At 65.0% G+C, this 109,679-nt stretch carries 102 protein-coding genes, 1 tRNA gene, 2 rRNA genes and 1 pseudogene (2 of these 106 only partly in view); 59 read left to right on the forward strand and 47 right to left on the reverse strand.

All coding sequences use genetic code 11. The annotated features are described in order from the left end of the window. The 3 genes from RVY76_RS11325 to RVY76_RS11335 form a co-directional block, all read left to right on the forward strand. Nucleotides 1–591 carry the 3' portion of a class I SAM-dependent methyltransferase gene (locus RVY76_RS11325; protein ID WP_317374123.1) on the forward strand. Its footprint begins 480 nt before the window's first position, so 591 of the gene's 1,071 nt are visible here — the last part of the coding sequence; its start codon lies beyond the left edge, outside the window; it ends in the stop codon at nucleotides 589–591. Next, nucleotides 588–1,346 (forward strand): peptidoglycan editing factor PgeF, encoded by a 759-nt coding sequence (gene pgeF / locus RVY76_RS11330; RefSeq protein WP_317376760.1) that lies wholly within the window; start codon nucleotides 588–590, stop codon nucleotides 1,344–1,346. The genes RVY76_RS11325 and pgeF overlap by 4 nt, the downstream gene beginning before the upstream one ends. A gap of 101 nt (nucleotides 1,347–1,447) precedes the next feature. Beyond that, nucleotides 1,448–2,179, forward strand: coding sequence for a Hint domain-containing protein (locus tag RVY76_RS11335; protein ID WP_317374124.1), 732 nt, complete (start codon nucleotides 1,448–1,450; stop codon nucleotides 2,177–2,179). Here RVY76_RS11335 and RVY76_RS11340 read toward each other — a convergent pair. After that, nucleotides 2,176–2,676 (reverse strand): Lrp/AsnC family transcriptional regulator, encoded by a 501-nt coding sequence (locus RVY76_RS11340; protein ID WP_317374126.1) that lies wholly within the window; start codon nucleotides 2,674–2,676, stop codon nucleotides 2,176–2,178. The genes RVY76_RS11335 and RVY76_RS11340 overlap by 4 nt on opposite strands. Nucleotides 2,677–2,832: 156 nt before the next feature. Between RVY76_RS11340 and trxB the strand changes: the two genes are divergently transcribed. The 4 genes from trxB (at nucleotide 2,833) to RVY76_RS11360 (ending at nucleotide 9,198) form a co-directional block, all read left to right on the forward strand. Further along, nucleotides 2,833–3,834, forward strand: coding sequence for a thioredoxin-disulfide reductase (gene trxB, locus RVY76_RS11345; protein WP_317374128.1), 1,002 nt, complete (start codon nucleotides 2,833–2,835; stop codon nucleotides 3,832–3,834). 4 nt (nucleotides 3,835–3,838) lie between these two features. Beyond that, on the forward strand, nucleotides 3,839–5,341 hold the full coding sequence (locus tag RVY76_RS11350; RefSeq protein ID WP_317374129.1) for a malonyl-CoA synthase: 1,503 nt from the start codon (nucleotides 3,839–3,841) through the stop codon (nucleotides 5,339–5,341). Between the two features lie 102 nt (nucleotides 5,342–5,443). Continuing rightward, nucleotides 5,444–7,156 carry a bifunctional sulfate adenylyltransferase/adenylylsulfate kinase gene (locus tag RVY76_RS11355; RefSeq protein ID WP_317374131.1) on the forward strand — a complete coding sequence of 571 codons (1,713 nt, stop codon included), beginning with the start codon at nucleotides 5,444–5,446 and terminating at the stop codon, nucleotides 7,154–7,156. Nucleotides 7,157–7,284: 128 nt separating this feature from the next. Then, nucleotides 7,285–9,198, forward strand: coding sequence for a PhoX family phosphatase (locus RVY76_RS11360; protein WP_317374132.1), 1,914 nt, complete (start codon nucleotides 7,285–7,287; stop codon nucleotides 9,196–9,198). 78 nt (nucleotides 9,199–9,276) lie between these two features. On the opposite strand, the gene RVY76_RS11365 is transcribed toward RVY76_RS11360, so the two are convergent. From RVY76_RS11365 to RVY76_RS11395, 7 genes are all read right to left on the reverse strand, one after another. Beyond that, nucleotides 9,277–11,304 (reverse strand): M3 family metallopeptidase, encoded by a 2,028-nt coding sequence (locus RVY76_RS11365; RefSeq protein ID WP_317374133.1) that lies wholly within the window; start codon nucleotides 11,302–11,304, stop codon nucleotides 9,277–9,279. A 74-nt stretch (nucleotides 11,305–11,378) separates the two neighbouring features. Further along, nucleotides 11,379–12,476 carry a 4-hydroxyphenylpyruvate dioxygenase gene (hppD, locus tag RVY76_RS11370; RefSeq protein ID WP_317374135.1) on the reverse strand — a complete coding sequence of 366 codons (1,098 nt, stop codon included), beginning with the start codon at nucleotides 12,474–12,476 and terminating at the stop codon, nucleotides 11,379–11,381. A gap of 123 nt (nucleotides 12,477–12,599) precedes the next feature. Next, entirely contained in the window at nucleotides 12,600–13,640 is a 1,041-nt protein-coding gene (locus RVY76_RS11375) for a HesA/MoeB/ThiF family protein (RefSeq protein ID WP_317374137.1), read from the reverse strand. Continuing rightward, entirely contained in the window at nucleotides 13,640–14,113 is a 474-nt protein-coding gene (dut, locus tag RVY76_RS11380; RefSeq protein ID WP_317374138.1) for a dUTP diphosphatase, read from the reverse strand. Before dut ends, RVY76_RS11375 begins: the two co-directional genes overlap by 1 nt. Beyond that, nucleotides 14,110–15,318, reverse strand: a complete 1,209-nt coding sequence (gene coaBC, locus RVY76_RS11385; protein WP_317374139.1) for a bifunctional phosphopantothenoylcysteine decarboxylase/phosphopantothenate--cysteine ligase CoaBC — start codon at nucleotides 15,316–15,318, stop codon at nucleotides 14,110–14,112. The genes dut and coaBC overlap by 4 nt, the downstream gene beginning before the upstream one ends. A gap of 42 nt (nucleotides 15,319–15,360) precedes the next feature. Beyond that, nucleotides 15,361–16,158, reverse strand: a complete 798-nt coding sequence (locus RVY76_RS11390) for a ChaN family lipoprotein (RefSeq protein ID WP_317374140.1) — start codon at nucleotides 16,156–16,158, stop codon at nucleotides 15,361–15,363. Then, complete coding sequence (locus RVY76_RS11395) at nucleotides 16,155–17,033, reverse strand: RNA polymerase factor sigma-32 (RefSeq protein WP_317374142.1); 879 nt, start codon at nucleotides 17,031–17,033, stop codon at nucleotides 16,155–16,157. The genes RVY76_RS11390 and RVY76_RS11395 overlap by 4 nt, the downstream gene beginning before the upstream one ends. 442 nt (nucleotides 17,034–17,475) lie before the next feature. Between RVY76_RS11395 and RVY76_RS11400 the strand changes: the two genes are divergently transcribed. Then, on the forward strand, nucleotides 17,476–18,162 hold the full coding sequence (locus tag RVY76_RS11400; protein ID WP_317374143.1) for a glutathione S-transferase: 687 nt from the start codon (nucleotides 17,476–17,478) through the stop codon (nucleotides 18,160–18,162). A gap of 57 nt (nucleotides 18,163–18,219) precedes the next feature. Next, nucleotides 18,220–19,728, forward strand: coding sequence for a YifB family Mg chelatase-like AAA ATPase (locus tag RVY76_RS11405; RefSeq protein ID WP_317374144.1), 1,509 nt, complete (start codon nucleotides 18,220–18,222; stop codon nucleotides 19,726–19,728). Here RVY76_RS11405 and RVY76_RS11410 read toward each other — a convergent pair. Further along, nucleotides 19,725–20,903, reverse strand: a complete 1,179-nt coding sequence (locus tag RVY76_RS11410) for a CaiB/BaiF CoA-transferase family protein (protein WP_317374145.1) — start codon at nucleotides 20,901–20,903, stop codon at nucleotides 19,725–19,727. The genes RVY76_RS11405 and RVY76_RS11410 overlap by 4 nt on opposite strands. A 176-nt stretch (nucleotides 20,904–21,079) precedes the next feature. Here RVY76_RS11410 and RVY76_RS11415 point away from each other — a divergent pair, with 176 nt between their 5' ends. The 3 genes from RVY76_RS11415 (at nucleotide 21,080) to ade (ending at nucleotide 25,309) form a co-directional block, all read left to right on the forward strand. After that, entirely contained in the window at nucleotides 21,080–22,258 is a 1,179-nt protein-coding gene (locus tag RVY76_RS11415; RefSeq protein ID WP_317374147.1) for an acyl-CoA dehydrogenase family protein, read from the forward strand. Between the two features lie 69 nt (nucleotides 22,259–22,327). Beyond that, a complete protein-coding gene (locus RVY76_RS11420; protein ID WP_317374149.1) occupies nucleotides 22,328–23,569 on the forward strand; it encodes an aminopeptidase in 1,242 nt (413 codons plus the stop codon). Between the two features lie 42 nt (nucleotides 23,570–23,611). Continuing rightward, complete coding sequence (gene ade / locus RVY76_RS11425; protein ID WP_317374151.1) at nucleotides 23,612–25,309, forward strand: adenine deaminase; 1,698 nt, start codon at nucleotides 23,612–23,614, stop codon at nucleotides 25,307–25,309. Here ade and RVY76_RS11430 read toward each other — a convergent pair. Both RVY76_RS11430 and RVY76_RS11435 read right to left on the reverse strand, forming a co-directional pair. After that, complete coding sequence (locus RVY76_RS11430) at nucleotides 25,306–25,593, reverse strand: hypothetical protein (protein WP_317374152.1); 288 nt, start codon at nucleotides 25,591–25,593, stop codon at nucleotides 25,306–25,308. The two genes, ade and RVY76_RS11430, sit on opposite strands and share 4 nt — an antisense overlap. Nucleotides 25,594–25,671: 78 nt before the next feature. Beyond that, nucleotides 25,672–26,394, reverse strand: a complete 723-nt coding sequence (locus RVY76_RS11435; RefSeq protein WP_317374153.1) for a M48 family metallopeptidase — start codon at nucleotides 26,392–26,394, stop codon at nucleotides 25,672–25,674. 101 nt (nucleotides 26,395–26,495) lie between these two features. On the opposite strand from RVY76_RS11435, the gene RVY76_RS11440 reads away from it, so the two are divergent. From RVY76_RS11440 to RVY76_RS11450, 3 genes are read left to right on the forward strand one after another with little or no spacing between them, the layout of a single operon-like run. Continuing rightward, nucleotides 26,496–26,861, forward strand: a complete 366-nt coding sequence (locus tag RVY76_RS11440; protein ID WP_317374154.1) for a DUF393 domain-containing protein — start codon at nucleotides 26,496–26,498, stop codon at nucleotides 26,859–26,861. Nucleotides 26,862–26,893: 32 nt separating this feature from the next. Next, nucleotides 26,894–27,133, forward strand: coding sequence for a hypothetical protein (locus RVY76_RS11445; protein WP_317374155.1), 240 nt, complete (start codon nucleotides 26,894–26,896; stop codon nucleotides 27,131–27,133). Continuing rightward, a complete protein-coding gene (locus RVY76_RS11450; protein WP_317374156.1) occupies nucleotides 27,130–28,236 on the forward strand; it encodes a class II histone deacetylase in 1,107 nt (368 codons plus the stop codon). The genes RVY76_RS11445 and RVY76_RS11450 overlap by 4 nt, the downstream gene beginning before the upstream one ends. A 16-nt stretch (nucleotides 28,237–28,252) precedes the next feature. Here RVY76_RS11450 and RVY76_RS11455 read toward each other — a convergent pair whose 3' ends face one another. The 8 genes from RVY76_RS11455 to RVY76_RS11490 form a co-directional block, all read right to left on the reverse strand. After that, on the reverse strand, nucleotides 28,253–28,576 hold the full coding sequence (locus tag RVY76_RS11455) for a 2Fe-2S iron-sulfur cluster-binding protein (RefSeq protein ID WP_317374158.1): 324 nt from the start codon (nucleotides 28,574–28,576) through the stop codon (nucleotides 28,253–28,255). 164 nt (nucleotides 28,577–28,740) lie between these two features. Further along, nucleotides 28,741–30,207 (reverse strand): Do family serine endopeptidase, encoded by a 1,467-nt coding sequence (locus RVY76_RS11460; protein WP_317374159.1) that lies wholly within the window; start codon nucleotides 30,205–30,207, stop codon nucleotides 28,741–28,743. A 161-nt stretch (nucleotides 30,208–30,368) separates the two neighbouring features. Continuing rightward, nucleotides 30,369–30,563 (reverse strand): DUF2065 domain-containing protein, encoded by a 195-nt coding sequence (locus RVY76_RS11465; RefSeq protein ID WP_317374160.1) that lies wholly within the window; start codon nucleotides 30,561–30,563, stop codon nucleotides 30,369–30,371. Next, nucleotides 30,563–31,597, reverse strand: coding sequence for a protease modulator HflC (locus tag RVY76_RS11470; protein ID WP_317374161.1), 1,035 nt, complete (start codon nucleotides 31,595–31,597; stop codon nucleotides 30,563–30,565). Before RVY76_RS11470 ends, RVY76_RS11465 begins: the two co-directional genes overlap by 1 nt. After that, nucleotides 31,597–32,757, reverse strand: a complete 1,161-nt coding sequence (gene hflK / locus RVY76_RS11475; protein WP_317374162.1) for an FtsH protease activity modulator HflK — start codon at nucleotides 32,755–32,757, stop codon at nucleotides 31,597–31,599. The genes RVY76_RS11470 and hflK overlap by 1 nt, the downstream gene beginning before the upstream one ends. Nucleotides 32,758–32,829: 72 nt before the next feature. Beyond that, complete coding sequence (locus RVY76_RS11480) at nucleotides 32,830–34,308, reverse strand: FAD-dependent oxidoreductase (protein ID WP_317374163.1); 1,479 nt, start codon at nucleotides 34,306–34,308, stop codon at nucleotides 32,830–32,832. Between the two features lie 10 nt (nucleotides 34,309–34,318). Further along, the gene (gene rpiA / locus RVY76_RS11485) at nucleotides 34,319–35,107 is read right to left on the reverse strand and encodes a ribose-5-phosphate isomerase RpiA (RefSeq protein ID WP_317374164.1); all 789 of its coding nucleotides are present in this window, start codon (nucleotides 35,105–35,107) and stop codon (nucleotides 34,319–34,321) included. 39 nt (nucleotides 35,108–35,146) lie between these two features. Next, complete coding sequence (locus RVY76_RS11490; protein ID WP_317374165.1) at nucleotides 35,147–35,839, reverse strand: thiamine diphosphokinase; 693 nt, start codon at nucleotides 35,837–35,839, stop codon at nucleotides 35,147–35,149. Nucleotides 35,840–35,961: 122 nt separating this feature from the next. On the opposite strand from RVY76_RS11490, the gene RVY76_RS11495 reads away from it, so the two are divergent. Continuing rightward, nucleotides 35,962–37,218 (forward strand): hypothetical protein, encoded by a 1,257-nt coding sequence (locus RVY76_RS11495; protein ID WP_317374166.1) that lies wholly within the window; start codon nucleotides 35,962–35,964, stop codon nucleotides 37,216–37,218. Between the two features lies 1 nt (nucleotide 37,219). Here the strand turns inward: RVY76_RS11495 and RVY76_RS11500 are convergent, their stop codons facing one another. Further along, nucleotides 37,220–37,441, reverse strand: a complete 222-nt coding sequence (locus RVY76_RS11500) for a DUF2842 domain-containing protein (protein WP_317374168.1) — start codon at nucleotides 37,439–37,441, stop codon at nucleotides 37,220–37,222. Continuing rightward, nucleotides 37,441–38,733, reverse strand: a complete 1,293-nt coding sequence (locus RVY76_RS11505; protein ID WP_317374170.1) for an adenylosuccinate synthase — start codon at nucleotides 38,731–38,733, stop codon at nucleotides 37,441–37,443. Before RVY76_RS11505 ends, RVY76_RS11500 begins: the two co-directional genes overlap by 1 nt. Nucleotides 38,734–38,959: 226 nt before the next feature. On the opposite strand from RVY76_RS11505, the gene RVY76_RS11510 reads away from it, so the two are divergent. The 4 genes from RVY76_RS11510 (at nucleotide 38,960) to RVY76_RS11525 (ending at nucleotide 42,105) form a co-directional block, all read left to right on the forward strand. Further along, on the forward strand, nucleotides 38,960–39,604 hold the full coding sequence (locus tag RVY76_RS11510; RefSeq protein WP_317374171.1) for a VPLPA-CTERM sorting domain-containing protein: 645 nt from the start codon (nucleotides 38,960–38,962) through the stop codon (nucleotides 39,602–39,604). An 85-nt stretch (nucleotides 39,605–39,689) separates the two neighbouring features. Next, entirely contained in the window at nucleotides 39,690–40,055 is a 366-nt protein-coding gene (gene secG / locus RVY76_RS11515) for a preprotein translocase subunit SecG (protein WP_317374173.1), read from the forward strand. 134 nt (nucleotides 40,056–40,189) lie between these two features. After that, on the forward strand, nucleotides 40,190–41,833 hold the full coding sequence (locus tag RVY76_RS11520; protein ID WP_317374175.1) for a CTP synthase: 1,644 nt from the start codon (nucleotides 40,190–40,192) through the stop codon (nucleotides 41,831–41,833). 98 nt (nucleotides 41,834–41,931) lie between these two features. Beyond that, nucleotides 41,932–42,105 (forward strand): CsbD family protein, encoded by a 174-nt coding sequence (locus RVY76_RS11525; RefSeq protein ID WP_317374176.1) that lies wholly within the window; start codon nucleotides 41,932–41,934, stop codon nucleotides 42,103–42,105. Between the two features lie 84 nt (nucleotides 42,106–42,189). On the opposite strand, the gene RVY76_RS11530 is transcribed toward RVY76_RS11525, so the two are convergent. After that, a complete protein-coding gene (locus RVY76_RS11530; protein ID WP_317374177.1) occupies nucleotides 42,190–43,005 on the reverse strand; it encodes a MipA/OmpV family protein in 816 nt (271 codons plus the stop codon). A 131-nt stretch (nucleotides 43,006–43,136) separates the two neighbouring features. Between RVY76_RS11530 and RVY76_RS11535 the strand changes: the two genes are divergently transcribed. From RVY76_RS11535 to RVY76_RS11555, 5 genes are all read left to right on the forward strand, one after another. After that, on the forward strand, nucleotides 43,137–43,577 hold the full coding sequence (locus RVY76_RS11535; protein ID WP_317374179.1) for a TerB family tellurite resistance protein: 441 nt from the start codon (nucleotides 43,137–43,139) through the stop codon (nucleotides 43,575–43,577). A gap of 11 nt (nucleotides 43,578–43,588) precedes the next feature. Continuing rightward, nucleotides 43,589–44,365, forward strand: a complete 777-nt coding sequence (locus tag RVY76_RS11540; protein ID WP_317376761.1) for an amino acid ABC transporter ATP-binding protein — start codon at nucleotides 43,589–43,591, stop codon at nucleotides 44,363–44,365. Between the two features lie 149 nt (nucleotides 44,366–44,514). Further along, nucleotides 44,515–45,243 (forward strand): transporter substrate-binding domain-containing protein, encoded by a 729-nt coding sequence (locus RVY76_RS11545; RefSeq protein WP_317374180.1) that lies wholly within the window; start codon nucleotides 44,515–44,517, stop codon nucleotides 45,241–45,243. Nucleotides 45,244–45,316: 73 nt separating this feature from the next. Continuing rightward, a complete protein-coding gene (locus RVY76_RS11550; RefSeq protein ID WP_317374181.1) occupies nucleotides 45,317–46,180 on the forward strand; it encodes an ABC transporter permease in 864 nt (287 codons plus the stop codon). Beyond that, entirely contained in the window at nucleotides 46,177–46,983 is an 807-nt protein-coding gene (locus RVY76_RS11555) for an ABC transporter permease (RefSeq protein WP_317374182.1), read from the forward strand. Before RVY76_RS11550 ends, RVY76_RS11555 begins: the two co-directional genes overlap by 4 nt. Here the strand turns inward: RVY76_RS11555 and RVY76_RS11560 are convergent. The 11 genes and pseudogenes from RVY76_RS11560 to coxB all read right to left on the reverse strand — a co-directional run. Continuing rightward, nucleotides 46,980–48,386 (reverse strand): FAD-binding oxidoreductase, encoded by a 1,407-nt coding sequence (locus tag RVY76_RS11560; RefSeq protein WP_317374183.1) that lies wholly within the window; start codon nucleotides 48,384–48,386, stop codon nucleotides 46,980–46,982. The two genes, RVY76_RS11555 and RVY76_RS11560, sit on opposite strands and share 4 nt — an antisense overlap. Next, a complete protein-coding gene (locus RVY76_RS11565) occupies nucleotides 48,383–49,204 on the reverse strand; it encodes an MBL fold metallo-hydrolase (protein WP_317374184.1) in 822 nt (273 codons plus the stop codon). The genes RVY76_RS11560 and RVY76_RS11565 overlap by 4 nt, the downstream gene beginning before the upstream one ends. A gap of 81 nt (nucleotides 49,205–49,285) precedes the next feature. After that, entirely contained in the window at nucleotides 49,286–49,870 is a 585-nt protein-coding gene (locus tag RVY76_RS11570; protein ID WP_317374186.1) for a GNAT family protein, read from the reverse strand. After that, nucleotides 49,870–51,129 (reverse strand): pitrilysin family protein, encoded by a 1,260-nt coding sequence (locus RVY76_RS11575; RefSeq protein ID WP_317374187.1) that lies wholly within the window; start codon nucleotides 51,127–51,129, stop codon nucleotides 49,870–49,872. The genes RVY76_RS11570 and RVY76_RS11575 overlap by 1 nt, the downstream gene beginning before the upstream one ends. Further along, the gene (gene thrC, locus RVY76_RS11580; RefSeq protein WP_317374188.1) at nucleotides 51,126–52,505 is read right to left on the reverse strand and encodes a threonine synthase; all 1,380 of its coding nucleotides are present in this window, start codon (nucleotides 52,503–52,505) and stop codon (nucleotides 51,126–51,128) included. Before thrC ends, RVY76_RS11575 begins: the two co-directional genes overlap by 4 nt. A gap of 9 nt (nucleotides 52,506–52,514) precedes the next feature. After that, nucleotides 52,515–53,180 (reverse strand): SURF1 family protein, encoded by a 666-nt coding sequence (locus RVY76_RS11585; RefSeq protein WP_317374189.1) that lies wholly within the window; start codon nucleotides 53,178–53,180, stop codon nucleotides 52,515–52,517. Nucleotides 53,181–53,259: 79 nt separating this feature from the next. Then, a complete protein-coding gene (locus RVY76_RS11590) occupies nucleotides 53,260–54,051 on the reverse strand; it encodes a cytochrome c oxidase subunit 3 (protein WP_317374190.1) in 792 nt (263 codons plus the stop codon). A 22-nt stretch (nucleotides 54,052–54,073) separates the two neighbouring features. Beyond that, a complete protein-coding gene (locus tag RVY76_RS11595; protein ID WP_317374191.1) occupies nucleotides 54,074–54,631 on the reverse strand; it encodes a cytochrome c oxidase assembly protein in 558 nt (185 codons plus the stop codon). Then, nucleotides 54,628–54,822 (reverse strand): hypothetical protein, encoded by a 195-nt coding sequence (locus RVY76_RS11600; RefSeq protein ID WP_317374192.1) that lies wholly within the window; start codon nucleotides 54,820–54,822, stop codon nucleotides 54,628–54,630. Before RVY76_RS11600 ends, RVY76_RS11595 begins: the two co-directional genes overlap by 4 nt. Then, nucleotides 54,822–55,748 (reverse strand): heme o synthase, encoded by a 927-nt coding sequence (gene cyoE, locus RVY76_RS11605; protein ID WP_317374194.1) that lies wholly within the window; start codon nucleotides 55,746–55,748, stop codon nucleotides 54,822–54,824. Before cyoE ends, RVY76_RS11600 begins: the two co-directional genes overlap by 1 nt. Nucleotides 55,749–56,161: 413 nt before the next feature. Continuing rightward, nucleotides 56,162–57,019, reverse strand: a pseudogene (gene coxB, locus RVY76_RS11610) (cytochrome c oxidase subunit II); the annotation flags it as partial. A 182-nt stretch (nucleotides 57,020–57,201) separates the two neighbouring features. On the opposite strand from coxB, the gene tldD reads away from it, so the two are divergent. The 3 genes from tldD (at nucleotide 57,202) to topA (ending at nucleotide 62,746) form a co-directional block, all read left to right on the forward strand. Continuing rightward, a complete protein-coding gene (tldD, locus tag RVY76_RS11615; RefSeq protein ID WP_317374196.1) occupies nucleotides 57,202–58,623 on the forward strand; it encodes a metalloprotease TldD in 1,422 nt (473 codons plus the stop codon). Between the two features lie 77 nt (nucleotides 58,624–58,700). Then, nucleotides 58,701–59,867: a DNA-processing protein DprA gene (gene dprA, locus RVY76_RS11620; protein ID WP_410795994.1), complete on the forward strand. Its 1,167-nt coding sequence runs from the start codon at nucleotides 58,701–58,703 to the stop codon at nucleotides 59,865–59,867. Between the two features lie 134 nt (nucleotides 59,868–60,001). Next, nucleotides 60,002–62,746, forward strand: a complete 2,745-nt coding sequence (gene topA, locus RVY76_RS11625) for a type I DNA topoisomerase (protein WP_317374200.1) — start codon at nucleotides 60,002–60,004, stop codon at nucleotides 62,744–62,746. Nucleotides 62,747–62,919: 173 nt separating this feature from the next. Here topA and RVY76_RS11630 read toward each other — a convergent pair whose 3' ends face one another. Next, complete coding sequence (locus RVY76_RS11630) at nucleotides 62,920–64,035, reverse strand: glycosyltransferase family 61 protein (protein WP_317374201.1); 1,116 nt, start codon at nucleotides 64,033–64,035, stop codon at nucleotides 62,920–62,922. 143 nt (nucleotides 64,036–64,178) lie between these two features. Here RVY76_RS11630 and RVY76_RS11635 point away from each other — a divergent pair, with 143 nt between their 5' ends. After that, nucleotides 64,179–64,886, forward strand: a complete 708-nt coding sequence (locus RVY76_RS11635; protein ID WP_317374203.1) for a CoA transferase subunit A — start codon at nucleotides 64,179–64,181, stop codon at nucleotides 64,884–64,886. Further along, entirely contained in the window at nucleotides 64,886–65,509 is a 624-nt protein-coding gene (locus RVY76_RS11640) for a CoA transferase subunit B (protein WP_317374205.1), read from the forward strand. Before RVY76_RS11635 ends, RVY76_RS11640 begins: the two co-directional genes overlap by 1 nt. A 57-nt stretch (nucleotides 65,510–65,566) precedes the next feature. Here the strand turns inward: RVY76_RS11640 and RVY76_RS11645 are convergent, their stop codons facing one another. After that, nucleotides 65,567–66,424: a lytic transglycosylase domain-containing protein gene (locus RVY76_RS11645; RefSeq protein ID WP_317374206.1), complete on the reverse strand. Its 858-nt coding sequence runs from the start codon at nucleotides 66,422–66,424 to the stop codon at nucleotides 65,567–65,569. A 274-nt stretch (nucleotides 66,425–66,698) separates the two neighbouring features. Between RVY76_RS11645 and RVY76_RS11650 the strand changes: the two genes are divergently transcribed. The 12 genes from RVY76_RS11650 (at nucleotide 66,699) to RVY76_RS11705 (ending at nucleotide 78,320) form a co-directional block, all read left to right on the forward strand. Further along, the gene (locus RVY76_RS11650) at nucleotides 66,699–66,911 is read left to right on the forward strand and encodes a pilus assembly protein (protein WP_317374207.1); all 213 of its coding nucleotides are present in this window, start codon (nucleotides 66,699–66,701) and stop codon (nucleotides 66,909–66,911) included. Between the two features lie 132 nt (nucleotides 66,912–67,043). Beyond that, complete coding sequence (cpaB, locus tag RVY76_RS11655; protein ID WP_317374208.1) at nucleotides 67,044–67,886, forward strand: Flp pilus assembly protein CpaB; 843 nt, start codon at nucleotides 67,044–67,046, stop codon at nucleotides 67,884–67,886. Between the two features lie 164 nt (nucleotides 67,887–68,050). Further along, nucleotides 68,051–69,493 carry a type II and III secretion system protein family protein gene (locus tag RVY76_RS11660; RefSeq protein ID WP_317374209.1) on the forward strand — a complete coding sequence of 481 codons (1,443 nt, stop codon included), beginning with the start codon at nucleotides 68,051–68,053 and terminating at the stop codon, nucleotides 69,491–69,493. 5 nt (nucleotides 69,494–69,498) lie between these two features. Further along, nucleotides 69,499–70,137, forward strand: coding sequence for an OmpA family protein (locus RVY76_RS11665; RefSeq protein WP_317374210.1), 639 nt, complete (start codon nucleotides 69,499–69,501; stop codon nucleotides 70,135–70,137). A 188-nt stretch (nucleotides 70,138–70,325) separates the two neighbouring features. Further along, complete coding sequence (locus RVY76_RS11670) at nucleotides 70,326–71,576, forward strand: CpaE family protein (protein ID WP_317374211.1); 1,251 nt, start codon at nucleotides 70,326–70,328, stop codon at nucleotides 71,574–71,576. Between the two features lie 13 nt (nucleotides 71,577–71,589). Further along, on the forward strand, nucleotides 71,590–73,044 hold the full coding sequence (locus RVY76_RS11675) for a CpaF family protein (RefSeq protein ID WP_317374213.1): 1,455 nt from the start codon (nucleotides 71,590–71,592) through the stop codon (nucleotides 73,042–73,044). An 8-nt stretch (nucleotides 73,045–73,052) separates the two neighbouring features. Next, complete coding sequence (locus tag RVY76_RS11680; RefSeq protein ID WP_317374214.1) at nucleotides 73,053–74,018, forward strand: type II secretion system F family protein; 966 nt, start codon at nucleotides 73,053–73,055, stop codon at nucleotides 74,016–74,018. A 6-nt stretch (nucleotides 74,019–74,024) separates the two neighbouring features. Further along, the gene (locus RVY76_RS11685) at nucleotides 74,025–75,005 is read left to right on the forward strand and encodes a type II secretion system F family protein (RefSeq protein WP_317374216.1); all 981 of its coding nucleotides are present in this window, start codon (nucleotides 74,025–74,027) and stop codon (nucleotides 75,003–75,005) included. Between the two features lie 12 nt (nucleotides 75,006–75,017). Then, the gene (locus RVY76_RS11690) at nucleotides 75,018–75,563 is read left to right on the forward strand and encodes a tetratricopeptide repeat protein (RefSeq protein ID WP_317374217.1); all 546 of its coding nucleotides are present in this window, start codon (nucleotides 75,018–75,020) and stop codon (nucleotides 75,561–75,563) included. Between the two features lie 43 nt (nucleotides 75,564–75,606). Beyond that, the gene (locus tag RVY76_RS11695) at nucleotides 75,607–76,455 is read left to right on the forward strand and encodes a tetratricopeptide repeat protein (RefSeq protein ID WP_410795995.1); all 849 of its coding nucleotides are present in this window, start codon (nucleotides 75,607–75,609) and stop codon (nucleotides 76,453–76,455) included. After that, nucleotides 76,442–76,936: a prepilin peptidase gene (locus RVY76_RS11700; protein WP_317374219.1), complete on the forward strand. Its 495-nt coding sequence runs from the start codon at nucleotides 76,442–76,444 to the stop codon at nucleotides 76,934–76,936. The genes RVY76_RS11695 and RVY76_RS11700 overlap by 14 nt, the downstream gene beginning before the upstream one ends. Before the next feature lie 76 nt (nucleotides 76,937–77,012). Further along, a complete protein-coding gene (locus tag RVY76_RS11705; protein ID WP_317374221.1) occupies nucleotides 77,013–78,320 on the forward strand; it encodes an ATPase in 1,308 nt (435 codons plus the stop codon). Here the strand turns inward: RVY76_RS11705 and RVY76_RS11710 are convergent. Next, complete coding sequence (locus RVY76_RS11710; protein WP_317374222.1) at nucleotides 78,317–78,967, reverse strand: NAD(P)H-binding protein; 651 nt, start codon at nucleotides 78,965–78,967, stop codon at nucleotides 78,317–78,319. The two genes, RVY76_RS11705 and RVY76_RS11710, sit on opposite strands and share 4 nt — an antisense overlap. Nucleotides 78,968–79,030: 63 nt before the next feature. On the opposite strand from RVY76_RS11710, the gene RVY76_RS11715 reads away from it, so the two are divergent. The 3 genes from RVY76_RS11715 (at nucleotide 79,031) to RVY76_RS11725 (ending at nucleotide 84,309) form a co-directional block, all read left to right on the forward strand. After that, the gene (locus tag RVY76_RS11715) at nucleotides 79,031–81,478 is read left to right on the forward strand and encodes a ligase-associated DNA damage response DEXH box helicase (RefSeq protein ID WP_317374223.1); all 2,448 of its coding nucleotides are present in this window, start codon (nucleotides 79,031–79,033) and stop codon (nucleotides 81,476–81,478) included. A 37-nt stretch (nucleotides 81,479–81,515) separates the two neighbouring features. Beyond that, a complete protein-coding gene (gene pdeM / locus RVY76_RS11720) occupies nucleotides 81,516–82,187 on the forward strand; it encodes a ligase-associated DNA damage response endonuclease PdeM (RefSeq protein ID WP_317374224.1) in 672 nt (223 codons plus the stop codon). A 685-nt stretch (nucleotides 82,188–82,872) separates the two neighbouring features. Beyond that, nucleotides 82,873–84,309: an oligosaccharide flippase family protein gene (locus RVY76_RS11725; RefSeq protein ID WP_317374225.1), complete on the forward strand. Its 1,437-nt coding sequence runs from the start codon at nucleotides 82,873–82,875 to the stop codon at nucleotides 84,307–84,309. 34 nt (nucleotides 84,310–84,343) lie between these two features. Here RVY76_RS11725 and RVY76_RS11730 read toward each other — a convergent pair whose 3' ends face one another. Genes RVY76_RS11730 through RVY76_RS11750 form a run of 5 tightly spaced genes read right to left on the reverse strand, consistent with a single transcriptional unit; the run spans nucleotide 84,344 to nucleotide 89,922 of the window. Continuing rightward, nucleotides 84,344–85,861 (reverse strand): GMC family oxidoreductase, encoded by a 1,518-nt coding sequence (locus tag RVY76_RS11730; protein ID WP_317374226.1) that lies wholly within the window; start codon nucleotides 85,859–85,861, stop codon nucleotides 84,344–84,346. Further along, entirely contained in the window at nucleotides 85,858–86,691 is an 834-nt protein-coding gene (locus RVY76_RS11735) for a glycosyltransferase (protein WP_317374228.1), read from the reverse strand. The genes RVY76_RS11730 and RVY76_RS11735 overlap by 4 nt, the downstream gene beginning before the upstream one ends. Continuing rightward, on the reverse strand, nucleotides 86,688–87,710 hold the full coding sequence (locus RVY76_RS11740; protein WP_317374229.1) for a glycosyltransferase family 2 protein: 1,023 nt from the start codon (nucleotides 87,708–87,710) through the stop codon (nucleotides 86,688–86,690). Before RVY76_RS11740 ends, RVY76_RS11735 begins: the two co-directional genes overlap by 4 nt. Beyond that, entirely contained in the window at nucleotides 87,707–88,966 is a 1,260-nt protein-coding gene (locus tag RVY76_RS11745) for a glycosyltransferase (protein ID WP_317374231.1), read from the reverse strand. The genes RVY76_RS11740 and RVY76_RS11745 overlap by 4 nt, the downstream gene beginning before the upstream one ends. Further along, a complete protein-coding gene (locus RVY76_RS11750; RefSeq protein ID WP_317374232.1) occupies nucleotides 88,963–89,922 on the reverse strand; it encodes a glycosyltransferase family A protein in 960 nt (319 codons plus the stop codon). Before RVY76_RS11750 ends, RVY76_RS11745 begins: the two co-directional genes overlap by 4 nt. A gap of 470 nt (nucleotides 89,923–90,392) precedes the next feature. On the opposite strand from RVY76_RS11750, the gene RVY76_RS11755 reads away from it, so the two are divergent. Next, a complete protein-coding gene (locus RVY76_RS11755; protein WP_317374234.1) occupies nucleotides 90,393–91,388 on the forward strand; it encodes an ornithine cyclodeaminase family protein in 996 nt (331 codons plus the stop codon). A 14-nt stretch (nucleotides 91,389–91,402) separates the two neighbouring features. Beyond that, complete coding sequence (locus RVY76_RS11760; RefSeq protein ID WP_317374235.1) at nucleotides 91,403–92,395, forward strand: threonine/serine dehydratase; 993 nt, start codon at nucleotides 91,403–91,405, stop codon at nucleotides 92,393–92,395. Between the two features lie 35 nt (nucleotides 92,396–92,430). Here RVY76_RS11760 and RVY76_RS11765 read toward each other — a convergent pair whose 3' ends face one another. The 3 genes from RVY76_RS11765 to RVY76_RS11775 all read right to left on the reverse strand — a co-directional run bounded on the left by RVY76_RS11765 (nucleotide 92,431) and on the right by RVY76_RS11775 (nucleotide 95,980). Beyond that, entirely contained in the window at nucleotides 92,431–94,065 is a 1,635-nt protein-coding gene (locus RVY76_RS11765) for an ArnT family glycosyltransferase (protein ID WP_317374237.1), read from the reverse strand. A gap of 71 nt (nucleotides 94,066–94,136) precedes the next feature. Beyond that, the gene (locus RVY76_RS11770; RefSeq protein ID WP_317374238.1) at nucleotides 94,137–95,330 is read right to left on the reverse strand and encodes a sensor histidine kinase; all 1,194 of its coding nucleotides are present in this window, start codon (nucleotides 95,328–95,330) and stop codon (nucleotides 94,137–94,139) included. Further along, complete coding sequence (locus RVY76_RS11775; RefSeq protein ID WP_317374240.1) at nucleotides 95,327–95,980, reverse strand: response regulator transcription factor; 654 nt, start codon at nucleotides 95,978–95,980, stop codon at nucleotides 95,327–95,329. The genes RVY76_RS11770 and RVY76_RS11775 overlap by 4 nt, the downstream gene beginning before the upstream one ends. 115 nt (nucleotides 95,981–96,095) lie before the next feature. On the opposite strand from RVY76_RS11775, the gene RVY76_RS11780 reads away from it, so the two are divergent. The 12 genes from RVY76_RS11780 to RVY76_RS11835 all read left to right on the forward strand — a co-directional run bounded on the left by RVY76_RS11780 (nucleotide 96,096) and on the right by RVY76_RS11835 (nucleotide 106,475). After that, nucleotides 96,096–96,353, forward strand: a complete 258-nt coding sequence (locus RVY76_RS11780; protein WP_317374242.1) for a PepSY domain-containing protein — start codon at nucleotides 96,096–96,098, stop codon at nucleotides 96,351–96,353. After that, on the forward strand, nucleotides 96,346–96,897 hold the full coding sequence (locus tag RVY76_RS11785) for a cytochrome b/b6 domain-containing protein (RefSeq protein ID WP_317374244.1): 552 nt from the start codon (nucleotides 96,346–96,348) through the stop codon (nucleotides 96,895–96,897). The genes RVY76_RS11780 and RVY76_RS11785 overlap by 8 nt, the downstream gene beginning before the upstream one ends. Next, complete coding sequence (locus RVY76_RS11790) at nucleotides 96,894–97,694, forward strand: glycosyltransferase family 2 protein (protein WP_317374245.1); 801 nt, start codon at nucleotides 96,894–96,896, stop codon at nucleotides 97,692–97,694. The genes RVY76_RS11785 and RVY76_RS11790 overlap by 4 nt, the downstream gene beginning before the upstream one ends. After that, nucleotides 97,691–98,077: a lipid-A-disaccharide synthase N-terminal domain-containing protein gene (locus RVY76_RS11795; protein ID WP_317374246.1), complete on the forward strand. Its 387-nt coding sequence runs from the start codon at nucleotides 97,691–97,693 to the stop codon at nucleotides 98,075–98,077. Before RVY76_RS11790 ends, RVY76_RS11795 begins: the two co-directional genes overlap by 4 nt. Further along, nucleotides 98,074–98,778, forward strand: coding sequence for a VIT family protein (locus RVY76_RS11800; protein WP_317374247.1), 705 nt, complete (start codon nucleotides 98,074–98,076; stop codon nucleotides 98,776–98,778). Before RVY76_RS11795 ends, RVY76_RS11800 begins: the two co-directional genes overlap by 4 nt. A 279-nt stretch (nucleotides 98,779–99,057) precedes the next feature. Continuing rightward, nucleotides 99,058–100,107 (forward strand): type III polyketide synthase, encoded by a 1,050-nt coding sequence (locus tag RVY76_RS11805; RefSeq protein WP_317374248.1) that lies wholly within the window; start codon nucleotides 99,058–99,060, stop codon nucleotides 100,105–100,107. After that, complete coding sequence (locus RVY76_RS11810; RefSeq protein ID WP_317374249.1) at nucleotides 100,104–100,601, forward strand: isoprenylcysteine carboxyl methyltransferase family protein; 498 nt, start codon at nucleotides 100,104–100,106, stop codon at nucleotides 100,599–100,601. The genes RVY76_RS11805 and RVY76_RS11810 overlap by 4 nt, the downstream gene beginning before the upstream one ends. A 322-nt stretch (nucleotides 100,602–100,923) precedes the next feature. Beyond that, a complete protein-coding gene (locus RVY76_RS11815; RefSeq protein ID WP_317374251.1) occupies nucleotides 100,924–102,555 on the forward strand; it encodes a peptide ABC transporter substrate-binding protein in 1,632 nt (543 codons plus the stop codon). Nucleotides 102,556–102,623: 68 nt separating this feature from the next. Next, on the forward strand, nucleotides 102,624–103,547 hold the full coding sequence (oppB, locus tag RVY76_RS11820) for an oligopeptide ABC transporter permease OppB (protein WP_317374252.1): 924 nt from the start codon (nucleotides 102,624–102,626) through the stop codon (nucleotides 103,545–103,547). 9 nt (nucleotides 103,548–103,556) lie between these two features. Then, nucleotides 103,557–104,474, forward strand: coding sequence for an ABC transporter permease subunit (locus tag RVY76_RS11825; protein ID WP_317374253.1), 918 nt, complete (start codon nucleotides 103,557–103,559; stop codon nucleotides 104,472–104,474). Next, nucleotides 104,474–105,439, forward strand: coding sequence for an oligopeptide/dipeptide ABC transporter ATP-binding protein (locus RVY76_RS11830; RefSeq protein ID WP_317374255.1), 966 nt, complete (start codon nucleotides 104,474–104,476; stop codon nucleotides 105,437–105,439). Before RVY76_RS11825 ends, RVY76_RS11830 begins: the two co-directional genes overlap by 1 nt. Before the next feature lie 31 nt (nucleotides 105,440–105,470). Beyond that, the gene (locus RVY76_RS11835; RefSeq protein ID WP_317374257.1) at nucleotides 105,471–106,475 is read left to right on the forward strand and encodes an oligopeptide/dipeptide ABC transporter ATP-binding protein; all 1,005 of its coding nucleotides are present in this window, start codon (nucleotides 105,471–105,473) and stop codon (nucleotides 106,473–106,475) included. 333 nt (nucleotides 106,476–106,808) lie between these two features. Here the strand turns inward: RVY76_RS11835 and RVY76_RS11840 are convergent. The 3 genes from RVY76_RS11840 to RVY76_RS11850 form a co-directional block, all read right to left on the reverse strand. Further along, nucleotides 106,809–106,885, reverse strand: a tRNA-Met gene (locus RVY76_RS11840). A gap of 111 nt (nucleotides 106,886–106,996) precedes the next feature. Further along, nucleotides 106,997–107,111, reverse strand: a 5S ribosomal RNA gene (gene rrf, locus RVY76_RS11845). Nucleotides 107,112–107,224: 113 nt separating this feature from the next. Next, a 23S ribosomal RNA gene (locus RVY76_RS11850) occupies nucleotides 107,225–109,679 on the reverse strand; it runs 382 nt beyond the window's last position.

A 109,679-nucleotide genomic window follows, 5' to 3' on the forward strand; every position in this document is an offset into this window, starting at 1 on the left:
CGCCAGTTCCTGCGCGACGGGGATCTCTGGCGCGAAAGGCTTATCGCGGTCCGCGACGATGCGCTGGCATTCGCGCTCTCGGATCCAGTTCCGCTGGCCGCGCTCGAAGGCCGGCTTGCCGATACCGAGGACGGCGACATGGTCGAGACATCTGGCGCGGCCACATCGCTCGCCTCCGAGATCGGCGACCACATCACGACACATGGCGGCGTCGCGCTGATCGTCGATTACGGTGACGAGACGCCCCGCGGCGACACGTTCCAGGCGCTGAAAGGGCACAGGAAAGTCGCACCTCTCGCTTTGCCGGGCGAGACGGACCTGACTGCCCATGTCGATTTCGGCGCGCTTGCCCGTGCGGCATCATGCGGTGCCGCGCCGCTCGTGACGCAGGGCCTCTGGCTCGAACGGCTCGGGGTCACGGCGCGGGCACGCGCGCTGGCCGCGGGGCTCGAGGGTGCGGCGCTGGAGACTCATGTGGCGGCGCATCGACGGTTGACGCATCCGGACGAAATGGGAACCCTCTTCAAGGTCCTGGCGCTCCATGACGGATACGGCCCCCCGCCCGGGACATTGCCGGAAGGTGCGACCTGATGCTCGAGATCCTGACGTCGGACATGCTGCAACCCTTGGCCCACGGCTTCTTCACGCGCCGGGGCGGCGCGTCGTCGGGTGTCTTTGCCGGGCTGAATTGCGGTTATGGATCGTCCGATCAGAACGACATCGTTCGTATCAACCGGGACCGGGCGGCCGACGCGCTCGAGATCGCGCCCGAAGCGCTCGTCGGCGTCGAGCAGATCCATTCGGCCGAGGTCGTGACCGTCCATGGCGACAGAGGAGAGGATTTGCCCAGGGCCGACGCGATGGTCACGCGGGAGCCCGGCCGCGCGCTTGCCATCCTGACGGCAGATTGCATGCCGGTCCTGCTCGCCGATGCCGAGGCAGGGGTGGTCGGCGCGGCCCATGCGGGATGGCGCGGGGCCCGTGCCGGCGTGATCGAGGCCACGATCGATGCGATGGTGGAACTCGGGGCCCGACGGAAAGAAATTTCGGCCGCGATCGGACCCTGCATCTCGCAATCTGCCTACGAGGTCGGACCGGACATGATGGACGAGATCGTCGGCGACGATTTCGAATATACGCAGTTCTTTGCGCAGGGCGACGGCGATCGGGTACATTTCGATCTTGCCGGATACGGGCTGCAGAGACTGCGCGATGCCGGGATCGGCGCGGCGGAATGGCTGAGGCATTGCACCTATTCCGACGAGCGACGCTTCTTCTCCTACCGTCGGTCGGTCCATCGCCGCGAGGCCGATTACGGACGCCTCATCTCGGTCATCCGCGCATAGGTCCCGATACCGCCCCGGCTGAGCCGAAAAACTGCCGCAATCGGCGGCGATCCTCTCCGAACCGATCGGTGAACTGCCCCGCGCGAGAGGAGACGCAAGACATGAGTACGCCCTGGACGGTTCGCCGCGCGACATCCCCTCATGCCCTGCCCCTGCCTGCGATGCCGCCGCTCAGCGAACGTTACCGCGTGGCCTGGCTCACCCGATCGGGCGAGATCGAGGAATGCGAACGCGCGGGTCCGGCGACGCCCTTCTTCCTGCACTCCTTTTCCGCCTTGGCACGCGGTGCCCTTCTGCGGACGCCGGAGGGTATCGTCGCGATCGAGGATGCCCATCCCGGCATGAAAATCGTCACCACGCGGGGGACGCGGACGCTGAGGTGGATCGGAAGCTGCACCATCAGACCGGATCGCGAGGGTCGGACGCTCTATCGCCTGCCCGCCGATGCAATGGGCTTGGGTCGTCCCGCGCCGGATCTGATGCTCGGCCCCGGTGCGCGCCTCGTCACATTGGTCGAGGGATGCCATGCCGAACGCGCCCGCGCCCGTGCGCTGGTCCCGGTCGCCGATCTGGTCGACGGGCAAAGCGTCCTTGCCATTCGCCCGCTTTCCGCGATTGCGTGCTATCAGCTCGGCTTCGCCGAGCACGAGACGCTAGACGTCAACGGCATGGAGGTCGAGAGCCTGCATCCCGAAACAGCCATGGCCGGTGCGAACGATGCGTTGCGCCGTCTCTATATGTCGATGTTTCCCCACAAGGCCGGTGTCGAGGATTTCGGCCCTCCGGCCCTGCACCGGATCGCAGCCCCCTCGACGTACGGGCCGTCGGTCTAACCGCGCGAGATCCGCGGCGAATTGCCCATGTCGAACGGCACGCCGGGCTCGTCCTTGGCGCAGCGGATGACGAGCGATGTCTTGACCGACGCGACATTCGGCGCGCTGGTGAGTTCGGAGGTGAGGAACGCCTGAAAGGTCGAGAGGTCCGGAGCCACGCATTTCAGCAGGAAGTCGACCTCGCCGTTCAGCATGTGGCATTCGCGCACGAGTGGCCAGTCCCGGCAGCGACCCTCGAATGCGGAAAGATCCGTTTCGGCCTGGCTCTGTAATCCGACGAGCGCGAAGACCCTCACCTCGAACCCGAGACTTCGCGGATCGACGACCGCGTGATAATCCCGGATAAAGCCCTGCTCCTCGAGCGTGCGGACCCGCCGCAGACAGGGCGGTGCCGATATGCCGACCCTGCGGGCGAGTTCGACATTCGTCATCCGACCGTCGGACTGCAACTCGGCGAGAATCATTCTGTCGATCGCGTCGAGCTTGTGCCCCGCCATGTCCGTCTCCTCGGGTTTTCGGCGACCTTGCGCGAGGTGGAGGGCCGGTGCAACATTGTTTCAATCGGGCGCAACATTCTTTCGCCTCGACCGGGGGCCTTTCGGCAGGGGACGCATCCGACTATATCCGACCGACACGAGATGAGGAGAGGCACCATGGCCGAGACGCGGCACGTCAAAGTTCTGATCATCGGTTCGGGTCCCGCAGGGTATACCGCGGCCGTCTATGCGGCGCGCGCCATGCTCGAGCCGGTGCTGATCCAGGGCATCCAGCCGGGCGGACAGCTCACCATCACCACGGATGTCGAGAACTGGCCGGGCGAGGCGTCGATCATGGGGCCCGATCTCATGGTCAAGATGGAAGCCCATGCGCGCGAGACCGGTGCCGAGATCGTATCGGATTACATCTCATCGGTCGATCTTTCGAAGCGACCCTTCACTGCCATTGCGGATAGCGGAATGACCTATACCGCCGATGCCATGATCCTCGCCACGGGCGCGCAGGCGAAATGGCTGGGCCTACCGAGCGAGGAGGCCTTCAAGGGCTTCGGTGTCTCGGCCTGCGCCACCTGCGACGGCTTCTTCTATCGCGGTCAGGACGTGGCGGTGATCGGCGGCGGCAACACGGCCGTGGAGGAAGCGCTGTTCCTCACAAACTTCGCGAACAAGGTGACGCTGATCCACCGCCGGGACGAGCTTCGTGCCGAGAAGATCCTGCAGCACAGGCTCCTGAATCACCCCAAGGTCGAGGTCCTCTGGGATCACGGGCTCGAGGAGGTGACGGGCACGAGCGATCCGAAGGGCGTGGAAGGACTGCGCGCGAAGAACGTCAAGACCGGCGAGATCACCGAGATCGCGGTCAAGGGCGTCTTCGTCGCGATCGGACATGCCCCCGCCTCGGAACTTGTCGCCGATCAGCTCGAGACGCATCACGGCGGCTATGTCGTGACCAAGCCCGATTCGACCGAAACCTCGATCCCGGGCGTCTTCGCGGCCGGCGACCTGACCGACCACGTCTATCGCCAGGCGGTGACGAGTGCCGGAATGGGCTGCATGGCCGCCTTGGAGGCCGAGCGCTATCTCGCGTCTGTCGGGCTCGACGAAGGCAAGACCGAAACCGAACCGCTGGGCTACGGTGCCGAGGTTCCGGCGGAGTAGGGAAATGGCGAATACGCTCTTCGATGCACTCTATGCGCCGCATTCCGGCAAGGACCGGCCGTTCCTCCATCTGCCGGACGGATCGGACATCTCCTACGGGGCATTCGTCGATCGGGCGGCGCAGTTCGCCAATGCGCTTACCGCACTCGGTGCAGAGCCGGGCGACCGCGTGGCCGTGCAAGTTGCAAAGCTGCCCGATACGCTCGCGCTCTTTGCCGGATGCACGCAGGCGGGGCTGATCTTCCTGCCGCTCAACACCGGTTATACCGCCGAGGAACTGGCATATTTCGTGACCGATTCGCAGGCGCGCATTCTGGTCTGCGCTCCGGAGAAGGAAGACGCCCTCGCCGATATCGCGCGTGCAGCCGGTGCCGAACTCCGCACTCTCGGGGCCGGAACGGGCAGTCTCGTAGACGCGGCGGACGCTGCACCGACGCGGTTCGAAACGGTCGCGCGCGGTCCGGACGATCTTGCCGCATTCCTTTATACCTCGGGAACGACGGGGCGTTCGAAGGGTGCGATGCTGTCGCACCGGAACCTGCTGTCGAACGCCAGCACGCTGGTCGACCATTGGCGCTTCGACGAGAACGATGTCCTGCTGCACGCGCTGCCGATATTTCATACTCACGGGCTTTTCGTGGGGATGAACGTGATGCTGCTGGCCGGTGGATCGGTCATCTTCCAGCAGGGCTTCGACCTCGAGCAGGTCGTCGGCGCACTGCCGGACGCCACCGTCATGATGGGCGTGCCGACATTCTACACGCGGCTGCTGTCGGATGACCGTTTCGACCGAGATCTGACCCGCAACATGCGGCTTTTCGTGAGCGGGTCCGCCCCCCTTCTCGCCGAGACGCACCGCGCCTTCGAGGAACGGACCGGGCACAGGATTCTCGAACGCTACGGCATGACAGAAACCAACATGAACATCTCGAATCCCTATGACGGCGAGCGGCGCGCGGGCAGCGTGGGCTTTCCGCTGCCGGGCGTCGAGATCGAGATCCGCGACCCCGAGACGGGCGAGGCGGTCGCACCGGGCGAAGTCGGAATCATCGAGGTACGTGGCAAGAATGTCTTTCAGGGCTACTGGAACATGCCCGAGAAGACCGCCGAGGAACTGCGCGAGAACGGCTTCTTCATCACCGGCGATCTGGGCCAACGCGACGCGGAGGGCTACGTCACGATCGTCGGCCGCGCGAAGGACCTCGTCATCTCGGGCGGTTACAACGTCTACCCAAAGGAGATCGAGGACATTCTCGACGACCAGCCGGGCGTGCTCGAATCCGCCGTCGTGGGCGTGCCGCATCCCGATTTCGGCGAAACCCCGGTCGCCTTTCTCGTACCCGAAGGCGACGGCCCGGATCTCGAAAACGTTCGTGCCGAGGTGGCGCGCCGCCTCGCCCGCTACAAGCACCCGCAGGGATACGAGCTGATCGAAGAGCTGCCGCGAAACACGATGGGCAAGGTTCAGAAAGCCGCTCTGCGCGAAAGGGCCGCGCATACGGAATAGCGGGATTTCGCTGGCATGGCCTTGCCAAGCCGGATTGCGTCGGGCTAGGGGCCATGCAACTTACCCGCCCCTGCGACATTCGTTCCCAATCCGAGTTTTCCGATGCAAATCCCGAACCTTGCCCCGATCCCCGAACTTTACGTCTCCTATGACAGTGCCCAGAAGCTGAAATCCGAAGCGGGTGACCTGCCGAGCCTCGACCTGACGCCGCGCCAGATCTGCGATCTCGAGCTGCTGATGAACGGCGGCTTCGCCCCGCTGAAAGGGTTCCTCGGGCGCGCGGATTACGACGGTGTGGTCGAGAAGATGCGGCTCGCCGACGGGACGCTCTGGCCCATGCCGATCACGCTCGACGTCAGCGAGGCCTTCTCCGAGGGGATCGAGGAAGGGCAGGACATCGCGCTTCGCGACCAGGAAGGCGTGATCCTCGCCACCATGACGATCACCGACAAGTGGGTGCCCGAAAAATCGCGCGAAGCCGAGATGGTCTTCGGTGCGAACGACGAGGCGCATCCGGCCGTCGACTACCTGCACAACCGCGCCGGCAAGGTCTATCTCGGTGGCCCCGTCACCGGGATCCAGCAGCCGGTCCATTATGATTTCCGCGCCCGCCGCGACACTCCGAACGAGCTTCGGGCCTATTTTCGCAAGATGGGCTGGCGGCGTGTCGTCGCGTTCCAGACACGCAACCCGCTCCACCGCGCGCATCAGGAACTGACCTTCCGTGCCGCAAAGGAGGCTCAGGCGAACCTCCTCATCCATCCTGTCGTGGGGCTGACGAAGCCGGGTGACGTGGACCATTTCACGCGCGTGCGTTGCTACGAGGCCGTGCTCGACAAGTATCCATCCGCAACCACGACCATGTCGCTGCTGCCGCTCGCCATGCGGATGGCCGGCCCGCGCGAGGCCGTCTGGCACGGGCTCATCCGCCGGAATTACGGCTGCACCCACTTCATCGTGGGTCGCGACCATGCCGGGCCCGGCAAGAATTCCGCCGGTGAGGATTTCTACGGCCCCTACGACGCGCAGGACCTCTTCCGCGCCCATCAGGACGAGATGGGCATCGAAATGGTCGACTTCAAACACATGGTCTATGTGCAGGAGCGCGCGCAATACGAGCCCGCCGACGAGATCGCCGATCAGGACAAGGTCACGATCCTCAACATCTCGGGCACCGAACTGCGCCGCCGTCTGGCCGAGGGCCTCGACATTCCCGACTGGTTCAGCTTCCCCGAAGTGGTTCAGGAGCTGCGTCGCACCCGTCCGCCGAAGGCGCAGCAGGGCTTCACGGTGTTCTTCACCGGTCTTTCGGGCAGCGGCAAGTCGACCATCGCCAACGCGCTGATGATGAAGCTGATGGAGATGGGCGGACGCCCCGTCACCCTGCTCGACGGCGATATCGTGCGGAAGAACCTCTCCTCCGAGCTCGGCTTCTCCAAGGAGCATCGCGACCTCAACATCCGCCGCATCGGCTATGTCGCGAGCGAAATCACAAAGAACGGCGGCATCGCCATCTGCGCACCGATCGCGCCCTACGCCACGACCCGCCGTGCCGTCCGCGAGGATGTCGAGAGCTTCGGCACCTTCGTGGAGATCCACGTCGCGACCAGCCTCGAGGAATGCGAGCGGCGCGACCGCAAGGGGCTCTACAAGGCCGCGCGCGCAGGCAAGATCAAGGAATTCACCGGCATCTCGGATCCCTATGACGAGCCGGTCAATCCCGAACTGCGCATCGACACCGAATCGACCGATGTCGACCATTGCGCCCATCAGGTCCTGCTCAAGCTCGAAAGCCTCGGGCTGATCGCCGCCTGAGGCGTTGAGCTTCCGCGATCCCGGTCACGTCTCGACCGGGGTCGCGTCACCAAAGCTTCATGTAACTGAAGCGGGAACGATATATTCGAACTCTATCTCGGCTGCGCAGACATCAGGAAAGCGTAGCCATGAAAGACCTCAAAGCCACATCGCATCTCAGCTGGGACGAGTGGGACGAGCTGAACGATCCCCGCCCCGAGCAGACCGATTTCGATGCCGTCGTCGCCAGCGCCATGTCGCGTCGCGGGTTCCTCGGCGGGGTTCTGGCCGTCGGTTCGGGTGCTGCGGTGATGGGTCTCGGCCCGCGCGCCGCCCAGGCGCAGACGGCCGCCGGACGCTTCGCCTTCACACCGATCCCGATCCAAACCGACACCACCGTGCACGTGCCCGAAGGCTACAGCTGGCGTCCGGTCGCGAAATGGGGGCAGCCGCTCTTTTCCGGCGTCGAGGAGATGAGCGCGGACCGAGGCGTCTCTCTCGAAGCCTCCGACAAGGTCTTCGGCGAGAATACCGACGGCATGGAAGCCTTCGTCCATGACGGGCATCAGCTCATCGCGGTGAACCACGAATACGTCAATCCCGAGATCAACCTGCCCCATATCGAAGGCGGCATCCCGACCAATGCCGACGAGGTCAGGATCCTGCAGAACATGCAGGGCGTCACCGTGATGGAGATCGCCGAAGGAGCCGAGGGTTGGGACATCGTGCTCGACAGCCCCTACAACCGCCGCATCCACCACAACACGCCCATGCGGATCAGCGGCCCCGCCGCCGGTCACGACCTTCTGCGGACCGAGGCCGACCCCGAAGGTCGTGAAGCCTTGGGAACCCTCAACAATTGTGGGTCGGGCAAGACACCCTGGGGCACGTATCTGACCTGCGAGGAGAACTTCAACGGCTATTTCGGATCGACCGATGCCGAGCTCGAAGCCAACCTGCCCACGGATTACGGGCGCTACGGCATCTCGGCCCAAGGGCGCTACAATTACGAAGCGTTCGACGAACGTTTCGACGTGTCGAAGACCCCGAACGAGCCGCGCCGCTTCGGTTATGTGGTCGAGATCGATCCGGCCGACCCCGAGAGCATGCCCGTCAAACGGACGGCGCTCGGACGTTTCAAGCACGAGAACGCAGCAAGCGTGATCGCGCCCGATGGCCGTGTTGTCGTCTATCTCGGCGACGACGAGCGGGGCGAATTCCTCTACAAGTTCGTCTCGGACGCCTCCTATGACGAAGGCGGCGACACCTCGACATTGCTCGACGAGGGGCAGCTCTACGTTGCGAAGTTCAACGACGATATGACCGGCGAATGGATCGCGCTGACGCCCGAGGCGACCGGCATGGCCGACGACGCCGAGATCGCGATCTTCACCCGGATGGCCGGGTCGGCAGTCGGCGCGACGACGATGGACCGCCCCGAATGGGTTGCCGTGAACCCCGTGGCGGTCGAGGCGTATTGCGCGCTTACCAACAACAGCAACCGGGGCGTTGCGCCGAATGCCGGAGGCGACGAGACCGCCGTGGGCGGCCCGAACCCGCGCTCGGAGAACGAATTCGGCCAGATCGTGCGCTGGTTCCCCGCGAACGAGGACCATGCCGACACGCAGTTCCGCTGGGATCTCTACGTCATGGCCGGCAACCCCACCGTTCACGACGACGCATATGCCGGTTCAGACAACCTTCGGACCGCCGAGGAGAGCGAAACCGGCGTGGGCAATCTCTTCAACTCACCCGACGGAATGTCCTTCGACACGACCGGCATTCTGTGGATCCAGACCGACGGCGACGACACGAACGAGGGTGATTTCCAGGGGATGGGAAACAACCAGATGCTCGCCGGCGATCCCGAAACCGGCCGGATCGAGCGCTTCCTGACGGGGCCGAACGGGTCCGAGGTGACGGGCCTCACCTGGTCCGACGATCTGCGGACGATGTTCGTGGGAATCCAGCACCCGAGCGCCCCCTTCCCCGACGGCGAAGGCATGCTGCCCCGCTCGGCCGTGATCCAGGTCGTCCGCGACGACAAGGCGCAGATCGGCTAGTTCCCCCCCGGATCCCGATCCGCGGACTGGGCGCGCCGGAAACGGCGCGCCTTTTTTGTCTGTCTGGATGAGTGACGATCAGGCCGCGACGTCGAACCCCCGCCCCTTCAGGAGAGCTTCGGGGCCGGGCATCCTGCCGCGAAACGCCGTATAGGCATCCTGCGCTTCCTCGCGCCCGCCGGCCGAGAGGATATGCCGTTCCAGCTTCGCGGCGAGTTCGGGATCGAAGGGACCGCTCGCCTCTCCGAAGGCCGCGAATGCGTCCGCGTCCATGACCTCGGACCACATGTAGCTGTAATAGCCCGACGAATATCCGTCGCCCGAGAAGACATGGGCGAAATGCGGCGTGGCATGACGCATGCCGATCGCGTGGGGCATCTCGATCCCCTCCAGGATCTCCTGCTGGGTGGCCATCGGATCTTCGGGGGCCTCGCCCGCATGGAATTCAAGATCGACGAGCGCGGATCCCACATATTCGACCGTCTGAAAGCCCATGTCGTAGGTATTCGCGGCCAGAAGCCTCTCGAGCATGTCGCGCGGCATCGGCTCGCCCGTCTCGGCATGCGTCGCGAATGTCTCGAGCACTTCGGGCACTTCCAGCCAATGCTCGAAAAGCTGGCTCGGCAGTTCGACGAAGTCGCGTGCGACCGACGTACCGCTCATCGATTCGTAGGTCACGTCCGACAGCATCTGGTGCAGCGCATGGCCGAATTCATGGAAAAGCGTGCGTGCGTCGTCGTAACTCAGCAGCGCGGGTTTGCCCTTGGGAGGCTTCGCGAAATTGCAGACGTTGACCACGATCGGCCGGATATCGCCCGCGAGTTTCTGCTGGCTGCGTATGGCCGAACACCACGCGCCCGAGCGCTTGGACCCGCGCGCGAAGTAATCGCCCAGGAAGATCGCCATGTGGCGTCCATCGCGTGTCACTTCCCACGCGCGGACATCCGGATGGTAGAGCGGCACGTCGACAGGCCGGAATTCCAGTCCGAAGAGCCGGTTCGCGCAATCCATCGCCGCCTCGATCATCCGGTCGAGCTGCAGATACGGCTTCAGTGCGCTTTCATCGAGATCGTGCTCTTCCGCACGGCGCTTTTCGGAATAATAGCGCCAGTCCCAGGGCTCGAGCTCACCGTTGACACCGTCGTTGTGCATCATCGCCGCGAGCCGTTGCTGGTCCTCCATCGCGGAGGCCCGGGCGGGTTCCCATACACGCATGAGAAGGTCGCGCACCGCTTCGGGGGTGCGTGCCATCTCGGTCTCGAGCTTGAACTCAGCGAAGCTGTCATAGCCCAGAAGTCCCGCGCGTTCCTCACGAAGTGCGAGGATCTCGGCCGCGATGGCGCGGTTGTCGGTCTCGCCGCCATTGGCACCCCGCGCGGTCCATGCCTTGTGCGCCGTCTCGCGCAGGTCGCGGCGCGGCGAGAATAGCAGGAACGGCACGATGATCGAGCGCGACAGCGTGATCGCCGGACCGCCGAGGCCCTTTGCTTCGCCCGCCGCTTCGGCCGCTTCGACGACGAAATCGGGCAGCCCTTCAAGGTCGCCGGGCGCGAGCGCCATGTGCCAGTCACGCTCGTCCGCAAGCAGGTTCTGCGAAAACTGCACACCGAGCGAGGAAAGCCGCTCGGCCACCTGCGCGAGCCGGTCCTTGGCGATCCCCTCGAGCTCGGCCCCGCGGCGCACGAATGACCGTCGCGTGAGGAAGAGAAGCCGTGCCTGCTCGTCGGTCAGGTCGAGGTCGTCGCGGGATTGCCAGAGCGTCTCGATCCGCGCGAAGAGCTTTTCGTTCTGCGACACTTCCGACGAATAGGCCGAAAGCCTGGGCGAGAACTCCCGGCTCAGCGCCTCGCGCCGTGCGTTGCTGTCGGCACCGGCGAGGTTGTAAAAGACGCCCAAAACCTTGCCGAGCGTCTCGTCGGCGCGCTCCAGCGCCTCGATCGTGTTGGCGAAGGTCGGGTCGGCCTCGTTGTCGGCGATCGCCGCGACATTGGCACGCGCCTCCGACAGGGCCGCGTCGACCGCCTCCTCGAAATGGTCGTCCTCGATCCGCTCGAAGGGCGGCATCTCGTAAGGGGTCGTCCAGTCGTCGAGAAGGGGATTGGTCACTTGGTGCTCCATCTTTCGGGATATCACACCCGACCTATGGCGCGGGGGGCGGCATTGCCACCCCCGGCGCGGGATCAGGCCTTCTCGCTCAGCACGCCACGGGCGATCTGGTCGGCCTCGATCGATTCGAAGAGCGCCTTGAAGTTGCCCTCGCCGAAGCCGTCGTCGCCCTTGCGTTCGATGAACTCGAAGAAGATCGGTCCGATCACGGTCCTGGAAAAGATCTGCAGCAGGATCTTCGTCTCGCCGCCATCGACCACCCCCTCGCCGTCGATGAGGATCCCGTGCCTCTTCATCCGGTCGAGCGGTTCGTCGTGGCCCGGCACGCGTTCGTGGCTCATGTCGTAATAGGTCTCGGGCGGGGCGGGCATGAACTTGACGCCTTTGTCGGCGATCGCGTCCACCGACGAATAGATGTCGTGCGCCCCCACCGCGATGTGCTGGATCCCCTCGCCGTTGTAGCGTTTGAGATATTCGACGATCTGCCCCGTCTCGCCGCGATCCTCGTTGATGGGAATCCGGATGCGCCCGCAGGGCGAGGTCAGCGCGCGGGAGAACAGCCCGGAATGCTTGCCCTGGATGTCAAAGAACCTGATTTCCCGGAAGTTGAAGATGTCGCCGTAGAACCCGAACCAGACATCCATGTTGCCCTTGTGGACGTTGTGGGTGAGGTGATCGAGATAGTAGAACCCCACACCTGCAGGATGCGCGTTCGAGATCCAGTCGAATTCGGAATTGTAGGGGTTCGCTTCGTAATAGTCCTCGATGAAGTAGATGAGGCTGCCCCCGATCCCGACGATGGCGGGCACGTCCATCGTCTTGCCGGGACCATCATAGGCCTCGGCACCTTTCGACACGGCATGCGCGAAGGCGTGGTTCGCATCGACCACGCGCCATGCCATCGATGGTGCGCAGGGGCCATGCGCCTTCACGAACTCCCGCGCATGACTGCTCGGCTCGTCGTTGAGAACGTAGGTGATGTCGCCCTGCTGCCAGAGCTCGATGCGCTTGGTCTTGTGGTTTGCGGTATGCACGTATCCCATTCGCGAAAAGGTCTCCCGCAGTGCGTCGGGATCCTCATGCGCGAATTCGACGAATTCGAACCCGTCCGTGCCGGCGGGATTGCTTTCGGTGATCTCGGCTTTCGGGGCGTCGTGCGGGAAAGGGCCCATGTGGCTTCCTCCGGTCGGTCGGAAAAAGCGTGCCCCAATTTCCGACATGAACGGAAGAGAACCCGGCCCGCGGGTATGCCGAAGATTATCCCGCGAAGAGTTCCTGTCAACAATACGGGAATGTCAGTCCGCGACGACACCGCCGCAGACGGGGCAATCCTGACGACGTCGAAGCGTGATCGTACGGCTTTCGCCATAGAGCGCGTCGTGGATCGCCATGCGCCCGCGCAGGCCCTCTCCCGCGCCGGTAAGCTCCTTGATCGCCTCGGCGGCCATCATCGCCCCCACGATCCCCGGAAGCGGCCCGAGCACGCCCGCCTCGGCACAGCTGGGCGCAAGGCCGGGTGCGGGAGCTTCGGGAAAGATGCAGGCATAGCAGGGAGTACCCTCGGCCGGTGCGAAGGTCGTCACCTGCCCTTCCCACTGCGACAGCGCACCCGAAATCAGCGGCGTGCCCGTCGCGACGCAGGCCGCGTTGACCGCGTATCGCGTCTCGAAATCGTCGCATCCATCAAGCACGAGGTCGTATTCGGCGATCAGCGCCTTGGCCATGTCGCGGGTCAATCTGCGCTGATACGGCCGGATCGTGACATAGGGGTTCACCGCACGGATCGCCGCCTCGGCGGAAAAGACCTTGGGCATCCCGATCCGCGCATCGCCGTGGATGATCTGGCGCTGCAGGTTGCTTGCCTCGACCACATCGTCGTCGATCACCCCGAGCGTTCCGACCCCTGCCCCCGCAAGATAGAGCAGCGCGGGCGAACCCAACCCTCCCGCACCCACGACGAGGATGCGCGCCTCCTTGAGCCGTTTCTGCCCGGTGCCGCCGATCTCCCGCAGGACGACATGCCGCGCATAACGGTCGAGCTCTCCGGGCGCGAAGGTGCCCGTCGCACCGGCTTCGGGGCGGTTCTCGGGGCGAACGCGGGCTCTAAGCCGCTTCAGACCCGCGCGATACCCGAGGATCAGAGCGCCGATCCCACCGGCGACCAGCCATTCGCCGGTCGATCCGCCAAGCGCCGGGCGCAGAGGGTTGGGAAAGACGGTAAGCGCCAGGACGGTGACATAGAGGAGCCCCAAAAGGATCACACGGGCCTGCGGGGGCCAGCCCATGCGCCCTCCGATCCACCAGATTGCGATCGCCACGATCAGGACGAGCAGCATCAGCCCGCCCCGGTCGACCCGAATCCGCCCTCGCCCCGCACCGTATCGTCAAGCGTGTCGCGTGGGACGAACCGCCCGCGCGTGACCGCGGCGAAAACGGCCTGTGCGATCCGCATTCCGTGCGTGACCGTCACCGGCGCATCGCCGAGATTGACCAGCAGGACGCCGACGGCACCGCGATAATCGGCGTCGATCGTGCCCGGTGAATTCAGAAGCGTGACGCCATGTTTCGCCGCGAAACCCGATCGCGGCCGGATCTGCATCTCGAACCCTTCAGGGATCGCCATATGCAGACCTGTCGGAACGATCGCGCGGCCAAGCGGCGGCAGCGTGAGACCGTCCGGGCGATCATCCGACGGGAAGTTCGCCCGCAGATCGGCCCCCGCGGCTCCTACACTCGCGTAATCGGGCAACGCGATCTCGGGGTCGGCCCAATCGGCGTGCCGGACGGGAATCTCGATTTCCGCATTCATGTCTCGGATGCCTCCAGATGATCGGCGATGCGGCGCGCGAGCCGTGCCGCCTGCGCCACCTTGGTATCGCGGGGCCAGTCCTCGACCCCGTCCGTCGTGACGAGGGTCAGTGCATTTTCTGCCCCGCCCATGATCCCCGTCGCCGGTGAGACATCGTTGGCGAGGATCCAGTCACATCCCTTCCGCACACGCTTGGCGGTCGCGTTCTCGAGGACGTTCTCCGTCTCGGCCGCGAACCCCACGACGAGTCGCGGACGACCTTCTTCCATCCGCGCGATGGTAGCGAGGATATCCGGGTTCTCGACGAGGTCGAGATGGGGCAACCCGGATGGACCCTTCTTCATCTTCTGCCCGGCCGCGTTCGCCACGCGCCAATCGGCAACAGCGGCGGCGAAGATCGCGACATCCGCCGGAAGTGCGCCCTCCACGGCGTCGAGCATCTCGGCCGCCGTCTCGACGCGACGGATATCGACCCCCTGCGGCGGCGGACGATCGGCGGGTCCCGTCACGAATGTCACGCGCGCCCCGAGATCGCGGAGCGCCGCGGCGATTGCCGCCCCCTGCGCACCGGAGGAGCGGTTGGCGATATAGCGCACGGGATCGATCGGCTCATGCGTCGGCCCGGACGTCACGACGACATGCCGTCCCGCAAGCGGTCCGCCCCCCAGCCGGATCCCGACAGCTTCGACGATTTCGAGCGGTTCGGCCATGCGTCCCGGGCCGAATTCGCCGCAGGCCATGTCCCCCTCGTTCGGGCCGACGGTTGCGATACCATCGGCCGTCAGCGTCCCGAGATTTCGACGTGTCGCCGCGTGCGTCCACATACGCACGTTCATCGCGGGGGCCATCAGGACGGGTGTGTCGGTCGCGAGGAGCAGCGTGGAGGCAAGGTCGTCGGCGTGGCCGCCGGCCATCTTCGCCATCAGGTCGGCGGTTGCCGGGGCCACGACGATGAGATCGGCCACGCGAGAAAGCTGGATATGCCCCATCTCGGCCTCGTCGGTCAGATCCCACAGATCGTCGTAGACCTTCCGCCCGCAAAGCGATGACAGGGAAAGCGGCGTGACGAACTCCGCTCCGGCGCGCGTGAGGACGGGCGTGACCGTTGCGCCCCGTTCGCGCAACCGCCGGACGAGGTCGAGCGACTTGTAGGCCGCGATGCCGCCACCCACGATCAGAAGGATATGTTTGCCCTGGAGGTTCATCGCCGAGACCCTAGGCGAGAGCCACGGGACCGGCAAGCCGCGCTAGCGCAGGGCGTCGCAGGGATCGTCCCGGTCGTCCGGATAGCCGCCGGCGATCACCACATGGTCGAAAGGCGCATCGGACTCAGCGTCGACATATTGTCCGATCGAAGTGACCGAGAGGTCGGGCCGCGCAGCCTTCAGATATACGGGAACGCCCCAATCGTTTCTCGCATGGCCGTTGCCCGTGACGATCGCGACAGAGCCGCCGGTTTCATCGAAGGCGCGGATCGCAATCTGTGCAAGCGTGGCGTCTCGCAACCTCTGGGCCTCGACCATGCCGGCCAGCATTTCTGGAGGCATCAACCCGCAATGCGCCTCTGCCTGCTCGGCCTCACGGATCGCCCGTTCTTCGAGGGGGATTGGAATATCTAGAGCAAAGCTCTCTGAAGCGCCGGGTCCGATCACCGCCGCGGCACCGTCCTCGACAGCCAGAGCGGCCCGGTCTCGCGCAACGCTTGCGCCGTAGATCCGGGCACCGTTCGCCCTAGCAAAGATCGGTGCATAGATGTTGAAATCGGGCCAACCGCGTTCTTCCCAGGCAAGTGCGGTCCCGAGAATTTCGGCAGGATCGCCTTGCATATCGGTGGCAATTTCGCCCTGTTCGGGTTCGAGCATCTCGAACACGATTGCAGAAGGTCCCATGCGGTCGATCCAGCCGGCCTGATTGGCATGATGCTCTGCGATGTCGTGAAGTTCGCCCATCACGACGATATCCGCCTTCAGAGGTACGTCCTGCGCATGCGCGATCGCCGTCCCGAGGGTCAGGACGGCGATGGACAGTCGAATGAAGCACCTCACGCGAGGAAGTGCATCACTTCCGTCGATTGCGTCTCAAGCGACCGGCGCATTTTCTGGAACGCGGCGGCTTCGAGCTGCCTCACCCGTTCCTTGCTGAGCCCGAGTTCGCTTCCGAGGCTTTCGAGAGTGCGGGGCTGGTCGCGAAGCTTGCGCTCACGGACGATGAATTGCTCACGCTCGTTGAGTTGCCCGATCGCATCGACGAGCCAGGCCCGCAGGGTGTCGATATCCTTGGCGTGGCTGACCGTCTCGTCGGCCTGCGCACTGTCATCTTCGAGCGCGTCGATCCACTGACGCCCCTCGTCCTCGGCCGATTGCGTGGCGTTCAGGGAGAAGTCGGACCCTGCAAGGCGACCCTCCATCATCTCGACATCGTGGAGCGGAACGCCCACCTCGACCGAGATCATGTGGCGCATCTGGTGCCGGTCGAGCGGCTCGCCACGGGCGGCTGCCTCCCGCTCAAGTCGGGCCTGGACGCGGCGCATGTTAAAGAACAGCGATTTCTGCGACGAGGTCGATCCGGTTCGGACCATCGACCAGTTGCGCATCACGTAGTCCTGGATCGACGCCTTGATCCACCAGACCGCGTAGGTCGAGAACCGCACGCCACGATCGGGATCGAACTTGTCGGCCGCCTTCATCAGGCCGAGCCCGGCCTCTTGGATCAGGTCGTTCATCGGAGCGCCGTATCGCCGGAACTTCGATGCCATGCTGATCGCAAGGCGCATGTAAGCGGTGATCAGCCGATGCAGTGCCGCCTCGTCGCGCTGGTCGCGCCAGGCATATGCCAGTTTCAACTCGGTGTCGGCGTCCAGCAGTTCGGCTTGCATCGCACGCCGCGACAAGGTCTGGTCGGAAAAGCCGTCGAATGCCATTCTGCAATCTCCCTGCATATAATCCAGTGCCGGGCGCGGTGAGTTAGATGTTATTTCACATAGCCCTTCAGTTGTGAGACGCGGCGACCGGACGAAAGTTCCGGAATTTTGTTGCCAAAGCTCTCATTCAATCTAGGGAGCCTAATGGAGCGGCATTCAGATGCCCGCTATCCGGTCACATTGACGGGGATGATATCGGGCGGGCAATCCCTCAGGATTGGCTTTCAGGAAATCGCGCTGACACCTGATGCCGCCGCGGGGACACATGCCGATCAAGGCAAGTTTCACTGCCCGAACGTCGCCTCGGACACGATCGTTCCCCGCCTGCCTCGTCGCAGACGTGAAAACCGGGCGACACTGAACCGCGCTGTTCATCGACGGTGATCCGGTTGCACACAAAAGTCGATTGGCCATCGTCAGATACGCGGATTACCGTCACTCCATGTCCTGTACTCTCATCCTTGCGGATCCTGCCTTTTCGAGTTGGTCCATGCGTGCCTGGCTCGTCGTTCACCGGTTCGGCATTCCCGTGACCGAAAGATGGGTCACCCTTTATGACGAGGTTCCGCTAGAGGTGCAGATCGACGCGGCACCGGCGCGGACCGTCCCGGTGCTGCTTTGCGACGACGGCACCTGCGTTACCGATTCGCTCGCGATCGCGGAAGAGCTTGCGAGCCGTCACCCCGAGCGCGCGCTCTGGCCGCGGGATCCGAGCTTGCGTGCAATGGCGCGATCGCTTGCCGCCGAGATGCATTCCGGATTTTCCGCATTGCGCGCAGAATGCCCCATGTGCCTCAGGACCGGGTATGCCGACGTGCCCGTTGCGGAAAGCGTCGCGGCCGATCTCGACCGGCTCGCGACGATCTGGGCCGATGCGCTTGCGAGGTCGGGTGGGCCGTGGCTTGCCGGAGATTATTCCATTGCCGACGCATTCTACGCCCCGGTCGCGGCACGGATCGCAGGCTACGACCTTGCGGTGACCGAAATCGCACGCGCCTATGTCGACAGGCATCTCGCCGATCCGGCCTTCCGCGACTGGCGTGAGATGGGTCTCACGCGTGGTGGGGATCTGCACGACAGCGCCTACGCCCGCCCGCATCGCCGCGTGCCTTGGCCGGAGGGGCGTTAACCGAAGGACAAGACGAGAGCGCTAAGGGATTCCCCTGGAAACGAGGGGAATACCACATTGGTCGCGCGCGCCTACACTGTCGCCTTCGAAGGGATCGAGGCGCGTCTCGTCGAGGTTCAATGCGCCGTGTCGCTGGGCCTTCCCGCCTTTTCCATCGTCGGGCTGCCCGACAAGGCGGTGAGCGAGGCGCGAGACCGCGTGCGTGCGGCGCTCGATGCGCTGAATATCGCGCTGCCCTCGAAGCGGGTCGTCATCAATCTTTCCCCCGCCGACCTGCCGAAGATCGGCAGTCATTTCGATCTGCCGATCGCGATGGCGATCCTCGCCGCGCTCGAAATCGTGCCTGCGGACATGGTCGAGGGGACGCTGGCCTTGGGCGAGCTGTCGCTCGACGGGAAACTGCGCCCCGTCATCGGTGCGCTTCCTGCCGCCATGGCCGCGGCGGAAAGCGGCCGGTCGCTTCTCTGTCCGCACGGATCGGGTGCCGAGGCCGCCTGGGTCGACGCGACGGCGGTGATCGCGCCCAGAACGCTCGGCACTGCGATCCAGCATTTTACGGGGCAGGCGCCGCTCGCTCCCGCCGAAGCGGGCGAGGTCGTCGAGGATCCCGGAATCCGCGACCTGAGCGAGGTCCGCGGCCAGGAACGCGCCAAGCGCGCGCTCGAAATCGCGGCGGCAGGACGTCATCACCTCATCATGGTCGGCACACCCGGATCGGGGAAATCGATGCTGGCCCAGCGCATGCCGGGAATCCTGCCGCCCCTGACGCCTGCCGAAGCACTCGAGACGTCGATGATCCACTCCCTCGCCGGTCTCATCGAAGAGGGCGGGATCAGCCGCACCCGGCCCTTTCAGGAGCCGCATCATACCGCCTCGATGGCCGCCATCGTCGGCGGCGGCAAGGGCGCGAAGCCGGGGCAGATCAGCCTCGCCCATAACGGCGTGCTTTTCATGGACGAGTTTCCGGAATTCGCGCGGGCCGTCCTCGAAACGCTCCGCCAACCGATCGAGACCGGCGACGTCGTGATCGCACGGGCCAACGCCCATGTACGCTACCCTTGCCGGTTCCTGCTCGTCGCGGCGGCGAACCCGTGCAAATGCGGGTACCTGCCCGACCCTGCACGAGCCTGCGCGCGGGTTCCCGATTGCGGGGCGGATTACCTCGGCCGCATTTCCGGGCCGTTGATGGATCGTTTCGACCTGCGGGTCGAGGTGCCGCCCGTCGATTTCGCCGATCTCGACAACGCGCCCTCCGGCGAGCGCACCGAGGTCGTCGCCGCCCGCGTGGCCAGTGCACGCGCGGTCCAGGACAAGCGCTTCGCCGAACATCCCCGCGTCCGGGTCAACGCCGATGCCGAGGGCGCGTTGCTCGACCGCATCGCCGTGCCCGATGCCGAGAGCAAGGCACTTCTCCTCGGCGCGGCCGAGCGTCTGGGCCTCAGCGCGCGAGGCTATCATCGCGTGCTGCGCGTCGCCCGCACGATCGCCGATCTGGATGGCGCGCCCGACATTCGCCGCCCCCACGTGGCAGAGGCGTTGTCGTTCCGCCTGACCGCCCGAGCCTAGCCCGAGCCCGCTCCGAGTACGCCATCGGCCACCAGCCGGGCGATCTCGTCCGCCCCGATCCCCCAGCCCTCGAGCGCCTGGGGACGCGGCACGCTCGCCTCGGCGGGTGTCATCGAGACCCGGCCAGCCTTGCCGCCGATCCGCGGCGCGGGTGCGGCCTGAACCACGCTGTCGATCTCGGCAAAGACGCCGCGTGCCACGTTCGCGGGATGCGTTTGCGCCTCAGCCGGCTCCAGCACCGGCGTCACGCAGCCATCGGTTCCGTGGAAAAGCGCCACCCAGTGATCGCGCGGACGCGTCGCGAAGATCGCGGCCATCCGCTGCGCGCAAGCCGCATCGTCTGCGGGGTCCATGCTTGCGAAGATGGGCTCGTCCGAAAGCCCCAGCCCGTCGAGCAGTATGCGGCGGAAGGCGGGTTCGATCGCGCCTACGACCAGCCACCGGCCATCTCCGCAGAGATAGGTTCGGTAGTAGTGCCGCCCCCCGTCGAGCGGATTGTTTCCCGCGGGTCCGTGGAGCCCCATCGCGCCCAGCGCGTCGAGCAGCGTCGCGAGGCTTGCCGAGCCGTCGACGATGTTCGCATCGACGACCTGCCCCCTGCCCGTCTCGCGCGCCTGCATCACCGCGCTCAGAAGACCGATGACGGCGAAGAGCGCGCCAGCGGCCATGTCGCCCATCAGGGGCGGCATGCCGACGGGCGGCGCACCGTCTCTCCCGAAGCGGGAGAGGACGCCCGAAAGCCCGAGATAGTTGAGGTCGTGACCGGCCATTCCCGCCATCGGTCCGTCCTGTCCCCATCCCGTCACCCGCACATAGGCAAGGCGAGGGGCAAGCGCGTGACACTCCCGGGGTCCGAGACCCAGCCGTTCCATCGCGCCCGGACGATACCCTTCGATCAGCGCGTCCGACCGGGAGACGAGGCGGCACACCAGATCGCGCCCGGCCGCGGCCTTGAGATCCACCTCGACGAGCGGGCGCGAGCGATAGAAGATCGACGCCGCGCGCATCGACGCGAAGTCGAGATCCGCGCCGAGGGCGGGATAGCCGCCCGGCCGGTCGATCCGGATCACCTCCGCCCCGAGATCGGCGAGCAGCATGGCGGCATAGGGCACGGGCCCGATCCCCGTGAACTCCACCACCCTGAGACCGGCAAGCGGTCCGTCGCGTTTCTCCATCGTGTTCTCCTCCGGTCGAGAGAGTTACGCGAGGGCCGCGTCATGGCCACTGCAAAATTTACCTCGTAACCGGTTCCATCTGCGATAGGCTCGAACCCGATGGCGGGAAGACGGATCCGCCGCGCCCCCTGGGAGGATTGCGGGGCGCCAGATCTCCGTCGCAGGGAGGACATCGCATGACAGTCTACGACACCGCATTTTCCGCCACCACGGCCAGCCCCGTCTTCTTCGACGAAGAACATCAGATGCTGCGCGATCAGGTCCGCCGCTTCGTCGAGACCGAGATCAAACCCAACGGCCTGCAATGGGAGGAGGACGGGATGGTGCCCCGCGCGCTCTTCCGCAAGATGGGCGAGATCGGATTCTTCGGCATCCGTTATCCTGAGGAATTCGGCGGATCGGGCCTCGACCATCGGGCCACGATCGTCTGGGCAGAAGAGCTCGGACGCTCGACGTTTTCCGGCGTGGCGATAGGTGCGCTCGTCCATACCGACATGGCCTCGATCCATATCTGGAACGCCGGCAACGACGAGCAGCGCCGCAAGTGGATCCCGAAATGCATCTCGGGCGAGGCGGTCTCGGCCGTGGCCGTGTCCGAGCCCGGTGCCGGGTCCGACGTGAAGGGCATCACCACCCGCGCACGGCGTGACGGCGACGACTGGGTATTGAACGGATCCAAGCTCTTCATCACCAACGGGGTCCACGCGGATCTCTACTGCGTCGCGGCCAAGACCGACCCGGAGGCGAAGCCCTCGCGATCCGTGACGATGTTCCTGGTGGAGAAAGGCACGCCGGGCTTCAGCGTCGGACGGCAGCTCGACAAGCATGGCTGGCGCTCATCGGATACGGCCGAACTGGTCTTCGAGGACGCGCGGGTCCCCGCCACCAACGTCCTCGGAGAAGAGGGACGCGGCTTCTACGAGATCATGAAGAATTTCCAGAACGAGCGTCTGGTGATCGGCGCGATGGCCATGGGCGAGGCACAGGTCGCACTCGAAATCACGCTCGACTGGGTGAAGGGCCGCAACGCCTTCGGGGCGGCGCTCTGGGAAAAGCAGGCGATCCGCCAGCGTCTCGCCATGCTCGCCGCGCGGGTCGAGGCGTGCCGCCAGATGATCTATGCCACCGGCCGTCGCGCCGCGCTGGGCGAGGACGTCGTGCGCGAGGTCTCGATGATCAAGGCGCTAGCGGGCGAGCTCGTCAACGAGGTCATGTACGATTGCGTGCAGTTTCACGGCGGCATGGGCTTCATGCGCGAATCGACCATCGAACGGATGTCGCGTGACGCGCGCGTGCAGTCGATCGGCGGCGGTGCGACCGAGGTCATGCTCGAGGAGGTTGCGAAACGGATGTGAGCCGGCCTTGACGGGGGAGGCGCGCGGGGTCCAAGTCGTGGCGTGACCACCCAAGCAAGGACCGCCCCAATGAGCTCCGATCCCGTCGATCCCGCCGCCCTAGACCGTCTGGCCGAGGTCGCGGTCCGAACCGGCCTCAACCTTCGCGAGGGACAGGACCTGATCCTGACCGCCCCCGTCGAGGCGCTGCCGCTCGTCCGGCGGGTCGCGGCGGCCGCCTACCGCGCGGGGGCCAATCTCGTGACGCCGATCCTGTCGGACCCGGAGGTGGCGCTCGCCCGCTACGCCCATGCGCGCGACGAGAGCTTCGACACCGCGCCCGGCTGGCTCTACGACGGCATGGCCACGGCCTTCGGCAACGATACCGCGCGGATGGCAATCGTGGCCGAGGATCCCATGCTCATGGCCGAGCAGGACCCCGCCAAGGTCTCGCGCGCGGGCAAGGCCAATTCCATCGCCTACAAGCCGGCGCTGGAAAGGATCGCGACCTTCAAGATCAACTGGACCATCGCCGCCTATCCCGGACGCCAATGGGCGATGCGGATGTTCCCCGACATGGACCCCGACGCGGCCCAGGCAAAGCTCGCCGAGGCGATCTTCGCGGCGTCCCGCGTCACCGACGACAATGCAGTCGCGAACTGGGCCGAGCACAATGCCCGTCTGGCCGAGCGGACCGACTGGCTCAACGGCCACCGCTTCCGCGCCCTGAAATACAGCGGCCCCGGTCTCGATCTGACCGTGGGCCTTGCCGACGGGCACGAATGGATGGGCGGAGCCTCGCGCGCCGGGAACGGGATCGTGTGCAATCCCAACATCCCGACCGAGGAGGTCTTCACCACGCCGCATGCAGCGATGACCGAAGGCCGGGTGCGCGCGACGAAGCCGCTTTCGCATCAGGGCAGCCTCATCGACGGGATCGAGGTAGAGTTCCGCGAGGGCCGCATCGTCGAGGCGCGCGCGACAAAGGGCGAAGCCGTTTTGCGCGAACTGATCGCGACCGACGAGGGGGCCGCACGTCTGGGCGAGGTCGCGCTGGTACCCCATTCCTCGCCGATCTCGCAATCCGGCCTGCTTTTCTACAACACGCTCTTCGACGAGAACGCGGCCTGCCATATCGCACTCGGGCAATGCTATTCCAAATGCTTCGTCGATGGCGACACGCTCACCCCGGCCGAGGTCGAGGAACGAGGCGGCAACAGCTCGATGATCCATGTCGACTGGATGATCGGCGGGCCGGAAACCGATATCGACGGCATCGCCGAGGATGGAAGCGTCACACCCGTCTTCCGCAAGGGCGAATGGACGATCTAGGCCGGGCTGGACATCCTGCGCCCGCCCGCGTCTTCTGAACCGATGGACGACGATCTCGAACAGCGCATCGCCGCCGCGCGCGGCGATCTGCCCGCCGATCTGGTGCTGCGGGGGGGGCGTGTTCTCGACCTCGTGACGGGTGACCTGCTCGACGGCGATGTCGCGATCCGTGGGGGCACCATCGTCGGAACCTGCGCGGATTACGAAGGGGCGCGGGTGATCGACGTCTCGGGGCTCATTCTCGTCCCGGGCTTCATCGACACGCATCTCCATGTCGAAAGCAGCCTTGTCACGCCGCTGGAATTCGACCGCTGCGTGACCCCAAGGGGTATCACCACCGCGATCTGCGACCCGCACGAGATTGCCAACGTGCTGGGCGCGGACGGAATCCGCTGGTTTCAGGCTGCCGCTCGGCTCACGCTCATGGACCTGCGTGTCCAGCTCTCCTCATGCGTGCCCTCGACCGAAATGGAAACGGCGGGTGCGGAGGTCACGGCTCGCAATATTGCCGACCTGATGGGCGATCCGAGCGGCATCGGACTTGCCGAATTCATGAACTACCCCGGCATACTCCATCGCGACCCGCAGGCGATGGAAAAGCTGCGGCTCTTTTCGGGCGGCCATGTCGACGGGCATTGCCCCCTCCTCTCGGGGCGCGATCTCAACGCCTATGTCGCGGCAGGCATCTCGACCGAACACGAGGCGACGAGCGCCGGCGAAGCGCGCGAGAAGCTGCAGAAGGGAATGCGCGTCCTCATCCGCGAAGGCTCCGTCAGTAAGGATCTCGACGCGTTGGCCCCGCTTCTGACCGAGCGGACGGCCCCATACATGTGCCTCTGCACCGACGACCGGAATCCGCTCGATATCGGCGAGGCCGGGCATCTCGACTACATGATCCGGCGGCTCGTCGCGTTGGGCGCACCGCCGCTGGCGGCCTATCGCGCGGCGAGCCTCTCGGCGGCCGAAGCGTTCGGGCTGCGCGACCGCGGGCTGATCGCGCCGGGCAAACGCGCCGACATCGTGGCCGTCGGAACCCTCGAGGCCTGCGACGCGCGGCTCGTCCTTGCGGGAGGGCGCGTGGTCGATGGCGATGCCTTCGCCGCGCGGGGGAACCTGCCATCCATCGGGCGCAAATCCGTGACCGCCCCCAGGGCCACGCGAGAGACTTTCCGCTCTTCCGCCAACAGGGTCGAGACGCCCGTCATCGGGATCCGCGAAGGTCAGATTTTGACCGATCACCTGAGCGAGGACATCCCCGTCACCGATGGAGACAAGCGCCCAGACCCGTCCCGCGATCTCGCGCGCATCGCGATCCTCGAACGGCATGGATGCAACGGCAACGTCGCCACCGGCTTCGTGCGCGGTTTCGGGATGACGCGTGGGGCCATCGCCTCCACCGTCTGCCACGACCACCACAACATCGCCTGCGTCGGCATCGATTACGACGACATGGCGCTCGCCGCGAACCGCCTGACCGAGATCGAAGGCGGATTCGTGGTTGCGGACGATGGGAAAATCCTGGCCGAGCTCGCCTTGCCCGTCGCGGGGCTCATGTCGCTGGAGCCGTTCGAGCATGTCGAGGCGCGGCTGCGCGACCTGCGCGACGCGGCCACGTCACTGGGCGTGACACTCGAGGAGCCCTTCCTGCAACTGGCCTTCCTCGCCCTGCCGGTGATCCCTTCGCTCAAGATCACCGACCGGGGGCTCGTCGACGTGCTGAAGTTTGAGATCCTGCCCTAACGGCGCGGCACCGAGTAAAGGACGAAACCGCCGACGCGATCGACCTCGATCCCGCCCGTCTCGGTCACGAAGAGACCGAGATCCCCGGCATCTTCGGGGCAGGCCACCAAATCGGCTGCATCGTCGAGATACTGGTTCGTATAGGCACTTTCGCCCACGCGGCGGCACTGGTCCCCCTCGTCCCGGTACGGCCCCAAAAGCGGCAGATCGACCGGAATGGGCGGTGCCTCCACCGGCAAACAGGCAGTCAACGTGAGCAGCGCTGCGATCGGGATAATGCGCATGGGTCTCCTCCGCTCGGAATGGCACGTCCCGACCCTAGCAGCGGCGGCGTGCATCGCGCGAGCGGAATATCGCGGCCTCTATCTCTGTCGTGCGACGACCTCGCGCACGACGCGGATGCGGTCGGCATTCGGCGGATGCGTCCCCAGGAAGCGGTTTCCGGGGTCGGGAGCGTTCTCGAAGAAGGCAACGCCGCGGATCGGATCGTATCCCGCCCGCATCGTCAGGATCGCACCCAGCGCGTCGGCCTCGAGTTCGAATTCCTTGGAGTAGCGCCGCCCGCCGTAGAAGGCCCCGATATTCTGCGCCCGCTCGATCGCGACCTCGTCGCCCCCTCCGAGCGCGGCGACCGCCCCGGCGAGGATCGCTCCCGTCTGGGCGGATGCCTGCCCGCGGGAGATATGGCCCGCGATATGATGCGCCGCCTCGTGGCCCAGGACGAAGGCCAGCTCGTCGCTGTTGGCCGCATCGCGGATGAGCGCCAGCGTGAATCCCACGACCGGCTGACCGTCGGGCCCGAGCGTCTGGAACGCGTTCGGCGGAATGCCCGGACGATCGTCGACCACGATCGCGTAATCGCATCTGACGCCGCGCGTCCGCGCGCGGCACTCGTTGATCGCGACCGGCAGCATGTCGTCGACCACTTGCAGAAAGGCCTGGGCCGGAACGCTCGGACGTGTCGGCACCGGCGTCGGCGTGACGCGCTGCGTTTCGACAGGTGCGGGGCGCGGCGCGGGCTGAACAAGAACGATCTCCCCGCATGCCGTCAGGCCCATCAGGAGGAGGAACGCGATATATCTCATGGCAACCTTCGTCGGGTTCATCGGCGGTCGCGACAATAACAGCGCCGAGTGCGGCGACCAGTCACGTTTTTAACGATCGCAGTCGCCCCATCTTCACGATCATGAGCGATGCGCCCCTCGTCATCTACAACGGCCGCTGCCCGATCTGCGTGCCCGAGATCCGGTCCTATCGCCGTCAGGCCGAGGCCGCCGGCATCGACATGGACTTTGCCGATTTCAACGAGATGTCGCTCGACCGGTTCGATCTGACCGAGGATCAGGCGGCGCGGCGGCTTCACGTCGTCAGGGACGGACGGCTGGTCTCGGGCATCGATGCGTTCCTCGTGATCTGGCGCGCTCTTCCTCGTACGCGCTGGATCGCGAGGCTCGTAGATCGACCTCTGCTTCGCCCCTTTGCGGGGTGGATCTATGACCGGATCCTCGCGCCGATCATCTACCGCATGCACAAAGCACGCGAGAGGCGCTAGCGTCCCGTTCACCGATCGCCTAGCGTGAGCCCATGTTTACCATCGAACACGATTTCGACGCGACGATCATCACGCTGGTCGACGACCCCGCACCGCACAGGCAGGAGGATGTCGTCGTCAACGCGTTCGAGGATTGCGTGACGCTCGAACAGGTCGACACGCGCACCGACATCGTGCGGACCGTGACGCTTTCGCTTTCGCAAGTGCGCGATCTGGCCGCCGCGCTCGACCTGCCCGAAGGGGCCTACCAGCTCGGGACGAAGCAGCGATGAGCACGGGATTCTTCTGGGACGAGCGGTGCTTCTGGCATGGCGGCGGCAATTACGCGTTTCTCGCCCCCGTCGGCGGCCTTGTCGAACCGATGCCGGGGGGCTTGCCCGAAAGCCCCGCCGCCAAGCGGCGGCTCAGATCCCTCATCGACGTGACGGGCCTCGCTGCGACCCTCGACATGCGGGGCGCGGATCCCGCAACCTGGGAGGATCTCGCCCGCGTCCATCCAGAGCCGTTCCTCGAGAAATTCAAGATGCTCTCCGACGATCAGGGCGGCGAGCTCGGCTTGCGGACCCCGTTCTCCAAGGGAGGGTTCGAGATCGCCGCGCTTTCGGCCGGACTGTCCGTCTCGGCGGTCTCCGCCGTGCTCAGTGGCGAGATGCGCAACGCCTACGCGCTGTCGCGTCCACCCGGTCATCACTGCCTGCCGGAATGGCCGAACGGGTTCTGCCTGCTCGCGAATATCGCCATCGCGATCGAGGCTTCGCTGGCCAAGGGGTTGGCGCGACGGATCGCGGTAATCGATTGGGACGTGCATCACGGCAACGGCACGGAAGCGATCTTCTACGACCGCTCCGACGTTCTCACCATCTCGCTGCACCAGGAACGGAACTACCCGCTCGATACCGGCGATGCCGAGGATCGTGGCCGCGGGGCGGGCGAAGGCTTCAACTGCAACATCCCGCTACCGCCCGGTACGGGCGAAGCCGGCTATCTGTCCGCATGGGATCGGATCGTTGTGCCGCAGGTCGATGCCTTCGCGCCGGACCTGATCATCGTCGCCTGCGGCTTCGATGCGTCCGGCGTCGATCCACTCGGCCGGATGCTGCTCGGAGCCCAGAGCTTCGCCAAGCTGACGGCCCGAGCATCCGAGCTTGCCGACCGTCATTGCGGCGGCCGTCTCGTCCTTGTCCACGAAGGCGGCTATTCCGAGCTTCATGTCCCGTTCTGCGGCCACGCCGCGATAGCGACGCTCGCCGGCAGCGGGATCGACGCAGGCGATCCGCTCGGGCCGCGCATCGCGGGCCAGCAGCCCGGCCCCGAATTCGACGGCTTCGTCGAAGCGCGGATCGACGCGATCACCCGCACTCTCGGCATCGGGTGATCGGCCTGCAAGGTCTTCAGATCTGCTTTTCGGGCATCCGGACGACCAGCCCCTCGAGATCGTCAGTCACCTTGATCTGGCAGGTCAGGCGCGAGCGCGTCGGATCGGGCTGATACGCGAAATCGAGCATGTCCTCTTCCATGTCCTGACGCTGAGGCAGCTTTTCGACCCATTCCTCGGCGACGTAGACGTGACAGGTCGAACAGGCGCAGGCCCCGCCGCAATCGGCTTCGATTCCCGGAATGCCGTTGTCGCGCGCGCCCTCCATGACCGTGAGACCGACGGGCACGTCGACGACATGTTCGGTTCCGCCATGTTCGATATAGGTGATCTTCGGCATTGAGCGGGCCTCCTTCGGGCAATGGGTCGGCTCACTTGGTAAGGGTCCGGGGCCGGGCTTTCCAGACGTGAATTGCCGTGACGACCGGCTTTCGGACGCCTCCGAAACGAAAAAGGGGCGGATCCTCGCGGATCCACCCCCTCATCATGCTTGTAGAGGCCGGATCACTCCACCGGCAGAGCCACGAAACGCGGATTGCCATCGCGCCGGATGAGCAGGAGGATCGATTTCCGTCCAGCCTCCTGCGCGGCTTCGACGCGGGCGGTCAGATCGGATGCGGACGCGATCTTCTCCTGCCCCGCCTCGGTAATGACGTCGCCCGCCCGGATGCCCTTTTCGAAGGCTTCGCTGTCATCGGCGACCTCCGTGATGACGAGACCGTCCATTCCCGACGAGAGACCGAGTTCCTCGCGGAGCTCTTCGTCGAGCGGGCTCACCGTGAGGCCGAGAAGTTCCGTCTCGTCGCTTTGCGGCACTTCTTCGGGCGTGGCCGCGGTCCGGATGGCCTGCGCTTCCTCGCGGCGACCAAGCGTGACGGACAGCTCGACCTCCTCGCCGTCGCGATAGACCGTCACCGGAACCTCGGTGCCGACCTCTGCATCGCCGACACGGCGGACGAGTTCCCGGGTATCGACGACATCGTTGCCGTTGAAACCGGTGATAACATCGCCGGCCTCGACGCCGGCCTCCTGCGCAGGGCCTTCGGGCACGTCGGTGACCAGCGCGCCCGAGACATTCTCGAGCCCGATGCTTTCGGCGATGTCATCCGTCACGTCCTGGATGCTGACGCCCAGCCAACCGCGCCGTGTCTCGCCGAATTCGCGAAGCTGGTCGACGACCTTGGTCACGACGTTCGAGGACATGGCGAAGCCGATGCCGATCGAACCGCCATTGGGCGACAGGATCGCGGTATTCACGCCGACGACTTCGCCATCCATGTTGAAGAGCGGCCCGCCGGAATTGCCCCGATTGATCGCCGCATCCGTCTGAATGTAATCGTCATACGTCCCCGAAAGCGCGCGATTTCGCGCCGAGACGATGCCAGCCGAGACCGAGAAGCCCTGCCCGAGCGGGTTGCCCATCGCGACAACCCAGTCGCCGACACGCGCCTCGTCGCTGTTGCCGAACGGAACCGGCTGGAGCGGCGCGTCGGAGGTGACCTTCAGAAGCGCGATGTCGGTGTTCGGATCGGTCCCGATCACTTCGGCCGGGAGCTGCTCTCCGTTGTAGAATTCGATATTGATCTCGTCCGCGTCCTGAATCACGTGATTGTTCGTCACGATAAATCCGTCTTCGGAAATGACGAAACCGGATCCGAGTGCCGCACGGCTGCGCGGGGCCGGGTCCGCTTCGCCGCCTGGGCCGCGCTCCATGAAGTCGCGGAAGAAATCCTCGAAGGGGGATCCTTCGGGAATCTGCGGCGCGGGACCGGTCCGCGACGAGACCGTCGTCGATGTCGTGATATTCACGACCGAATCGCTGATCTGCTCTGCCAGAGGAGCGAAAGTCTCGGGGGTGGCCTTGGCGCTGGCCGCCTGCGTCACGGCAAGAGCGATGCCGAGAAAGAGGGCGGTGAACCATTGGCGCGGAGAAACCTGCGCCTGGCCTTGCGGGATTGCGATAGACGTCACTCGTCTCTCCTTAGCTCTGCTGGAATATCCGGGCCGCGTCAGATCGGGACGATCCTTGCAAGCCCTGGCGTTGCCTGATGATCCGATTAAACGATTCTGTGGGCGTCTCGCAACAGATCCGGATCGATGCATCTGTCAAACCACCGTGAAAGTCTGACACATCACGTCGTCAGCCCGTGGTAAAGCACGACGAGCCCGACGCCGGCCACCAACGCCAGAAGGCCGATCAGACGTCGCGCCTCGACCGGTACAAGACGTAGTGCGTCGAGCAGATCCTCCAAACGCGAAGGGGCCAGTGCGAACACCAGCCCCTCGAAAATCAGGACGAGCCCGATGCTCAGAACGACGAATTCCATCAATTCGTCGCGGCGCTATCCGACGTCTGCTGCAACTCGGTCCCGCTCTGGTTCCCGAGCGATGCGCCTTCCGGTGCCTCGGCGGCCCCGTCGTCCTCGGCGCCCGGCTCGGTCAAGCTCAGGATATCCGCCGCGTCAGGCTGGCCCGATGCGGTCGCACCCCGGGGGTTGTCGGACTTCAGGTAATTGAAGAATTCGCTGTCGGGCGACATGATCAACGTCGAGTTGCCCCCCTGCAGCGACCGCTCGTATGCGGTGAGCGAGCGATAGAATTCGAAGAATTCCTCGTCCGCACCGAAAGCCTCGGCAAAGACGCCATTGCGCTCGGCATCGGCTTCGCCTCGGGTGATCTCGGCCTCGCGCTCGGCTTCCGAAACGAGCTCGACCCGTGTCCGGTCGGCCTGCGCACGAACGCGCTGAGCGGCCTCCTGACCACGTGCCCGCTCGTCGGTCGCCTCCCGCTCACGCTCTGCCCGCATCCGTTCGAAGGTCGCAGCGAGGTTCTGATCGGGAAGGGCCGTCTGCTTGAGGCGCACGTCGATGATCTCGATCCCGAGGGCATTCGCCCTGATCCGGGCCTGATCGCGGATCCGCGTCATCAGGTTCGCGCGATCCTCGGACAGGATCGTGTTCGACGTCACACCATCGGAACCCAGAACCGCCCGTGTTTGCGCGATGAGGATCGCGGCAAGACGGCTTTCGGCCGAGCGGATCCCGGCCGCACCCACGGCGCGGCGAAACTGCTCGACATCCATGATCCGGTACCGTGCGAAGGCATCGACGATCAGGCGGCGGTCATCCGACGGGGTTACCTCGATCGGGTCGGTATCGAGAGACAGGATCCGGTCGTCGTAGCGCACGACGTCCTGGATGAACGGAACCTTGAAGGCGAGGCCCGGAGTTTCCTTCACGGACTTGATCTGACCGAATTGCAGGACCAGCGCCTTTTCCCGCTCATCGACGATGAAGATCGACCCCATGAGCGCGACGATCGCGACGGCCGCGGTGCCGAGCAAGATGTAGGATTTCCGCATCAATTCGTCCCTCCGTTGGTCTGGGTCGTGTTGCCCGACCGGCGGTTCAGTTCGTTGATCGGCAGATACGGCACGACGCCCTGTCCGCCGCCATTGCCCTGATCGTCCATGATGACCTTGTCGACGCGACCCAGAACCTCTTCCATGGTCTCGAGGTAGAGACGCTTGCGCGTGACTTCCGGGGCCTTCTGGTATTCGCCGAGCACGGCGGTGAAGCGGCTCGCCTCACCCTGCGCCTCGTTCACGACCTGTGCGCGATAGCCCTCGGCCTCTTCGAGAATCTGCGCCGAGGCACCGCGCGCATCGGCGAGCACCTGGTTGGCATAGGCATCCGCCTGCCGCTCCAGGCGATCGCGCTCCTGCTCGGCCGCCTGCACGTCGCGGAAGGCGTCGATGACTTCGGTGGGCGGATCGGCCTTGTCGAGGTTGAGACGAACGATGTTCACACCGGAATCGTAGCTGTCGAGCGTGTTCTGGATGAGCTCCTGAGCGTCATTGGCGATCAGCGCCCGATCGCGGTTCAGGATCGGGGCAAGCTCGGAGCGAGCCACGACTTCGCGCATCGCGGATTCGCTCACCGACCGGATCGTCTCCGGCGGCTCCGCCAGATTGAAGAGGTACTTGGCCGGATCGCTGATGTTCCAGACGACCTCGAATTCGATATCGACGATGTTCGCATCAGTCGTCAGCATCAGGCCGTTATCGGTCTCGTTTCCACGTCCGACGCCCAGTTCCTCGGTCTGCTCGCGCGTGACCGGAATGACCTCTGCGGTGACGAGGGGCCATGGCGCGAAGTTCAGACCCGGCTGACCGATGGTCGAGAACTCGCCGAGGAACAGCTCCACCGACTGCTCGTCCGGCCTCACCGTGTAGAAGCTCGCGGCAGCCCACACACCCACGACCACCAGACCGCCAAGGAGCCAGGTGTTGCGACCGAAGCCAGGGCCACCGCTTCCGCCCGAGCCATTGGGACGGTTGCCACCGCGACCGCCCATGAGGACGCGCAGCTGCTCCTGGCCCTTTTTCACGATCTGATCGATATCGGGAACCTGGTTATCGCCTCCGCGGTTACGACCTGGACGCCGATCGTCGTTGTCGCCACCGTTGCTGCCGCGATTTCCACCGCCGCCGCCCCAAGGTCCTCCGTTATTGCTCGCCATACCTGGTGTTGCCTCTCTCGGTCTCTGTGTCTGCAGGGAACTCTGGACAGATTGTGCCTGAACCGGCCGGATTCAACCAGCCCGCACCGGCTCGCGCATGGTCACGATTTCTTCGGAAATCGTCGGGTGCACCGCGCATGTCCGGTCGAACTGCTCCTTCGTCATCCCGGCCTTCACTGCAATGCCCACCAGCTGGATCATCTCGCCGGCCTCGTCCGCGACGATATGACAGCCGAGGATCACCCGCGTCTCGCGGTCGACGATGAGTTTGAGCAACGTGCGGGCCGGCTTGTCGATGAAGGCCTGCCGCATCGGACGGAACGACGTGCAGTAGACTTCGATCTCGCCCCGCTCCGACGCCTCCTCCTCGGTCAGGCCGATCGTGCCGAGCTCAGGACGGGTAAAGACGGCCGACGGGACAAGCTCGTGATCCACCGGGGTCCTGTTGCCCTTGAAGACCGTCTCGACGAAGGCCATCCCCTCGCGGATCGCGACGGGGGTAAGCTCCAGTCGCGATGTTACGTCGCCGATCGCATAGATCGAAGGCACCGTGCTCTGGGAATATTCGTCAACCACGATCTCCCCGGACCGCCCGAGCTCCACGCCGACATCCTCGAGCCCCATATCCGCGGTCGAGGGCCTGCGTCCCGTGGCAAAGATCACGTGATCGAACGTGCCCTCGCGCCCCGTCGTCGACTTGACCCATATCCGCTTGCCAGCCTTCTGCCGCGTCTCGGATTTCGGGTTCTCGCCAAGGCTGGTCGAATCGTTCTTGGCAGGGGCACCCAGAGCCGCGTCGGAATTGCTGATCGTTCCCGTCTCGACATCCACTTCGTCGGCAAGCTTCATCTCGACGATATTCGTGCCGGTATGGATGCTGACGCCGCTATCGGCGATCATCTCGGCGACGAGGCCACGCGCCTCCTCGTCGAAGCCGCGCAGGATCTGGCCACCGCGATGGTAAAGGGTGACGTCCACACCCAGCCCGTTCAGGATGCAGGCGAATTCGCAGGCGATATAGCCACCGCCGATGATGAGCACGTTCTTCGGCAACTCCTCCATGAGGAAGAGATCGTTCGACACGAGACCCAGATCCGCGCAAGGCATGTCGGGCCGGAACGGATGCCCACCCGTCGCGATGAGGATGTGCTTGGCGGTCTTGCGGACACCATCGGCGAGTTCGACACTATGCGCGTCGGCAAGACGCGCGCGGCTGTCGAAGACCTCGACATCCGACTTTTCCAGCATCGAACGATAGACCTTCTCGAGCCGGTCGAGCTCGGCGTGGAGCTTGCCGCGAAAGCGTGGCCAGTCGAAGGTGCCGATCTCCGCGTCCCAGCCATAGGCTTTCGCATCCTCGGCAAGGTCCGCGTAATCCGATGCGAAGACCATCAGCTTCTTGGGCACGCAGCCGCGGATGACGCAGGTGCCGCCCATCCGGCTTTCCTCGGCAAGGGCGACACGTGCGCCCGTGGCAGCCGCCGTCCGCGCGGCACGCACGCCACCCGATCCGCCGCCGATCACGAAAAGGTCGTAGTCGAAATCCGCCATGAAACCCCGTTCACTCGTCCAGGTCTGAAAAGATGTTGTCCCGCCCCCTGCGGACGGATCGACGTCGCCCCTTCGGCCCCGACCCGCCTTCGCGGAGTTCGACCCGCTCGTCCGGATGGCCCATGACGACCGTGTCGCAGAGGTCGAGGAAGAGACCATGCTCCACCACGCCCGCGATCTCGCCAAGCGCGCGCGCCAGGGGCCGCGGATCGCCGATCTGGCCCAGATGCAGATCGAGGATATGATTCCCCTCGTCCGTCAGGAAAGGGACATCGCCGTCCATGCGCAGCGTCACGTTGTCGCCCGGCAGGTCGAGCGCGCTCACGCATTCCTCGACGAGGCGACGCGTCGAATGACGCCCGAAGGGCACGACTTCGACGGGCAGCGGAAACGCCCCGAGCCGGGCGACCTCCTTGGAGGCATCGGCGATCACGATCATCCGGTCCGACGCGCTGGCGACGATCTTCTCGCGCAATAGCGCGCCGCCCCCGCCCTTGATGAGATTGAGCGCACCGTCGAACTCGTCTGCCCCGTCGATCGTGAGGTCCAGTCGCGGCACCTCGTCGAGCGTGACGATCTCGATCCCCACCTCGCGGGCGAGCTCGGCGGTCCGCCGGGAGGTCGGAACGCCGCGGATCCGCAACCCCTCATGTGCGACCCGCTCGCCCAGATGACGGACGAGCCATGCCGCGGTGCTCCCCGTCCCGAGGCCCAGCGTCATGCCGTCCTCGACGAAATCGCAGGCGCGACGCGCCGCCGCCCGCTTTGCCCTGTCACCAGGCGATAGATCCTCCGTCATCGCGCCCCCGATGCTGCGTTTCGCGGCCTTATAGGGCGTTCAGGTCCGAGGGGCCATCGCAAACGGGCCAGCGCCGACCGCGGCCAGCGCCTCTGCAAGGCAGGCGCGGGGCAGGATGACCAGCATGCCGCGCCCATTGAGGTCGAGCCTCACGGCCCCCGTTGCGCGGTTCGACGTGCCGATGCGACCGTCGGGCGCGAAATCTATGCCATCGATCGGCCATTCGAGCCCCTGCGACCGCCCCGTGACGGATGCGAGCGGGAAGAGCGACACCCGGGTCCCCGGCGCGAGGTCGACAACCGTGGCCCCGGGCCCTGCGGCGAAACACAGGTCTTCCGCACCGATCAGGAGATGCGGACCGCCGAGCCGCGCCAGCACGCTCATCGCGGCGAGGGTGTGATCCGCGCGCCCCCCCATGAAGCCCAGACCGATGACCAGCGGTGCCTTGATCCGGGAAAGGCATTTCTCGAAATCCGTGCTGTCCTGCTCGTCCACGTGACACAACCGGGTCGCATCGATCCCCGCGCGCGTCGCATCGTCGAGCGAATCCATGTCGCCGATCACCCGCTCGGGCATCAGCCCCGCCTCCAGCACGTGTCGCGCGCCCCCATCGGCCGCGACGATGCACGGCGCGATCGCGACCGCCTCCTCGAGATCCTCCCTCTCGACCGGCCCGCCGCCCACGAGCGTCACCGCGGCTCCGCCATTCTCCATCGCTTTCGCCTTCCTCATGGGGAACCGCGGTCACGGTCCTGCCATCAAATCAACGCATTCTTTTCGAGATCCGGTTCAAATTCAGCCCCCGATCCGTCGTATCCAGGGCCTTCGGACCGTAAGTAGAAGCGAGATCGTGAATGCCCGAATGCCCCAAGGTCCTCAGCGTCACGTTCGGTGCTTTCTCGTGCACGCTCGAAGGTTTCGACGACCCGGTCGAGACATTGCGCCAGGTCGCGGACCATTTCCACCACCTCGCGAGCCGAGACCACGGATTCAGCGCACAGGCCCCAGCCTCCGACACAGATCTCCTGCAGCACCTCGCCGAGAGTGCTTCGGATGACGAGATCGAGGCACACATTCTCGACGGCACCATCACGCTCCGCCATCGCGATGACCCGCACGATCCGGTGACGCAAGTCTCGCCGGACATGCCGATCGCCACCGATCTCTTCGCCGAGGGGGTGACCGACGATCTCGACGAATGCGAGCCCATCGACGACGGCTCGGCCGCCGACGACCCCACGCCGATTGCGAGCGATGAGGACACGCAGGATTCCGTGGCGGCGTTCCTTGCGGGGCTCGAATATCTCGAATGTCCGGAGCGCACGGATGCGCGGACCGAGCTGCCCGAAATCGACATCCCGAACGATCCCGAACTCACGCAGGACGAGGATCCTACAGACACCATCATGTCTCCCATCCCCGACGAGGACGACCAGGACGAGGAAACCTCGCGCAGGGATGCCGCGATGGATCGGCTGATGAGCATGGCGGCCGAACGGCTCGAGGATGCCGAGGGTCATCGCCGTCGTTCGGCCATCAATCATCTCCGGGCGGCCGTCGCCGCCACCCGTGCCGACGAACAGGCGCGTGACCAGCGCGACGCCCGTGTCGAGGACCGGACCGGACCGTTCCGCAACGATCTCGACCGGGCCGTACGTCCGAGCCGCCCCGCCCCCGGCCTGCGCGTCGCCCAGCGCCCGCGCCTCGGGGCCGTGGCCGACCGCCTCGTCCTTGCCGCGACACAGCGGGTCGATGAGGAAGCGGTCGTGACCGCTCCCACGCGCCCGCGCCGCGTCGCATCGGAACTCGCGACAAGTGACGATCGCGACTTTCCCGACTTCGCGCGCCGCGTCGGGGCGTCCGATCTGCCGGACCTCTTCGAGGCCGCCGCCGCCTATTCCCAGATCGTGGAGGGCCGGGACGGCACCAGCCGCCCGACGATCCTGCGCCGGGCGGGCCACGCAACGGCGGACGCGTTCAGCCGCCAGCGGGGGCTCGAGCTCTTCGACGACCTCGTCAGGGCGGGACGCCTTCGGGAAATCGAGCGGGGCCGTTACGGACTGGCCGAGAACGCACCGATGATCGACCGGGCACGCGCCTCCGCCGACTAGCTCAGTGTCTGCCGTCCGGATCCTCCCGGCCGACGCCGCGGAAAATCCCGCGGAACGGCAGAGCCCAGAGAATGCCGAGCACGACATAGACGAGAAGTTCGACCAGGATCGGCGGCCTCCCGAGCCAGGTCACCACGCTCGAGGCCACGACGATATAGACCGGCAAACCCAGAAGCAGGATGACGAGCGACCAGCGCCGCTTGGCCTTGTGACCCATCGCCATCAGTCGGCGAAGGGATCCTTGACGAGGATCGTGTCCTCGCGCTCGGGCGAGGTCGAGACCATCGCGACCGGGCAGCCGATGAGTTCTTCCAGACGGCGGACATACTTGATCGCTTCGGCCGGAAGATCGGCCCAGCTCCGGGCGCCGGCGGTCGATTCCGACCAGCCCGGCATCTCCTCGTAGACGGGAACGCAGCGCGTCTGCTTGTCGGACGCCGTGGGAAGGTAATCGAGCCGCTCGCCGTCAAGCTCGTAGCCCGTGCAGATCTTCAGCGTCTCGAACCCGTCGAGCACATCGAGCTTGGTGAGCGAGATGCCGTTGATGCCCGAGATGGTGCAGGTCTGCCGCACGAGGCAGGCATCGAACCAGCCACAGCGGCGCTTGCGCCCCGTCGACGTTCCGAACTCGTTGCCGCGCTCGCCGAGCCGCTCGCCCACCTCGTCCTTGAGCTCCGTCGGGAACGGCCCCTCGCCGACGCGGGTCGTGTAGGCCTTCACGATGCCCAGCGTATAGCCGACAGCATCGGGCCCCATGCCGGTCCCGGTCGCCGCCTGCCCCGCCATGACGTTCGACGAGGTGACGAAGGGATAGGTCCCGAAATCGATGTCGAGCAGCGCGCCCTGCGCCCCTTCGAAGAGGATCCGCTTGCCCGACCGGCGCTTCTCGGCCAGCACCTTCCAGACCGGTGCGGCATAGGGAAGGATTTCCGGCGCGATGGCGAGCAGATCGGCGATGAGCGCGTCGCGGTCGATCGGATCGAGGCCAAGGCCGCTTCTCAGCGCATTGTGGTGCACGAGCGCGCGATCGACACGCGCCACGAGCGTCGCCTCGTCGGCGAGGTCGGCCACGCGGATCACGCGGCGACCCACCTTGTCCTCGTAGGCCGGGCCGATGCCGCGCCCCGTCGTGCCGATCTTGGCGACCGTGGCCTGCTCCTCGCGCGCGCGGTCGAGCTCGCCGTGGAAGGGCAGGATCAGCGGCGTGTTCTCGGCAATCATGAGCGTCTCTGGCGTGATTTCGACGCCTTGCTCGCGGATCCCCTCGATCTCGCGCTTGAGGTGCCACGGATCGAGCACGACACCGTTGCCGATGATCGAGAGCTTTCCGCGCCGCACGACGCCCGACGGAAGTGCATGGAGCTTGTAGACCGTGCCGTCGATGACGAGCGTATGGCCGGCATTATGGCCGCCCTGGAACCGCGCGATCACGTCGGCACGCTCGCTCAGCCAGTCGACGATCTTGCCCTTGCCCTCGTCGCCCCACTGGGCGCCCACGACGACTACGTTGGCCATGCTGTATTCTCCGTTACGATCCGCGCCCCTATTACAGAAGCCGGTGGCGGAGGCAAACATGATTAATTCCGGAGCCTCGCGAAACGTATTGTTTCGATAAAAATTCGGGAAAATGAAGCGGGGATTTGTTACACCTAATTAAGGGTTGGTCGAATTGAGAGATGACCAATTCCGTAATGCAACGATCAAGAAAGACCGACGCCAATAGTATAAAGAGGAATTAATCATGAAAAGATATCTCGTGAGCGGGATGCTATTTGCCTGCACGTCAATTGCCGCGAATGCGGCGACGATGGACGAATTCCGTGCCGAAACGGAAATTCTGAATCTCGGCCTTGGAAGCTACGACCTTCTCACCGTCAGCGCGACGCAAACCGGAATTCGCAACGGGCCGGCCGATCCAGACATCGCGCTCGCCCAGGTCGCGGCCGATATCGATCTCGGCCTCGCCACGGCCCAAGTCGATCTGGGCGTTCTCGGCGTCGAATGGCTCTCGGATACTCTTTTCAGACTTATCTTCGACCTCGAAACGAATGTCAGCATTCTGGGGGCCGACATTCCGATCGAGGTGACCGCCGTCCCCACGATCAACTGGAAACTTTCGAATCTCGATTTCGACAATCCCGTCACCGGCGTGACGCAGGTCAGCGGGATCGGTGCCGACAGGATCAGCTTTTCGCAACGCACCATCGACATCGACTACGACAATCTCGTCGGCGTGGGCGCGACCCTCTTCGGTCAGGAGGCCGACGCGGTCTTCCAGGTCGAACAGGGTGAAATCGGTGCAGTGCCGTTGCCGGCCGGCGGTGCGCTGCTCCTGACGGGCTTCGGCGCGTTCGGCGCGATCCGCAGACTGAAACGCCGGGGCTGATACCGGTTGCGGGTGGTCAAAGGGGGTTGTTCGCGATATGGGCAACCCCTAAATTGCCGCTGACCTGAGCCCAAGGCCCGTTTCCATGGAAAACATCGTCCTTATCGTCCACCTGATCCTCGCCCTGTCGCTGATCGGCGTGGTGCTGCTCCAGCGATCCGAAGGTGGCGGCCTCGGAATGGGTGGCGGCGGCGGCGGCGCGATGTCGTCGCGTGCGGCTGCCACGGCTCTCGGCAAGGTGACCTGGGGCCTCGCGATCCTCTTCATCCTGACCTCGATCACGCTGACCATCCTGGCCGCGCAGAACAGCGCCGGCAATTCGGTCATCGATCGCCTCGGCACGGGCGGAACCACCGAAGAGACCGGCTCCGAGACGGGCACGCCTTCGGGCGAGGGCCTTCTTCCGCCGCCGAGCTCGGACGAGCCGCTGACGCCGCCGCGCGCAGAGTGATCCGCGTGCCGGGCGTGGTTGCGGCCCGCTCGCCTTTCTTGTAGAGCCCAACTCCCGTGGAGAGCGGTTTTGAACCGTTCGGGCACAGTCAAAACGGCGATGTCGGATCGCCGCTCACACGGGGAAACCGGCTCATGGCACGATATGTCTTCATCACCGGCGGCGTGGTTTCGAGCCTTGGAAAGGGCTTGGCGTCAGCCGCACTCGGCGCACTTCTGCAGGCGCGCGGCTTTTCGGTCAGGCTGAGAAAGCTCGACCCCTATCTCAACGTCGATCCCGGCACGATGAGCCCGTTCGAGCATGGCGAGGTCTTCGTCACCGATGACGGGGCCGAGACCGATCTCGACCTCGGGCATTACGAACGCTTCACCGGTGTCGCGGCGCGCGCGACAGACAGCGTGTCCTCCGGTCGCATCTACTCCAGCGTGCTGGAGAAGGAACGCCGCGGCGACTATCTCGGCAAGACCATCCAGGTCATTCCCCACGTCACCGACGAGATCAAGGACTTCCTCCGCGTCGGTGCCGACGAGGTCGATTTCATGCTCTGCGAGATCGGCGGCACCGTCGGCGACATCGAGGGGCTCCCCTTCTTCGAGGCGATCCGGCAATTCGGCCAGGAACGCCCGCGCGGGCAGTGCATCTTCATGCACCTCACGTTGCTGCCCTGGATCGCGGCCAGCGGAGAGCTCAAGACCAAGCCCACGCAGCATTCCGTCAAGGAACTGCGCTCGATCGGCATCGCGCCCGACGTGCTCGTCTGCCGGTCCGAGCGGCCGATCCCCGAAAAGGAGCGCGAGAAGCTCGCCCTTTTCTGCAACGTGCGACCCGATTCGGTGATCGCCGCCTACGACCTCAGCTCGATCTACGAGGCACCGCTGGCCTATCATCGCGAGGGGATGGATCAGGCCGTGCTGGATGCGTTCGGCATCTCGCCCGCGCCGAAACCGAACCTCGCCCGCTGGGACGACGTCGCCGACCGCGTCTTCAACCCCGAGGGCGAAGTGCGCGTCGCGATCGTCGGCAAGTACACCCAGCTCGAGGATGCGTACAAATCCATTGCCGAGGCCCTGACCCATGGCGGCATGGCCAATCGCGTCAAGGTCGATATCGAATGGGTGGACGCCGAACTCTTCGAGCGCGAGGATCCGGCCCCCTACCTCGAGGGCTACGACGCTATTCTCGTGCCCGGCGGTTTCGGTGAGCGCGGCACCGAGGGCAAGATCAAGGCGGCCCAGTTCGCGCGCATCCACAAGGTTCCCTATCTCGGCATCTGCCTCGGCATGCAGATGGCCGTGGTCGAGGCGGCGCGCAATCTCGCCGGCATGCAGACCGCCGGCAGCCAGGAATTCGACCACGAGGCCGGGCAGGCCCGGTTCGAGCCGGTGATTTTCCACCTCAAGGAATGGATCAAGGACAACCAGACGATCGCGCGCGACGTGCTCGACAACAAGGGCGGAACGATGCGCCTCGGCTCCTATGCCGCGACGCTGAAGGAGGGCTCCAAGGTCGCCGGCGTCTACGGGACGCACCGCATCGAGGAGCGCCACCGCCATCGCTACGAGGTCGACGTGAAGTATCGCGAAGCGCTCGAGGATCACGGCCTGTGCTTCTCCGGCATGTCGCCGGACGGACGCCTGCCCGAGATCGTCGAGGTCACGGACCATCCCTGGTTCATCGGGGTGCAATTCCACCCCGAACTCAAGTCGAAGCCGTTCGCCCCGCACCCGCTCTTCGCGGATTTCGTGCGCGCCGCGAAGGAGAACAGCCGCCTCGTCTGAGCGCGGCCCGCGCGGATCACGTTCCGGTGCGCGGGGGAACGTTTGCGGCGGCACCGTGTTCTCTTCGCATACGCAACGTGATTCGTGGAGAGACGATCATGAACGACAATACCACCAAAGGCACCGTCAAGAACCTCGCCGGCAAGGCCAAGGAAGCCGCAGGCAACCTGACCAACAATGAGCGGCTCGAGGCCGAAGGCAAGGCCGATCAGGTCGAAGGCCGTGCGCAGAAGACCGCGGGCGAAGCCGAAAAGACTCTCAAGGGCAAATAGTCCGATCCATCTCGCGATCGGCGAGACAGAATAGAAAAAGCCGGCCCCTCGGGCCGGCTTTTTTATGCGGAAAGGTCTGTTACCTCAGAAATCGAGGGTGATCTGACGCGTGATGCCGACACGCAATCCGTACTGGTCGCGATCGCCCTGCTGAACGATGGGACTGTCCTCCGCGTCACCCATGAAGCGATCCCAGGTGACGGCACCTTCCACGCCCCAGCGATCGTTGATCGCGTATGTCGCTCCGAGTTCCAGACCGGCACTCAGCACGCCGCCATCGGGATCGTAGGCGGCAAAGTTGCTCCGCGCAGCCTCGCTCTCGGTCACGCCGAAATAGGTATCGGCATAGTCGCCGGATCCGATCAGCATCCGCGGCCCGAGCGTCACGGTCAGGTTGTCGGTCGGATAGGTGATGACATCGGCCCCCAGCTCGCCCACGAAGCTTTCGTGCCCGACAACGCCGTACCGCGCATCCGCGAAGACGTTGAAGCGATAGGACGTGTATCCGAGACCAAGACCCAGCTCGAGCGTCTCGTCCACGTCGTCGAGGCCCGCGAGCTCGGAATTGTCGTCCCCGCTGCGTTCGTCGATATAGCGGAACGAGCCGCGCAGCCCCAGACCGTAGCCCGGATCGCTCGCATCCGCATTTCCGAGCTCGCGCCCGAAAAGATTGGCGTATCCCAGACGGAACCCGAAATCCGGCCCGACACCGTAGCTGTCGGAGCCGAAGTAATCCGGCGTCGACGCCACACCGCCGCGCAGCGTGAAGACCAGATCCGGCGTCGAGGCACGCGGTGCGGCGTAGGCCGGCGCGCTCTCGGCCACAGGCATCGTCAGATCGCCGGCCAGCGCGAGGCCCGGCAGGGTCGAAAGGATTGCGGCGATGGCGATACGGGACATGGACTGATCCGGCTTTCAGAAACTCGTTCTGCACATAGCGGGACCGGAACGCCGCGAACAGGGGGCTCGGGGAATTTAACGCCCTCGCGAGGAGTCTTGGCGTTTATGCAACAGCAGGCTATGTCAGATCCATGTTTGCCGAGCTCATCAACCGCCTGACCTCTCAGGATCCGCAACCGCTGCATCAGCAGGATGCGCGGCTTTCCCTTGCCGCCCTCCTCGTGCGTCTCGCCCGCTCCGACGGATCCTACCTGCGTCAGGAGATCGCCCGTATCGATCGCGTCCTGGCCACGCGCTATGCCCTCTCGCCCGAAGAGGCCGCCGACCTGCGCGCCGATGCGGAAGCGCTCGAGGCCGAGGCCCCCGATACCGTGCGCTTCACGAGGGCCATCAAGGACGGTGTTCCCTACGAGGATCGGGTCGGCGTGATCGAGGCGCTGTGGGACGTGGTGCTCGCCGACGGCGAGCGCGACGACGAGGAGAATTCGCTGATGCGGATGATCGCGCCGATGCTGGGGGTCAACGATCGCGACAGCAACATGGCCCGCCGCCGCGTCGAAGACCGCGCGTGAGCGCCGACGCCATGCCGCGCGATGAAGATATCCCGGTCCTGTCGATCAGCGGCCTGCACAAGTCATACGGTGATCTGGAGGTCCTGAAGGGCGTCGATCTCGTGGCGGCCCGCGGTCATGTCGTCTCGCTCATCGGATCGTCGGGATCGGGCAAGTCCACGCTGCTGCGATGTGCCAATCTGCTCGAGGACAGCCAGGACGGTGAGATCGCCTTCGAGGGCGAGCCCGTGCGCTGGCGCGGGACCCGCGGCGACAGGCATCCCGCCGATCCGAAACAGGTGACGCGCATTCGCACGAATCTGTCGATGGTGTTCCAGCAGTTCAACCTCTGGGCCCACATGACCATTCTGCAGAACGTGATGGAGGCCCCCGTGACCGTCCTCGGCCGCCCCCGCGCCGAGGTCGAGAGCGCCGCGCGCGGCTACCTCGACAAGGTCGGGATCGGCGACAAGTGCGACGCCTATCCCGCGCAGCTTTCCGGCGGCCAGCAACAGCGCGCGGCGATCGCCCGCGCCCTCTGCATGGAGCCGCGCGCGATCCTCTTCGACGAGCCGACCTCCGCCCTCGATCCCGAGCTCGAGCAGGAGGTCGTCCGCGTGATCAAGGGCCTGGCCGAGGAGGGCCGCACCATGGTCATCGTCACCCACGACATGGGAATGGCCCGTGATTGCAGCGACCACGTCATCTTCCTGCATCAGGGCCGGATCGAGGAAGAAGGCCCGCCCGACCGCCTCTTCGGATCGCCCGAGAGCCAGCGCCTGCGGGGATTCCTGTCCTCCACCGCCTGAAAACGCAGCAGACGCACACGCATCGGGCGAAAGCGACGCGATTTCCGTGGCGACAGACTTGCCAAGCGGCGCGCTTCCCCCGACCCTGCGTCGGTCACGGCCCGGCGAAGCGGCGGGCCGCCCAACAGATTGAACGGGAGAAGATTTTCATGAAGACCCTCATCCTTTCGGCAGCGGCCCTGAGCCTCGCCGGCACGTTCGGCGCCGCCGCGCAGGACACTGTCCGCCTCGGAACCGAAGGGGCCTATGCGCCCTACAACTTCCTCGACGATTCGGGCGAAGTCGCGGGTTTCGAGCGCGAGCTCGGTGACGAACTCTGCGCGCGGGCCGAACTCAGCTGCGAATGGGTCACGAACGACTGGGATTCGATCATCCCGAACCTCGTCTCGGGCAATTACGATGCGATCATGGCCGGCATGTCGATCACCGACGAGCGTCGCGAGGTCCTCGACTTCAGCGAGAACTACACCCAGCCCGACCCGTCGGTCTTCGTCGCGGCCTCCGAGGACACCGACCTCGAAAGCGGCGTGATCGCGGCACAGACCGGCACGATCCAGGCTGGATACGCCGCCTCCGAGATGCCCGGTGCTGCCCTGCTCGAATTCGCCACGCCCGAAGAGACAGTCGCGGCCGTCCGCAGCGGCGAGGCCGACGCGGTGCTGGCCGACAAGGCGTTCCTCGTTCCCGTGGTCGAGAACGACCCCGAACTGATGATGGTGGGCGACGACGTCCTCATCGGCGACGGCATCGGCATGGGGTTCCGTCAATCCGACGACGAGCTGCGCGAGCGCTTCGACACCGCGATCCAGTCGATGAAGGAAGACGGCAGCCTGAACACCCTGATCGAGAAGTGGCTGCCCGAAGGCGCGACCTTCTGATCACGACACCATCACCATCGCGCGCGCCCGCCCGGGGCGCGCGTGACCGCCCTTCGCGGAGACGCCTGAGCCGATGACCTGCACGGATCCCGCTACGCTCGACGGGCTCGCCTGGCTCGCCTGCTACCTGACGACAGGCAAGCACATGGCGTTCTACACCTCCTTCGGGACCGTGCTTCTGCTTCTGGCGGTGACGGCACCGACCGCCCTGCTCTTCGGGTTCGGCGGTGCGGTCGCCGCGCGGGCCCGGCTCGCCCCGATCCGCGCAGTCGGCAAGACCTACATCGCGATCGTGCGTGGCGTGCCGGACATCGCCTTCTTCCTGTTCTTCGTGATCGCGCTGGATCAGGGCATCGAATATCTGCGGCATCGCGTGCTCTGCCCCGACTGGGACGAGCCGGTGCGCAGGGGCAGCGATTTCGTCGTCTGCTCGATCGCGAAACTTCCCCTCAACACCGCGCCGCAATGGCAGCACGAGATCTACGGCTTCGGCCTTGCCGTGGTGACCTTCGCCATCGTCTTCGGGGCCTTCGCGGCCAATGTGCTCTACGGCGCGATGATGGCCGTGCCGCGCGCCCAGATCGAGACGGCCGAGGCCTACGGGATGAGCCGCGGCCAGGCATTCCGCCGGATCCTCGTGCCGCAGATGTGGGTCTATGCGCTGCCGGGCCTGTCGAACCTCTGGATGGTCCTCGTCAAGGCGACGCCGCTGCTCTTTCTGCTGGGCGTCGAGGACATCGTCTACTGGGCGCGCGAACTGGGCGGCACCAAGACGCCGAACTTCACCGATTATCCCCACGGCGACTGGCGGCTCTGGTACTTCCTCGCGCTGCTCGTCTTCTACCTCCTGCTCACCAAGGTGTCGGAACAGGTGCTCGAACGATTGATGAAACGTCTGACCTTCGGTCAGGCCACCACGGGCGGCATGGCGCGATGAGCTGCCTCGTCACGATCCAGGACTACGCGCTGCGCTCGATCGGTTTCGGCGAAAGGCTCCTGCCGCGCAGCGACTTCACGCTCTGCCAGCAGGTCACGCTGATCGGCTCCGGCATGATCTGGAACGTCTATTTCGGCGCGATCGCGCTCGCCACCGGCTTCGTGCTGGCCGTGGCGCTGGCCATGGGCAAGACGGCGCGGACCGCGTTCCTGCGCAAGCCCGCCGAATGGACAATCTTCGTCTTTCGCGGATCGCCTCTCTTCATCCAGTTCTTCTTCGCCTATTTCCTGTTCCTGTCGCTGAAGGGACAGATCGCGTTCTTCGATCCGTTCACCGCAGCATGGCTCGGGGCGCTGATCGTGCTCTTTCTCAATACCGCCGCCTATTCGGGAGAGATCTTCTACGGCGCGCTCCGATCGATCCCGCGCGGCGACATGGAAGCGGCCGAAGCCTATGGCATCACCGGCTTCACGAAATTCAGGCGCATCACCTTTCCGACGATGCTGCGCCTTGCATGGCCCGCCTACACGAACGAGGCGATCTTCCTCTTCCATGCCACGACGCTCGTCTATTTCTCGGGCTTTCCGGCATGGCAGCAGCAGGGCGATGCGCTTTATTATGCCAAGTATTTCGCGGACAAGACGTTCAATCCGTTCGTCCCCTATCCCATTCTGGCGGGATATTTTATCTTGCTGACGCTCGCGATCGTCGGGATCTTTTCGCTGGCATCGAAAAGGCTCAATCGCCATCTGCCGCGCGCGGCGCAGCGGCGTCTCCGTTTCCGCCCGAACTTCCTGCGCTAGGCGCGCAGGACGGCACCGGGATTCATAATGCCCCCGGGGTCGAGCGCGGCCTTGATCGCACGCATCGCCCCAAGCTTCGCGGGATCGCCATAGCGTTCGAGCTGCGAGACCTTGAGCCGCCCCACCCCGTGCTCGGCCGAGAACGACCCGTTCCGCGCCGCGACCGCCTCGTCCACGATGGCGCGCAGATGCTCGGTGCGATCCGCGAACTCGACCTTCGAGCGTCCCACGGGCGGGAAGAGGTTGTAATGCAGGTTGCCGTCTCCGAGATGGCCGAAGACGTTGATCCGCAGATCGGTCTCGTGCCGCAGCGCCGCGTTGCAATCGACGATGAATCCGGGAATTTCCGAAAGCGGCAGCGACACGTCGCTCGAGACGATCGCGCCCACGCGCTTGTTGGCTTCGGGAATGCTCTCGCGCAGGGCCCAGATGTCGCGACGCTGCGCCTCGCTTTGCGCGATGACGCCGTCGCTCGCGAGCCCGGCCTCGAACGCCGTCTCGAACAGTCGTTCGAGGCTGGCGGCGGGGTCCATGCCGTCGGGCAGGCCCAGATCGATCAGCACGCTCCAATCCGGGATCTCGTCGAAGGGCTGCTTTACCGGAACGCCGGTCTCGGCCAGGAACCGCAGCCCCTCCCCCGAGATGAGCTCGAACGCCGAAACTCCGCCCGTCACCTGTGCGCGCGCCAGCAGGTCGAGCGCGGCCTCCGGCCCCTCCACGACCAGCATCGCAGTCCCCTCCGCATGCGGTCTGGGAAACAGCCTCAGCGCCGCGGCCGTGATGATGCCGAGCGTCCCCTCCGCGCCGATCAGAAGGTTGCGCAGGTCGTAGCCGGTATTGTCCTTCCTGAGCCGTTTCAGCCCGTGCATGATCTCGCCCGACGGCAGGACCGCCTCGATCCCGAGGCAGAGATCGCGCGCATTGCCATAGCGCAGCACGTTCACCCCGCCTGCATTGGTCGCGAGCAGACCGCCGATCCGGGCCGACCCTTCCGAGGCAAGCGATAGGGGAAACAGTCGATCGACCTCGGCGGCCGCGTTCTGCACGTCGGCAAGAACCGCACCCGCCTCGACCACCATCACGTTTTCCTCGGGCCAGACGCCACGGACCGCGCGCATCCGCTCGAGGCTCAGGAGGATCGCCGCGCCCTCTTCGCTGACCTGCCCGCCGACCAGTCCGGTGCCGCCGCCCCATGGAACGATGGCAATCCGATGTTCCGCGGCGAAACGCACGATGCGCGCGACTTCCTCGGTGTCGCGCGGCAGGGCCAGTGCGCCCGCCACGCCTTTCCAGGTGCCGCGCGGCTCGGACAGATAGGTCTCGGACGGATCGCGCAGCGTGTCGTCGGGAAGGATCTCGGAAAGCGCGTCGCGCAGATCCGGCGTCAGTGGTCCGGCACTCATTCAGCCTCCAGGAATGCCGGCCGCAGCACGACCACCGTCGGCGTGTCGGGCAGGCTTCTCAGGCTCACCTCGTACTCCGACGCGTCGCGGATATCGATGGCGAAATCGCCCGAGATCTGGTCGAGGAACCGCGCCAGCGTCGCCTGTCCGAACCAGTGCATCGGCAGGACGACGGAGCTTCGCAGACGGGTCAGCGTGCGCACCATCGTCGGAATGTCGACCGTCATGCGCCCGTCCACGGCCGCCATCACCACGTCGAGCCGCCCGAGTGCCGCATATTGCCGGTCGTCGGGTTCGTGATGCAGGTGGCCCAGATGCCCGATGCACAGGCCCGCGACCTCGAAGACGAAGATCGAATTGCCGAACGGCTCGACCCCGCGTCCCATGCGGATATCGGTCGGCACGTTGCGCACCCGCATCTCGCCGACCGTCATGTTGTGCAGGTTGGGCGCGGCCCCGTCGCCCCACCCTTCGAGCAGGTTCTCGATGCGGGGGTCGGGATTCGCGGTCCAATGCGTGGAATGCGCGCGGTTCATCGTGGCGATATCCGGCACGAAATCGGTCTGCCCGAGATATCCGTAGTAATCCGTCACGGCATTCGTGCCGTCGGGGGCCTGGATCAGGAACATCGAATGGTCGATATACCGCAACCTGACCGTGAAATCGTCCGGCAGCGGTGCGCGCCAGCTCGCCTTTTGCACGTATTCGATGCCGGGCGCGGCATCGGCGATGGCGATGCAGTGGCTCGCGGAGGGGTTTTCCTGCGACAGAACCGGCGTGGCGACAAGGCAGAGCGTGGCGACGGCGAACGCGCGCATGGCGGCATCTCCTCAAACGGGGATGAGGATCAGCCTAGGGGCAGCCCACCTTTCGCTCCAATCACAATTTCGCCCGGCCCGTCAGCCGACATCGGTCCGGCCGCGCCTGTCGGCACGGAGATTGGAATAGAGCACGTGATTGCGCCAGCGTCCCGCGATCTGGAGATAGCTCTGCGCGACGCCCTCGTACTTGAAGCCCGCCCGCTCGAGCACACCGCGCGAGGCGGTGTTCTCGGGCAGGCACGCGGCCTCCACCCGGCTGATGTCGAGCTTCAGGAACGCGTGGTGCACGAGGCCCGCGATCGCCTCGGACATGTAGCCGCGCCGCGCATGCGGTGCACCGATCCAGTAGCCGAGCGTTCCCGATTGCGCGGGCCCCCGGCGCAGGTTGTCGAGCGTGATGGCACCGACCAGCATCGCGTCGGTCCGCCTGAAGATGAAGAGCGGGATCGCCGTCTCGGCCCCGATCGCGCGCTGCGACCAGTAGACGCGATTGGTGAAGCTCTTGCGCGTGAGATGATCGTCGGCCCAGGTCGGCTCCCAGGGCTGGAGGAAATCCGCACTTTCGCGGCGCAGCTCCGACCAGTCGCGGAAATCGCCATGCTGCGGCGGGCGCATCGTGAGACGGTCGGTCTCGACCGTCAGCTTGCGCCGACCGAACCGCATCAGGCCGCCAGACGCCCCCTGAGGCTGTCGAGATCGGGGGCGAGGTCCGCCGGTCCGTAGAGCGCCATGGCCATCCCGCTTGCTCCCATGCGCGCGCCGAATTCACGCACGTCACCCGTGGTGACGTTGTCGATCCGCGCGATGGTCTCGTCGATATCGGGCACGCGACCCCAGATCGCGACAAGCCGCGCCATGCGCTCGGCCCGGGCCGACGGGCTCTCGAGCCCCATGAGAAGACCCGCCTTCATCTGTGCGCGGGCCCGCGCGATCTCGGCCGGTGCGAGGTCGCGCCCGGCGCGGACGATCTCGTCCATCGTGACCTCGGCGAGGGAGCCGATCTGCTCGGCCGAGGTGCCCGCATAGATCGTCATCAGACCCGTATCGTCATAGGCACCCGATTGCGCGAAGATCGAATAGCAGAGGCCGCGCCGCTCGCGCAGTTCCTGGAACAGCCGCGACGACATCCCGCCGCCGAGCGCGCTGGCATGGATCTGGGCAGTGTAGAAATCGGCATCGCGATAGCTCGGTGCCTCGAAGCCCAGCGTGAAATGCACCTGCTCGAGCGCGCGCGTCTCGCGCCACTCGCCCCCGACGAAGCGCGCGGGCTGCGCGACCGGACCGATGCGCGGCGGAAGATGGCCGAACGTCTTCTCGGCAAAGCGCACGATGGCGTCGTGATCGACCGCACCTGCGGCGGAGAGGATCATCTCGCCGGGACCGTAGCGCTCTCCCACGAAGGTCGCGAGATCGTCGCGCCCGAAGGCACCGACACGCTCGGCCGAGCCAAGGATCGACCGCCCCACCGGCTGATCGGGGAACGCCGCCTCCTGCAGCCAGTCGAAGACAATGTCGTCGGGCGTGTCGAAGACCTGGCCGATCTCCTGCAGGATCACGCCGCGCTCGACCTCCATCTCGCGCGGATCGAAGGTCGAATTGAGGACGATGTCGCTGATCACGTCGAGGGCAAGTGGCACGTCGTTCTCGAGCACGCGGGCGTAATAGGCCGTCGTCTCGCGGCTGGTATAGGCGTTGATATAGCCGCCGACATCCTCGATCGCCTCGGCGATCTGCAATGCGTTGCGCCGCTTCGTGCCCTTGAACGCCATGTGCTCGAGGAAATGGGCGATGCCGTTCTGTTCGATCCGCTCGTGGCGGCCACCGGCATTGATCCAGATGCCGACGCTCGCGGATTTGAGGCCGGGCATGTTTTCCGTCACGATCCTGAGGCCGTTCGACAGCGTATGGGATTCGGTGGTCACGTCAATCTATCCTCGATGAGCGTCTTGAGGGCGTCGATGTCGTTCGGGATCCGCGTGACCCGTTCCGGCCGGTCGAAGAGATCGGCCATGCGCGGCGGCAGGTCGGGGCGCGTGCCCGTCGCGGCCTGGACCGCGTCGGGGAACTTGGCGGGGTGGGCGGTTGCAAGCGTGATCATGGGGCCGTGGCCGCCATGCTCGCGCGCGACCTTCACCCCGACGGCGGAATGAGGGCAGAGCGTTTCGCCCGTCAGCCGGTGCATCTCGCGAATGGTCTTGGCCGTCTCCTCTTCCGAGGCGCGGCCGGAATCGTAATCCTCGCGCAGGCTTTCCAGCGCGCCCTGGCTGACCGGAAAGCCGCCATCGTCCCGCAGCTCGTCCATCAGCTGCGCGACCGCCTGCCCGTCGCGCCCATAGGCCATGAAGAGCGCGCGCTCGAAGTTGGAGCTCACCTGGATGTCCATCGACGGGCTGATCGTGGGGGCGACACCCTCCTTGCGATGCTCTCCGGTCGCGATCGTGCGGTGAAGGATGTCGTTGCGATTCGTCGCGATGACGAGGCGGTCGACAGGCAGCCCCATCCGCTTGGCGATCCAGCCCGCGAAGATATCCCCGAAATTGCCGGTCGGGACCGTGAAGGAGACCTTCCGCGATGGCGCACCGAGCGCCACGGCCGACGAGAAGTAATAGACGACCTGCGCCAGCACCCGCGCCCAGTTGATGGAGTTGACAGCCGTCAACCCGACCCGGTCGCGAAAGGCGTGGTCGTTGAACATCGCCTTCACCGCCGCCTGGCAATCGTCGAAATCCCCGTCGAGGGCCAGCGCATGGACGTTCTCCTCGCTGGCCGTCGTCATCTGGCGGCGCTGCACCTCCGAGACGCGGCCATGGGGGAAGAGGATGAAGCATTCCACGTTGTCGAGCCCGCGAAACGCCTCGATCGCGGCGGATCCTGTATCCCCGCTCGTCGCGCCGACGATGGTGATCCGCTCGCCCCGGCGCGTCATCACGTCCTGGAAGAGCTGCCCGATCAGCTGCATCGCGAAATCCTTGAACGCGAGCGTGGGGCCGTGGAAAAGCTCGAGAAGGAAGTGATCGGGGCCGAGCTGTACCAGGGGGGCGCGTGCCTCGTGACCGAACGGGGCATAGGCGGCTGCGATGAGCCGCTTCAGATGCTCTTCCTCCATTCCGGTGAAGGGCAGCATGACGCGCAGCGCGACTTCCTCGTAGGGCAGACCAGCGAGCGCCGCGATGTCCGCCTCGCTCATCTGCGGGATCTCGTCCGGGACATAGAGCCCGCCATCGCGCGCGAGGCCCGCGAGCATGGCCCCTTCGAAATCCAGATCCGGCACCTGGCCGCGGGTCGAGACGTAACGCATGGTCGTCCTTCAGCTACTCCGCCTTGCCATACGCCAGAGCAGAAGGAGTGTCATCCCCGCCCAGATGGCCGCCATGGAAAACCAGGTGATCGCGTATTGCAGGTGATCGTTCGGAATCTCCGCGCCGTCGATGGGCAACGGCTGGGGTCCGGGCAGGCTCGTCTCGCGCGCGACGACGAGGATCTCCTCGGTGCCGAGTGCCCCGGCCATGGCAGGCAGGTCCCGCGCGAACCAGATGTTGCGCGAGAGGTCCGGTTCGGGCGTGAAGCCGTCCGTCTCGTCGGGCCAGAGAAGGTTTCCGACGATGGCGACCTCGCCGGACGGACGCGTTTCGTCCTTTTCGCCCACCGGAATCGCACCGAGATCGACGAGAACGCGCCGTCCCTCGGCGGTTTCGAGCGCCGAGATCACGCGATAGGACGCGCCGAATTGCGGGGTCGAGATCAGGACGTGGATCTCGTCCCCGCCGAGCCGTCCGGTGACCGCGACCGGCAGGTATTCGTCCGCCTCCTCAGTCGGGCTGGCGGGCAGTGCGATGGGGGCGGCGGAGATGCGGGCCTCGATCCGGTCGAGGATCCCGGTCTTCCAGGCAAGGCGCTGGACCTGCCAGATGCCGAGCCAGAGGAGCAGGGCGAGGCCCAGAAGGGCGAAGATCGCGAAGGCGATTTTGCGCATGGCGGATCCAGACGAAAAGGGGCGCTCGAGCGCCCCGTTTCAAGTTGCGGATGGTGCGGGGCCGGACGCCCCGCGAAGCTCAGGAGCCCCAGATATAGATCGAGGCGAAGAGGAAGAGCCAGACCACGTCGACGAAGTGCCAGTACCAGGCCGCCGCCTCGAAGCCGACATGCTTTTCGGGCGTGAAATGACCGGCACGCACCCGGAGGTAGCACACGAAGAGGAAGATCGTGCCGATGATCACGTGCGCGCCGTGGAAGCCCGTCGCCATGAAGAAGTTCGCGCCGTAGATGTTGCCGGCGAAGCCGAAGGCCGCGTGGCTGTACTCGTAGGCCTGGAAGAACGTGAAGATGATGCCGAGCACGACCGCCAGCAGGATCCCGTTCGAGAGGTCCTTGCGGTTGTTCTCGTGGACGAGCGCATGGTGCGCCCAGGTCGCGGCGGCCCCCGAGCAGAGCAGGATCAGCGTGTTGATGAGCGGCAGGTGCCAGGGGTCGAAGGTCTCGATCGAGGGGGGCGGCCACTGGCCTTCGCTGAACGTCGCCATCGGATAGAGCGCGTGCTTGAAGAAGCTCCAGAACCACGCCGCGAAGAACATGACCTCGGACATGATGAACATGATGAAGCCGTAGCGCAGGCCGATCCGAACGACGGGCGTGTGATCGCCCACGTTCGATTCGGCGACCATCTCGGCGAACCAGCCGAACATCGTGTAGAGCACGAGCGCCAGGCCGATGAAGAACATGAACATCGTGATCCCGTGCATCCACAGGACCGCCCCGAAGAGCATGACGAAGGCCCCGACCGATGCAAGGAACGGATAGAGCGAGGGCGGAAGGATATGGTAGTCGTGGTTCTTTTCGTGCGCCATGGCGTTTCCCTCGATTAGGGCCTCAGTTCACGTCCAGCGCGGCGTGCTCTTCCGGCAGGTCGATCTCGTAGAAGGTGTAGGACAAGGTGATGTGCTTGACAAACTTCGCGTCGCGATCGTCGACGATCGCCGGATCGACATAGAAGGTCACCGGCATCTCGACGCGCTCGCCGGGTTGCAGGACTTGCTGTTCGAAGCAGAAGCAGTCGATCTTGGTGAAGAAACCGCCCGCATCGTAGGGGGCTACGTTGTAGGAGGCCGATCCTGCGATGACGCGGTCGGTGGGATTGTAGGCCTCGTAGAAGGCGAGGCCGGTCTCGCCGATGCGGATCTCCATCTCGCGCTGCATGGGTTTGAACTCCCACGGCATGTCGCGGTTGAGGGATCCGTCGAAACGGACCGTCATCGTGCGGTCGAGAATCTCGTCCGATCCCTGTTCGGCGACGCCCGTCGCCCCGCCGTAGCCCGTCACGCGGCAGAAAAGGTCGTAGAGCGGGACCGAGGCCCATGCCATCGCCCCCATGAACACCACGACGCCCACGCCCTGCAGGGCGGTCTTGGTCTTGGGATCCATGCTCATCGAGGGGCCTCCTCACCGGGGAGAAGCTCGGGCCGGACCACATGGTCGAAGCCCTGCACGGCCCCCAATTGCTGAACCTTCACGACAGTCAGCCCGAAGACGATCGCGATCAGGCCGGCAAGGACGAGACCGAGGCCGATATTGCGGGACTTGCGCCGCTTGTGAAGCTCATGCTCCGCCTGGATCGCCATCAGATGATCCCCCCGGCACGAAGGATCGCATCAGCCAGAAGCGCGCCGAAATGCAGGAAGAGATAGAGCAGCGAGAACTTGAAGAACGCCTTCTCGACTGCGTAATTGTCGGCCTCGGCCATGACCTCGTCGCGCTGGTAGATGTTCCACGCGCCCTTGAGGAACCAGGCATTGAGGCCGATCGCCGCGACCAGATAGACAGGACCGCTCGCCGCAGTGACGCCGAGCCAGATCGCGAAGGCGGCGAGCACAGCGGTATAGACAAGGATATGGCGGCGCGTCTCGGGACGGCCATGGGTGACGGTCAGCATCGGCACGCCCGCATCGTCGTAATCGGAGCGCATGAAGAGGGCGAGCGCCCAGAAATGCGGCGGCGTCCAGAGGAAGATCAACGCGAACATCAGGATCGATTCGAGGCTGATCGACCCCGTCGCCGCAACCCATCCGATCATCGGGGGGAACGCCCCCGCGGCACCGCCGATGACGATGTTCTGCGGCGTCGCGCGTTTCAGCCACATCGAATAGATCGCGACATAGAAGAAGATGGTGAAGGCCAGGAGCCCGGCGGCGAGCCAGTTGGTCGCGAGGCCCAGCATGACCACGGAAAAGCCGGAGAGCGCGATGCCGACGCTCAGCGCCTCGCCGCTCGTGACGCGGCCCGAGGGGACGGGCCGGCGGCGCGTGCGCTTCATCACCGCGTCGATATCCGCGTCCCACCACATGTTGAGCGCGCCGGCGGCACCGCCGCCCACCGCGATGAAGAGGATGGCGCAGAACGCCACGAAAGGATGCAGCCCGACGGGTGCCACGAGCAGGCCGACGAAAGCCGTGAACACGACGAGCGTCATCACCCGCGGCTTCAGCAGGGCGAAGTAATCGCCGAACTGAGCTTCGTGCTCGGGGGACTGGACGCTCATATCGGTCATGTCTGGCCTTTCGGTTCAGATCTCGAGGCCCCCGGCATCATCGTCGGAGGCCTTGGCACCGCCTACTCGGCGATGCGCGCGGCGGGCTGCTCCTCGGCCGCATCGCTGCCGTCGGCACCCTCGGCACCGTCGGTTCCGGACGCGTCGCCCTCGCCCTCGGCTTCGGTCGCGTCGGTGGCGGGCGCGTTCTCGTCACCGGTGAGGTATTCCTCCTCGGCGGAGTTCTGCGGGCCCTGCTCGTCGGAGGGGGCTTCGGCCTCCTGCTCGATCGGGGCGTCCTCGGTCTCGACCGCGGTTTCCTCGGTGCTCTCGGCGACGGCACCGTCGGATGCGTCGACCGGGGCCACTTCGGTCTCGTCGGTCTGGGAGGCTTCGGTGCCGTCGCCCTGCTGGGCCATGCTGGCCTCGCGCGGGGTGCCGCCGTATTCGGCAATCGCCTCGTCGAGCCAGGTCTCGTAGGCTTCCTGGCTGACGACCTTGACGGTGATCGGCATGTAGGCGTGCGCGATGCCGCACAGTTCGGAGCACTGACCGAAATAGACGCCCTCGCGATCCGCTTCGAACCAGAGTTCGGCCAGCCGGCCCGGAACGCCGTCCTGCTTCACGCCAAAGGCGGGAACGGTCCAGGAATGGATGACGTCGGCGGCCGTGACCTGGACGACGACGGTGCTGCCGACGGGGATCACCATCGCGGTGTCGGTGGCGAGCCTGAACTCGTCCTCGGAATAGCCCGCTTCCTGCAGCTGTTCGACCACTTCGGGGGTCAGGCGGTTGTCGCCGCCGGTCGCGGGCGATCCGATCATGTAGCTGCTGAAGCCGAAATCGTGGTCGGGATACTCATAGCCCCAGTACCACTGATAGCCGGTCGCCTTGATGGTCACGTCGGCTTCGGGGATTTCCTGCTGGTTGAAGAGCACCGGAAGCGAGAAGGCCCCGATGAAGATCAGGATCACGATCGGCACGATGGTCCAGGCGATCTCGATCGGCGTGTTGTGGGTGAACGCCTTCGGGTCCTTGTTCCGCCGGGCGTTGTACTTGACGAGGACGATTCCGAGCAGCGCCACCACGAAGAGCGTGATCACCGTGATGATGACGAGCAGCATCCCGTCGAGCCAGTGAACGTCCTCGGCGATCGAGGTGACGGCGGGCTGGAACCCGATGCCGCCGGGCGTCGGCTTGCCGACGATCTCGAGATCCTCGATGGCGGTCTGCGCCGTGGCGGCGTGGGAGAAGAGCACCGCAGCGGCGGTGGGAATGAAGGCTCGGCGCATCGGCATCTCCTCTCGGGCTTCCGGACGGGTGGGATCCGTGGATCGGCATCCCATTGGAAAGTTGCCGCTTAAAACCATATAAAAGGGCCGTGAACAAGCCGCAGCCTTGCGGCATGTGGACGCCCGATGCCGATATCCGGCACGCAGCCCCACCCGCACGCCATGCCAGAGCAGGAGACACCATGTCCGACGCGCCCTATCGACCGCTCGAGACCCGAATCGACCGCGAATTCGCGCTCCGCCATCTGAAGGAGGCGCTCGACGGGGCCGATGACGGAGAGATCTTCTTCGAGCGGAAGCGCTCGGAGGCCATCATGTTCGACGACGGACGGGTCCGCAACGCGAGCTTCGACGCCTCCGAGGGGTTCGGCCTCAGGGCAGTGCGGGGCGAGACGGCGGGCTATGCCCATTCGACAGACGTGAGCGAGCGCGCGCTGATTCGCGCGGCCGAGACGGCGAGGCTCGCCGTGGGCGCGGGCGGCGGCACGCTGGCCGATGCGCCGCAGCCCACGAACGCCAAGCTCTACACCGATGCCGATCCGATGGCGGATGCGGAATTCCCAGTGAAGATCGAGACCCTGCGCGAGATCGACGCCTTCGCCCGCGACCTCGACCCGCGGGTCGTGCAGGTGAGCGCGACGATCGCCGCGTCCCTGCAGGAGGTCGAGATCCTGCGCGCCGACGGGATCGTGCTGCGCGACGTGCGGCCGATGACGCGGATTAACGTCTCGGTCATCGTGGAGGAGAACGGACGGCGCGAGGGCGGCTCCATGGGCGGCGGCGGCCGCGCGGGCCTCGCACCGCTGATGACACGCGATCACTGGGAAGGCGTCGCGCGGGAAGCCCTGCGCATCGCCCTCGTCAATCTGCGCGCCGAGCCTGCGCCGGCGGGCGTGATGGATGTCGTGCTCGGACCCGGATGGCCGGGGATCCTGCTGCACGAGGCGATCGGTCACGGTCTGGAGGGGGATTTCAACCGCAAGGGATCCTCGGCCTTCGCGGGCCTCATGGGGCAGCGGATCGCGGCGCCCGGCGTCACCGTGCTCGACGACGGGACGATTCCCGACCGGCGCGGGTCGATCACCATCGACGACGAGGGCACGCCATCGGCGCGCAACGTCCTGATCGAGGACGGCGTGCTGGTGGGCTACATGCAGGACCGGCAGAACGCGCGCCTGATGGGCGTGGCCCCGACGGGGAACGGGCGTCGCGAGAGCTATGCCCACGCGCCGATGCCGAGGATGACGAACACCTACATGCTGGGCGGCGACGCGTCGCCCGAGGCGATCCTCGCCGATCTGAAGGACGGGATCTATGCGGTCGGCTTCGGCGGCGGTCAGGTCGACATCACCAACGGCAAGTTCGTCTTTTCCTGCACCGAAGCCTACCGCGTGAAGGACGGTCGCGTCGGAGCCCCGGTCAAGGGTGCCACGCTGATCGGGGACGGGGCGACCGCGCTGAGCCAGATCCGAGGCATCGGCAACGATATGGGCCTCGATCCCGGGATCGGGAATTGCGGCAAGGCGGGACAATGGGTGCCGGTCGGTGTCGGCCAGCCCACCTTGATGATCGGAGGTTTGACCGTCGGAGGATCGGCCGCCTGATCGCGACCCTCGAGCGGTGTTCGAGGCGGGCGGCAGCAGGGCATTCGCTTTCGTTTACCGCGCGTTAACCATCGGCGATGCAGGCTCGGGGTGCAACGAGACGGAGCAGGGCGCGGTCTTTGGAAACTTTCCCTTCCACCTCCCCCTTTCCACCTCCGCACACCGAGGAAGACCTGCTCGCCTGGCTCCGTCTCTTGCGCTCGCGCCGCGTCGGCACGAGCACCTTCTTCCGTCTCATGTCAGAATGCGGCGATGCGCGGGCCGCGCTCGACCGCCTGCCCGGGCTGGCCAGTGCCTCGGGGCTGTCGGGCTACGCGGCCTGCCCGGTCGAGACGGCCCGCGACGAGATGAGACGCGGCACGATTGCCGGAGCGCGGCTCGTCGCCTGGGGCAGCAGCGACTATCCCCCGCTCCTCGCCGCGATCCCGGACCCCCCGCCGCTTCTCTGGGCGCGCGGCCGGGTGGAGTTGCTCCGGGCGCGATCCGTCGCGATCGTGGGGGCGCGCAATGCCTCCTCGCTCGGGCTGCGGATGGCGCGGGCGCTTGCGACGGGGCTGGGCGGGGCCGGGATCGTGACCGTTTCGGGTCTGGCGCGCGGGATCGATACGATCTCCCATCAGGCAAGCCTCCAGACGGGGACGATCGCGGTCATGGCGGGCGGCGTGGACGTCGTCTATCCGTCCGAGAACGCGACCCTCGCCCGGGAAATCGAGGAGACGGGGCTGATCGTTTCCGAACAGCCGATGGGAATGCAGCCGCAAGCCCGCCATTTTCCCAGGCGCAACAGGATCATCTCGGGCCTCGCCGGCGCGACGGTCGTGGTCGAGGCCGCGGCGAAATCCGGCAGCCTCATCACCGCGCGCGATGCGCTCGAACAGGGACGCGAGGTCCTAGCGGTGCCCGGTCATCCGTTCGACGCCCGGGCATCCGGCTGCAACATGCTGATCCGCGACGGCGCGACGCTGGTGCGGGGGCCGCAGGACGTGCTGGAAGCCCTGGCACAGGAGCCGTTCGAGCGACATGCGACCGAGCCGCCCGCGTCACCCCCTGCGGAGGCACGGATACCGGCGACCGACGACCTGCATCAGCTGATCCTGGATCGCCTGGGCCCCTCGCCCACATCCGAGGATCAGCTCATCCGCGATATCGACCGCCCCACCGGAATCGTCGCGGCCGAGATCGTCGCACTGGAGCTCGAAGGCCGGATTCTGCGCCAGCCCGGGGGAATGCTGAGTCGGAATTGAGCGAGGCGGAACAGGTGTTTCGGCCTCCTCTGCGGCATCGTCGATCCCGCGGCCGAACCGGTTCCGATTGACAAGTCCCGGGCGATCCCCACATCTGACGCGGCCTAGATCGTCCGAATATCCAAAGGAACGCAATGCCGGTCGTCGTCGTCGAATCGCCCGCCAAGGCAAAGACAATCAACAAGTATCTCGGCTCGGATTACACCGTGCTGGCGTCCTACGGGCATGTTCGGGACCTGCCCCCCAAGAACGGATCGGTCGATCCCGACAACCGCTTCGAGATGCTCTGGGAGATCGCGAGCGATTCGAAGAAGCACGTGAAGGCCATCGCCGATGCGCTGAAGGCCGACAACGACCTCATCCTCGCCACCGACCCCGACCGCGAGGGCGAGGCGATCAGCTGGCATCTCGAGGAGACGCTGCGCGATCGCAAGGCCATCAAGAAGGACACGCCCGTCAAGCGCGTGGTCTTCAACGCGATCACGCAATCGGCCGTGACCGAGGCGATGAAGAACCCCCGGCAGGTCGATGCGCCGCTGGTCGAGGCCTATCTGGCGCGCCGCGCGCTCGATTACCTCGTGGGCTTCAACCTGTCGCCCGTTCTGTGGCGCAAGCTTCCGGGTGCCAAGTCGGCCGGGCGCGTGCAGTCGGTCTGCCTGCGCCTCATCGTGGATCGCGAGATGGAGATCGAGGCGTTCCGGCCTCGCGAATACTGGCAGGTGAAGGCGCGGCTGACGACGCCCAGGGGCCAGGATTTCGAGGCCCGACTCGTCACGCTGGGCGGTGAAAAGCTCGACCGGTTCAGTCTCGAGAACGAGACCCAGGCCGAGATGGCCGTTCACGCCGTGGCGGGCCGCAAGCTCGAGGTCGTCTCGGTCGAGGCGAAGCCCAGCACCCGCAACCCGGCCGCCCCCTTCATGACCTCGACCCTCCAGCAGGAGGCCAGCCGCAAGTTCGGCATGGGCGCGCGCGCCTGCATGTCGACCGCCCAGCGCCTCTACGAGGCGGGGCATATCACCTACATGCGGACCGACGGCATCGACATGGCCCCCGAGGCCGTGACCGGGGCGCGCGACGCGATCGCCCAGCGCTACGGCAAGGACTACGTGCCCGGCAGCCCGAGGATCTACAAGAACAAGGCCAAGAACGCGCAGGAAGCGCATGAATGCATCCGCCCCACGGACATGTCCAAGAGCGCGCAGGATCTCGATATCCGCGACGGCGACCAGCGCAAGCTCTACGATCTCATCTGGAAGCGGACGCTCGCGAGCCAGATGGAGGCCGCCAGGCTCGAACGCACGACGGTCGAGATCGCCGACGGCGAGCGCGACGTGATGCTGCGCGCGACGGGCCAGGTCGTGGTGTTCGACGGTTTCCTCAAGGTCTACGAGGAAGGGCGCGACGACGTGGCGGACGAGGACGACAAGCGCCTGCCGCAGATCGCGAAGGGAGAAGCGGCCCGGTTCTCCGACGCGACCTTCGCCGAGGACTTTGCCCGCGCCGGCAAGACCGACGACGACGTGATCGACGCGGAGGGCGGCATGCGCCGCAACGGCGCGGCCGTGCTGTCGCCGAACGGCGCGGTGCTTGCCACGCAATCCCATACCCAGCCGCCGCCCCGCTATACCGAGGCGACGCTGGTCAAGCGGATGGAGGAGCTCGGGATCGGGCGTCCCTCGACCTATGCCTCGATCGTGACGACGATCCAGGACCGCGAATACGTGCGCCGCGACGGCAACCGTCTCATCCCCGAGGACAAGGGGCGGCTCGTCATCGCGTTTCTCGCGAATTACTTCCGCCGCTATCTCGAATACGATTTCACCGCCGATCTCGAGGATCAGCTCGACCACGTGAGCGCGGGAGAGCAGGACTGGAAGGATCTTCTCGACCGGTTCTGGCGCGACTTCTCGGCGGCGATCGCCGAAACCTCGGAGCTTCGCATCGGCGAGGTGCTCGAGAAGATCAACGAGGTGCTCGAGCCGCACCTCTTCCCGCCCAACCCCGACGGAAGCGATCCGCGGCTTTGCCCCAATTGCGGTCAGGGGCGGCTTTCGATGCGGACGGCACGCTCGGGCGGTGCCTTCATCGGCTGCTCGAACTATCCCGAATGCCGCTATACCCGCCCCTTCGGCCCGCCCGATCCGGAGGCCGAGGCATCGGCAATCCCACCCGACGGCAAGTTGCTGGGCGAGGATCAGGGCGACGAGATCCGCGTCTTCAAGGGACGGTTCGGGCCTTACGTCCAGCGTGGTGCCGCGACGGAAGAGACGCCGAAACCCCCGCGCCAGTCGATCCCGAAGGACTGGCCCCCGGAGGAACTCGACCTCGAACGGGCGGTGATGTTGCTGTCCCTGCCGCGCGAGATCGGCCCGCATCCCGAGGATGGCGTGACCGTCTGGTCCAATATCGGGCGCTACGGACCCTATCTCAAACATGCGGAAAGCACATCCCACAAGGGCGGCACCAACGCCAATCTGGAATCGATCGAGGACGTGTTCACCGTCGGCATGAACCGTGCCGTGCAGCTTCTGGCCGAAAAGGTCGCGAGCCGCGGAAGCCGTGGACAGGCGGCTGCACCGCTGCGCGAACTCGGTGAGCATCCCGATGCGGGCGGCCCCGTCAACGTGATGAAGGGCAAGTACGGCCCTTACGTGAAATGGGACAAGATCAACGCGACGATCCCGGACACGATGGAGCCAGAGGAGATCACGCTCGACCAAGCGGTCGTGCTGATCGAGGAACGCGCCGAGAAGGCCGGCAAGAAATCCCCGAAGAAGGCCGGCGCGAAAAAGACGAGCGCGAAAAAGAGCGCTCCGAAGAAGACGACCAAGTCCAAGACGACGAAATCAGGATCGACGCGCAGCAAGACGTCCGACTGACCCCTTCGTCGGATTTTCGGAACTACCTCCGCCGAGAGCATCACAGTGGATGTGATCCTCGGCGGAGGCGCGGTGCGTAGTCAGCATTCGTGGTCCCAGACCCCGAATGGCAATGGTGGGCATTCGAGGTCGAGCGCCCAATCCGTGTCCGATGACAGCCGGCCGGTTTCCGATCAGGAATGGACAGGTGCCGCCCGTCCTTGGGTCAGACGGCCCACCATCGACAGAACTTCGTCGGAATGGATACGGAAGCCCCCTTCGGCCGCTTCGCCTATGACCGTACCGTAGGAGAGGCCCGCCATCCGACACCATTCAACGCCAGGGTTGTAGAAGCGATCGGGCGGTTGGAGGATAAGCATGCTTCCCCGATCCGCCGCGCAATAGACCGCATGAGCGGCCTGACTTCCTTCGACCGAGATGACCAGCGCTGCATCCAGCAATTCCTCGATCGTTTCGGTCGTTCCGCGCTCGGGATCGACGATCCGGATTCCGGCCCGGTCGAGATGTTTGATCAGCTGCTCTTCTTCGACGATATGTCTTGCCACCGCGCTCGGACCGCGCCTGAGAAAGACGATCTGCCCCTTTTTCCGTGGAGCGATCCTCTCACGCAGCTTTCGGCGCAAGGCACGAACGTTTTCGGCCTTGGCCCGACTGAACGCGCGATCGGCATAGACGGTCAGGGATTCCACGACTGCATGTTCGGGCTGGTCCTGGACATGGCCGAACGCGGTTTCGTAGACATCCGCATCCGGCCATTTCGGACGCCTCAGGGAAATGCACGGTTCGCGGCCGGCAACAGCTTCGCGGACGGAGCAATCATCGTGCAACCAGTGACCGAAATATCGCAGCCCCAGCGCCGAATTGTAGACGCAGGCCCTGTCGTAGCTCTTCGGAGCTTCTCTCATCGCCTCGAGCGGAGATTGAGGCCCCAGATAATACCTCGATTCGTCCGTCAGGATCTGTCCACCGACGATCATCGACCGTCCCAGGCGACAAGCGGCGAGAGGAACCTCTCGATAATTCGTCGCTTCGAGCTTCTCGATTTCCTGCGAGATCGTGGACGAGAAACCGCAGGCAACGACACGATCGATCTGTGCCGGTTCATACTTGGCGGGCAGACATTCTACGACGTCCGAAGGTCCTTGCGGCTCACCAGCCGGGAGCCGCGTGAAGATCTTGCGTCGAAGCAGGCGGCGTCGCGCTTGATCTCGAAGAAGGCGGATCGAAACAGCAATTGATCCTGCCGAACCGGGCATCGCACCCTTATTATGAGCTTTGGAAAGATCCATGACGTGATCCGCTAAAATATGGTTCAAATATGAAGGGGACTATTCGCACACGCAGCAAGACTGTCCAGTCTCATACCGCCGACCGTCATTGACACCCCGCTCCGACCGTCGGACAAACGTCCCGATGATTAGGGAAGAGGCATATGCAGAAGATCTATGACGATGCCGGCAAGGCGCTCGACGGGCTGCTGCGCGACGGGATGTTCATCGCGGCGGGCGGCTTCGGGCTGTGCGGCATCCCCGAATTGCTGCTCCAGGCGATCAAGGAGGCCGGGACGAAGGACCTGACATTCGCATCGAACAATGCGGGTGTCGACGATTTCGGGATCGGCATCCTGCTGCAGACCAAGCAGGTGAAGAAGATGATCTCGTCCTACGTGGGCGAGAACAAGGAGTTCATGAACCAGTTTCTGGGCGGCGAGCTCGAGCTCGAGTTCAACCCGCAAGGCACGCTCGCGGAGCGGATGCGGGCGGGCGGATCGGGGATTCCCGGATTCTACACCAAGACCGGCGTGGGCACGCAGATCGCCGAGGGCAAGGAGCACAAGGAGTTCGACGGAGAGACCTACATCCTCGAACGCGGGATCGTCGCCGATCTCGCCATCGTCAAGGCCTGGAAGGCCGACGATACGGGGAACCTGATCTTCCACAAGACCGCGCGCAACTTCAACCCGGCCGCCGCGATGTGCGGGAAGGTCTGCGTGGCGGAGGTCGAGGAGATCGTCCCGCGCGGATCGCTCGACCCCGATCAGATCCACCTGCCCGGCATCTACGTCCACCGCCTGATTCAGGGGACGCACGAGAAGCGGATCGAGCAGAGGACCACCCGCACCAAAGAGGAGGCGTCCTGATGCCCTGGACCCGCGAACAGATGGCCGAGCGCGCCGCCGCCGAGCTTGAGGACGGCACCTACGTCAATCTTGGCATCGGGATGCCGACGCTCGTCGCCAATTACATCGGCGACAAGGACATCACCCTGCAATCCGAGAACGGCATGCTCGGGATGGGCCCCTTCCCGTTCGAGGGCGAGGAGGATCCCGACCTCATCAATGCCGGCAAGCAGACGATCACCGAATTGTCGCGCACGTCCTATTTCGACAGTGCCATGTCTTTCGGGATGATCCGGGGCGGCAAGATCGCCGCCGCCATCCTCGGCGCGATGGAAGTGGCCGAGAACGGGGATCTCGCGAACTGGATGATTCCCGGGAAACTGGTCAAGGGGATGGGTGGCGCGATGGACCTGGTCGCGGGCGTGCGCAAGGTCGTCGTGATCATGGACCATCAGAACAAGGCCGGCGAATCCAAGCTTTTGAAGGAATGCACCCTTCCGCTGACGGGGACGGGCGTCGTCGACCGGATCATCACCAATCTCGGTGTGCTCGACGTGGTCGAAGGCGGCCTGAAGATCGTCGAATGCGCCGATGGCGTGACCGAGGACGAGATCCGCGCGGCGACGGAAGCCACCATCGTCTGAGGCACCGGAGATGGGGATTCGGGAGGGGCGTGTCCGGAGCCGGGCACGCCCCTTACGTTATCCGCTCGACGCGACGTGCGACCCCACGAAGACGCAACCGTCGCTGACGAGCATCGGTGGCGTCAGGCATAGCCCCTTGGCAACCTGGAAAGCCGCCAACACCTTCGGAACGTAGCCGCGCGTCTCGGCATAGGGCGGCACGCCCGCATGTTTCGCGACGGCCCCCTCCCCCGCATTGTAGCCTGCAAGCACCAGCAGAGGGTCGCCGTCGAAATGGCCCATAAGCCAGTCGAGATAGGCGACGCCCCCGGCGATGTTCTGCGACGCGACGCGACTGTCCCGGACGCCGAAGCGGCTGGCGGTCGCCGGCATGAGCTGCATGAGCCCCTGCGCGCCGGCCGAGCTGACGGCATCGACCCGGCCGTTCGATTCCACGGCCATCACGGCGAGTGCGAGCGCGGGCGAGACCCGCGTGCCGACAGTCGCGCGCAGGATGTCCTGACCGTGTCGGTCGGCAAGCCGCTGCAACGTCGCAAGTCGGTATTGCGGAGCCGCGACGTCCGCGGGCGGGCGGGCGAGCGTGGCGAGCGCCTGACCGAGGCCCGCCATTCCCCCTCCGCTGGTGGGGACGCGGTTCCAGAACCACGAATAGGCGCTGCCGGGCGGCACCGGAACCGGCGCATCGGTCGCGATGACCGGCGCACGCTCTTCCTCCACCTTGGGGTCGGATTTCGTGGAGAGCGGCGGGGGCCACCCGACCGAGGGGTCGATCTGGACGGTAATGCGCTTGGTCGTGCCAGGCGCGGGCGGCTTGACGCGTTTAAAGGTGAAGTCCGCCTGGACCGGTGAATCGGCCTGAACCGGCACGGCACCCAGAAGGGTCGCGATGATCGCGATGAAGATCGGGTGTCGCATCTGCCGCCTGCCTCGTCTTTTCGACGCATTTGCCACTCAGGGTTGCGCAAAGGCGTGGGGCTGGCAAAGCCGAACCGATGAGCGAGGCGTTTTGCCGGTAATTGTCACCCGGAAGCCCCACCGAGGATGTTTGGCCGCTCCGTGGCACCATAATCCACCGAAACGCCCGTTCCGCGCCAGAATCTTGGCGCAATCATACGTCAGGAACTGCTGATCTGCCCGGCGGACAAAACGGCCGTTCGTGCAGGAGATCTGCAGCCAGAGGAACACTCACATGAACATTTCGAAACTTCTGAAGACCTTTTGCGACGACGAGAGCGGTGCCGTCACCGTCGACTGGGTCGTGCTGACCGCCGCGATCGTCGGCCTCGCCATCGCGATTTCCACGACGCTTTTCGGCAATGTCGAAAAAATCGCCACCAACATCAATAGCGAGCTTGGAAACGCCTCGCTTCAAACCATCGACAAGAATCTCGACGGCAATTGATCGGACCGATCACGCGGCAGACTGACCACGACCGTGCCTGCCCCACCGGGCGCGGTCGCAGCCGTTCCGCCGAATCGGGGCGAACGATATGACGGCCGATCGTGGTCGACGTGAAATCTGGGGAATATGACCATGCGTCTCGTATTTGCGATCGTGTTGCTCGCCGGTCTCGGCCTCGCGGGCTTTGCCGTCTTCATGACGAAGGACTTCATCGCGGCCTCGCAAGCGCAGCTCGCGATCGAGCGCGCGACCCATGCACCGGCCATCGCGACGCGGCCCGTTCTGGTCGCCACCCGCGATCTGCGCTATGGCGAGCGACTGACCGAAGCCGACATCCGCGAAGTCTCGTTCCCCGAGGACGCGATTCCGGTCGGAGCGTTCGAAAGCCGCGACGCCCTTTTTCCCGCCGGGACGGATACGCCGCGATCCGTGCTTCGCGCGATGAGCGTCAACGAGCCGATGCTGGCGAGCAAGCTCACCGAACCGGGCGTCGAGGCGGGCGTCTCGGCACGGCTTTCGCCCGGAAAGCGCGCCTTCGCGATCCGCGTCGACGTGTCGTCCGGCGTCTCGGGCTTTCTCCGCCCCGGTGACCGGGTCGATGTCTACTGGACCGGCCAGATCGGGCAGCAGGGCGATGTGACCAAGCTGATCCAGGCGGGCGTGAAGCTTGTCGCGATCGATCAGTCGGCGGACGAGGACGTCTCCGAAGCGGTCGTCGCGCGCACCGTCACGGTCGAGGCGACACCGCGCGACGTGGCCGCACTGGCCCAGGCACAAAGCACCGGGACGCTGGCGCTATCGCTCGTCGGGGTCGAGGACGACACGATTGCGGAAATGATCGAGGTGGATCAGCGCGAATTGCTGGGGCTGGCCCAGGAAGAGCGACGCGCCGAGATCGAGCCCGCCAAGACCTGTTCGATCAGGACGCGGCGCGGATCGGAAGTCGTCGACATGCCGATCCCCTGCACGAACTAGAACCCGAGCCGGGAACGGACGCGGCACCGTTGCGGTGTTGCGTCTATTACACAAGTCTTCTCGCGAAAGTTGCGCGACGTTGATCGAGAACCGCATTGCGCGCATTCTTGCGGCGTGAAGGCGGGCGAAAGATCCGCCGTCGCATAAGTTCGAGAGGCGGGCAGATGGGCATTCGGACATTACTGGGAGGGGTCCTTCTGGGGCTTCTCGTCGCCGCATCCCCGATCGGAGGACAATCCGCATCGGCCCAGACGCTCCGTGTGATGCAGGGCGCGACCGCTTCGGATCTGAGGGTTCCCATGAACCGGGCGGTGGTCGTCGAATCCGATCGCCCCTTCGCGGAACTCAGCATCGCGAACCCGGCCATCGCGGACATCTCCACGCTTTCCGACCGGACCATCTACGTGCTCGGCAAGATCCCGGGGCGCACGACCCTCACGCTTCTGGACGAGGCGGGACGGCTCATCACGAATGTCGAGGTCCAGGTGATCCCCGATATCGGAGAGTTCAAGGAGCGTCTGGGGCAGATCCTGCCGGGCGAGCCGATCGAGGTGCGCACGGCCAATGACGGTATCGTGCTGTCGGGGACCGTTTCGTCGATCACGGCGCTCGACCGCGCACTCGACCTCGCCGGGCGCTATGCGCCGGAACGAGTCTCCAACCTCATGACGGTAGGCGGCACGCAGCAGGTGATGCTGAAGGTGCGCTTCGCCGAAATGCGCCGATCGGTCAGCAAGGCGCTGTCCTCTTCGATCGGGCTTGCGGGAATACTCGGCGACGACGATGTGGGCGTGGGCGGCGGATCGGGCACCTATCTCGACGGAGAGAACCTCGGCAACATCTTCGACGGCGATCCCGACACCGGGGTCGAGCGATCGAGGTCGAGCAACGGAGCCGTGCAGCTGGGTTTCGGCGCGGGAAGCCTGCAATTCGCGGTGCTGCTCGAGGCGCTCGAGAGCAAGGGCGTGGTTCGCACGCTGGCCGAGCCGAACCTCGTCGCCCTTTCGGGGCAATCGGCCTCGTTCCTCGCGGGCGGAGAATACCCGATCCCGGTCGCGACCGGCGACGATTCGATCGGCATCGAATACAAGCCCTTCGGGGTCGAGCTCGCCTTCACGCCGCGCGTGGTGACGCAGGACACGATCAATATCGAACTCGCGGCTGCGGTCTCGGGGATCGATCCGACGGTCGCGATCCAGCAGGGCGGGTTTAACGTGAACGGATTCACCCGCCGTGAATCGAAGACCACGATCGAACTGCGCGACGGCGAAAGCTTTGCCATCGCCGGGCTGCTGCAGGACGATTTCCGGGATCTCAAGGGTCAGGTGCCCTGGCTCGGGGATATTCCGGTTCTGGGCGCGCTCTTCCGTTCGGCCGAATACGAACGGGCGCAGAGCGAACTCGTCATCATCATCACGGCGCATCTCGTCTCGCCCGTGCGCGGGGAGGCTCTGGCGCTGCCGACCGACCGTGTCGTCATCCCGTCCGAGCGCGAACTCTTTCTCTTCGGCGAACTCGAAGGCGGAGCGAGGCGTCCGCGAACGGGTGCCGCCGGCGAAATCGCCCGCCAGGATTTCTCGGGGTCCTACGGCTACGTGATGGAGTAGACCCGATGGTCCCGGCACGCCCCCTCCTGATCTTCGCGGCACTGACGCTCGCCGCCTGCGCCGACCGCCCGGCGGGGACCGAACTCGATCCGGGCACGTATGGCAACGCCACGGCCAACAACTTCGCCGTGCAGAGCGGCCGGATCGGTCAGGTCGAGGGATTGAACAACCGGTTCTCGACCGAGATCGACCCGGTCGTGACGTTCCCGTTCGACAGTGCGGCGCTCGACGCGCAGGCGCGCGCGACGATCGCGCGCCAGGCACGCTGGATCCGGCAATTCCCTGAAGCGCGATTCCAGGTCTTCGGCCATACCGATCTGGTCGGTTCCGCGGCCTACAACGAGGCGCTCGGTCTGAGGCGCGCGCAGGCCGTGTTGCGCGAACTCGTCGCGAATGGCGTCGATGCGTCGCGGCTGAGTGCGCTCGTCTCCTTCGGCGAGCGTCAGCCGCTGATCGTGACGCAGGGCCGCGAGCGGGCGAATCGTCGCACCGTCACCGAGGTTGCCGGCTTCACGAGCGGACGCGGGCAACTCCTGAACGGCAAATACGCGGAAGTGATCTTTCGCGAATACGTGGCGAGCGCCGCCGCGGGCGAGCAATCGCTGGGCGCGGAGCCACCGGCGACGACCTTTCCCACGGACTAGGCCGCGACCTCTTCGGTTTCCTCGCGTCGAACAATCGAAAGATTCGGGCCGCAATGTTGCCCGATTTGAATGCGACACGTCCCGTCCTGAGAAGCGTCCCGGTCGCGAAGGGCCTTTTTGCAGCTAAGCAAAAAGCAACGTCTCGCCGCTAGAAGGGATCGCGACCCGCAACGCGAAGGACGTGACGCATGACGAACGCATCGGCACTCGCCACCGATCACGCTCCGATCAGAGCGTGCACGATCTGCCGCGACGTTCGGAATTTCGACCTCCTCATCGAGGATATGGAAACCGAACTCGGCGATGCCTGGGGCGATCTTTCCTACGAGGATGCGGCCCGGTTCCTTTCGCAACCCGAGGCGACCGCGCTCGAATTCGTGGCGATCGCGATCGACGAGGATGACGAGGGGGCCGTCGGTGCCATCTCGGGTCTGATCGAGACCGCGGTGACCCGCGGCCTGGCCGTGATCGTGATCGCGGAAGAGGTGAGCCCTATGGTGCTCCACCAGCTGCTCAAGACCGGTGCCAAGGAATTTGTGCCATACCCGCTGCCCGACGGCGCGCTGCACGAGGCGATCGAGCGGATGCGGGACGAACCCTCGGTGGAGGCCGCGCCGTCGTCGACGATTGCCCAGTTCGGCGCGACGGCGGCGCGACGGGGCACCATCGTGCCGATCCAATCGCTCGCGGGCGGTGCGGGGACGACGACACTGGCCGTGAACCTTGCCTGGGAACTCGCGACGCTGGCTGTCGGAAAGGGCGAGACGGCACCGCGCGTCTGCCTTCTCGATCTCAACCTCCAGATGGGCGCGGTTTCCACCTATCTCGACCTCGTCCCGCGCGAGGCGGTGCTCGAGCTCTTGCAGAACACCGACACCATGGACGGCGAAAGCTTCATGCAGGCGCTTCAGATCCACGGCGAACGTCTGCATGTTCTCACGGCTCCCGCCGACATGCTGCCGCTGGACCTCGCGACGCCCGACGATGTCGGCCGCATCGTCGAGATGGCGGCCTCGCAGTTCGACTATGTCGTGATCGACATGCCGTCGACCTTCGTAATGTGGACGGAAACGGTGATGGAGCTCGCCGATCTCTATCTCATGCTCTTCGAGCTCGACATGCGTTCGGCGCAGAACGCGCTGCGGATGATCCGCGCGCTGAAGACCGACGACATGCCCGACGAGAAGCTGCGCTACGTCCTGAACCGGGCACCGAAATTCACCGATCTCGCCGGCAGGAGCCGCCTGAGGCGCATGTCCGAAAGCCTCGGCATCGCGATCGAGATGCAGCTTCCTGATGGCGGACGCCAGGTGACCGAGGCCAACGATCAGGGCCTGCCGCTCGCGCGGGCCGCGAAGAAGAACCCGCTCCGCAGGCAGATCCAGAAACTCGCCACGACCTTCGGCGAGTTCGGACGCGCCGCGGCATCGGCGTCCTGAGGAGCGGAACCAGATGTTCTCACGCTACAAGAAACCGACCCCGCCGACCGATGCCGACATGGCGCAACCGATGCCCCTGCCCCCCGCGGAGGACTATGCGCCCTCCCCGCCCGTTCAGACGCGGGCGGCGAAACCCCTGCCAGCCCGCGCCCCGATGGCGGCCGCCCGCATCGAGCCCCTCGACAAAGAGCGTCGCCGCCGCGAACGTCTGGCGGAGCTGAAGGTCGCGCTCCACAAGGAACTGCTGGATAACCTCAACCTCCCTGCGCTCGAGACGGCCAGCGACGGCGACCTCAAGCTCGAGATCCAGTCGATCGTGAGCGAGGCGCTCTCGAAGATGGGCGTCGTGCTCAACCGGGACGAGCGCACAACGCTGAACCAGGATCTCTTCGACGAGGTGAAGGGCCTCGGCCCGCTCGAAACGCTGCTCAAGGACGACACCGTCAACGACATCCTCGTGAACGGTCCGCAGCAGATCTTCGTCGAGCGCAACGGCAAGCTCCAGCTCACGGACGTCACCTTCAAGGACGAGCGGCACCTTCTGCGCATCATCGACAAGATCGTCTCGGCCGTCGGCCGTCGCGTCGACGAATCCAACCCGTATGTCGACGCACGTCTGGCCGACGGGTCGCGGTTCAACGCGATGGTGCCGCCCATCGCCGTCGACGGATCGCTCGTCTCGATCCGGAAATTCCGCAAGGAGAAGCTCGGCATCGACGATCTGATGCGGTTCGGCGCATTCAGCGAGGAAATGGGACGATACCTTGCAGCGGCCGTGTCGACCCGGCTCAACATCATCGTTTCGGGCGGGACCGGATCGGGCAAGACGACGACGCTGAATGCGCTCTCCTCGCTCATCGAGAATTCCGAGCGGATCCTTACCATCGAGGACACGGCCGAACTGCAGCTGCAGCAGCCCCATGTCGGCCGGATGGAGAGCCGCCCCGCGAATGTCGAGGGCAAGGGCGCGGTCAGCCAGCGCGACTGCCTCAAGAACGCGCTGAGGATGCGCCCGGACCGCATCATCGTGGGCGAAACCCGCGGCGAAGAAGTCATCGACATGCTTCAGGCGATGAATACCGGCCATGACGGGTCGATGACGACCATCCACGCCAACTCGGCCCGCGACGGCGTGAGCCGGCTGGAGAACATGGTCGCGATGGCCGGGATCGAGATGCCGCTCAAGGCGATGCGGAGCCAGATCGCCTCGGCCGTGCATCTGATCGTCCAGGTCAGCCGCCTTCAGGACGGATCGCGCCGCATGACCTCGATCACCGAGATCACCGGAATGGAGGGCGACGTCATCTCGATGCAGGAGATCTTCCGCTTCCAGCGGACCGGGCTGATGGCCGACAACACGATCGTCGGCCATTTCACGGCAACGGGGGTAAGATCACACTTTTCCGAGCGGTTCCGCATGTGGGGCCACGATCTGCCGGCCGAAGTCTTCGTCCCGGCAAGGGGATAGGAAAACCGATGCTGAACGCCGAATTCCTCATCTACGGCCTGATCTTCGTGGGCGTCCTCGTTCTGGTCGAGGGCCTCTACCTCACGATCTTCGGCAAATCGATCAGTCTCAACAGCCGGGTCAACCGCCGTCTCAGCCTGATCGAGAAGGGGCGCGGACGGGAAGAGGTTCTCGATCAGCTCCGCAAGGAGATGAGCCAGCACATCAAGAGCCGGAACGTCCCGCTCTACTCCCTGCTGGCCGAGCGGGCGCAGAAGGCGAACATCGCCTTTTCGCCCTCGCAACTCGTGCTCGTGATGATCGCGCTGGCCGCGGCCGCCTATGTAGGGCTGACCCAGTTTACCGATGCCTCCGCCGCGATCAGGATCGCGGTCGCCGTCGCGATGGGCGTGGGCGGTGTCTTTGTCTGGGTGAACCACAAGGCCAAGAAACGGCTCGCCCTGATCGAGGAACAGCTTCCCGACGCGGTCGAGCTGATCGTGCGATCCCTCCGGGTCGGACATCCGTTCTCGGCCGCGCTTTCGGCCGTGGCGCAGGAGGTGGCCGATCCGCTCGGCACCGAGCTTGGCGTCATCGCGGACGAGGCCGCCTATGGCCGCGACGTCGCCGAGGCGTTGACCGCGATGGCCGAGCGTCTGGACATGCAGGATCTTCGGTTTCTTGCCGTCTCAGTCGCGATCCAGCAGCAATCGGGCGGAAATCTCGCCGAGGTGCTGCACGGATTGTCCAAGGTGATCCGGTCGCGGTTCAGGCTGTTCCGACGCGTCAGGGCGATCACCGCCGAGGCGAAATGGTCGGGGATGTTCCTGTCGGGCTTTCCGCTCGCCGCGCTCGTGGCGATCAACCTGATGCAGCCGGGATATTACGACGACGTCAAGGGAACCGGCTATTTCGTTCCGGGCTGTCTTTTCGTCGCGGGCTTTCTCGTCGCGAACATCTTCGTGATGCGCGCCCTCGTCAACATCAAGGTCTGAGACGCGATGAACGCTCTCATGCAGTTCCTCCTCGGCACGTTCGGCCCCGCGGGCCCGATCCTCGCGGTGGGGGCGCTCGGCCTCGTCCTGATCGTGGCGAGCCTTCCGTTCCTCGTGCGGCGCAGGGTGGATCCGATCGAAAAGCTGCGTCAGCGCACGAGATCGGAGCACGCGGCCGAACAGGCCCGCGGGGCTGCCCAGCTTCGTCTGGACGGCAACGACGCGCTCGCGAAGTATTCCGCCTTTCTCGAGCCGCAGGATGCCGAGGAATATTCGGCGATCCGCCTCCGGCTGATCCGCGCCGGCTATCGCGGCAAGAACGCTGTGAGAACCTATCATTTCGCCCAGTTCGCGCTCGGGATCGGGTTTCTCGGGGCGGGTCTGCTCTATGCGCTGGCAAAGGGCGGAAGCGGCGCGACGATGACGACGCAGAACATGATCCTGTCGGTGCTGATCCCCGGCGTCGTGGGCTACATGGCCCCCAAATACTGGGTGACGAAGCGGCTCCAGCAGCGTCAGGAGGAAATCCTCAACGGCTTTCCCGACAGTCTCGACATGATGCTCGTCTGCGTCGAAGCGGGACAGTCGATCGACCAGTCGATCACGCGCGTCGCGCGCGAGATCCGCCCCGCCTATCCCGCGTTGGCCGAGGAATACGCGATGGTCGGAGACGAGACGCGCGCGGGCAAGGACAAGGCCACCGTGCTTCGGGACATGGCCGAACGGGCAGGTGTCACGGACGTGTCGAACTTCGTGACCGTGCTCATCCAGTCGGCCGCCTTCGGCACCTCGGTCGCCGAGGCGCTGCGCGTCTACGCGCTCGAGATGCGCGACAAGCGCGTGATGCGCGCCGAAGAGAAGGCCAACACCCTTCCGACGAAAATGACCCTCGCCACCATGATGATGACGGTACCCCCTCTTCTCGTCATCTTGCTTGGACCTTCGATCTACAGCATCGTGGTCGTCCTGGGAGACATGGCGAAATAGAGGGGGCCTTCGTTGAGCCGAGCCGCATTCCTTTTCCTGCTGCTGGCTGGCTGCACACCCTCAGGCGGGACATCCGACGGCCTTTTCGCACCTTCGGGGGTCGACCGGCGAAGCGAGGCCGTCGACGGATTGCTCGTCGGTCACCGGCTGATGGCGGCCGGCGAATACGAACTCGCCCTCAAGGCGTACCTGCGCGGTGCGGCCGAGCACGGGACCACGCCGGAGGTGCTCTCTGCCCTCGGCACCGCGAACCTGCGGCTCGGGCGGCTCGGACAGGCCGAGACGCTGCTCAGGCGGGCGGTCGACGAGGATCCGCTCTTCGTGCCGGCGCAGAACAATCTCGGTGTCGTTCTCATGGAACGCGGCGAGATCGCCGAGGCGAGCCGCGTCTTTCGCGCCGCCTTCGCCGCCGATGACGGCCGGAGCGACGATATCCGACAGAACCTCACCTTGGCTCTCGCCAAACTGGACGAACAACCCTACGCTGATCCGAACGAGGAGAATTTCGCCTTGGTGCGTCGGGGCCGCGGATCCTATCTGATCGTCGGCCCCGAGTGACGGTGCATCAAAGGCACGAGCAGACGACAAGGGACGCAGGAATATGCGCCATTGCCTTCCATTCATGGTGTGCGCCGCGCTCGCAGGCTGCGGTGCAGGGTCGGATCGGGCCGAGGTCGAACGTGCCATCCAGGACGTCAACGTCATCGACGAAAGCAACCTGAGCGACATCATGCTGACCGTCGGCGATCCCGACGAGGCGGTCGCCTATTTCCGCAGATCGACGGAAGCCGAGCCGGGCCGCATCGACCTGCAGCGGGGCCTCGCGGAATCGCTGGTCCGGGCCAAGCAGCCCGAACGCGCCGTCCCGGTCTGGACCCTCGTCACGCAGATGCCGGGGGCCACGAACGAGGATCGCCTCTCGCTGGCGGATGCGCTGATCCGAACGGGCAGTTGGGACGCCGCCGAAGCGCAGCTCGCACTGGTGCCCCCGACGATCGAAAGCTTCCGCCGCTACAGGCTCGAGGCGATGGTCGCCGACAGCAACGGTGATTGGGCCCGCGCCGACAGTTTCTACCAGACGGCGGTGGATCTGACGACGAAACCTGCGGGCGTCATGAACAACTGGGGCTATTCCAAGCTCAGCCGGGGAGATTACGCGGCAGCGGAGCGACTTTTTTCGGACGCGCTCAAGCACGACCGGACGCTGTTCACCGCGATGAACAACCTCACCCTCGCCCGCGGTGCCCAGCGCAAGTACGAGCTGCCGGTCGTTCCGATGACCCAGACCCAGAAGGCGCAATTGCTGCACACACTGGGTCTTGCCGCGATCAAGCAGGGCGACGTCGCGACCGGGCAGGGTCTGCTGCGCGAGGCGATCGACACGCATCCCCAGCATTTCGACGTGGCTGCACGCGCCCTCGCGGCACTCGAAGTCAATGTCGTCAACTGACGGCGCGGAATTCGCCGCGCGGGTCTTTTTGCCTTTCGTCGTGCCGATCTGCATCTGGGTCGCGTGGTCCGACATGGCGCGGATGAAGATCCCCAATGCCGCGGTGCTGTCGCTGGGCCTCGTCTATCTCGTGGTGGGGCCCGTGGCGCTGCCTCTGGAGGCATGGGCGTGGCGATGGGTACATCTTCTCGTGGTCCTCGCGCTTGGCTTCGTGATTGCGTCGATCGGGGCCGTGGGGGCGGGCGATGCGAAATTCGCGGCCGCGGCCGCACCATTCATCGCCTTGCCGCAGACCGGCGAGCTGCTGTTCCTCCTCGCGGCCGTGATGCTAGCGGCATTCGCGACCCACAGGGCCGCCCGTGCCACCCCGGCGATCAGGCGGCGCACGCCCGATTGGGAAAGCTGGTCCTCGCCGAAATTTCCGATGGGCCTGGCACTCGCACCCGCACTCGTCTTTCATCTGGCGCTCGTCGCGGTCTGATCGGACGGCTCTTTACGCTTTGGCGAGGAAGATCGCGCATCCTTCCCGCGCCGACCCGCCGACGAGAGCCTTGCCCATGAACATGATCCCGACCGACGTGGCGGCACCGCCCGTCCCCCGCAACATCGAAGACATGAAGCTGTCGGAAGTGATGATGCGGGACATCCTGCTCAAGACGATCTTTCGCACGAACGCCACCGGGATCACGCAGATGGCCCGCCTCGTCTGCCTGCCGGCCGCCGTGACGCAGGAACTGATCGATCGGTGCCGGATGCTGAAGCTTGTCGAGGCGATGGGGCGGATGCATGCCGGCGCTGGCAGCGAGATGGAGTACCAGCTTACCGATGCCGGCCGCGCACGCGCGCAGGACGCGCTCGGGCAGTCGGAATATTACGGCGCGATGCCGGTCCCGCTTTCGGTCTATCGAGAGCAGGTCGAACGGCAATCCATCCGAAACATCGCCATGACGCGACCGCGGCTGACTGCCGCCATGGGTCATCTCGTGCTGCCCGACCGGCTGATCGACCATCTCGGTCCCGCTGTGGGTTCGGGTCGGTCGATCCTGCTCTACGGGCCGCCGGGAAACGGCAAGTCATCGATCTCGAACGGGATCCGCGACGCGCTCGGCGACCGGATCTACGTGCCGCGCGCCATCGAATACGCCGAGCAGGTCATCACCGTCTACGACCCGATCGTTCATTCCGCTGCCGAAGCGCAGGAGGACGATCCGGCATCGCTGAGGGTAAGGACACGGTACGACGCGCGATATGTGAGATGCAGCCGACCGACCGTCGTGACGGGTGGCGAGCTGAGGCTCGACATGCTCGACCTCGTCTACAACGAGGGGGCGCGTACCTATCAGGCACCGCTCCAGCTCAAGTCGACGGGCGGGGTCTTCATCGTCGACGACCTCGGCCGGCAGGAGGATCCCCCGCAGGCACTCATCAACCGATGGATCGTGCCCCTGGAAGAGCGCAAGGACATCCTCGCGCTGCAATCGGGCGAGAAGTTCGAGGTGCCGTTCGACACGCTGGTGATCTTCTCGACCAACTTCCATCCCAACAAGATCTTCGACGGCGCGGCGCTCAGGCGGATCTTCTACAAGATCCGCATCGACGGGCCCGACAAGAGCGACTTCCTGAAGATCTTCGCGATCGTGGCCAAGAGCAGGGGCATGCCGCTCGACGAGGCGACGCTCGTTCACCTGCTCAAGAACCGGTATCCCGAGATCGGCAACCAGTTCGCCAATTATCAGCCCGGTTTCCTGATCGAGCAGATGCTGTCGATCTGCGCCTTCGAGGGGATCGCGCCGCAGATGTCGCCTTCGCTGATCGACCGCGCATGGGCCAACATGTTCGTCCGTGACGAAGAGATCGCGCGCTAACTCCGCACGAACGCGTCGAGCGCACGGGCGACCGGCACATCCCCGTCGGTCAGCTCCACGATCTCGCGGCGGATTTTCGGACGCTCGACCAGTGCCGCGATCGCGGCCGCGACGTGACCCCGCGACGTGTCGCCATAGGGAATGGCTGCACCGGCCGAGATGGCGTCGCGATCGTCTCCGTCGGTCAACGTTCCCGGCCGCAGGATGACCCAGTCGAGCCCGCTCGCCGCGACGGCGACATCCGCTGCACGCTTCTGCGTCATGTAGAATTCGAAACCGTCGCCGAGATCCTTGTCGCGACCGGCATCCATGAAGGCCGAGACGAGGATCAACCGCCCCACCCCCTCGCGCTCCATCGCCGTGACGAGCTTCTTGGGCGCGTGGCCGTCGATGGCCTCGGTCCGGTCACGCCCCGAACCGGAAGCACCGGCCGAGAGGATGACGACGTCCATCCCGCGGATCGCCGCGGCAAAATCGCCCACCCCCATCTGCATCAGGTCGCCTTCGTGCGGCGTCACACCCTGCCGTTGCAGTGCCTTCGCCTGTTCCGGCTTGCGGTGCAGGGCGTGCACCTCGTGGCCCTCCAGCATCGGCAGGAGCCGCGACCCCACGCCACCCGTCGCTCCGATCACGAATATCTTCGACATGTCATCCTCCGTCGCGGACTGGCCGGCATGGCGCTCGGCACGCGCGGGCCCTAGATCTGCTCAATGGTCGATCTGCCCTCCGAGTTTCACGACTGGTTCGCGCGCCGCGGCTGGTCGCTCCACCCGCATCAGCAGGAGATGCTGGATCGTGCCGACGATCCGTCTCTCCTCCTCATCGCGCCGACAGGGGGCGGCAAGACGCTTGCGGGGTTCCTGCCGACATTGTCCGAGCTCGCGGCGGGGGGACATGACGGGCTGCACACGCTCTACGTCTCGCCGCTGAAGGCGCTGGCGAACGACATCCGGCGCAACCTGACGACCCCGGTGACCGAGATGGGTCTGCCCATCCGGATCGAGGATCGCACGGGCGATACGACCGCGACCGCCAGAAAGCGCCAGCGCGCCGATCCGCCGCATATCCTGCTCACCACGCCCGAGAGCCTCGCGCTTCTGACGAGTTACGAGGACGCGCCGCGGATATTCGCAGGACTGAGGCGCGTCGTCGTGGACGAGATCCACGCATTGTCGGAATCGAAGCGCGGCGATCAGCTCATGCTGGCAGTGTCGCGGCTTCAGGCCATGTGCCCGGATCTGCGGCGCGTGGGTCTGTCGGCGACGGTCGAGGATCCGGAGGCCATCGCGCGGTTCCTCGCCCGTCATCCCGATCCATGCGAGATCGTCCACGCCGATCCCGGGCCCGATCCCGACATCGCCATGCTCGAGACCGACGCGGCACCGCCATGGTCCGGAGGCGGCGGACGCTATGCGATACCCGCCGTGCTCGACGAAGTGCGACGGCACAGGACGACGCTCATCTTCCACAATACCCGCGCGCAGGCCGAGATATTCTTCCACGAACTCTGGCTGCAGAACGAGGACGACCTTCCGATCGGCATCCATCACGGATCGCTCTCGCGCGAGCAGCGCGCCCGGGTCGAGGCGGCGATGGTCGCGGGAGAGCTCAGGGCGATCGTCTGCACCGGTTCGCTCGATCTCGGGATCGACTGGGGTGACGTGGACCTCGTGATCCAGATCGGCGCGCCGAAGAACGTGAAACGGCTCGTGCAGCGGATCGGGCGCGCGAACCACCGCTACAATGCCCCGTCGAAGGCCCTCCTGGTTCCCGCGAACCGGTTCGAGGTCGTCGAATGCGTCGCGGCGCTGCAGGCGGTGGTCGAACGCAATCTCGACGGCGATCCGAGGGGGGCCGGTCCCCGGGACGTACTCTGCCAGCATATCCTGATCCGCGCGGCTTCCGGGCCGTTCGCGGCCGATACGCTCTTCGGCGAGGTGATTTCGGCGGGAGCCTATGCAGGGCTCACACGGGAAGAATTCGACGCCTGCCTCGATTTTGTGGCGACGGGTGGCTATGCGCTCAGGGCCTACGATCAGTGGAAGCGCCTCAAGCAGGACGCGGACGGGCTCTGGCACCTGCGAGACCCCCGCGCGGCCCAGCGCATCCGCCAGAATATCGGCACGATCATGGATACCGATCTTCTGAAGGTCCGGATGAAGAACCGTCGCGGCGGCACGCCACTGGGCGAGGTCGAGGAAGGTTTCGCCGCAACGCTGACGCAGGGCGACACATTCCTCATCGGCGGTCAGATCGTCCGCTACGAGGGGCTCAAGGAGATGGTCGTCGAGGTCACGCGCCGCGCCGATCGCGAGCCCAAGATCGCCACGTTCATGGGGACGAAGTTCGCGACCTCAACCCAGCTTTCCGAGCGGATCCTTCGGATGTTCGCCCAGGAGGACTGGCCGGATCTGCCTCAGGCGACCCGCGACTGGCTGCATCTGCAGCGCAGACGTTCGCAGCTTCCCCAGACAAGGCGCATCCTGATCGAAAGCTTTCCGCACGAAGGGCGCGAGCATACTTGCGTCTACGGCTTTGCGGGACGCAACGCGATGCAGACGCTCGGTCTTCTGCTGACCGCGCGAATGGAGGAGCAGGGCCTTCACCCGATGGGTTTCGTCTCGACCGATTACGCAACGTTGATCTGGGGGCTCGATCCACTGATCCACCCCGAGCCGCTCTTCGACCGCGCCGGCCTGCGAGAGACGTTCGAGACCTGGCTTGCCGGGAATGCCGTGATGAAGCGGACATTCAAGCAATCGGCCGTCATCGCGGGGCTGATCGAACGGCAGACCCGCGGCCAGCGCAAGTCCGGCAAGCAGGCGACGTTCTCGTCCGATATCCTCTACGACGTGCTGAGCCGCTACGATCCGGATCACCTCCTGCTCGACATCACGCGGGAGGAGGCGCTGAAAGGCCTCGTCGATTTCGGCCGGATCGAGGACATGCTCGACCGGACGGCGGGCCATGTCGATCACGTCGTGCTCGATCGCGTGACGCCCCTCGCGGCCCCGCTCTTCCTCGAGGCGGGGCGCGTCCCGGTCGAGGGCGCGGCGACCGAAAGGCTCCTGGCCGAGGAAGCCACGCGCCTCATGGCGACGGCCGGGCTGGATATGGACCCTGCGGCGGAAAAGCGCCATTGGCGCATGCCTTCGTGACTTGCGATGGGGATTCCCCATCCGCTAAGACCGAAACATGAACAGCGTCGGGATCGAGCTTTGCGGAACTGCCCTCAGGGCCCTTGGGAGCGGCGCGCTCTACTGGCCCGAGAGGTCCGTCCTCGTGGTGTCCGACCTTCATATGGGTAAGTCGGAGCGGATCGCGCGGCGCGGCGGCACGATGATACCGCCCTACGAGACCCGCGACACGCTGGCGAGGCTCGAACGGGATATCGCTCTCTGCGCGCCCGAAACGGTGATCTGCCTTGGCGATTCCCTTGATGACAATGTGGCCCGCGCGGGCCTTCTCGATGAGGAATGCGCGGCGATCGCGCAGATGCAGGAGAGGCGGGACTGGATCTGGATCGCGGGCAACCACGATCCGGCACCCGGCGATCTCGGCGGCCGGACGATGACCGAACTGTCGGTCGGCCCACTCGTCTTCCGTCATATCGCGACGCCCAAGCTGGGCGAAGTGAGCGGTCATTACCATCCGAAAGCGCGGCTGGCGCTTCGAGGCAAGGCAGTCTCGCGGCCCTGTTTCCTTCATGACGGCAGGCATCTCGTGATGCCGGCCTACGGGACCTATACCGGCGGACTGGACTGGTGTTCGCCACCGCTAGATCGTCTGATAAGGCCGGGCGCGACCGCGATCCTGACCGGGCGTCATCCCTGCGCCTTGCCGGTACCGCGCCGCGACGCCGCGTAGGGTCCAGGGAGAACCCCGCGGTTTCAGGCAGGTTTGCGCGCATCGGCAAAACGGCTATGATCGACCCTTCACGACCTAACGAGAAATCATTCCCTGCGGAGCAAGCCAGAAGAACTGGTGATAAGGCGATGGCGTCAGCTCAGACCGGCGAGGCGTTGGCCGATGCGGGTACCTCACGGTATTCCGTTCGGGGCATAAAGACCTAGCGCTCGGCTGAAATGCTTATTCGGGAAAAAGAAAAGGACCGTGCCCGAGGGAAAGAGGGCACGGTCCTCACTGTGGAACCCGTGGGTCCGGAACGCGATCAAACGAGGGCGATTGCCGCCAGCGTCATACCAAGAAACAAACCGCCATAGATCGCGAGGCTTGCATTCATCATCTGAATTCTCCTCGTCATTGCCGGGTGAACCCCGGCCCGACTTTTCCGGTTCCATCTTCTGCCGAAAAGTTTTCCGTACGGTTTACGCTGACTGAGTTGCTGCCGATCGGCCCGTCGTTTCAAAGTAAGCCGCCCTTGCCGTTCGGCAGGGAAATGCGCTTCCGATCCCTTATCGGCGAACGGGCCCAAGGTGCTACATCCGAACACCGCTGGAACGAGGCCGGGCCGAGGTACTGGCATCGATCCGCGACAAACCCTAAGATACCGGCTTGCCCGCGTGACCGGGCATGATCTCACAGGTGATCCATGAGCGCCCGACGCGCATTTCTCAGCATGATGGCCTCGCGGGCGGTGAGCCTGTTGATCATGCTGGTCGGAATGGCGGCACTGGGACGATTGCTCGACCCCGAAGCCTTCGGCCATTTTGCCGTCCTGATGGCGTATTTCGGCCTTGCGAAGACGCTGAGCGAATTCGGGCTCAGATCCTATCTCGTACGGACCGCCGATATCTCGGGCCGAGAGCTTTCCGGGGCCACGGGATTGTCGCTGGCCATATCGGCGGCGATCTGCGGTCTTGGCGTCCTTCTGTTCCTTGGCCTGCCCAATTCGCTGGTCCCGGCCGAGATGGCGCTCGCCGCCTTGCCATTGGCGCTGGCGCTTTTGGTGTCGAACTTCAGCCTCGGGACGGAAATGCTTCTGCACCGGGGCCTCGACTTCGATCTCATATCGCAGGTCAGCGTGGGACGCGTGATCGCCGAGTCGGGCATTTCGATCTTCCTCGCGGCAATGGGCTACGGAGCGACCGCCCTCGCCTGGGGCTTCCTCGCAGGGCACCTTGCCTTCGGCGCGGCACTGTTCCTGTGCCGTGGCCCGTCCGACCGCATCTGGCCCGGCATCGGCGGCTGGCGCGACTATGCCACCTTCGGCACACGGCTCTCGACCACGCAAGTCCTGCCATCGGCGGGCGAGATCGCGGTCACGTCCATCGTCAGCGTGATGCTCGGTACGGCGACGATGGGCCTTTTGAACCGCGCGCAGACGATCCAGAAGATCATCGACCGCACGCTGTTCGAAGGAATCCTGCCGGTGGTGCTGCCCGCCATGAGCGCGGCCCTCGCACGGGGCGTCCCGCCCATGCAGCTTTATTCGAAACAGATCGATTATCTGGTCGCGATCTGCTGGCCCGGCTTTGCGGTGATCGCCCTTCTCGCCGACCCACTCGTCTACGTGCTGCTCGGCCCCAACTGGGATGAAACGGTCGCGGCCGTCCGCCTGCTTGCCATTGCGGGCGTCGCGATGCCCTTCACGAAGATGAGCCTCAAGCTGTTCGTGGCGCTGGGCCTTGAAAGCGTCTACCTGCGGATCACGATCGCGATGCAGATCACGCGCGTCGTCTTTGTGGCCGTTGCCGCGCTCATTTCCTTCAACGCGGTCTGCCTGGCGATATCGCTGGCATTGATCACCAAGGCCGTGAACATCGCCTGGGCCGTCGAAACGCATGTGGGTCGGGGGGCGGATCGCCTCTGGGCTGCATCGCGCGGGGTCCTGCTGGCGGTTGCGACCTGTATCGGCCCTGCCATCATTCTTCTGCTGGGCCTCGACCCGTTCTTGACGGTCGTGCTGTCGATTCCGGTCTGTGCTGCTTTCTGGACGGGGACGATCTTTGCCCTCGACCACCCGCTCGCCGCGGAATTGCGCATGCTGGGACAGAATCTCAGAACCCGTCACAGGGTCCGGGGCTGACCCCCGGCGCGGTCGATTTCGGGACAGGGCAAACTCATAGAACGCCCGCGTCGCGCCGTTCCAGCAGATGGACCGCGAGCCGTCTTGCCAAAGCCAGTATCGTGAAGGTCGGTGAGTAAGAGGGACCGGTCGGAAACACCGCCGAGCCCGCGACAAACAGATTGTCGGTCCCGAAAACACGACAATCGGTGTCTACCACGCCCTTCTCGGGGTGGATCGCCATCCGCGTCGTGCCCATCTGGTGAGCGGCGTCCGTCATTGTTTCGATCGTCGGCGAACCATGCCCGAAATCGAAGACACCGAGACCGGCAGCCTCGAAGCGCTCCCGACAGAGCTTCACAATTTCGGCGAGGGAGCGATGGTCCTGCTCCGTAAATCGCCAGTCGAGCGCGGCTTGTCGCATTCCCAGGCGATCGCGCGCGTGGTCGAGGCGCACGCGGCTTTCCGGGTTGGGAACCTGTTCGGTTGCGAGCTTGACGCGGTAATCCGCGACGCGCCCTATCCCGTCGCGGCATGCGGGCCTGCGAAGCAGCGTATCGAGTGCGGCCCGCTTCCGGCTCGAATAGATCGGCTTGAGGTAGACCACGTGCTCAAGCAGATTTCGGCTTTTCTGTGTCTTGTCGTCGAGCGCAAAACACACGCAGAATCTAGGCTTCGGGCCGTATTGCAACTCATTCGCGAAAGCGCGGGTCGTCGGCCCGGGTGCCAGGGTCGCGCTATGGTGCTTGGGATGATCCGAGTAGAACCGTCCGACCAGATCATGGGCGTTTCCGATACCGCCGGAGCGATCCCGGTCGGACGCCAGCAACAATCGAGGGGTCTCTATCGCGCCCATCGCGAGAACGACCTGATCGCCCGTTACGTCCAGGCTGCGTCCCTCGAGCGAGCGGCACGAGACGGTCTCGATACGTCGCCCCGATCGGTCGAGCCGAAGCTCCGTGGCCGTCGCGCCGAGGACGACACGCAGATTCGTCAGGGACTGCATCTCGTCGCCAAAACGGAGGCGCGTCCGCGTCGGAGATTCTTCCCACCAGAAGCTCGACATCTTCAGTCCGGCATCTGCGATTCGCGTGCGGAGTCTGCCAAGTTCGGGACGTTGCGTTTCCGCTTCCAGATCCTCGAACCCGTAATCCGCTGCAGCGGCGCGGTAGTGAACCTGCAATTCCTCGTAGGAGAGAGGCCATTCGCTGAATGGAACCCAGGGGCGTTCCGCGAAATCGCTGGGCTGGAGATACTTCCACTTGCCCGTCCAGACATTGCTGGTTCCTCCGAACTGGCGTACGCGGCTGACCCCGCGCAATTGCGGTGGCAGATACGCGTGGTATCCGGCCTCGGGGTCGAGGGCGCGGTGCGGCTTTCCGAGGAAGGTCACATCGTTCAGTGCCTGGATCTCGGGGTCGAAGACCTCCCGACCGCTTTCGAGCATGATCACGTCGACACCCCGGCGGGCGAGATGCATCGCGACACCCGCGCCGGCAATCCCGGATCCGACCACCACGACCTCTGCCCGCAATGACTCGTCTTCAGGCAGATCCCGGACATCGACGATCATGAATGGCGTTCCGGCTTGGCCTCGGGTCCGGCAGTCCGGCCGAGCATGTTTCGATGAGTGGCCTCGAAAAGTTCGCGACGCGCAGGGTCTGCCAGAAGATCAGCGTGTTTTCTTGCGATATAGCCGTGGCTTTCAGCACGGAGTGCCGGGTTCGCGGTCAGCTTGTCGTGGCCGCCACGGTTCAACCGATAGACCGGCATCGCATGGCCCGCGACCGCCGTAATCTCCGTCAATCGATAGAACATCTCGGAGGAGGACCGAGAGCGCAACGCTTCGTCCCATCCGCCCACCGTTTCAAGCGCAACCCGGGGAATCGCCGCGGCCTGTTTGGTATTTATGCTGTGCCCGTTCCGGGAGAGATGGGCATCGAGACCCCAGATCTCCCTTTTGCGTGACGACGCAGGTCTTCGGATATGAGGCCGACGCGCAGATCCTTCGACGACGATTCCGCCGACCACGATGCTCAACGGATCTTGCGCCGCCGCGGCCCTGATCCAGCGGCGATAGAACCAGCCGGCCCACGGCAGGAGCGCATCGTCGTCATCGAGAAATATCAGGTGGGAGCTTTCCGAATGCCCCATGCCAGTGTTGCGCGCGGCACAGACACCCCGATTCTCTTCATGTCGAACCAGCCTGACCCGATCGCCTCGGACCTCATCCAGATCGACCGGAACAGGCGAGGCATCATCGACGACGACAACCTCGTCGACGCCGCTCCGCACCGCACTCCTGACAGCCCGTCGAACGTGCTCCGGGCGCCCGAAGCTCGGAATGACCACTCCGAGCGAGGCGTTATCTGCGCGGGATCGCCCGTCCTTTTCCGAGGTCAAGAGACATGCCTGTCCTGCCGACGGACCATGGCGGCATTGACGAGCCGTTCGGGAAACATGCTGGCGCGGGCGAGCTTCTTCGCCAGGGCGTCGTTCTTTCCGACGAATGGCAGACCACGCATCATCGGGACGAGCATGCCCTGCATCCGGCGGCCCGCATAGATCTTGCGCTTGCCTTCGACGTAATCGGGCTTGGGCCTCAAGTTCCACTTCGTGATGAAATGCTCGAGGCTTCGCGTCCCGTACGCATCCGACCAGCGCAGCGCGAAGAACGGCCAATCCTCCCGGTTCATCGGCCGCGCACGACAGGGAAACACGTAGGTGACGACGGATGCAGGCTCGAACCAGACGGTCCCGCCGGCCTGCCGCACGCTCATCGAGAAGTCGATATGCTCCTTCGTCGACAGAAGCTTTTCGTCGAGCGGGCCGATCCTGTCGAAGACGTCGCGACGCGCGAGCGCGCAGTGAAACTCGCACATGCCGGTCTGCTTGCGTTCGAGCCGTCCCTGCCAGTCCGAGACCTTTTCGGAGTGACCGTGCATGACCTCGTCGAGAGCGCGGCCGTGCTCGGGATTGTTCTCGAAGAAGCCCGCCATGTCGCCGCCGGGGGCGTAATCGCCACCGGCATGGTGGATCTCGGTATGGGCGGGAAGACCCTGACAGGTGAGCGGCGCGACGATGTCGGCCCCCTCCTCGTCCGCGCAGGCGACGAGGGGCGGCAGCCAGTTCTCGGTGAAGAGAACGTCGTTGTCGATGAAGACGACATAGTCCGTCTTGGCTTCGGCCACGCCGATATTACGCGCCTCGTTCGGCGTGAGAAACCGTTCGCGACGGATGAGCTTGAAGCCCCGCGCCTCGGATTCACGGCGAAGCAGTTCGGCGATCCGGGGCGGCGACTTGCCGTCGACATAGATCACGTCGACATTCGACGTATGCTCGTAAAGGCTTTCAAGCGACTCGACGGTCATGCCGAACCGCTCACGCTGACTGATGATGATAGTTACACGGGGGTCGGTCACGGTCGATCTCTCCTGATGGTGAGCGCGCGTCGATAGGCCAGAAGCGTTTCTTCAACGATATGACCTTGATCGAACTCTTCCAAGACCTTGCGACGTCCGGCGGTTCCGAGATCAGCCCAATCCCCCCGGCGACCCATCATGGCGGCGATCGCATCGGCCAATGCGCGCGGATCGCGTTCGGGCACGAGATCGCCGTTCTCTCCCGGAATGACGAGTTCGGGAATTCCTCCATGATGCGTGCCGATGACGGGAAGGCCGGTCGCCATGGCCTCTTTCGCCGTGTTGACGTTCGCATCCTCGTCGCCCGATGACGCCCTTACCGACGGGGTCAGCGCGATATCCGCACGGTGAAGGGCCTCGATGACCTGTCCGCGGTCTGCCGAACCGGCAAGCATCACCCGATCGGTGAGACCCGCCTCCGAAATCTGGGCTGCAAGCGCGGATCGCAAAGGGCCGTCGCCGAGGATTTCCAGCGTGACGTCGTGACCTTCGCGTATCAGATGGCCAATCGCGGCGACCGCGTCCGAAAACCCCTTCTTCTCCACGAGCCGACCGACCGCGACGAGGCGGGTCGGTCCCTCGGAAACCCGCCGGTTGGCGGGAGGCGAGAACGCCCTTGTATCGATCGGCGATCCGATCACGATGATCTTGTCCGCAGGACATCCGAGCGCAATCGCCTTGTCTCGGAAGTATCGGCAATTCGCGATGAAGAGGTCGGCCTCTCGGAACAGGCGCGCATAGACCCGCACTCCGCGTTCCTCGACATGGCGGGTGATGTCGTAGCCGCGGAGATGCACGACAAGCGCACGCGTCCGCAGCGTGCCCCAGCGACGATGCCGCGCGGCGAGAAGGCCCAGAACCCCGAACTGGGCATGAACGACGTCGAAATCGGGCGCGTCCGCCATGAGGCGCGTGACCGCCAGGCGGGCGGGCGAGATACGATCGGCCAGCATCAGGCCGAGATAACCCGGTGAATGTCGCGGGCTCCGACGGGCGAGGTCCAGACCGCGCTTCAAGGAAAGTCTGCCCTGATAACGCGCCCGCATGATCCGTGCCTCGGGCAGACCGTACGCGTCGAGAATGTCCTGCCGCGGCGCGGCGGCATCGGCATTCGTGGCGAGGATCCGCAGGTCCTGCCCCGACCGCAGAAGCCCCGCCGCGAGCGTCGTCACGAAGGTTTCCGAGATGACCGGAAATTCGTGCACCACCAGCCCCAAGCGGAGCGCATCGACCGAGCTGTGCCTATCCGACGTCATTGCCGGCTCGCGACCCGGCGGCGCAGGGTTTCGTGCAGCGGGCCGGGCAGCAGGCTGGCGAGTGCTGCCAGCGTCCGGATGCGCGCCAGCCTGTCGCGCGACGCCGCCTTCGGATCGAGCCGCCAGCTCTGCGCGACAAGCCGTCTGGTGGCGGCGTAATCGCCAGCCTGATAGGCCAGCGTTGCCCAGTAGATCTGGTTACGGGCCTTGGCGCGGCGCAGCTCGTCCGCATCGAGCCCCTCGCCCATCAGATCCATCTTCTGCAGCACCCGCGTCCAGTTTGCCTCCATCCGCGCCCAGTTTGCAGTGATCTGTCCGTCCCGCTTGCGGTAATCGGCAAGGGGTTCCGGCACGATTGCAGCCGCCTTGCCGCGCCCAGCCACAACCCGTACGAACCAGTCGAGATCGATGCAGCCGGAAAGGCCGGTGTCGAATTGTCCGGCTTCGCGTGCGGCATCGGCCCGAACAATCACGCCCGTCGCGCTGTGAAGCGGACCCTCAACGACGAGAGAACGTGCATCGTGCCTCAGATGCGGTGCATCCGAGACGATCCCCGTCGGATGACCCTGGGCGTCGACGTAACGCCACAGCCCGGAGGCGAGAACCAGGTCGCGATCGTCGGCGAGAACATTCGAGACCCGCTCGACCATCTGTGCATCGAGCCGATCGTCGGAATCGAGAAAGCAGATCAGATCCCCGCTCGCGCGATCGAGACCTGCATTGCGCGCGGCCGCCGCGCCCGATTGCGCTTGCCGATGAACGATCATGCGACGCTGCGGCCCGGTCCACGAACCGGCCAGCCGCTCGAGGAGCTCTCCCGTTCCGTCCGTGGAGCCGTCGTCGATCGCGACAAGCTCCAGACGCGGCCATGTCTGCCGGGCGGCAGACGTGACGGCTTCGGCCACGAAATCCACCACGTCGTGGCAGGGCATGACGATGCTGACCAGCGAGGTCACGAAAACACCCCGCACCAACGTTCGGGGAAAGGCGTGTAACTGCCGTCGGTTTCGAAGACGAGACTGTCGCTCATGCTGCGACCCTAGCGCTCCTCCGCGGAACTTGCACGAGCCGTGAATATCCGATCGCCTTCATGTCGGGGGCGAGAGCCGATACCGGGGAAAACGCCCTCCGCACGTGGCTTCGACAGGCATCGGAGTTCCCAGGCCGATCATCTCCAACGTACCTCGCACGAAACAAAATACCCCGCGGAAAGGTCAGGTCGGTCGTTCCTGCCGAAGGATCCCCACGAAACAAAACCTTGTCGAAAAAGGTCATGCGATACTTGGGAAAGCGAAAGACGTGATCGGCGTCGAGGGCTGCGCGATCGCAAACCCGGGGCGCTGCAGGAAAGGGTCAGGGCCCTGGACCGTTCATGCGGTAACCGACACGGGGCAAGAACCGGTCAACGAACGAGGAACGGAGAGCGATGACGACCCTGCTACTGACCAGAAACGACGTGAGGGGCCTTACCGACATGCCCGCCGTCATCGCCGCGGTGGAAGAGGCCTACCGCAGCTTCGGCGACGGCAAGGTCGACCAGCCGCCATATATGGGCATCCACCTCTCCACGCCAGGGGCCGAGATCGACTTCAAGGCGGGATACAGCCGGGCGAACGAACTCGTCTCGCTCAAGGCCTCCTCGGGCGGGTTCCGCGACAATCCCGATCGCCACGGCGTGCCGAACGGCATGGGCACGGTGATGCTCTTCGACGGACGCAGCGGGGCGTTGGTCTGCATCATGGACGGAAGCCTCCTGACGGGTTTGCGCACCGGTGCAGCGGGCGCGATCTCCGTCCGCGCGATGGCGCGACCGGACGCGCGCAGCCTCGCCGTGATCGGCACGGGCAGCCAGGCCCGGATGCAGGTCCGTGCCATCCGCGAAGTCATGCAGATCGAAACCATTCGCGCCTGGGGACGCTCCTCCGCGAATGCGGCGGCCTTCGCCGTGGAGATCGAAGGCCAATTCGACATTCCGGTCACGCTTGCGGGAACTGCCGCGGAAGCCGCGGCGGATGCGGATGTCGTCGTCACCACGACCCGCGCGAGCGAGGTGGTCCTTCGGCCCGGAAGCCTGAAGCCGGGCACGCATGTCGTTGCCATCGGCACCGATCAACGCGGCAAGCGGGAGCTCGACCCGGAGCTTTTTCGCGATGCCTATGTCGTTGTCGATTCCGAAGCCCAATGTGCCGAGAAGGGCGAAGTGCAGCACGCGATCGCCGCCGGAATCATCGAACAGGCCCACGCGGAAATCGGCCAAGTGCTTCTTGGCCGGCGTCCCGGACGGACGAGCGCGGAGCAGATCACGATCTTCGACTCGACGGGAATGGCGATCCAAGACAACGTCACCGCCGCCGCGATCCTCGCTCTTGCGCGCGAACGAGGGGTCGGAATGCCCTTTGACTTTCTGACGCAAACCTCCTGATGGGACAGCAAACGATGTGCGACTTTCCGACGATCGACGATATCGAGGCGGCCCGGCACAGGATCGCGCCGCATATACGCCACACGCCGCTTCTGCGCGCCGACAGGATCGAGCCGTCGGTCGGCTGCGAACTGTTCCTCAAGCCCGAGATGCTGCAGGTGACGGGGGCATTCAAGATCCGCGGGGCGCTCAACACCGCGTTGCAGCTTCCGCCGGAGCGCATTGCACGTGGCTTCATCTCGTCCTCGTCCGGCAACCATGCGCAGGGCTTGTCCTGGGCGGGCCGGCTCCTTGGGACAAGGGTGGTTCTTGTCCTGCCGACCACAACGCCCGCGCAGAAGGTGGCGAATACGCGCGCCCTGGGGGCGGAGGTGATCCTCTACGATGGCGACACCGCTGCGCGCTGGAAGGAGGTCTACCGAATTGCCGAAGAGACGGGCTACGAGACGATCCACGGGTTCGAGGATCCGCGCGTCATGGCCGGACAGGGCACCATCGGTTGCGAGATTCTCGAGGACCTCCCGGATGTCGACACCGTCATCGTGCCCCTGGGCGGCGGTGGGCTCATCTCCGGCGTGGCGACCGCGCTCAAGGCGCTGAAACCGGGTATCAGGGTGGTGGGCGCGGAACCGGCACTGACCCCGAAATACCATCGAAGCAGGTCGAGCGGGAAACGCGTCTCGCTGCCGCTGCGCGACACGGTCGCGGACGGGCTGCGCATCAGCGTTCCCGGCCAGAACCCCTGGCCCATCATCGAGCGCCATGTGGATGAAATCGCGCTGGTGGACGAAACAGACATCGTTGCGGGGATGCGGGCACTCGCACGCGATGCGAAACTCATTGCGGAACCTGCAGCCGCGATCGGCGTGGGCGCGCTTCTCGGAGGCGCAATCTCGGTTCGGCCCGACGAGAAGGTCTGCACCATCCTCACGGGCGGAAACTGGGGCCTTGAGGATCTTGCCGCCCTCTACGCAAGGGAACCCTCCGCTATCGAAGCCGCGTCCTGAGCGAAACAGCGCCGAGGATCGTGATGCAGCGACGATCAATCATGCCGGTCATCCAAAGCCAGTTCGTCCTCGCGTGACACGGCGGATATGTCCGCCTGATCCTTCCGTCCGGAAACTTCCCAGATCGCGTATGGCCGCCCCCGGAATGCGATTTTCCGGTCGGGCCGCCACGGGAGGGGATGGTCTTCCAAGCGGCTGAGGATCAGGCCTTCGGGATGTTCATCGGCCCATTCCGCCAACATGGAGGCCGTCTCCAGTTCGGCAACGGGCTTGGTCAGGCGGCCGGCGAAGGTGAATTCCCCGTGATATTCATCGGAATAGAGGGCGATGCCTTCCTCCTCCCGGTCGGCCAGAAGACCGGCAATTCGACCCGCATCGTATCCCGCGCCCAGTTCGGTCGCCCCGACGAGCAGGTTCAATCCGAGGATCGCACCGAGCATCGCAAGCGACGTACCGACCGCGCTACGGAATCGTGCCAAGGCGATCCCCATGCCGATGAACCCGGCTCCTACAAGACCGACCACCGCAACCGGATGCAGCATCGCGTCGATCCGTCCGAACGAGACGAGCCCGGACGCGGAAGCGAGCAGAAGGCAGCCGACGGCTCCCGCGACGATCGCAGGCAACAGCGGGCGGGGCCGAACGTCGCGAAGCAGACGGCCCACCACGATCGCGACGGCAGGAAGTTCCGGGACAAGATAATGAAGCTGCTTGCCGCTGATCAAGCTGAAGGCGAGCATCGCGGGAAGCATCCAGACGAGGGCGAGCCGAAGGCCGGGTTCCGACCACCGGATGCGGACGACCTGCCGCCAGACGGATGGCAGAAAGGCCCAGGGGAACAACAGCAGCGGCAGAAGCGCCGTATAGAACCACCAGGGCCGGGCATGGGCGAAGGCATTCGTCACGCGTCCCGCGCTTTGCCGCCAAAGGACGGCGTCGAACCACTCGGGTCCGACTGAGAGCCCCGCCGGAACGATCCAGAGCGCGACGAGGCCCAGTCCCGCCGCAACCGCGAGGACGAGGCCCGCGGGCAGATCGCGCCAGCCGGAACGGCCATTCGACCCCGCCCACCAGGGAAGGGCCAGCATCGCGGGCAGCACATGGATCAGGATGACCGGCCCCTTGGCGAGCCCGCCGAGCCCGAGCGCAAGGCCCGCGACGATCCACCAGCGACGCTCTCCAGTCTTTGCCGCGGCGAGAACGGCGAGCATCGTCAGGACGGCGCAGAGCGCGAGCAGCGCATCGAACATCGTCAGCTGACCCGAAAGCGCGAAGACGGCGCTGCCGGCAAGAGCCCAGCCCGTCCGACCGGAAGCCCCGTGATCGTCGGGCCAGAGCCGCGCGGCGAGCAGTCCGGTCGTCAGGATCGTCGCGGTCGCGGCAAGCGGCCCCACGAGACGCGCCGCGATTTCCGATACGCCGGTCACGGACCACATCGCCTGGATCAGCCAGAAGAACAGCGGCGGCTTGTGGGTGTAGAGCGCAAAGTTCTTCGTCGGTACGAGAAGATCCCCACCAAGCCACATCTCCCAGGCGACGGTGAGGTACCGCGTCTCGTCGATCGGCAATGCGGGCCGGAGAAGCACGCCCGCGAACGCGACGGCCAGGAATATGAGCGCCGGCGCGATCGCGCCCTGGATCGGCGAACCGATCTTGCTGTCTGTCTTCAATTTCCCGCGCTCCGTCCGGTTCGTTGGCGGACCCGTGCGGTTGAAAGCTTGCGCCAGCCTGACGGCGAGTGTCAGGACACCTCATCGATCGGAAAATGCAGCGCAACCCGGACGCGATCATCCGTCACGCACCGATCGAGCGTCAGGTCGAGCTGCTGGGCAATGGTCTCGACGATCGTCAGCCCGAGTCCGGTGCCCTGAGAGGTTCTGCCCTTGTCGAACCGGGCAGCGTGCAGGACGGCACCGGGTGCCGCACGGTTCTCGACCGCAAGCATGTCAGGCCCGATCCGGACTCGCACGCTACCGAGCCCGTGTTCGAGTGCGTTCGCCACGAGGTTTCGCAGGACGATTGCCACGAGGTCGGCATCGGTTCGTACCATCATGCGCGAGGCGTCTCCGTCGTCGAGGACGACGCCGGCGGGAAATTCGGCAAGGACATGACGCGCGAGCGAGACGAGATCCACCGGCTGCGCCCGCGCGGCGTCGCCCGCTTCGGCGCGGGCGAGCTGCAACAGGCGGTCCACGATCCGCGTCAGCCGCTCGAGCCCGCGATCCACACGCTCGATCGAGCCGTGTCCCGCCGCGAGCGCCGCCGTCTCGGCCCGTGCCGTGGCGAGCGGGGTCCGTAATTCGTGGGCGGCATTCGCCGCGAACGACCGCTCGGCGGTGAGGAGCCGGTCGATACGCTCCAGGTGATCGTTCACTGACAGCGCCATGGGCCTCAACTCGCCCGGCAGGCCCTTCGCTGATAGCGGCGTGAAGTCCGCCGCGTCGCGCCCCGCGATCGTCGCGGCCAGTCGTCGCGCCGGGCCCAGCGCCGCGCGCACGGTCAGGACCACGGTCAACGCGACGACGATGACGAGCGGGACCATGACCACGATGAAGGCCCCCGCGCTTTCCCAGAATTCCTCCCGTCGGAAGGCGGAGGACTGGCCGATCTCCACCGCGCGACCACTCCGCTCGGCGCGAAACACGTGCCACGACACCGTACTGCGCGAGGCACCATCGCCCTTCGGCCAGGGGGCCGCGTCGCCGTCGATGCTGAGGACATCGCCCTCGCCGATTGGGATTTCCTCGGCTGGGACCCCCGCCTCGAGCAGATCGAGTGCGTAACGCGCACGGATCTCCAATCCGCGATCGAGAGATTCGTCGATTTCGTGGGCGAGCGACCAGAGACCGAGTGCCATGGCAAGCGACCATCCCAGGATCACGATCGTGAGGATGCGCCGGACGAGCCGCCCGGTAAGCGTCCAATGCGCGCTCACGAGACGCTGTAGCCCAGGCCCCGCCGCGTCTCGATCACTTCCCGGCCGATCTTCGAGCGCAGCCGCGAGACGTAGACCTCGACCGCGTTGCCCGCGACTTCGTCATCGAAGGCAAAAAGCCTCTCCTCGAGAACCGTGCGACTGAGGATGCGGCCGCGCGCCGCGACGAGCGCATCGAGAACCGCCCATTCCCGTGACGTCAGGCGAATTTCGATCCCGTCCCTGTGGACCCGCGCACGCGCGCGGTCGACCACAAGCGGCCCGATCGCGATCTCGGAACCGGCAAGGCCGTCCGCCCGTCGCGCCACAGCGCGCAGCCGCGCCTCGACCTCGTCCGGATCGTATGGCTTCACCACGTAATCGTCGGCACCGGCATCGAGGCCGGAGATCCTGTCGCTGATCTGGTCGTAGGCTGTGGCGATGACCACCGGCGTGAGGTCGCCAGCCCCCCTCCGCTCCCGCAGGAGGTCGAGCCCCGAGCCGTCCGGCAGGCCGAGGTCGAGCAGGATCGCGGCATACTCGGCCACGAGCCACGCAGCCTCCGCTTCGTCGCAGGCTGCGACATGGTCCACGGCGTGGCCTGCCCGGCGCAGATGCCGTGCGACCGCCGCGCCGAGTTCGGCCCCGTCCTCAACGAGAAGTATCCTCATCCCCCGGCTTTAGCCCAGCCTTGCGTTCGGCCGCGAGAAAAATCGGCATCGTAAGCGGCGCGCAAGCTTGGAGGGCGAGACGGGGCCATCTTCACTTCCATCAAAGGAACAGATCATGCGTCTCCCCCTTCTCGCCGCCCTTCTGACCGCCGCCGCCCTTCCGGCCTTCGCCGAGGACATCTGCAACGTCGACAAGGCGGATTGGCGCCCCGTGGAAGAGCTGAAGTCGGAGCTCGTCGACAAGGGCTGGTCCATCTCGAACGTCAAGGAAGAGGACGGCTGCTACGAGGTCTACGGCAAGGATGCCGACGGCCAGCGCGTCGAGATCTTCTTCGACCCCGCCTCATTCGAGGAGATGGGCTCGGATGACTGAGTCCGCGACGGCCCGGACGGTTCGGGTCTGGGACCCGTTCGTCCGGGTCTTCCACTGGTCACAGGTCGCGCTGATCGGCGCGGCCTGGCTGACCGAGGACGGACCGAAATGGCTGCACGAGAATGCGGGCTACCTCCTTGCGGCGCTTATCGCGATCCGGCTCGTCTGGGGGATCGTGGGGTCACGGTATGCCCGGTTTTCCGATTTCGTCCGGGGCCCCCGGGCCGTCGCGCTGTATCTCGGCGAATTGTCGCGGGGTCGGGAACGCCGCCATCTGGGGCATAACCCCGCGGGCGGCGCGATGATCGTTACGCTTCTGACCACGGTGACCGCGACGATCCTGACGGGCTGGCTCCAGACGACCGACATGTTCTGGGGTTCCTCCGCGATGGAGAAGATCCACGAGGTCGCCGCCATTCTCGTCCTCGTCCTCGCCGCCATCCACGTCGCCGGCGTGGTCTTCGAAAGCCTGCGCCACCACGAGAACCTCGTCGGCGCGATGATCCACGGGCGCAAGCGCGTGGATGGAAAGGAGGCACCGTGAGCCGAGCTGAAACCTTTGACCGGAGTGCAGCCTTCGGCACCACCCCGGACCTCTCGATCGTGATCCCTACCCGCAACGAGGCCCAAAATATAGGTCCGCTGATAGACGAGATCGCGGCCATCGCCGATCTAGGTCGCGTCGAGATCATCGTCGTCGATGACGGTGCGACGGACGGCACGGGCGATGTCGTGCGGGGTCGCATGGCCAGTGTCCCGGGGTTGCGGCTCCTCGCGCATGAATACGGTGCGGGCCAGTCGGCCGCGATCCGCACCGGGGTCGAGGCTTCCCGTGCGGCGATCGTTGCGACGCTCGACGGGGACGGCCAGAACCCACCGGCGGATCTTGTCGGCATCGTTCGACCGCTTGCAGATGGCGGTTGCGGGCTCGTCGCAGGTCAGCGCGTTGCGCGGCAGGATGCGTTTTCCCGCAGGCTTGCCTCGCGTGTCGCCAACGGGGTGCGGGCCGCCTGCCTCGGCGATGGCACACGCGATACCGGTTGCGGGCTCAAGGCGTTCCGGCGGGAGGAGTTTCTCTCCCTGCCCTATTTCGACCATATGCACCGGTTCCTTCCGGCCCTCTTCGCACGCGAAGGCCTCGCGGTGCGGCACGTCACCGTGGGGCACAGGCCGCGCGGCGGGGGGCGATCGCATTACTCCAATCTGGGTCGAGCCCTGTCGGGCATCGTCGATCTTGCGGGCGTGATGTGGCTGATCCATCGCGGACGCGGCAGGCAGATACGCCCCGCGCAGATCGCCGCATCCGACATCGTCACCCGACATGCGGATGCCGCGCAGTGAGTGGCCTCACGACCTCGGCCAGCAACTGGCCCGACCTCGCATGGCTGATCTTCGGCCTTCTCGGCCAATGCCTTTTTGCCGGACGCTTCGTCGTGCAATGGCTTGCCTCTGAACGGGCGCGACGCTCCGTCCTGCCGAACATCTTCTGGTACTTCTCGATAGGTGGCGGTCTCTGCCTGCTTGTCTATGCGGTCCACCGAAGCGATCCGGTCTTCGTTCTGGGCCAGGCTCTCGGCCTTTTCATCTATGCACGGAACCTGTGGTTCGTATGGTCGGAGAAACGGAACGGCCGATCGTCCGCCCAAGACCCCTGCCCAACCGCGGCGGAAACAGGCCGCGATCCGGTCGAGGAAGAACTGCTCGCAGGAAGGCACCCAGCATGACAGAGACCAGCGCCCATCCCGGAGAGCCCCATTACATCACCCGGAGCGGTTGGCTGCGCGCCGCGGTGCTCGGTGCGAATGACGGCATCGTTTCGGTCTCGTCGCTCATCGTCGGCGTCGCGGCGGCAGACCCCGCTCCGCGAGCGGTCCTGATCGCAGGCGTCGCCGGCCTTGCCGCCGGAGCGATGTCGATGGCGGCGGGGGAATATGTCTCCGTCTCGTCGCAATCCGATACGGAACGCGCCGACATCAGACGCGAAGAGATCGCCCTGACGGAGATGCCCGAGGAGGAATTCGCCGAGCTGGTCGCAATCTACGAGGCGCGTGGCCTCAGCCGACGGACCGCCGAGATCGTCGCGCGCGAGCTGACCGAGAAGGACGCGCTCGGCACGCATGTGAGGGACGAGCTCGGCCTGTCGGAGATCCACTCCGCAAACCCGCTCCAAGCCGCCCTTGCATCCGCAGCGACCTTCAGCGCGGCAGCGTCGGTCCCCCTCATTGCCGCGCTTGTTTCGCCCTCATCCGTGGTCATTCCGGTCGTCCTGCTTGTCACCATTCTCTCGCTTGCCGCCCTCGGGGCCCTCGGCGCGAAGGCAGGGGCGGCACCGGTGCTGCCGGCGATCCGACGCGTGGTCGTCTGGGGGGCCTTCGCCATGGGGGTCACGGCATTCATCGGCTGGGTCTTCGGCGTGAGCGTCTAGCGCAGACCGGCTCCCGGTGGATCGGTGTCCGGAAACCCTGCCGTATTTCGAATTCGGGGAGCTCGCACGCTCATGTATCTGCAAAGGGCGATGATCCGGTATGGCCCGCTTCCGGTAGAGACTTGCTGCGGCGTTCCCTTCGGCTATCTTCCGGAGGCGTCACGTCGATCCGACCCGAACAGATTGCCGCATGCGGGGAACGGGGACCGTCATGCAAGGTTTGCACTCCAATCCCGAAATTTTCTGGTCTTTCCCGAAGACCGTGCGAGGTAGGTACGAGTGACGGTTTTTCTCCACGGTCTGGCAACCGCCTTACCCCCGCACGAGCTTCCGCAGGATCTCGTGCAGACCCGCGCCCAAGCGCTTCTCGGACCGCATTATCCGCAATTCGAACGGTTATCGCGCACATTCACCACCGCCGGGATCGAAAGACGGTATTCCGTCGTGCCCATCGACTGGTTCGAAGCCGACCATGGCTGGAAGGATCGCAACGACGTCTATCTCGACGGGGCAACCGCGCTTTTCATGGACGCCGCGGGGAAGGCGCTGGCCGCATCCGGCTGGACCGCGCCCGAGGTGGACTGCATCGTCACGGTTTCTTCCACCGGGATCGCGACACCGACGCTAGAAAGCCGCGTCGCCGCGCAGATGGGCTTTCGCGACGACGTTCTGCGCGTCCCGGTCTTCGGCCTGGGCTGCGCGGGTGGTGCCTCGGGGCTGACGATCGCACAACGGCTTTCGGCAGCACGACCGGACGACCGGGTGCTGCTGGTGGTCGTGGAAGCCTGCACGCCCTCGTTCCGGACCGACCGGTTGCAGAAGGCCGACATCATCGCGACCGTCCTCTTCGGAGACGGTGCCGCCGCGGCGTGCCTGTCCGGCCGACGGGCCGAGAGCGGCATCGAAGTCGGCACGGGGACGCAAATTACCTGGCCCGACACGCTCGGCATCATGGGATGGGATGTGGACGATATCGGGCTCGGCGTGGTGTTCGACCGATCCATTCCAGATTTCGTCTCGACCAATCTCGAAAGTGCCGTTTCGGGTGCACTGGAGCGTTGCGGGCTTACCTTGGACGAGGTGGATCGCTTCGTCTGCCATCCGGGCGGAGCGAAGGTGATCACGGCGATCGAGCGGGTGCTGCACCTCGATCAGGGAACGCTGGCCGAGGAGCGTGAAGTGCTGAGAGACGCGGGCAACATGTCCGCTCCCACGATCCTCTTCGTCCTCGAACGCGTCTTGCAGGGCGGCGCAAGCGGCACCCTGATGGGCGTGGCACTCGGCCCCGGCTTCACCGGTTCCTTCGTCCCGCTCCGCGTCGCGGCATGACCCTCGGCGCGTCGCTCTTCATCGGGTTTCTCATCGTCCAGCGCCTGTCGGAACTGGTGATCGCGCAACGCAACACGAAGGCGCTGCTGGCCGAGGGCGCAGTCGAGGTTTCCGCCCGGCATTACCCGCTGATCGTCGTGGTCCACGCGGCATGGATCGCCGCCATAGTGCTTCTTGGAATGGACGAAAGCATACGACCGGGCTGGCTGGCCGTTTTCGTGCTTCTGCAGGCGTTCCGGGTCTGGATACTGGTTACGCTCGGCCGTCGATGGACGACCAGGATCATCGTGACCGGTACGCCACTTGTGGCGAAAGGACCTTTCCTCTGGCTGCGTCATCCCAACTACACGCTGGTCGTCGCGGAAATTGCCGTGGCCCCCATGGTACTGGGGCTCTGGCAGGTCGCGCTCGTCTTCAGCATCCTGAACGCGGGCGTGCTGGCACTGCGCATTCCAGCCGAGGACCGCGCACTTCGACCCTACCGGGACGCATGAAGCAGCAGGAGTTGTCCCCCGACAGACGGGCTCGTCCCTCCGTGTCGTCGCCGAAATGCCGCCATGGCGTCGAGCTGGCACGCTCGGTGCCATCGAAACCAACTGGCGGGCGCTTGATGCGACCGCCAGGCCCGACCCTATCCTTCGCCGATGTGGACGCGACGTCCGCCTTGAAGCCGCTCGCCCCGTGGAGGACGATGACACCTGCGCAGACCGCCTCCGATCATCGCGATTCAGTGAGGTGCGCTTGCAAATACGACCGTGCCGTCATTCAATGAACGGCAAGCAAATCCAACATCTTAGAGACCTGCAGGAGGTAGACATGAGACACCGAGCAATCTCGGCCGCCACACGATTGTCGGGCACGGCGATGGCCGCGCTCCTTGCCGCATCCCCCCTCATCGCCGCGGACGTGCCCGAAGGCGTCGAGCTCGCGGAAGACCAGACCTTCTCCTATCGCGAGCTGGACCAACCCGCATCGTTCGATCCGCAACTGGTCGAGGGCGTGCCGGGCGCGCATGTCGTCCAGCAGCTTTTCGAAGGGCTGATGATCCAGGACGACCAGGGCGAACTGATCCCGGGCGTCGCGACCGGGTACGAGGGCAACGAGGACAATACCGAGTTCACCTTCACCCTGCGCGAAGATGCGCGCTGGTCGAACGGCGACCCCGTCACCGCCGAGGATTTCGTCTATGCGTGGCGGCGTGCCGCAGATCCCGCAACCGCGTCCGAATATGCCTGGTTCGTTGAGCTTGCAGGGATCGAGAACGCCGCCGAGATCATCGCCGGAGAAGCCGATCCCGAGACGCTGGGCGTCGAGGCTGTGGACGACCGCACCTTCCGAGTGTCCCTGTCCGAGCCGAAACCCTATTTCCCGCAGATGACGGCGCATACGACCTTTGCGCCCACGCATCGCGCGACGGTCGAGGAGTTCGGCGACGCCTGGACCGATCCCGCCAACATCGTTTCGAACGGTGCCTACGTTCTGCAGAACGTGCAGCTGAACGAATACTGGAACGCCACGAAGAACCCCGAATACTGGGACGCCGACAACGTCGTGATCGACGAGGTGGTAAGCTACATCATCAACGACACGAGCCAGGCGCTGACCCGCTGGGAAGCGGGCGAGTTCGACATGCTCGAACCCGTTCCGGCCGGCAGCTATCCGCGCCTCCAGGAGCAGTATCCAGACGCCGCCCATTCGGTGCCGCGGCTCTGTTCCTACTACTACGAGGTGAACCAGCGCGAGGATGCGCCCGAGGCGTTGCGCGACCCGAACGTGCGTCGCGCGCTGTCGCTTGCCATCGACCGCAGCGTCATCACCGACCAGCTGCTGCAGGGCGGCCAGTCGCCGGCCTTCTTCTTCACCCCCGAGGCCACTGCGGGATTCGAGCCGCCCGAGATCGACTATGCGTCGATGAGCCAGGCCGAGCGTGACGAAGAGGCGAGCCGCCTCATCGAAGAGGCCGGCTATGACGATCTGAGCTTCGATCTGCTCTACAACACCGACGAGAGCCATCGCCAGATCGCGACGGTGATCGGACAGATGTGGCGTCAGAAGCTCGGCGTCGACATCACGCTGGTGAACCAGGAATGGGCCACCTATCTCGACAACAAGCGCAACGGCAATTTCGATATCGCACGTTCCGCCTGGTGTGGGGATTACAACGAGGCGTCCACCTTCCTCGATACGCTCGGCACGGACATTCCGCAGAATTCGGGCCGCTGGTCGAACGACGAATTCGACAACATCCTGTCCGACGCGGCCACGTCCGAGGATCCGCAGCAGAACTACCAGCAGGCCGAGCAGATCCTGTCGCAGGAGATGGGCATCCTGCCGATCTATCACTACACGAACACCTTCCTGCTCGAGCCGACGCTCAAGGGATTTCCCTTGGGCAACGTCGAGAACAACTGGTACGTGAAGGATTTCTACCGCATCGCGGAAGAATGATCTGAGCGGGAGGCGACGGTAACGTCGCCTTCCCTTTCCCCAACGATGCGCGCCCCAGCGGAGGTATCATGCTCGTCTATACGCTCCGCCGCCTTCTGGTGGCGATCCCCACGCTTCTGGCGCTCATCGTGCTGTCCTTCGTGCTCATGGATCTCGCGCCCGGATCGCCCTTCGCCTCCGAACGCGGGGTCCCGCCAGCGGTGCTCGCCAATCTCGAGGCGGAATACGGCCTCGACCGGCCACTGATCGAACGCATCGGCGTCTATACCTGGAACGTTGTCACCAATTTCGATTTCGGCCCCTCCTTCGCCTATTCGGACCGCAGCGTGAACGACCTGATCGCACAGGGTTTTCCGGTCACGCTCACCTACGGGTTCTGGTCCTTCGTCGTGGCCGTCATCGTCGGCGTGACGCTCGGGGCGCTGGCGGCGATCCGGCAGAACTCGGTCCTCGACTATCTTGCGGTGGGCGTGACGGTGGGCGCGCAGGTGCTGCCGAACTTCGTCATGGCACCGATCCTCGTCATCATCTTCACGCTCTGGCTCGGATGGCTGCCGGGCGGCGGCTGGCAGGGCGGGCAATGGCAATACGTCATCATGCCGGTCATCGCCCTCTCGACCTCCTACATGGCGTCGATCGCACGGATCACGCGCTCCTCCATGCTCGAGGTGCTAAATGCCGGCTTCGTGCGGACCGCACGGGCCAAGGGGCTGCCGATGCGCCGCGTGATCCTGCGCCATGCACTGAAACCCGCCATGCTGCCGGTCGTAAGCTATCTCGGACCGGCCTTCGTCGGAATGATCACCGGGTCGGTCGTGGTCGACGTGTATTTCTCGACCGGCGGAATCGGACAGTTCTTCGTCAATTCCGCACTGACGCGGGACTATTCCGTCATCATGGGGATCACCGTGCTGATCGGTGCCCTCACGATCACCTTCAACCTGCTGACAGACATCGCCTATGCCTGGATCGACCCCAAGATCCGCTACTGAGGGAGAGAGATGACCGAAACGACGACAGACGAGGCGATCGAGGCCGAACTTTCCGTCGGCAAGGGACGCTCGCTCTGGGCCGATGCGCGGCGTCGGTTCCTGCGCAACCGTGCGGCGATGGTCAGCGCGGTGGTCCTTCTGCTCGTGCTTCTCTTCGCGAGCTTCGGCCAGTTCTTCGCCCAGTGGTCGAACGAGGAGATCGACTGGAGCCTTCTGGGCCAGATCCCTCAAGCGGGTGGTCCGAGCATCGAGAACGGCCATTACTTCGGCGTTGACGAAACCGGTCGGGATCTCTTTGCGCGCATCGTGCAGGGCACCCGGATCAGCCTCGCCGTGGGCATCGTCGGCGCGCTCATCTCGGTCATCGTCGGCACGGCCTATGGGGCCATCGCGGGCTATGTCGGGGGGCGGACCGACAGCGTCATGATGCGGTTCGTCGACCTCATGATGTCCATTCCCTACATGTTCGTGCTCATCATTCTGCTGGTGATCTTCTCACGCTCGATCGTGATGCTCTTCGTGGGGATCGGGCTGATCTCCTGGCTCGACATGGCCCGGATCGTCCGCGGGCAGACGTTGTCGCTCAAGAACCGCGAATTCGTCGAGGCGGCGATCGCGACGGGTGTGCGGACACCCCGGATCATCACCCGCCATATCGTTCCGAACCTGATCGGCGTGGTCGTGATCTACGCGACGCTGCTCGTGCCACAGATGATCATCTTCGAAAGCTTCATCTCGTTCCTGGGCCTCGGGGTGCAGGAACCGATGACGTCCTGGGGGGCCCTCATCAATCAAGGTGCGGCCAATCTCAGGAACGGAACGCCCTGGATGATCGCCTTTCCGCTCGCCTTCTTCGTCGTCTCCCTCTTCGCGCTGTTCTTCCTCGGCGATGGGCTCAGGGACGCGCTCGACCCCAAGGATCGCTGATGCCTCTTCTCGACGTGAAAGATCTCGGCGTCGCCTTCGAGACTCCCGACGGCACCGTCAATGCCGTGAATGGCGTGTCGTTTTCGGTGGACCCGGGCGAAACGCTGGCCGTCGTCGGCGAAAGCGGTTCGGGCAAGTCGCAGACTGCCTTTGCGGTCATGGGCCTGTTGGCGCGCAATGGACATGCAAGCGGATCGGTCCGCTTCGACGGCCAGGAACTGCTCGGCCTTTCGCAGCAGCGCCTGAACAAGGTGCGCGGTGCCGCGATCTCGATGATCTTTCAGGATCCGATGACCTCGCTGAACCCCTATCTCAAGATCGGGCCGCAGATGACCGAGGTGCTGACGCTGCACAAGGGCATGTCCCGCGGCAAGGCCCGCGAAGAGAGTGCCCGGATGCTCGACGCGGTGCGCATACCCGATGCGAAGGCTCGGCTCGACCAGTATCCGCACGAATTTTCTGGGGGCATGCGCCAGCGGATCATGATCGCAATGTCGCTGCTCTGCAATCCGCGGCTGCTCATTGCGGACGAACCCACCACCGCGCTGGACGTAACGGTGCAGGCGCAGATCATGTCCCTCCTGTCCGAGATCCGCGAGGAATTCGGCACTGCGATGATCCTGATCACCCACGATCTCGGGATCGTGGCCGATACCTGCGACCGGACGCTCGTGATGTATGGCGGCCGGGTGATGGAGCGGGGCGGAACCGATCCGCTTTTCGAAGACCCGACGCATCCCTACACCCTCGGCCTGCTGCGAGCCGTGCCGCGGCTCGACGTCGATCAGGACGACCTTTCGACCATTCCGGGCGAGCCGCCCGACATGTCCCGCTTGCCAGCCGGATGTCCCTTCGCACCGCGATGCAACTGGGCGATGGACGTCTGCAGGGCCGAAATGCCTCTCCTACTCCCTCACGGACAGCTCGAGCGTGCCTGCCATGCCGATCCGGATCGCGTGAAATGAGCACGGGACCAACTACCCAAAAGGAGCGCCGATGACCCTTCTCAGCGTCAGAAATCTCGACGTCACCTTCGACATCGTGCCGCGCGGGGCATGGCCATGGACCCCGCCGAACAAGCTTCAGGCCGTTCGGGACATGTCCTTCGATCTGGAACCGGGCCAGACGCTCGGGGTGGTGGGCGAGTCGGGCTCCGGCAAGTCGACGCTTGCCCGCGCAGTGATCGGGACGGTTCCCGCGAGCCGCGGTCAGATCCTCTGGGGGGATACGGATTTGCGCAAGATGTCGGCCTCGGAGCGGCGCAAGCATAGGCGTGTCGTGCAAATGGTCTTTCAGGATCCACTGGCGAGCCTCAATCCCCGGATGAACGTGGGTGAGATCATTTCCGAACCGTTAGTGACCCACGATCCCGGCATCTCGCGTGCCGAGGCGCGCCGCCGTGCGGGTGAGATGATGGAGCGCGTCGGGCTGCTGCCGAACCTCCTCAATCGTTATCCTCACGAGTTCTCGGGTGGTCAATGCCAGCGCATCGGGATCGCGCGCGCGCTGATCCTGGAGCCGGAACTCCTTATCTGCGATGAGCCGGTCTCCGCGCTGGACGTGAGCGTACAGGCGCAGGTGGTGAACCTCCTCAAACGCCTTCAACGCGAGATGGGCCTTTCCATGATCTTCATCGCCCACGATCTGAGCGTCGTGAAGCATGTCTCAGACCGGATCCTCGTCATGTATCTCGGCCGCAAGGTAGAGGAGGCGGATGCACGCGAATTGGTCCGCGGCCCCCGCCATCCATACACGCAAGCCCTCATTTCCTCGGTCCCGATCCCCGACCCCAAACGTGAGCGGCTGCGAAACCGCCCCGTGCTTGAGGGAGAGCTACCCTCTCCGGTCAACCCGCCGTCGGGCTGCGTTTTCCGCACCCGCTGCCCCAAGGCACGTCCCGACTGCGCCGAAGGCGTCCCGCCGATGCTGATGCCCGAACCCGATCACCTCGTCGCCTGCCCCTATCACGAAGTCATGCGGCCTGTCCTTCAGGAAGCCTGAAGCGCCAATACGTCCAGCACCGGAAGCCTTGGAAGCATAGAGGGCCATGCTGGAGAACCCGGCTGATTGGTCTAACGCACCTCACTTTCAAAGTCGCACAGGATCTAGCCCTTCTCTACCAGACTCAGATGATAGCTCACCGTGGCGCTATCGGACCCTTCGCTACGGCACCGCGCCACGATGCATTGCACGAGCTGGTCTCGGCAGTCGTCGTTCGTCCCTGCTCCGATGGCGGGCACGCGGTCGAGCTGGAGGGTAAGGTTCTGGGGTTATTGGGTTTTGCGGACAGCAAAAAGGCCGCTGCCCTTTCGGGCGCGGCCTGTTCGCTAAAGCTGGTTGCGGGAGTAGGATTTGAACCTACGACCTTCAGGTTATGAGCCTGACGAGCTACCGGACTGCTCCATCCCGCGCCGGATGACGGTGCGCAGGTATGCGCGGTCCCGTCGATCATTCTGGGTTTCGGTGGCGGTAGGATCCGGCACCATCATCGTTTCAGAGAGATCATCGGAGCTTCTCGTTAGGTTTGGCGGCGACCTACTCTCCCACGTCTTGAGACGCAGTACCATCGGCGCAACGGCACTTAACTGCCGAGTTCGGGATGGGATCGGGTGTTTTGCTCGCGCTGTGACCACCAAACCGAAAGAGAAGCTTCTGTCCGTTCCGCTTGTTTGAGCGGGCAGGACATCCATCAGTTCCAAGTCGTGTACACTTCGGTGTATGCTTTTGGTCCAGCCAATCTTCTACTGGATCAAATCAAGCCTATCGGACAATTAGTACCGGTCAACTGAGCACATTGCTGCGCTTACATCTCCGGCCTATCGACGTGGTGGTCTACCACGGTCCTCAGGGATACCTTGTTTCGAGGGGGGCTTCCCGCTTAGATGCCTTCAGCGGTTATCCTTTCCGATCATAGCTACCCAGCACTGCCATTGGCATGACAACTGGTCCACCAGTGGATCGTTCACCCCGGTCCTCTCGTACTAGGGGCAACTCCTCTCAAGTATCCTACACCCACGGCAGATAGGGACCGAACTGTCTCACGACGTTCTAAACCCAGCTCACGTACCTCTTTAAACGGCGAACAGCCGTACCCTTGGGACCTGCTCCAGCCCCAGGATGAGATGAGCCGACATCGAGGTGCCAAACGGTGCCGTCGATATGGACTCTTGGGCACCATCAGCCTGTTATCCCCGGCGTACCTTTTATCCGTTGAGCGATGGCCCTTCCACGCGGGACCACCGGATCACTATGGCCGTCTTTCGACTCTGCTCGACTTGTCAGTCTCGCAGTCAGGCTGGCTTCTGCCATTGCACTCAACGAGCGATTTCCGACCGCTCTGAGCCAACCTTCGCACGCCTCCGTTACTCTTTGGGAGGCGACCGCCCCAGTCAAACTACCCGCCACACAGGGTCCCGGATCCGGATAACGGACCGCGGTTAGACATCAAGCAAGGCAAGGGTGGTATCTCAAGGATGGCTCCACCGCGACTGGCGTCACGGCTTCAAAGCCTACCACCTATCCTGCACATGCCTGGCCTGATGCCAGTGTGAAGCTGTAGTAAAGGTGCACGGGGTCTTTCCGTCTAACCGCGGGAAGCCTGCATCTTGACAGGCAATTCAATTTCGCTGAGTCGATGTTGGAGACAGCGGGGAAGTCGTTACGCCATTCGTGCAGGTCGGAACTTACCCGACAAGGAATTTCGCTACCTTAGGACCGTTATAGTTACGGCCGCCGTTTACCGGGGCTTCAATTCAAGGCTTGCACCTCTCCTTTTAACCTTCCGGCACCGGGCAGGCGTCAGACCCTATACGTCGTCTTGCGACTTCGCAGAGCCCTGTGTTTTTAGTAAACAGTCGCCACCCCCTGGTTTGTGCCCCCAGCCACTAGTTGCCTAGAAACTGGGCCTCCTTCTCGCGAACTTACGGAGGTATTTTGCCGAGTTCCTTCAACATCGTTCTCTCAAGCGCCTTGGTATTCTCTACCAGTCCACCTGTGTCGGTTTAGGGTACGATCTCATGATGGAGCTATTTCCAGGAACCGCTCAGCCGCCCATTCAATCCGATAAGGATGAACGACCCTTGCGATCCGTCACTTCCATCTGGCCCAGGAATATTAACCTGGTTCCCATCGACTACGCCTTTCGGCCTCGCCTTAGGGGTCGGCTTACCCTGCTCAGATTAGCTTTAAGCAGGAACCCTTGGACTTTCGGCGACAGGGTCTCTCACCCTGTTTGTCGCTACTCATGTCATCATTCTCGCTAGTGATCTCTCCACCGGATCGCTCACGCGCCGGCTTCACAGAAAGCCTCTCGCGTCCAATGATCCCCGAAAGGATCGAAGGACGCATGAGACTATGTCACACTACGCTCCGCTACCACTGCTATGCAGTCCTAAGCTTCGGCTCATGGCTTGAGCCCCGTTACATCTTCGCCGCAAGACAGCTTAAATTTAGACCAGTGAGCTGTTACGCTATCTTTAAAGGATGGCTGCTTCTAAGCCAACCTCCTGGTTGTTTTGGCCGTCTCACATGCTTTCCCACTTAGCCATGAATTAGGGGCCTTAGCTGTAGGTCAGGGTTGTTTCCCTCTCCACGACGGACGTTAGCACCCGCCGTGTGTCTGCCATCTAGTACTCCCCGGTATTCGGAGTTTGGTTAGGATCAGTAAGCCTGTGGGGCCCCATTACCCATCCAGTGCTCTACCCCCGGGGGTATTCGGATGACGCTCTACCTAAATAGATTTCGCGGAGAACCAGCTATCTCCGAGTTTGATTGGCCTTTCACCCCTAGGCACACCTCATCCCGACCTTTTTCAACAGGTGTGGGTTCGGACCTCCAGTAAGTGTTACCTTACCTTCATCCTGGACATGCCTAGATCACTCGGTTTCGGGTCTGATCCCACGAACTCATTCGCCCTATTAAGACTCGCTTTCGCTGCGCCTACACCTAACGGCTTAAGCTTGCTCGTGAGACCAAGTCGATGACCCATTATACAAAAGGTACGCCGTCACCCCTCAAGGAGGCTCCGACTGATTGTAGGCGCTCGGTTTCAGGTACTGTTTCACTCCCCTCGTCGGGGTGCTTTTCACCTTTCCCTCACGGTACTGGTTCACTATCGGTCAGTAAGGAGTACTTAGCCTTCGAGGGTGGTCCCCCGATGTTCAGACAGGATTTCACGTGTCCCGCCCTACTTAATACGTCCGATCG

It is taken from the genome of Palleronia sp. LCG004 (assembly GCF_032931615.1).
Taxonomy (GTDB): Bacteria; Pseudomonadota; Alphaproteobacteria; order Rhodobacterales; family Rhodobacteraceae; genus Palleronia.

What these genes read in the sequence shown, in the direction of transcription:
- RVY76_RS11335 (WP_317374124.1), top strand. Translation starts at nt 1,448, where the DNA reads ATGAGTACGCCCTGGACGGTTCGCCGCGCGACATCCCCTCATGCCCTG.
- RVY76_RS11340 (WP_317374126.1), bottom strand. Translation starts at nt 2,676, where the DNA reads ATGGCGGGGCACAAGCTCGACGCGATCGACAGAATGATTCTCGCCGAG.
- trxB (WP_317374128.1), top strand. Translation starts at nt 2,833, where the DNA reads ATGGCCGAGACGCGGCACGTCAAAGTTCTGATCATCGGTTCGGGTCCC.
- RVY76_RS11350 (WP_317374129.1), top strand. Translation starts at nt 3,839, where the DNA reads ATGGCGAATACGCTCTTCGATGCACTCTATGCGCCGCATTCCGGCAAG.
- RVY76_RS11355 (WP_317374131.1), top strand. Translation starts at nt 5,444, where the DNA reads ATGCAAATCCCGAACCTTGCCCCGATCCCCGAACTTTACGTCTCCTAT.
- RVY76_RS11360 (WP_317374132.1), top strand. Translation starts at nt 7,285, where the DNA reads ATGAAAGACCTCAAAGCCACATCGCATCTCAGCTGGGACGAGTGGGAC.
- hppD (WP_317374135.1), bottom strand. Translation starts at nt 12,476, where the DNA reads ATGGGCCCTTTCCCGCACGACGCCCCGAAAGCCGAGATCACCGAAAGC.
- RVY76_RS11375 (WP_317374137.1), bottom strand. Translation starts at nt 13,640, where the DNA reads ATGCTGCTCGTCCTGATCGTGGCGATCGCAATCTGGTGGATCGGAGGG.
- dut (WP_317374138.1), bottom strand. Translation starts at nt 14,113, where the DNA reads ATGAATGCGGAAATCGAGATTCCCGTCCGGCACGCCGATTGGGCCGAC.
- coaBC (WP_317374139.1), bottom strand. Translation starts at nt 15,318, where the DNA reads ATGAACCTCCAGGGCAAACATATCCTTCTGATCGTGGGTGGCGGCATC.
- RVY76_RS11395 (WP_317374142.1), bottom strand. Translation starts at nt 17,033, where the DNA reads ATGGCATTCGACGGCTTTTCCGACCAGACCTTGTCGCGGCGTGCGATG.
- RVY76_RS11400 (WP_317374143.1), top strand. Translation starts at nt 17,476, where the DNA reads ATGTCCTGTACTCTCATCCTTGCGGATCCTGCCTTTTCGAGTTGGTCC.
- RVY76_RS11410 (WP_317374145.1), bottom strand. Translation starts at nt 20,903, where the DNA reads ATGGAGAAACGCGACGGACCGCTTGCCGGTCTCAGGGTGGTGGAGTTC.
- RVY76_RS11415 (WP_317374147.1), top strand. Translation starts at nt 21,080, where the DNA reads ATGACAGTCTACGACACCGCATTTTCCGCCACCACGGCCAGCCCCGTC.
- RVY76_RS11420 (WP_317374149.1), top strand. Translation starts at nt 22,328, where the DNA reads ATGAGCTCCGATCCCGTCGATCCCGCCGCCCTAGACCGTCTGGCCGAG.
- ade (WP_317374151.1), top strand. Translation starts at nt 23,612, where the DNA reads ATGGACGACGATCTCGAACAGCGCATCGCCGCCGCGCGCGGCGATCTG.
- RVY76_RS11430 (WP_317374152.1), bottom strand. Translation starts at nt 25,593, where the DNA reads ATGCGCATTATCCCGATCGCAGCGCTGCTCACGTTGACTGCCTGTTTG.
- RVY76_RS11435 (WP_317374153.1), bottom strand. Translation starts at nt 26,394, where the DNA reads ATGAGATATATCGCGTTCCTCCTCCTGATGGGCCTGACGGCATGCGGG.
- RVY76_RS11440 (WP_317374154.1), top strand. Translation starts at nt 26,496, where the DNA reads ATGAGCGATGCGCCCCTCGTCATCTACAACGGCCGCTGCCCGATCTGC.
- RVY76_RS11445 (WP_317374155.1), top strand. Translation starts at nt 26,894, where the DNA reads ATGTTTACCATCGAACACGATTTCGACGCGACGATCATCACGCTGGTC.
- RVY76_RS11450 (WP_317374156.1), top strand. Translation starts at nt 27,130, where the DNA reads ATGAGCACGGGATTCTTCTGGGACGAGCGGTGCTTCTGGCATGGCGGC.
- RVY76_RS11455 (WP_317374158.1), bottom strand. Translation starts at nt 28,576, where the DNA reads ATGCCGAAGATCACCTATATCGAACATGGCGGAACCGAACATGTCGTC.
- RVY76_RS11465 (WP_317374160.1), bottom strand. Translation starts at nt 30,563, where the DNA reads ATGGAATTCGTCGTTCTGAGCATCGGGCTCGTCCTGATTTTCGAGGGG.
- RVY76_RS11470 (WP_317374161.1), bottom strand. Translation starts at nt 31,597, where the DNA reads ATGCGGAAATCCTACATCTTGCTCGGCACCGCGGCCGTCGCGATCGTC.
- hflK (WP_317374162.1), bottom strand. Translation starts at nt 32,757, where the DNA reads ATGGCGAGCAATAACGGAGGACCTTGGGGCGGCGGCGGTGGAAATCGC.
- RVY76_RS11480 (WP_317374163.1), bottom strand. Translation starts at nt 34,308, where the DNA reads ATGGCGGATTTCGACTACGACCTTTTCGTGATCGGCGGCGGATCGGGT.
- rpiA (WP_317374164.1), bottom strand. Translation starts at nt 35,107, where the DNA reads ATGACGGAGGATCTATCGCCTGGTGACAGGGCAAAGCGGGCGGCGGCG.
- RVY76_RS11490 (WP_317374165.1), bottom strand. Translation starts at nt 35,839, where the DNA reads ATGAGGAAGGCGAAAGCGATGGAGAATGGCGGAGCCGCGGTGACGCTC.
- RVY76_RS11495 (WP_317374166.1), top strand. Translation starts at nt 35,962, where the DNA reads ATGCCCGAATGCCCCAAGGTCCTCAGCGTCACGTTCGGTGCTTTCTCG.
- RVY76_RS11500 (WP_317374168.1), bottom strand. Translation starts at nt 37,441, where the DNA reads ATGGCGATGGGTCACAAGGCCAAGCGGCGCTGGTCGCTCGTCATCCTG.
- RVY76_RS11505 (WP_317374170.1), bottom strand. Translation starts at nt 38,733, where the DNA reads ATGGCCAACGTAGTCGTCGTGGGCGCCCAGTGGGGCGACGAGGGCAAG.
- RVY76_RS11510 (WP_317374171.1), top strand. Translation starts at nt 38,960, where the DNA reads ATGAAAAGATATCTCGTGAGCGGGATGCTATTTGCCTGCACGTCAATT.
- secG (WP_317374173.1), top strand. Translation starts at nt 39,690, where the DNA reads ATGGAAAACATCGTCCTTATCGTCCACCTGATCCTCGCCCTGTCGCTG.
- RVY76_RS11520 (WP_317374175.1), top strand. Translation starts at nt 40,190, where the DNA reads ATGGCACGATATGTCTTCATCACCGGCGGCGTGGTTTCGAGCCTTGGA.
- RVY76_RS11525 (WP_317374176.1), top strand. Translation starts at nt 41,932, where the DNA reads ATGAACGACAATACCACCAAAGGCACCGTCAAGAACCTCGCCGGCAAG.
- RVY76_RS11530 (WP_317374177.1), bottom strand. Translation starts at nt 43,005, where the DNA reads ATGTCCCGTATCGCCATCGCCGCAATCCTTTCGACCCTGCCGGGCCTC.
- RVY76_RS11535 (WP_317374179.1), top strand. Translation starts at nt 43,137, where the DNA reads ATGTTTGCCGAGCTCATCAACCGCCTGACCTCTCAGGATCCGCAACCG.
- RVY76_RS11540 (WP_317376761.1), top strand. Translation starts at nt 43,589, where the DNA reads ATGCCGCGCGATGAAGATATCCCGGTCCTGTCGATCAGCGGCCTGCAC.
- RVY76_RS11545 (WP_317374180.1), top strand. Translation starts at nt 44,515, where the DNA reads ATGAAGACCCTCATCCTTTCGGCAGCGGCCCTGAGCCTCGCCGGCACG.
- RVY76_RS11550 (WP_317374181.1), top strand. Translation starts at nt 45,317, where the DNA reads ATGACCTGCACGGATCCCGCTACGCTCGACGGGCTCGCCTGGCTCGCC.
- RVY76_RS11555 (WP_317374182.1), top strand. Translation starts at nt 46,177, where the DNA reads ATGAGCTGCCTCGTCACGATCCAGGACTACGCGCTGCGCTCGATCGGT.
- RVY76_RS11560 (WP_317374183.1), bottom strand. Translation starts at nt 48,386, where the DNA reads ATGAGTGCCGGACCACTGACGCCGGATCTGCGCGACGCGCTTTCCGAG.
- RVY76_RS11565 (WP_317374184.1), bottom strand. Translation starts at nt 49,204, where the DNA reads ATGCGCGCGTTCGCCGTCGCCACGCTCTGCCTTGTCGCCACGCCGGTT.
- RVY76_RS11570 (WP_317374186.1), bottom strand. Translation starts at nt 49,870, where the DNA reads ATGCGGTTCGGTCGGCGCAAGCTGACGGTCGAGACCGACCGTCTCACG.
- thrC (WP_317374188.1), bottom strand. Translation starts at nt 52,505, where the DNA reads ATGCGTTACGTCTCGACCCGCGGCCAGGTGCCGGATCTGGATTTCGAA.
- RVY76_RS11585 (WP_317374189.1), bottom strand. Translation starts at nt 53,180, where the DNA reads ATGCGCAAAATCGCCTTCGCGATCTTCGCCCTTCTGGGCCTCGCCCTG.
- RVY76_RS11590 (WP_317374190.1), bottom strand. Translation starts at nt 54,051, where the DNA reads ATGGCGCACGAAAAGAACCACGACTACCATATCCTTCCGCCCTCGCTC.
- RVY76_RS11595 (WP_317374191.1), bottom strand. Translation starts at nt 54,631, where the DNA reads ATGAGCATGGATCCCAAGACCAAGACCGCCCTGCAGGGCGTGGGCGTC.
- RVY76_RS11600 (WP_317374192.1), bottom strand. Translation starts at nt 54,822, where the DNA reads ATGGCGATCCAGGCGGAGCATGAGCTTCACAAGCGGCGCAAGTCCCGC.
- cyoE (WP_317374194.1), bottom strand. Translation starts at nt 55,748, where the DNA reads ATGACCGATATGAGCGTCCAGTCCCCCGAGCACGAAGCTCAGTTCGGC.
- tldD (WP_317374196.1), top strand. Translation starts at nt 57,202, where the DNA reads ATGTCCGACGCGCCCTATCGACCGCTCGAGACCCGAATCGACCGCGAA.
- dprA (WP_410795994.1), top strand. Translation starts at nt 58,701, where the DNA reads ATGCAGGCTCGGGGTGCAACGAGACGGAGCAGGGCGCGGTCTTTGGAA.
- topA (WP_317374200.1), top strand. Translation starts at nt 60,002, where the DNA reads ATGCCGGTCGTCGTCGTCGAATCGCCCGCCAAGGCAAAGACAATCAAC.
- RVY76_RS11630 (WP_317374201.1), bottom strand. Translation starts at nt 64,035, where the DNA reads ATGGATCTTTCCAAAGCTCATAATAAGGGTGCGATGCCCGGTTCGGCA.
- RVY76_RS11635 (WP_317374203.1), top strand. Translation starts at nt 64,179, where the DNA reads ATGCAGAAGATCTATGACGATGCCGGCAAGGCGCTCGACGGGCTGCTG.
- RVY76_RS11640 (WP_317374205.1), top strand. Translation starts at nt 64,886, where the DNA reads ATGCCCTGGACCCGCGAACAGATGGCCGAGCGCGCCGCCGCCGAGCTT.
- RVY76_RS11645 (WP_317374206.1), bottom strand. Translation starts at nt 66,424, where the DNA reads ATGCGACACCCGATCTTCATCGCGATCATCGCGACCCTTCTGGGTGCC.
- RVY76_RS11650 (WP_317374207.1), top strand. Translation starts at nt 66,699, where the DNA reads ATGAACATTTCGAAACTTCTGAAGACCTTTTGCGACGACGAGAGCGGT.
- cpaB (WP_317374208.1), top strand. Translation starts at nt 67,044, where the DNA reads ATGCGTCTCGTATTTGCGATCGTGTTGCTCGCCGGTCTCGGCCTCGCG.
- RVY76_RS11660 (WP_317374209.1), top strand. Translation starts at nt 68,051, where the DNA reads ATGGGCATTCGGACATTACTGGGAGGGGTCCTTCTGGGGCTTCTCGTC.
- RVY76_RS11665 (WP_317374210.1), top strand. Translation starts at nt 69,499, where the DNA reads ATGGTCCCGGCACGCCCCCTCCTGATCTTCGCGGCACTGACGCTCGCC.
- RVY76_RS11670 (WP_317374211.1), top strand. Translation starts at nt 70,326, where the DNA reads ATGACGAACGCATCGGCACTCGCCACCGATCACGCTCCGATCAGAGCG.
- RVY76_RS11675 (WP_317374213.1), top strand. Translation starts at nt 71,590, where the DNA reads ATGTTCTCACGCTACAAGAAACCGACCCCGCCGACCGATGCCGACATG.
- RVY76_RS11680 (WP_317374214.1), top strand. Translation starts at nt 73,053, where the DNA reads ATGCTGAACGCCGAATTCCTCATCTACGGCCTGATCTTCGTGGGCGTC.
- RVY76_RS11685 (WP_317374216.1), top strand. Translation starts at nt 74,025, where the DNA reads ATGAACGCTCTCATGCAGTTCCTCCTCGGCACGTTCGGCCCCGCGGGC.
- RVY76_RS11695 (WP_410795995.1), top strand. Translation starts at nt 75,607, where the DNA reads ATGCGCCATTGCCTTCCATTCATGGTGTGCGCCGCGCTCGCAGGCTGC.
- RVY76_RS11700 (WP_317374219.1), top strand. Translation starts at nt 76,442, where the DNA reads ATGTCGTCAACTGACGGCGCGGAATTCGCCGCGCGGGTCTTTTTGCCT.
- RVY76_RS11705 (WP_317374221.1), top strand. Translation starts at nt 77,013, where the DNA reads ATGAACATGATCCCGACCGACGTGGCGGCACCGCCCGTCCCCCGCAAC.
- RVY76_RS11710 (WP_317374222.1), bottom strand. Translation starts at nt 78,967, where the DNA reads ATGTCGAAGATATTCGTGATCGGAGCGACGGGTGGCGTGGGGTCGCGG.
- RVY76_RS11715 (WP_317374223.1), top strand. Translation starts at nt 79,031, where the DNA reads ATGGTCGATCTGCCCTCCGAGTTTCACGACTGGTTCGCGCGCCGCGGC.
- pdeM (WP_317374224.1), top strand. Translation starts at nt 81,516, where the DNA reads ATGAACAGCGTCGGGATCGAGCTTTGCGGAACTGCCCTCAGGGCCCTT.
- RVY76_RS11725 (WP_317374225.1), top strand. Translation starts at nt 82,873, where the DNA reads ATGAGCGCCCGACGCGCATTTCTCAGCATGATGGCCTCGCGGGCGGTG.
- RVY76_RS11730 (WP_317374226.1), bottom strand. Translation starts at nt 85,861, where the DNA reads ATGATCGTCGATGTCCGGGATCTGCCTGAAGACGAGTCATTGCGGGCA.
- RVY76_RS11745 (WP_317374231.1), bottom strand. Translation starts at nt 88,966, where the DNA reads ATGACGTCGGATAGGCACAGCTCGGTCGATGCGCTCCGCTTGGGGCTG.
- RVY76_RS11755 (WP_317374234.1), top strand. Translation starts at nt 90,393, where the DNA reads ATGACGACCCTGCTACTGACCAGAAACGACGTGAGGGGCCTTACCGAC.
- RVY76_RS11760 (WP_317374235.1), top strand. Translation starts at nt 91,403, where the DNA reads ATGTGCGACTTTCCGACGATCGACGATATCGAGGCGGCCCGGCACAGG.
- RVY76_RS11775 (WP_317374240.1), bottom strand. Translation starts at nt 95,980, where the DNA reads ATGAGGATACTTCTCGTTGAGGACGGGGCCGAACTCGGCGCGGCGGTC.
- RVY76_RS11780 (WP_317374242.1), top strand. Translation starts at nt 96,096, where the DNA reads ATGCGTCTCCCCCTTCTCGCCGCCCTTCTGACCGCCGCCGCCCTTCCG.
- RVY76_RS11785 (WP_317374244.1), top strand. Translation starts at nt 96,346, where the DNA reads ATGACTGAGTCCGCGACGGCCCGGACGGTTCGGGTCTGGGACCCGTTC.
- RVY76_RS11800 (WP_317374247.1), top strand. Translation starts at nt 98,074, where the DNA reads ATGACAGAGACCAGCGCCCATCCCGGAGAGCCCCATTACATCACCCGG.
- RVY76_RS11810 (WP_317374249.1), top strand. Translation starts at nt 100,104, where the DNA reads ATGACCCTCGGCGCGTCGCTCTTCATCGGGTTTCTCATCGTCCAGCGC.
- RVY76_RS11815 (WP_317374251.1), top strand. Translation starts at nt 100,924, where the DNA reads ATGAGACACCGAGCAATCTCGGCCGCCACACGATTGTCGGGCACGGCG.
- oppB (WP_317374252.1), top strand. Translation starts at nt 102,624, where the DNA reads ATGCTCGTCTATACGCTCCGCCGCCTTCTGGTGGCGATCCCCACGCTT.
- RVY76_RS11825 (WP_317374253.1), top strand. Translation starts at nt 103,557, where the DNA reads ATGACCGAAACGACGACAGACGAGGCGATCGAGGCCGAACTTTCCGTC.
- RVY76_RS11830 (WP_317374255.1), top strand. Translation starts at nt 104,474, where the DNA reads ATGCCTCTTCTCGACGTGAAAGATCTCGGCGTCGCCTTCGAGACTCCC.
- RVY76_RS11835 (WP_317374257.1), top strand. Translation starts at nt 105,471, where the DNA reads ATGACCCTTCTCAGCGTCAGAAATCTCGACGTCACCTTCGACATCGTG.